Genomic DNA, 114,426 nt, shown 5'->3' with positions numbered 1-114,426 from the left:
CGTACCGGAGGCCGACCGCCGGCGACCTACTTCAGCTGAGCACTCGTCTTCCCCAGCACCCGCCGAGCCACGATGAGCTGCTGGATCTGCTGGGTCCCCTCGAAGATGTCGAGGATCTTCGCGTCCCGCGCCCACTTCTCGAGCAGCGACTCCTCGCCGTAAGCCCCGGTCAGCTCGACGCACTTCAGCGCGATGTCCACCACCGAACGCCCGGCCTTGGCCTTCGCCATCGACGCCTGCAGCGAGTTCGGCTTGCGGTTGTCCGCCATCCACGCCGACTCCAGCGTCAGCAGGTACGCCGACTCGTAGTCCGCTTCCAGGCGCAGGAACTCCGCGGCCGCCGCGTGCTGGGTGTGTGCCGGGCGGTCGTAGTCGATGACCACGCCCGCGTCCGTCAGGATCCGGCGCGTCTCCTCCAGCGCCGCCCGTGCGACGCCGATCGCCATCGCCGCCACCAGCGGGCGGGTGTTGTCGAACGTCTGCATGACGCCCGCGAAACCCTTGGCCGTGTCGATCTCCGGCGTGCCCAAGAGGTTCTCCGCGGGGACGCGGCAGTTCTCGAAGCGCAGCACCGCGGTGTCCGACGCGCGGATGCCGAGCTTGTGCTCGACGCGCACCACCTCGAGGCCCGGCGTGCCCTTCTCGACCACGAACGACTTGATCGCCGCGCGGCCCTTCGTCTTGTCCAGCGTCGCCCACACCACGACCGCGTCCGCGCGCTCGCCCGACGTCACGAAGATCTTCTCGCCGTTGAGGATGTAGTCGTCGCCGTCGAGACGCGCGGTCGCCGTGATCGCGGCCGAGTCCGAACCGCACGACGGCTCGGTGATCGCCATCGCCGCCCACAGCCCGGAGAAGCGCTTGAGCTGCTCGTCGGTCGCGACCGAGCCGATTGCCGCGTTGCCCAGGCCCTGCCGCGGCATCGACAGCAGCAAGCCGACGTCACCCCAGCACATCTCGATCGTGCCGAGGACGACGTTCAGGTTGGCGCCGTTGCGGTTGCCCTTCTTGGCGTCGTCGGAACCGGAACGCCGGACGCCCGCCGCCCCGGCGCCGCCTTCGCCGGACGAGTTCAAGCCGTCCAGCAGCGCCGCGAACATGTCCAGCTCGGCGGGGTAGGTGTGCTCCGCGCGGTCGTACTTGCGCGAGATCGGCCGGAACACCTCGGCCGCGGCCTGGTACGCCTGGTTGATCAGCGCGCCGGCCTTCTTGGGAGCTTCCAGGTTGATCATCGGTTCAAAGCCCTTTCCTAAAGAAGGACGGCGCCTTCCATGACGCCGATGGCCCGCAGGTCCCGGTACCAGCGCTCGACCGGGTGCTCCTTGACGAAGCCGTGCCCGCCGAGCAGCTGCACGCCCGCGTTGCCGATCTGCATGCCCTTGTCCACGGCCAGCTTCCGGGCCAGCGCGACCTCGCGGGCGTAGGACTTGCCCTGCTCGGCCCGGGACGCGGCGCGCAGCGTGACCAGCCGCAGCCCCTCCAGCTCGATCGCGATGTCGGCCACCGAGAACGCCACGGCCTGCCGGTGGCTGATCGGCTCGCCGAACGCCGTCCGGTCGTTGACGTAGGGGACGACGTAGTCGAGGACGGCCTTCGCGGTGCCGGCGGCCAGCGCCGCCCAGCCCAGCCGCGAAAGCCGGACGAGCTCGGTGAAGACGTCGAGCTTGCCGCCGCCGAGCAGCGCGCCCGCCGGCAGTGCGACGCTCGAAAGGTGCAGCTTGCCGGTCGCGGCGCCGCGCAGGCCCATGGCCGGCTCGGCCTCGATGGTCACGCCGGCGTTCGACGACTCGACGAGGAACAGCGCCGGGCCGCGGCCTTCGAGGTCGGCCGAGACGATGAACAGCTCCGCCTGCGCCGGGCGCGGGACCAGCGACTTCACGCCGTCGAGCTGGTAGCCCTTCGGGGTGCGGCGAGCCTTCGTCGCGGGCTTGAACGGGTCGTACAGCGCCCGCTGCTCCTGCAGCGCGAGCGCCGCGGCGGGCACGTTCTCGCCGACGAACGCGGGCAGGTAGTCCGCCTGCTGCTGTTCGTCGCCCCAGCTGACCAGCGCGGTGCTGACCGCGGACGGCGCGAGCACCGCGACCGCGAGCCCGAGGTCGCCGTGCGCGAGGGCCTCCGCGACCAGCGCGTTGGTGACGACCGAGCGTTCGGTGCCGACGCCGCCCAGCTCCTCGGGGATGCCGACCAGGCTGATGCCCAGCTCGGCGGCCCGGCTCAGCAGGCCTTCCGGGGCTTCGAGCTTGGCGTCGGCGTCCGCGGCGGCCGGGCGCAGCTGCTCGGCGGCGAACTCCGTCACGGTCTCGACGATGAGCTGCTGGTCCTCGCTCGGCGTGAGGTCGAACAGCCCGGTGTCGGACGTCGGCGCGAGCCGGGCGGGCTTGCCCAGCTTCCGCACCGACGTGAACGACCGGGTCGCCGCGCCCGCGGCGCGGAAGCCGTTGCGCGTCCCCGCCGTGACCAGGCCTTCGATGGGCTTGCGCAGCCCGGCCCGATCCACGACCTTGCTCCCGGCCAGCCGGGTCAGCGCCGAAAGGCCCCAGCCCATCGCGTCCCGTTTCCTTGGCGCAGCCATGTGGCCCTCCATCCCGTTACCTACTCGTGAGTAGGTTAACGTGGGATGCGGCTCGGCGCCAGTGCGGGGTCACTTACGAGTGAGTCAGCCGGGCCGAGACGTCCCAGAGGGCGCGCGCGACGGCCGCGTCGCTGTCCGCGGGCCGCCGCCGGGCCGGCTTCGGCGTCTCACCGGATCGCCCGCCCGGGCCGAGGTAGGCATTGCCCGGGACGTCCTCGGTCGCGGCGAAGAGCGTGGGCAGCGCGCCGTACTCCGTCTTCTTCTGCGTGATCAGCGGGTAGAGCGCCTTGACCACCACCGCCTGGACGCCGCCGGCGTGCCGGTCGAGCCCGGTCCGCGCGACGCCCGGGTGCGCCGCGACGGCCAGCACCTTGCTGCCGGCCTCGGTGAGCCGGCGCTGCAGCTCGAGCGTGAACAGCAGGTTCGCCAGCTTCGACTGGCCGTAGGCGCGCATCGGCGAGTAGTGGCGGCGGTCCCAGTTCAGGTCGTCCAGCTCGATCTTGCCCGTCCGGGACAGGCCGGACGCCACGGTCACGACGCGGCCGGTCAGGTACGGCAGCAGCAGGTTCGTCAGCGCGAAGGGCCCGAAGTGGTTGACGGCCATGTGCGTCTCGAAGCCGTCGACGGACTTGCCGTACGGCACGGCCATCACGCCCGCGTTGTTGACGAGCACGTCGAGGTCGCCGGACCAGCCGTCGGCGAACGCGCGCACCGAAGCCAGGTCGGCGAGGTCGAGGCGGCGGACCTCGGTGTCGCCGGGCGGCGGCGTGACGCGGGCGGGGTCGCGCACGGCGAGCACGACGTGCGCGCCGCGGGCGGCCAGGTCGCGGGCGGTGATGGCGCCGAGGCCGCCTGCGGCACCGGTGACGACGAAGGTGCGGCCGGAGAGTGAAGTGGTCATGCGCTCAGCGTCGCCGCGACGGGCGGGCCGTGGCAGAGCGCGTCGAACGGGGGATCGGCGATCCCTGGCACGCCCGGCGGAAGCGCCGATAATCGAGGGTGTGGACCGACCCGAACTCGCCGACTTCCTGCGCCGCCGTCGTGAGGCACTGAGCCCGGAGGACGTCGGGCTGCCGCCGGGGCAGCGTCGTCGTACCGCCGGCCTGCGCCGTGAGGAGGTCGCGACGCTCTCGGGCATGTCCACCGACTACTACACGCGGCTGGAGCAGCAGCGCGGACCGCGGCCGTCGGAGCAGATGCTCGTCGCCATCGCGCGCGGCCTGCGCCTGTCCCTCGACGAGCGCGACCACCTGTTCCGCCTCGCCGGCCACACCGCGCCGACGCGTGTTTCGCGCTCCGACCACGTCAGCCGGCCGTTGATGCGCGTGCTGGACCGGCTGCACGACACCCCCGCCCAGGTGATGTCGAACCTCGGCGAGACGCTCGTGCAGAACCAGCCGGCCAAGGCGCTGCTCGGCGACGAGACCGGCTACACCGGCCCCGCGCGCAGCGCCGTCTACCGCTGGTTCACCAACCCGGACGAGCAGCTGATCTACCCGGCGGCCTACCGCCCCCGGCACGCCCGGTTCCTGGTGGCGAACCTCCGGACGGCCAGCGGCACCGACGCCCGGGCCACCGAGCTCGCGCGGCTGGTCCGGGCGAAGAGCGCGGAGTTCGCCGAGCTGTGGGACGCGCACGAGGTCGGGGTGCCGTCGGAGCGGCGCAAGACGATCGTCCACCCGAACCTGGGCGAGATCGACCTCGACTGCCAGCTGCTGTTCACCGACGACCTCGCGCAGGTGCTGCTGGTGTTCACGGCCACGCCCGGCACCGAGGACGCCGAGAAGCTGCAGCTCCTTTCGGTCGTCGGCCCGGAACTGCTCGAGTCGTCATGAGTGCTCGGCGTGCACCTGCTTGCGCCACTCCGCGAACTGCAGGCGTTCGAAGGCGATGAGCGCGAGCACGACCGCGGCGACGATCAGCACCAGCACGGCGGCGGGCACGTGTTCCAGCAACGGCGTCGCCGCGACCAGCAGGACCGCGATGACGAGGCGCTGGTGGTTCCAGCTGCCGAGGTTGCGCTTGCGCAGGGAGCTCAGCGCGATCAGGTAGAGCGCGAGCCCGCCGGTCAACGTCCAGGCCGGTACGCCGTGCAGCGCTTCGCCGGGCGCGTGGTGCTCGGTGTCGGCGACGTAGAGGAGCGCCTTCTTCAGGCCGAGGGCGACCAGCACGATCCCGGCGATCAGCGGCAGGTGCAGGAACGTGTAGGAGTCGGTGGCGAGCTTCGCGCGCTCGCGCCCGGTCGCCCGCGTCAGCCGGTGCTCGGACACGCGCGCGACGACGTCGAAGTACGTCCACCACATGCCCGCGGCCAGCGCGAGCCCGCACACGGCCGCCCCGGTGACCGGCCACGACATCGGCAGCGCCCCGATCCCGATGCCGATCGCGACGATCGACTCCCCGAGCGCGATGATCACGATCAGCCCGAACCGCTCGGCGAAGTGCGCGGGCGAGTTCAGCCGCCAGCCGTCGGGCCCGGTGAGGTAGACGTTGAGGTAGTCGACGAGCAGCGCGACCACCCACAGCCCCAGCTGCCACGGCCCGCTCAGCGCCGTCGCCACACCGAGCAGGATGACGCTCGGCAGCAGTCCGACGAACATCCGGAGCAACACGCGCTTCAGCCCGGGATCATGCCGCGCGGCGCCCAGGTAGGCGACGAGGTGCAGCAGCCGCACAAGCGCGTAGCAGACCACGAACAACACGGGCGCGAACAACCCGCCAGGATGATCGACAAAGGCTTCGGGAATGGTGAGCGAGACGAGGAACATCACGGCCATCGCCCCGAACATCGCGAGCCGCGCGATCCCGTGGTCGACGTGGATGGTGGTCCCGAGCCAGGCGTAGGAGCACCAGCACCACCACAGGACGGCGAGCATGGCCAGCCCCTGCCCGACCCCGAGCGGGCTCAGGTGGTCGGCCATCAGCTGGGTGGTCTGGGTGATGGCGTAGACGAAGACCAGGTCGAAGAAGAGCTCGATGGTCGAGACGCGGTGGTCCTCATCCGCGCTCACCAGGTGCAGGCGTCTCGTTGGCACGCCGAATTATGGCCAGTGCGGCCCGCTGACGTCCGCGTTTCGGGGTAACGCCCTGCGCGAACATGGCCGCGTGTGCATATGTCTGGGACACTGAGCGCGGGACGTGGGGAGGTGGGCCGTGCATTCCTATTCGGCCGCGCTGCACCGGACGATCATGGCCGTCGACATCGCCGGCTACAACAACCCGAGCCGCACCGTCGCGCACCTGCGGGTCGTCCACGAAGGGCTTTGGGCGCTGCTGCGCACCACGTTCGCCGAAACCGGGATCCCCTGGGACGTCTGCTTCGTGGAGAACACCGGCGACGGCGCGATGATCCTGCTGCCCCCGGAGATCGCCAAGGCCGACCTCGTGGCCCAGCTGCCCGAGCGGATGCTGGCCGAGCTGCGCCGTTACAACGCCGTGCACGCCGCGGGCGCGCGAATCCAGCTGCGGCTGGCGCTCAACGCGGGTGAGGTGCACGAAGGGAGCCACGGCTCGATCAGCCCGGCCATCAGCTTCACGTTCCGGCTGCTCGACGCGCCGGCGGCCAAGTCCGCGCAGAAACTGACCGGGGCCGACCTCGCCCTCATCACTTCGGAGACGTTCTTCCAGGACGTGGTCAAACACGACCCGGCCGCCGACCCCGGCTCGTACCGGCCGATCGCGGCCGAAGTCAAGGAAACGTCGGCCCAGGCCTGGTTGCGCCTCCTGGGTGCCCCGATCGCCGAAGCCTTCGTACCGGCACCGTCGTCGCCCGCGGCGGTCGTCCTGCCGGTTCCGTTCACCGCGTTGGTCGAGGCGCTGCTGGCGGTCGAATGCGTGCGGAGCGCGGAAAGCCGCCGGGTCCTGCTGCGCGCGTTTTCCCGCCGTGAGATCGCCGACGCGGTCCCGCACCAGGCGGAAGACCGGTTGCACGTGATCGAACTGGCGCGCACGTGCGAACGGTACGACGGCGGCCTGGAGGAACTGCTCGCCGCCGTGCGCATGCTCGATCCGGGGTCACCGCAAGTCGAAAGACTCGGTTCGGTGATCGCGAGCCGCTCGGCGCTCGGAGTCCGTTAGCAGTTGTCCGGCTTTTGCCCCTTTTGCAAGGCCACCTGATAGGTAGACTCGCGATCTTCGGGGCACTTCGCGGGGGCGGGAGGTGGTACGCCGGTGTCGGCAAGGCAAGGGCGTCCTCCCAACGGCATCGCGATTCGCCAGGCCCTCGTGGACGTACTGGTGGTGGCGGGATTCGCCGACGACAAATCCATCCGCACATTGATGGTCTCGGAGCTGCGGAGAGCACTCGACAATCCCTTCACCGTGCCGGACCAGCTCGCCCCGCGTGATCAGCTGATCGAGATCGTCAACGGCTGCAGCGTGATCGAATCCGGGTTGCCGACGCTGGCCGCCGTGCTCGAATTCCTCCGGCCGGGCACGAAGGAGTGCACCCGGTTCCGCGATCTGGTGGATTCCCTGCCGTTGCGGGATGTGGTACCGGAGTCGGAACAGGAGGCGTTCCGGCAGCGGCTCGAAGGATTCGCGCCGCCTGGACTCCGGGCCGCCGTTCGCCGGGCCGCGCGCCACGTCGTGCCGGCACCGCTCTACGCGGACGCGGGCCAGGCCTTCTCCGGCCTTGCGGACTTCAACGCCGCTCCCGGAGAACTGCCCCCGGTGGTGGCCTTCGCCGAACTGATCGCCGCCGAATGCGACGAACAGCTGGCGGTGCACCTGCGCAAGTGGTCTGACGGACAAGCGCACCGCCTTCGGCTCGACGACGCGCTCCACCGGCTTCGGTCCCAGGTCACGCCGTCGCTGTCGGGGCGGTTGCACCTGACCATCATGATCAACCCGGACTCCGTCGACGCGGATCGGCACGAGATCTCGCACTGGCGTCAGGACGATCCCGCCGAGTGGCCGCCACCGCGCGGGGAAACCGTCACGACGACCTCGGCCGAACTCGAAGACGAAGTGGCGAAAGTGATCTCCGCGGCGGAAGAGGCGTGGTCGGAAAGCGACGCGGAAGTCGTCCTGGAGTTCGTGCTTCCGCGTGTTCTGCTGGATCTTCCGGTGCACACCTGGCGCACGGAGCGTGACTTCGGCTCGCCGCAGCCGCTGTACATGACTTATCCGATGGTAATTCGTTCACTGGAACGGATGAGTTCCCCGCGTTCGCACCGGGTTTGGCGACGACGGTGGGCTTCCTGGACGCAAGAACCATCCGTCGAACGAGTGTATTTCTGCGAGCGCGACGACACCGAAGATCATCAACGCCTGGATGCGATTCTGAGCGACGAGCGGTGGTTGATGACCGTGTTGACCGCGACGCCGTCATCGGACCCGATTCCGGGCCGGGACGAGCTTTTCGCCGCTTTGCGCGCGGGCTTGCCCGTCATCGTTTGGCACCCTACGGTCTCTTCGGAAGCCGTGCGTGAGGTGGTAACCTGGTTGGCCAGCAGCGATGATTTGGGGAATTTGCCCGCACTGACCCGGAAACACCGGCTCGACGCACTCCGAAATAGGTCGTCGTCCCCGGATGGCGGCATCATAGGGGATTTGGTGGTGCTATGGGACGACCCGAGCCGGATGCTCCCCCTCGGCGACGGCGGAGCCGGCCCGGTTCCCGGAGGGGGTGCCGATGAGCACGACCGAGCTTCCTGAGCACCCGCCGGACTGGTGGATCTACCGGGGCACCGGGCATCCCCTGCAGGACACGCACCTGGCCGACCGCTTGCCGCCGCCACCGCCGTGGCGTGACTTCCGGCGCGACGGCGAGCCGCTGGCCGCCGACGTGCCGCAGGACGACGCCGAGATCCAACGGCGGCTGGGCGCGGAACTGAGCTTCACCGCCGGGCACGCCAACCGGACCGAAGTCGACATGGTCAACGCCGCGCTGTACCTGCGCCGTCCCCTGCTGGTGACCGGGAAACCCGGCAGCGGCAAGTCCACGCTGGCCTACCGCATCTCCCGCGAACTGCGGCTGGGGCGGGTGCTCCGCTGGTCGGTCACGTCGCAGACGACGTTGAAGTCCGGGCTCTACGACTACGACGCCATCGGCCGCGTGCAGGCGTCGGCGGCCCCCACCAGCACCGAGACCGGCGAGCCGCCCATCGGCGACTTCGTCCGGCTGCGCGAGCTGGGCACGGCGTTCCTGCCCCGGCGCCTGCCGCGCGTCCTGCTGGTGGACGAGCTCGACAAGGCCGAATCCGACCTGCCCCACGACCTGCTGTCGATCTTCGAAGACGGCGAGTTCCTCATCCCGGAACTGGCGCGGGACGCCCGTCGTTCGCCGGTCGCCGAGGTGTTCACGGCCGATCCCGGGTACACGGCGGAGATCGAGAACGGCGTCGTCCGGTGCTCGGCGTTCCCCGTCGTCATCGTCACCAGCAACGGGGAACGGGACTTCCCGCCGGCGTTCCTGCGCCGCTGCCTGCGCCTGGAGATGAAGGACCCCGGTCCGGCGCAGCTGGCCGCCATCGTCGCCGCGCACGCGCTCGACCCACAGCACCGCGCGGTGCTGATCGAGGACTTCGTCGCGCGGCGGACGGCGCTCGGGAGCCTGCCCGCGGACAAGCTGCTCGACGCGATCTTCCTGGCGACGTCCGGGGCCTACCGGCCGGACGATCCCGGCTGGCCGGGCCTGGTCGAGGCACTCTGGCAGCACCTGAACCAGCAGGGGCACTGAAATGCCGGAAAACCCGGGTGGTCCTGGCGACCACGACCTGACGGCGAACGAAGTCGCCGACGGGTTGTGGCTGATGGCCGCCATCGCGGCGACGTCGGCGGGCGAACCGGAGCCACCCCGTCCGCCGGAGCCTCCACCCCGGGACGAGCGGCCCGATACCGCCGAGGTGCATCCTCCGCCGATGACACCGAGGCGAGACCCCGAGCGGCTGCCGCCCCCGGACCTGCCGTCGGTCGTCCTGACGGAGATCGCGAACCGCCGGGTGGCCGCGGGGGCGGGCGGCCTGCTCGACCCGGAAGAGGAGACGTCGGCGGCCGGCGCGACGTCTCCGTTGCCCGACATCGGGAAGCTCGTCCGCGCCTTCCGCGCGTTCAAGCGGAAGGTCCCGTCGGACCAGCCGGACGACGTCGAGCTCGACGAGGAGCGGACCGCCGAGGTCAGCGCGGAAGCGGGGATCTGGCTCCCGGTCACCAAACGCAAGCGCCTGCCCTGGCTGCACCTGACCCTGGTGGTGGAGCAGGCGCCGTCGATGGCGCTCTGGGCGCCGACCGTCGCCGCGTTCGTCACGCTGTGCCAGCGGCGGCTCGGCATCTTCCGCTCGGTCCAGGTGCGGCTGCTGGAGACGGGCAAGACCGGGCGCGCCGAAGGCGGCATGGTGCTGGGCCCGGTGCTGCGCGGCGGAACGCCGGACAGCCCGGCGCGCGGGGCCGGCGAGCTGGCCGACTCCTCGGGACGGCGGCTGATGCTCGTGCTGACCGACGGGATCAGCGACGCCTGGCGGCGCGACCTGGTGCAACCGCTGCTGGCCCGGTGGGGACGCAAGGTCCCGGTCGCGGTGGTGCACCTGCTGCCCAGGCGGCTCTGGGTCCGCGGCGGCGTCGACGCGCAGAACGCCGAGATCACGACCCGGGGCCCGGTGCGGCCCAACGACTCGTACCTCGTCCGGTTGACCGACTTCTTGCTCGACGAGCTCGACCAGGCGGAACTGACCGAGGATTCGGTCGCGGTGCCCGTCCTGGAACTGGAAGAACGGTGGTTCCGCAGATGGGCGGAGGTCGTCACCGGACGGGCGGACGTCCCGCGGAAATGTTCCGTCATGGTGATTCGGGACCGGCCGCGCGCAACTCTTACCGAATCGAGTGAAATTCCGGTTCCGCGTGAGAATGAGGTGAACGCCAGCGATCGAGTGAGGGATTTTCACAGTCAGGCTTCGCCGTCCGCGTTCCGGCTCGCCACCCTCCTCGCCGCGGTCCCGGTGGACCTCGACGTCGCGTCCGCGGTCCAGGCGGAGATGCTCCCCGGCTCCGGCCCCGACCACCTCGTCGAGGTGTTCACGAGCGGCCTGCTGCGTCACGACGGAAACCGCCAGCCCTGGGACCGCAACACCCCCTGGGAATTCTCCGGCCAGACCAGAAGAGTCCTGCTCAGCGGCGCCCGCAGATCGGACACCGCACACGCGGTCCGCGCGGCGTCCCGAAGGTTCGGCGAGCAGAACTCCGCACTGGCCCGCCTGCAGGCGGCATTGGTCGAGCCGGACGCAACCCCGGACCCGGAACCCACGACGGCGTCACGCGCCGAGATAGCACTCGAACGAGATGTGATGAGTGCGTTGTCGGGTCCATACTTATCGAGAGCCGATCGTTTGGCTAGAATCGACAACAGGGGCGAAGCCCCGAGTTCACCCGGTTTGCGTGGTTCCGCTGTGGACTTTAGCGCTGCTAGCATCCCGGCGGTGAGTGACACGATGTCGCAGGAACTCAAGGGGTCGAGTATCCCCGGCGAACCCGCAGCCACTGATGTGGCGAACCCGGACCCTTCAGAACGTCAGCCGGTCTCAAAGGACAAACCCGCAGACCAGGCGAGTGTGATCGCCAGCGTCGGATCATCGACGACGCGCCAAGTAAGGCGTTCGGGTGAAGAAGTTCCCCCGGTCTGGGGCTCGATTCCACCACCGAACCCCAACTTCACCGGCCGCGGCGACCTGCTTGCTCAGCTGGGTGAGCGCTTGGGCGCCGGAACCACGGCGGTCCTGCCCGCCACCCTGCACGGCATGGGTGGCATCGGTAAGACGCAGATGGCCATCGAATACATCTACCGGCACCTGCAGGACTACGACATCGTCTGGTGGATCCAAGCGACCCAGCCGACCCAGATCCACGCGTCACTCAGCGAACTCGCCCAGCACCTCCGCCTCCCGGGCGCTGACGAAGCCATCACGGCCGTACCCGCGGTCAAAGAGGCTCTCCGTCTCGGTCGGCCGTACCGGCGGTGGCTGCTCGTCTTCGACTCGGCCGAAGACCCGGAAATGGTCCGCCCGTTCTTCCCAGTAGGCGGCACCGGCGACATCCTCGTCACCTCACGCAACCCGAACTGGGCCGGGATAGCACGTCCGCTCGAAGTGGCCGTCTTCGACCGCAGCGAAAGCAAGACGCTGCTGAGCAGGCGTGGACCTCAATTGGACGACGCGGACGCCGACCGCATCGCCGAAAAACTGGGCGACCTACCCCTGGCGATCGAGCAGGCCGCGGCCTGGCTGGCCGAAACCGGCATGACGGCCAGGGAATACGTGCGACTGTTCGACGAGAAGGTCGCGGAAATCCTCGACACCTCGAACCCGCAGGACTCCGAGACATCGGTCGCGGCAGCGTGGAACGTGTCGTTCGATCAGTTGACCGTGAGCAGCCCCGCCGCGCACCAGTTGCTGCAGGTGTGCGCGTTCTTCGCCCCCGAGCCGGTTTCACGCAGTTTGTTCGCCGGCGTGCGCGGGTTGACGGTGTCGGAAGATCTCGACAAGGCACTGCGCGACCCGATCAAACTCGGTCGCGCCATTCGCGACATCAACCGGTTCGGTCTCGCGAAGATCGACCACCGGACCGACACCATCCTCCTGCATCGCCTCGTGCAGCTGGTCCTGCGCAACCGCATGTCGGAGCAGCACAGCAACGAAATGCGCCACGGCGCACACATGCTGCTGGCCAACCTCGACCCGAACGACCCGGAATCACCCCGCCAGTGGCAGCGCTACCAGGAGGTACTGCCGCACATCTACGACGCCGAGCTGATCGAGTGCACGGACCAGTGGGTGCGACAACTGGTGATCAACCTGATGAGATTCCTTTACCACTGGGGTGACCACGACGGCGCGGTCACGCTCGCCGAACGCGCGGTGCAGGCGTGGGAGCAGGACCGGGGCGAACGCCAGCGCCGGGGCGAAGCGCCCATCGAAGATCCGCCGTTGCAGGAGCTGGAGGCGTCCGAGCGGCTGGCGTTCTTCCTGTGGACTGTGGGGCGCTACGCCGACGCGGCGCAGATCAGTAAGCACACCTTCGACCGCTACCAAGACTCGGTAGGTCCAGACCGGGAAGAGACACTTTACGCCGCGCTGACCTACGCGGTCATCCTGAAGGCGAGGGGTGAATTCGCGGAAGCCGCCCAGCGCAACGAAGAGATCTACGTCAAGGCACGAGGCCTGTTCGGCAACGACGACCCGATCACGCTGAACGCTGCCCGTGACTACGTCGCGGCGCTGCTCCTGATCGGTGACTACCGGCAAGCACACGAACTGGCTGTCGATACCTACCGCAGGCGCGTCGAGGTCTTCGGATACGACAATGCGTCGACCGTCGCGACTCAGGTCCTGATGGTGATTGCCCGGCGCGAGCTGGGCGACTACCCGTGGGCACGAATCGAGCAGCAGCAGATCACCGACCGGGTCGAACAGCAGTACGGTGCGGACAGCATCAGCACACTCCGTCGCAAAGCCCACCTCGCGGTCGCGTGCCGGAAGGACGGCGATCACGACGCGGCACGCAGCATCTCCGAGGACGCCCTCGGCCGGTTCCGGATCCGGTACGGGAACAAGCACCCGAACGCCTTGGCGTGTGCTCTCGGGTACTCGATCGACCTGCGGCACGCTCACGAATTCGTGAAGGCTCGTAAACTGGGGGAGGAGGTCTTCGACCTCTACCGCGAGAGCCTGGGCGAGAAGCATCCACACACCCTTTCGGCCGCGCTCGACCTCGGTGTGACCATGCGGCTGTCCGGAGACCCGGCTAGCGCGCGAACACTGAACGAGCGCTCGCTGGAAGAGTTCCGAGCACAGCTGGGTGAGGACCACCCGCACACGATCGTGTGCGGGATCAACGTCGCGAGCGATCTGGCTGCCCTCGACCGTATCGAAGAAGCCGCGGAGCGGGATGTTGAACTGCTCGCGCGATCACGCCGTGTCCTCGGCGAAGACCACCCGACGACGCTGGCCGTCCAGCTCAACCGTTCGCTCGACCTCAGGGTGCTCGGGCAGCCGGAGGAAGCGGACGAGCTGTACGTCGACGTCATGGACCGCTACCGGCAAGTCCTGGGTGAGGCGCACCCTGGCACCGTGGCGGCGTCGCGCGGAGTTCGTGCTGACTGCGACATCGACCCGATGCCGCTGTAGCGCACTTCCCGGCCCGCTGTTCGACAGGACGATTCAGTGGGTGAACCGGCCGATCCACCCGGCGACTGTGTCCATCGCTGGGGCGGAATCGGTGTTCACGCGAAGGACGCGGTGCACCGCCCGGACCAGTTCCGGGCGGTGTAGCAGTGCCCGTGCCGCCGGTCCGGTGCCACGGGCCGACAGGGCCAGTCCGAGACCGACTATCGCGGCCGGAACGTCCGGGTCCGTTGCCAAGAGCTCCCGGTAGCCGGCCACGGCTGACTCGTTGTCGCCGGTCACCAACGCGAGGTCGGCCTCGGTCACGCCGGGCACGGTCGGACCGTACTCGACGAGTGCGTTGCCGTCCTGGCTCAGCCGGAGCCGGATCAGGTCGGTCCGGGCGTCGTTCCAGGCACCGTCCGGGACCGGCGTCGGTGTATGCGGTTCCGGTAGCTTGCCGAGTTTGGGCCACGGATCTCCCTTGTCCCAGGCTTCGGCGAGCGCCGAGACGGTGCCCGCGTCCGGACGCAGGTGCCGGAGACGCCAGGTTGCGTAGTGGTCGAGAGCCGCGGTCGCCGCCCAAGCTGCCGGTCCGGCGCTGACCGGGTCGTTTTGCCACGGATCCAGTTCGGCCGCGATCCCGTCGAGAAATCGGCGTCCGGTGCTGGTGAGGCTTTCGTCCTGGTGTACCGCGTGCAAGGTTTTCCAGCACGCTGCTCGCCACATCGCGAACTCGAACGAAGCCAGCGGGTTGTCCGGTTCGGCCGCGGCCAGTGCCCGCCAGAAGGCCGCCACGCCGGAGAACGCGTAGATCCCGTGCAGCACACCGCCGATCGGCCGGGGATCATCCCGCCAGGGTGCGTACAGCCGCTCGCGTGGATCGTCGGTGGTCAAGGTGGCGAGGTGCTGAATGCCGCCTAGCCGGATGTGCCGGAACTCGTGGACGAGCGCGGCCGCGAGCTGTTCGGGATCGCTGCCGTACGCCACGATCGCACTGCCGAAAGCTTCGCCCGTTGACGCGCTGGGCAGTCTGAAGGCGACCGCCGGCGCCGGCACCACTGACTCGAGACCTCCGGGCAATGCCTCCGCGATATCGGGCATGTGCGTGGTGAGCAGGTGCCAAGCGTCATCGACGACGGTGCGCCACGACTCGACATCGAGGGCCGTGAGGCGTCGCGGTGGGATCGGTTCGTAAAGCCCCCGGTAGGGATCGAGGTCGTCGAGCCTGATCGACAACTGCCGGCCGCCGTGCTGGCTGGTGACCCTGCGGATGGGGTGCCAGCCCGCGGTTTCGACGCTGAGGTCGTCGGGTAGTCGCACTTCGGTCTGCCGGTTCCTGAAGACGATCCCCTCGCCGTCGGCGAAGACTTGCGCTACCCCGAACGCTTCGCCGGTGCGAAACCGGACCATGCCGAGCGTCGGTAGTGACACGTTTCCGTGCCAGACCGGGAGTTCTGCCTCGAAGGTGAGACCGGCGCGCACGGCCGCGGCCGCGGCAAGGCAGTGCACGTGACCGAGGTGGACCCAGAACGGGCAAACGCCGGTGACATCCTGTCTGCACAATCGGGTGGTGTAGCCGGCCCAGGTCCCGGTGTAGGGGTGAGCCAAAATCGTTTCGACTGCCGAAGGTGCCAGAACCTGAACCCTGGCCAGCAGCTCCCACGCGGATTCGGGCGAAGGCAGCGGCTCGGCCACTTCAGGAGACTTGGCTGCTTGGTCGACTATTCCTCTCAGCAGGAGCAGTCGTCTGCTCCGCTCGGTCGCGCGAAGGCGTTGTAGCGGGCCCAGGCCGCCCTCGCCATGCGCGAATGCGTCGAAATCGCTCCATGACAGGTGATGGGGGACCAGTTCGTCGGAGGTCACGGTCAGTCGACTCGCTTGGCGCCTCCGCTGCCGCTTGCCGTCACCGGGATATAGGAAACCCGCTCCGCCGCGTGTCGCAGCGCTTTGCGCAATTCGCTGCTCTCCAAGGTGCGCAGCTCCGACAGCGGTACGGCACCGAGATCGAGGACCGCGGATTCGATTCCCGCTTCCCCGTCGGAGCGTGAAGCCTGCATCACGATTCCCCTCTCGCAGGGAGAACGGACCCCGTCGGCCCGCTGCTGATTGTCCCGCATTACCTGCGATTGCGATAGGGACCGAGGTTGTGCGCCGTCCGGACGACGCTGTGAGCGTGGCCGCGAAGGCGTTGACCTGTGACAATGAGTCTGCCGCGAACTCGGGGAGGTCCGGTGCCCATGGATTCTGCCGCGTACCACAAGACCGTCATGGCGCTGGACATCGCCGGTTACAACGATCCCAGGCGCACTGCGGCGCATCGCCTCGTGGTGCACGAGGGGTTCTGGAGGCTGTTGCGCACGTCGTTCGCGGCGGTCGGCGTTCCCTGGGTCGACCTCTTCCAGGAGAACGCGGGTGACGGCGCGATGATCCAGTTGCCCGCTCAGGTCGCGAAAGCGGACCTCGTGGCGGAGCTGCCCGACCGGATGCTGGCGGAACTGCGGCGGTACAACGCGGTGCACGCCGAGGAGGCGAACGTCCAGTTGCGCGTCGCCTTCCACGCCGGCGAGATCCACCAAGGCAGCCACGGCACGGTCGGTGACGCGACCAGTCACGCGTTCCGGCTGGTGGAGGCGCCGGAAGCGAAGAACGCGCTGAAACTTTCGGGCGCGACGCTGGCGTTGATCGTTTCGGATTCGTTCTACCACGACGTCGTGCGGGCCGACCCCGCGGCGAATGCCGGCTCGTACCGCCGGATGCGGGTTTCGGTCAAGGAGACCAAGACCGAGGCTTGGTTGCGATTGCTCGGTGCAGCCGTCAACGGGTTCCCAGGCCGCGAATTACCGCCGCCGTCGGCGGTCGAAGACGTGTTTTCGGCGTTGGTGGACGCTCTGCTCGCCGTACCTTGTGTCCGCGGGGCGGAAAGCCGCCGTCTCCTGCTCGACCATTTCTCCCGCCGGGAAATCGCGGACTTGGTCCCGCATCACGCCGAAGATCGGCTGCACGTGATCGCGCTGGCCAGAACGTGCCGGCGGTTCACCCGCGGCCTCGCCGACCTGCTGGAAGCGATCAGAATGCTGGACCCGGGATCACCACAGGTCGACGCGCTCGCCGCGATCATCGACCGGTTGTGACACCTGGGTGTCCTGTTTCGGACTGTCTCGTGTCCACCTTTTGCCCCTATTGCCCGCGGCGCCGATGGGTAAAATCACGGTTCCCGGGCACCCGGGCGGGGAGGTGGTGCGTCAGGTGTCGGCCGGCGAGCAAACCCACGGACCGGGCCGGGAGTTGCACCTCCCGTCCACGGTTCGCGTAGCAGTCCGGGAGGCGATCGTCAATCTCCTCGCCCACGCCGGATTGGCCGCCGACCGGCCGAGCCGGTCGCTGATGCTGGAATTGATTCACGACAACCTCGGTTTCCCGCTGACGCTTTCCGAACACGCGACCGGGCGGGACCAGCTGATCGATATCGTCAACGCCTGCGCCCGGGCGGATGGCGGGATGCACGCGCTCGAACACGCCGTTCGCATGCTGCGGCCGAGTTCCCCGGAATCCGAGCTCTTGCACCGGCTCGTGCACGAACCGCGGATGCACGACCTCCTGCCGGATTCCGAATTGCTGTGGTTGCGTTCCGTGCTGGCCGGATTCACCCCGCCGAGGCTCGGCACCCTCGTCCGGCGGGCGGCCACCCCCGCGACGTGTCCCGCCGCCGAACCGGGTGACGCCTGGGAGGCGTTCTGCCTGCTGACCGAGCTCAACACGCCCGCGCACGGGCTGCCGCCGGCGCTCGCCTTCGTCGAGTTCGTCGCCGCCAAGTGCGCTCGCCCGCTCGGGGACGAACTGCGGGAATGGAACACCTGGCAAGCCCGGCGGGTGCAGGGTGAGGCACGGTTGCGGGAAATCCGCGCCGAACGCGAGCACCCTTCCGACGGCGAACTCCGCCTGCACCTGGTGATCATGGTCGAACTGGACGGAATCGACCCCGACCTGCACGTCGTTTCGCATTGGCGGCAGGAGGATCCTCAGGAGTGGCCGCCAGCCAGGGGTGGCATCGCCACCATTCGCGGCGCGGACCTCGAATTCCACGTCGACCAGTTGATCGTCGACGCGGAACGGGCCTGGTCGGAATACCGGGAAGAGGCCGCGCTCGAGTTCGTGCTGCCGCGGGCCCTCGTGAACCTCCCGGTGCACCGCTGGTGCAAGGAGTACGAAACCGGCGATCCCCGGCCGCTTTTCCTGGACTACCCCATCGTCATCCGCTCGCTGGAACGGATGTTTTCCCGGCAGTGGCATCGGGCGTGGCGAATACGGTGGGAAGCGATGCTCGGGAATCCGTCGGCTGAACGGGTGTACTACTGCCGGCCGCAGGACACCGAGGGACGCCATCGGCTCGACGCGATTCTCAGTGACGGCCGGTGGTCGATGATGGTTCTCGCCGGACCGCCGCCGACGCGGCCGCGACCCGGCGAGGACGAAATGGCGACCGGGTTGCGCTCCGGGATTCCGGTGCTGCTCTGGCACCCCGACGCGTCCGCCGACGTTCTGCGCGAGGTCGTCGAATGGCTCCTCGACGGCGGCGGTCTCGGTGATCTTCCCGCACGGACCCAGGATTCCCGGCGGGCGGCGTTCCGCGAGGTCATCATCCCCGTCGACCTCCGGGTCGTGCGTGATCTGGTGATCCTGTGGGACGACCCGGGCAGATTGATTTTCCTGGACGACGGCCCTTACCTGCCGGACGCGATACGGGAGGAACCAGATGAACGCGGCAGAGCATCCTGAGCGACCGGACTGGTGGATCTACCGCGGTACCGGCCGGCCGCTCGCGGGAGCGTCGCTGGCCGACCTGCTTCCGCCGGCGCCGCCGTGGCGAGCGTTCAACGGCGGGCCGCTGCCGGCGGGGGACGACCTCCCCCAGGACGAGGGCGAGGCGGACCGGCGGCTGGGATCCGAGCACCGGCTGCCGGCCCGGCACGTCGACCCGCACGAGATCGACATGGTCAACGCGGCGTTGTACCTGCGTCGTCCGCTGCTGGTGACCGGCCGGCCGGGCAGCGGGAAGTCGAGTCTCGCGTACCGGGTCGCGCGAGAGTTGCGGCTGGGCCGCGTGCTGCGATGGCCGGTCACGTCCCACACCACGCTCAAAGCCGGGCTGTACCAGTACGACGCGATCGGCCGCGCCCAGGCGGCCGGTGCGCGCGCCGCCGATCGACGGGACGGTGAGCAGGAACCGCCGATCGGCGAGTACCTCCGGCTCGGTGAACTCGGGACGGTTTTCCTGCCTCGCCGGCAGCCCCGCGTGCTGCTGATCGACGAGCTCGACAAGAGCGAGGCCGACCTGCCCAACGACCTGCTCAGCCTGTTCGAAGACGGCGAGTTCGCGATCCCCGAGCTGGTGCGGGTGCGCAGCCGCAGCCGTGAAGTCGAGGTCTTCACGGCCGACCCGGACGCGACGGCCACGGTCGCGGACGGCCGGGTCCGGTGCGTCGCCTTCCCGTTCGTCGTGATCACCAGCAACGGCGACCGCGACTTCCCGCCGGCGTTCCTGCGCCGGTGCCTGCGGCTCGAAATCCAGGACCCGGACATCGAACAGCTCTCGGCGATGGTGGCCGCGCACGCGCTCGATCCGAGCGACACCCACCGGTCCCGCATCATCGAGGAGTTCGTCAGCCGCAGCGAAGCGTTCGGCGGCCTGCCGGTCGACAAGCTCCTCGAAGCGGTGTACCTCGCGACTTCGGGGGCGTACCACGATGAAGGCGAGTCCTGGCCCCGATTGGTGGACGCGCTCTGGCGGCAGCTGAACTCCGTGGTGCCGTGAGATGGCCGATCGTGATCGGTTGTCGTGGAGCGAGGTCGCGGACGCGGTCTGGCTCGCGGCCCTGCTGGGGCACCCGGCGGCGCAGCAGGCCGGTCCCCCCGAACCGCGGGCCGACCCGCCGGAACCGGAGCCGCCGGCCGAGCCGCCGCACCCGGATCCCGAGCCGATCGCGGATCCACCGCCGGCCGCGGAACCGGAGCCGCCCGTCAGGCACCGGCCGGTGGCCGGGGGATTCGTGCGGGACGTCCTCGGGCGGCCCGACCGGCTGCCGTGGAACGGCCGGGCGCCGAGATCGTCGAGGGTGCCCGGTGGTCTGGACATCCTGCGGGCTCTCCGGCCGTTGAAGCAGCTACGCCCGTCGTTGCTCGAAGACGACGTCCAGCTGGACGAGGAACTGACCGCCGAGCAAGCGGTCCAGGACGGCCTCTGGCTGCCGGTGCTGAAGCCCGCTACGACGTCCCGTGTCCTGGATCTGACGGTCGTGATCGACGCCGGTTCGTCGATGGCCTTGTGGCAGCCGGAAGTCACGTCGTTCCTGAAGCTGGTGCACCAGCTCGGAGCGTTCCGGACGGTCCGGATCCGTTACCTGGAAACGGAGACCCGGGCGACCGACGGTTCCCTGGCACCGGTGCTGCGCGGCGGGACTCCGGACGCGCCTCAGCACAGCGTGGCCGAACTCCTGGACTGGTACGGCGATCGTCTCATGCTCGTCCTGACGGACGGGGTCGGCGAAGCGTGGCGGCGTGACCTGGTTTCGCCGCTGCTCGCGCGATGGGCCGGCGGGATGCCGGTCGCGCTGGTGCACCTGCTGCCCCAGCACATGTGGAAGAAGGCCGGCATCCCGGTGCACCGGGCGTTGGTGACCTCACCCGGCGCGTTCCGGCCGAACCGCCGTTACGGGTTCGAGCTGCCGGACGCCTGGATGACTCTGGCGGACCCCGAAAAGGACACGACCGGCGCAGTGCCCGTGCCGGTCCTCGAACTGGACGGCCGGTGGTTCAGCTGGTGGGTACGGCTCATTTCGCGCTCGGTCACCGAAGCGGTGCCGGGCACGGTGTTGCTCGCGCGTGATCAGCCGCTGCCCGAGGCGGGCGACGACGACGATCCGGCCACGCCACCGGCGGCGCAGGAGCGCGTCCGCCGGTTCCTCGGTGCCGCGACACCGCCTGCTTTCCGGCTGGCGACGTTGCTGGCCGCGGTCCCGGTCAGCCTGCCGATCGCCCGGTTCGTCCGGGCGGAACTCGTGCCGGACGCCGACACGTCCCACGTCGCCGAGGTACTCACCAGCGGACTCCTCGGCCCGCCCGCGGTGGGCGACCCCAATGCGGTCTTCGCGTTTCCGGCCTCGGTGCGCGAGGCTTTGCTCACGGCGGGACGCCGATCGGAGACGGTGCAGGTGGTCGTCGCGACCGGGCAGCGCTTCGGCGAGCAGCACCCCGTCCTGCTGAGGATCGTGGACGCACTGGCCGATCCCGACCGGGCTTCCCTGCCAGACGGGGCCGCGGACGTCTCCCTCGAGCGCGTGGTGATGCGGGCTTTGTCGGGACCGTACGCGTTGCGAGCCGAGCGCCTGCAGGAGCGGGAGCTTGCGGTCGCCGAGGCGGAGAGCCTCGCTGCGGATGAGGACGAGACCGCGGACGGGATGGGCCCGACGGCGGAACCGGAGGTCGCAGACGAGCAGCTGGTCGCGAACGTGCGTGAGGAGGCGGCCACCTCTCTGCGCCGGGTCCGGCGGATCACCACCGATGCCCCGGCGATCTGGGGTGCGGTCCCCGCACGCAACCCGGAGTTCATCGGCCGCCGCGAACTGCTCGATCAGCTCGGCACGAGCCTGGGTCCGGCCGGCTGCACTGTCCTGTACGGGCCGGGCGGTCTCGGCAAGACGCAGATCGCGGTCGAGTACATCTACCGGCGACTCCGTGACCACGACCTCGTGTGGTGGGTGAGCGCGACGCAAGAGTCTCAGATCCGGGCGTCCTTGACGGAACTGGCCCGGCAGCTGCGCTTACCGGGCGCGGATGAGACTGTCACCGCGGTACCAGCCGTCTTGGCCGCGCTCCGCGCCGGCAGACCGTACCGTCGCTGGCTGCTCGTCTTCGACGCAGCCGATCAACCCGAGTTCCTGCAGCCGTTCCTCCCGGTCGACGGGCCGGGGCGGATCCTGGTCACCGCACGGGACATCGCTTCCGGTGCCTTCCCGGCGGAATCGATCGAGGTCGACCGGTTCGCCCGTGAGGAGAGCATCGAGCTCCTGCGGCACAGGGATGCCACGGTTGCCGCCGCGGACGCCGGCGCGCTCGCGGCGAAGCTGGGCGACCTGCCGATCGCACTCGCCCAAGCCGCGGCATGGCGGGCCGAGACCGGCATGCCGGTCGCCGAGTACACGCGGCTGCTGGACGAGAAGACGGCCGAGCTCCTCGCGACGTCGCCGCAACCGTCGGACTACGAGATCTCCGTGGCGGCCGCGTGGAACGTCTCCTTCGACGGACTCGCAACCCGGAATCCCGCCGCGCACCAGCTTCTGCAAGTCTGCGCGTTCTTCGCCGCCGAGCCGATTTCGCGCAGCCTGTTCGCCGGGGTCCGCGGAGTCGAGATCGCCCCGGAACTGGACACCGTGATGCAGGACCCCGTCCTGCTGGACCGGACACTGCGGGAGATCAACCGATGCAGGCTGGCGAAGCTGGATCACCGCAGCGGCACCTTGCTCCTGCACCGGCTCGCACAGCTGGTGCTGCGGGCCACGATGACCGACGAGATCCGCACGAAGAGGCAGCACGGCGCTCACCTCATGCTCGCCAACCTCGATCCGAACGACCCGGAGGCGACCCGGCAGTGGCCGCAGTACCAGATGGTGCTGCCACACCTCCGGCACGCCGAACTGATCGACTGCGACGATCGGTGGGTCCGGCAGCTGCTGCTCAACTTGATCAAGTTCCTGTACTTCTCCGGTGACCACATGGGTGCACTCGAGCTGGCCCAGCAAGTCGTGGCTGCCTGGACAAGCCGGTACGGCGCCGAAAACGCGCAGACGCTGGCGGCGTCGGAACAGCTCGGGTTCGTGCTGTGGGTGCTCGGCCGGTACGAGGAGTCGGCCGAGGTGGGCCGGCGGACGTTGCAGCTCTACCGCCGTACGGTGGGCCCGGATTCGGAACAGGCGATGCGGGCCGAAATAACGGTGGCGGTCGGGTTGAAGGCCGGTGGCGACTTCTTCGCGGCACGCGACCTCAATCGGCAAACCTACGAGAAGGTCCGCTCGCTCTTCGGCGACGACGATCCGACCGCGCTGCGTGCGGCGCACGACCTGGTTGTGTCGCTCTTGCTGGCCGGCGACTACGAGCAGGCCCGTTGGCTCAGCGAAGACACCTACGAACGCCGGTCGGAGCTGCTCGGTTTCGACAACTGGGAGACCATCAGCACCCTGAACATCATGATCATCTGCCGCCGGGAGCTCGGGGACTACTCGTGGGCTCGCATCGAGCAGGAGAAAGTCGTCGAGCGGGTACGGGGCCTGTTCGACTCGGAGACCGACGGGGTCGTCCGTCGCGACTACCACCTCGCGGTGGCGCAACGAAAAGACGGCTACCACGAAGCCGCGCTGAGCCTGTCGGGCAGCGCGCTCGAGCGGTTCCGGCTCAAGTACGGGTTGGACCACCCGAGCGCTATGGCCTGCGCGCTGGCCCATTCGATCGACCTGCGCAACGCCGATGATCTGGCGGCCTCCCTGGAGCTGGGTGAGCAGGTGCTGTCCCTGTATCGACGGAATCTGGGGGACCGCCACCCGCACACGATGGCCGCCGAAGCGGACACCGGGGTGACCCTGCGGTTGCTCGGGCAACCGCAGGACGCCCTGGCCAGAGACCAGCACGCCCTGGCCGGACTGCGTGATCGGCTGGGTCCCGCCCACCCCCACGTCCTGGCTTGCTCGATCAACGCCGCGAACGACTGGTCCGCGTGCGGCGATGTTCAGCGTTCTCTGCGGATGAACACCGAGACGCTCGCGCGACTACGCCGAGCGCTGCCCGAGAGTCACCCGATCACGCTCGCAGCCCGGCTGAACCGGGCTCTGGACCTCGATCAGCTCGGCCGCGGGCAGGAGGCAGCGAGTCAGCACCGGGATGTGCTCGGTATGGCCGACCGGGTGCTGCGATCCGGACATCCCGCGATCACGGCCGCGGTGGACGCGGTGCGAGCCGAGTGCGACATCGATCCGATGCCGTTGTAGCGCGGTCAGGTCAGTCCTTCGCCGATCCAGCGGGCCAGTTCGTCGGCCACCGGTGCGTTGCCCGCTCCGCGCAGCGTCCGGTGCACCGCACGAACCAGTTCCGGCACACCGAGCAGTGCGCGTGCGGCGGGACCTGCCGGCAAGGAAAGGCCGAGTCCGATCAGGGCCGAGGCGTGGTCCGGATCCTCTTCGAGTACGGCGAGATACGCCTTTCGGGCTTCCTCGACCCGGTCGGCGATCAGCATGTGGTCGCCCTCGAGCACTTCCGGCACGCGCGACCACAGCCGTGACAACTCGGCCTCGCCGTTTTCGCCCAGCCGGATCCGGAGGAGGTCGGCGCGGGCGTTCGGCCAATCGCCGTCCGAAACGGTGTCGAGGCGGCCGCCCGGGATCACCTGTGGGCAAGGAGCACCACATTGCCAGGCATGGGCAAGTTCTGCCGAGCTCTCCGGCTCGGGGCGGATGTGGCGCAGTCGCCAGCCGGCGTGGTGGTCCGTGGCCAGCGTTTCCGCCCAGTGCGCCGCTTCAGCCGACGTCGATTCTTTCTGCCAGGGCTCGAGCACGGTGCCGAGCTCGTCGAGAAAACGACGTCCGGCTGTAGTCAACGCTGCGTCGTCCCGGATCAACTCGAGGGTGCGCCAGGACTGGGCGCGCCAATGGGCGAACTCGAAGGCGGCCGACCGATCAGCGGGACGTGCGTGAGACAGCGCTCGCCAAAAGGCCGAGACCCCGAAGAACGCGTAGATCCCGTGCACCAGGCCACCGAGGGGCCGCGGGTCCTCCCGCCACGGCGCGTACAGCCGCTGGGTGCGATCGTCGTCGTGCAACCGGGCGAGCTGGAGCAAACCGCCCAAACGGATGTGCTGGAATTCGTGCACCAGGGCCGCGGCGAGCGTGGCGGCTTCGTCCGGAGCCGCGATGACCGCGCTGCCGAAGGCCTCACCCGTCGACGCGCTGGGAAGCCGGAACGGGACGGGCGGTTCGGGCACGATCGACGTCAGGCCCGCCGGCAGGATCTCCGCGTACTCGGGCAGATGCTCGACGACCAGCCGCCAGGCTTCGCCGAGCAGGCCGTGCCAACGCGCGGAGTCGGCTTCCGCAAGCCGGTCCGGCGGAATCGGGTGGTAGAGCCCACGATGGGGATCCAGGTCGTCGAGCCGCAGCTCCATGACCCGGTCGTCCGCTTCGAGCCGGAACGTCCGGAGCGGAACCCAAGCCGGTGTCCCGGGCGTGACTCGCGAACGGTCGCCGCTGATCGTGAAGGAGCCCGATTCGCCGTGTACTTCGGCAGTCGTGAATCCGCCGCCTTCGTCCAGTCGCGCCGCTCCCAGCGTCGGCAGCACAACGCTGTCGTTCCAGACCGGCACGCGGATGGTGAACTCCAGACCCGCACGGATCGCGGCGGCCGCGGCGAGCGTGTGGAGGTAGCCGCAGTGGACCCAGAGCGGGCATTCTCCGCTCAGTTCCTGCTCGATCAGCCGCGTGGTGTATCCCGCCCAGCTGCCGGTGTAGGGGTGGGCCAGCACCTGCTCGACCGCATCCGGGTCGGCTTCTTCGGCCTGTTCCAGCAGTTCCCACGCCTTTTCGGAGCCTGGCAGCGGACCGGTCAGTCGTTCGTCCGCCGTCGCGTCCTTCAGCCCGCGCAGCAAAAGCAACCTGCGGCTGCGATCAGCGCTTCGCAACACACCCATGGCGGTGAGCCCGCCTGTGCCCGCGGCCAATTGGTCGAAGGTGCTCCAAGGGAGCAAATGCAGGTCAGGATCGGACTCCACAGGGTCCTTTGTGCGCACGGTGAGTCCTCCGGAGCGACTTCAGTCGACGCGCTTGGCGCCACCACCGCCGCTGCCGCTCGCGGTCACCGGGATGTGGGCGGTCCGGTCCACGGCGTGGCGAATCGAACGATTGAGCGCGAGAGCGTCGAGTTTCCGCAGTTGGGACAGCGAAACACTGCTCAGGTCGAGGAGTTCGGATTTGATCCCCGGCTCGCTGTCACCCGGCGATCGCATGACGATATTTTCTCCTCGGACGGAACTGTGCTGCCTAGGGGGAAGGCGCGCGTAAAGCTAGCACGCCGGAGATCACTCGACCGGGGCGCATGGGGATAATGTGTTTCGCCTGGTAGCAAGGGGTCTTCCGGTCTTGTGTTCATCGTACCCCTGTTCGATCCGGCCATTGCGAAGGTCCACTGATTGGATTTCACCACGCTCTGTCACGAGGGGCTTGCGCTTGGATACGGCCGCAGAATTTCGTGAATCCGCTGGTTGTCGGAATTTACATTTCTGAAATACTTAACTGACGCTGTTCCTCATTCGCGGATCGTCGCCGTATCTCGTCGAGCGGCGTTCAGGCCACGTCGAGGATCGTGTGCAGCAGCGTCGTCAGTTCGGCCTCGAAGTGGGGGCGGGCTGCGACCCGGCGGGTGCGGGCCAGGTCGTTCGCGATGGTCAGGGCTGCGTGGACCGTGATCTTCGCTTCTCGTGGCGGCAAGGATGGGTGAACCACGGATAGCAGCGTGACCCACTGGGCCACGTAATCACGCTGGACCCGTAGGAGGTCGGCTTTGTCGCGGTCCGGCATCGTCACCCGGTCTGCCGAGAACGAGACCAGGAGCTCCGGCGTGTGCAGAATCGTGCGGACGTACGACGCCGCCAAGCGGCGTAGTGCCGTCGGCTCGTCGGGGGCCTGTAGTGCTTGCTCTGCCGCCAAGGCCAGGCGGTCAGCCGCTCGGTGGCCGATTGCGACCATCAGGGCCGCTTTGCTCGGGAAGTGGCGGTAGACGCTCGGGCCGGCTATGCCCGCCGCCGCTCCGATGTCCTCCATGCTCACGTCGTGGAAGCCGCGCTGGGCGAACAGGGCCGTGGCCTCCGCCAGGACCTGCTCTCGGCGGGACGGCGTGCCCAAGCGCAAAGAGGGTGTGTCCGGAGAAGGGGAGACGGGCAACGGGAGTGTGGCGTTCAGCACACCGAGGGCCAGCTCGACCAGCAGCTGAGCGAAGCGGCGGCGGGCCACGGCGGTGTGGTGGACCGACACGCTGCCGAACACCGACAGCGCCGCCCAGCACAGCAGCTCGGCGTCTTCGGCCGGCAGATCCGGGCGCTGGACCAGCAGTGCCTTCGACCACGACGCCAGCGCCAGCGTCGACCTGCGGGCGATCTCCCGCTGATCTTCCTTCGGGAGGTGACGGCCTTCCCAGCGCCACAGCGCCGCGATCTCCCGGCGCTCGACGGCCTGGGCCGCGAGCCGCGTGAGCAGGGCTTCCAGCTGGTCGGCGGGCGGAACGGAGTCGGACAGCGACTCAGCCGTCGCGGCCTCCAGGTCCTCGAAACCGCTCAGGACGACGTACGCGAGGATCGCCTGCTTGTCCGCGAAGTGCCGGTACAGCGCCGGCCCGGTGACGCCCGCCGCGTCCGCTATGTCCTTGATGCCTACCCCGGGGAAGCCGCGCGCGCGGAACAGCCCGGCGGCGACCGCGGCCAGCTGGGCCTTGCGGTCGCGTGGTCGCGCGGCACGTACGGAGTCGGTCATGGTGAGTCGACGATAGCGGCTAACGGCACAACGGCAACCCATTGACACCATGGGGTTATCCGGAGATATGTTAATGGTCATTAGCACTACTGGCCGGTATCATCGGTCAGGGTACGAAGACGTCCCATCCGCTCGCGAGGAGTTTTTCTGTGAGTAGCGAGGCCTACATCTACGAGGCGATCCGCACGCCTCGCGGCAAGAACAAGGGCGGTGCCCTGCACGGCACCAAGCCGGTCGACCTGGTGGTCGGCCTGATCGAAGAGCTCAAGGTCCGCCACCCGAACCTCGACCCCGCCGTGATCGACGACGTCGTGCTCGGCGTCGTCTCGCCGGTCGGCGAGCAGGGCGCGGTCATCGCGCGCACCGCCGCGCTGAACGCCGGCCTGCCCGAGACCGTCGCGGGCGTGCAGCTCAACCGCTTCTGCGCCTCCGGCCTGGAAGCCACCAACACCGCCGCGCAGAAGGTCCGCTCCGGCTGGGACAACCTGATCATCGCCGGCGGTGTCGAGTCGATGTCGCGCGTGCCGATGGGCTCCGACGGCGGCGCGCTGTTCATGGACCCGGCCACCGCGTACGACAACTACATCGTCCCGCAGGGCACCGGCGCCGACCTGATCGCGACCATCGAGGGCTTCTCGCGCGAGGACGTCGACGCGTGGGCCGTGCGCTCGCAGGAACGTGCCGAGGCGGCCTGGTCCGGCGGCTACTTCGCCAAGTCCGTCGTCCCGGTCAAGGACATCAACGGCGTGACCGTCCTCGACCACGACGAGCACCGCCGTCCCGGCTCCACCGTCGAGAGCCTCGGCAAGCTGAAGCCCGCGTTCGCCGGCATCGGCGAGCTGGGCGGCTTCGACGCCGTCGCGCTGCAGAAGTACCACTCGGTCGAGAAGATCAACCACGTCCACACCGGCGGCAACTCCTCGGGCATCGTCGACGGCGCCGCGCTGGTGCTCGTCGGCTCCGAGCAGATCGGCAAGACCTTCGGGCTGACGCCGCGCGCCCGGATCGTGGCGACCGCGTCGATCGGCTCCGAGCCGACGATCATGCTCACCGGCCCGACCCCGGCCACCGAGAAGGTGCTGAAGACCGCGGGCCTCAAGCCCGAGGACATCGACCTGTGGGAGCTCAACGAGGCGTTCGCGTCCGTCGTGCTCAAGTGGATCAAGGACCTGCATCTCGACGAGGAGAAGGTCAACGTCAACGGCGGCGCGATCGCCATGGGCCACCCGCTCGGCGCCACCGGCGCGATGCTGGTCGGCACCGTGGTCGACGAGCTCGAACGCCGCCAGGCGCGCCGCGCCCTGGTGACCCTCTGCATCGGCGGCGGCATGGGCGTCGCCACCATCATCGAGCGGGTGTGAGGACCGAAATGGCTGAGAGCAAGACCATCCGCTGGGAGCAGGACGAGGACGGCATCGTCACGCTGACCCTCGACGACCCGAAGCAGTCGGCGAACACCATGAACGCCGACTTCCGCGAGTCGCTCGGCGTGACCGTGGACCGCCTGGAGGCCGAGAAGGACTCCATCACCGGCGTCGTCATCACCTCCGCGAAGAAGACCTTCTTCGCCGGCGGTGACCTGAACGACCTCATCCAGGCGAAGCCCGAGAACGCCGTCGAGTTCACCGAGTCGTCCGGCCTGATGAAGGGCCAGATGCGGCGGATCGAGCAGCTCGGCAAGCCGGTCGTCGCGGCGATCAACGGCGCCGCGCTCGGCGGTGGCCTGGAGATCGCGCTGGCGACGCACCACCGGATCGCGGCCGACGCCAAGGGCAGCCAGATCGGCCTGCCCGAGGTGACGCTCGGTCTGCTGCCCGGCGGCGGTGGCGTTGTGCGCACTGTCCGATTGCTGGGTATCCAGAGTGCGCTGCTGAACGTCCTGCTGCAGGGTCAGCGCCACCGCCCGCGCAAGGCGCTGGAGCTGGGCCTGGTGCACGAGGTCGTCGACACCGTCGAGGAGCTCGTCCCCGCCGCGAAGGCGTGGATCAAGGCCAACCCCGAAGGCGGCGTCCAGCCCTGGGACGTCAAGGGCTACCGGATCCCCGGCGGCACGCCGTCGAACCCGAGCTTCGCGGCGAACCTGCCCGCGTTCCCGGCGAACCTGCGCAAGCAGATCAAGGGCGCGAACATGCCGGCGCCGCGGGCGATCCTGGCCGCCGCCATCGAGGGCTCGCAGGTCGACTTCGACACCGCGATCACCATCGAGACGCGCTACTTCATCAGCCTCGCCACCGGCCAGGTCTCGAAGAACATGACGAAGGCGTTCTTCTTCGACCTGCAGACGATCAACTCCGGCGGCTCGCGGCCGGACGGCTTCGAGAAGTACACGGCCAAGAAGGTCGGCGTGCTCGGGGCCGGGATGATGGGTGCCGCGATCGCGTACGTGTCGGCGAAGGCCGGCATCGACGTCGTCCTCAAGGACGTCTCGCAGGAGGCGGCCGAGAAGGGCAAGGGCTACGCGGCCAAGATCGAGCAGAAGGCCCTTTCGCGCGGCAAGACGACGCAGGAGAAGTCGGACGCGCTGCTGGCGAAGATCACGCCGACCGCCGACCCGGCCGACTTCGCGGGCGTCGACTTCGTGATCGAGGCCGTGTTCGAGAGCGTCGAGCTCAAGCACAAGGTGTTCGGCGAGATCGAGAGCGTCGTCAACGCCGACGCGGTGCTGGGCTCCAACACCTCGACGCTGCCGATCACCACGCTCGCCGAGGGCGTGCAGCGGACCGAGGACTTCATCGGGATCCACTTCTTCTCGCCGGTGGACAAGATGCCGCTGGTCGAGATCATCTGCGGAGAGAAGACGTCGCCGGCGACGCTGGCGAAGGTCTTCGACTACACGCTGCAGATCAAGAAGACCCCGATCGTCGTCAACGACAGCCGCGGCTTCTTCACCTCGCGCGTCATCGGCACGTTCATCAACGAGGCCGTCGCCGCGCTGGGCGAGGGCGTCGAGCCGGCGTCGATCGAGCAGGCGGGTTCGCAGGCCGGTTACCCGGCGCCGCCGCTGCAGCTGATGGACGAGCTCACGCTGACCCTGCCGCGCAAGATCCGCAAGGAGACGCGCGAGGCGATCGAGGCCGCGGGCGGCACCTGGAAGGCGCACGCGTCGGAGGGCGTCATCGACCGGATGGTCGAGGAGTTCGACCGCAAGGGCCGCTCGACGGGCGCCGGCTTCTACGAGTACGGCGAGGACGGCAAGCGCACCGGGCTGTGGCCGGGCCTGCGCGACGCGTTCAAGTCCGGCTCGGCCGAGGTCCCGTTCGAGGACCTCAAGGAGCGGATGCTGTTCGCCGAGGCGCTCGAGACGGTGAAGTGCTTCGACGAGGGCGTGCTGACGTCGATCGCGGACGCCAACATCGGCTCCATCTTCGGCATCGGCTTCCCGGCGTGGACCGGCGGTGTCATCCAGTACATCAACCAGTACGACGGTGGCCTGCAGGGCTTCGTCGACCGGTCGCGCGAGCTGGCCGCCCGGTACGGCGACCACTTCGAGCCGCCGCAGTCGCTGGTGGACAAGGCCGCCAAGGGCGAGATCTACGAATAAGCAAGGTCCGTGAAGGCCTCCTTGCCGGCTCTAACCGCTGGTAAGGAGGCCTTCACGGCTTCCGTGGGTGTCCGGAAGCTTGTCCACTTCGAATTCGCCCGAAGGCCATCGAAGCGGGTTAATCTCCGCCCATGCGCCGTCCCGTCACGGTGGTCCTCGCCGCCGTCCTGCTCGCCTCCAGCCTGACAACGATGTCGGCCGCCTCCGGGCTGAGTCCCGCCGACTTCGTCGATCCCCTCATCGGCTCGGCCGGGGACGGGAACACCTACCCCGGCGCCACCGCGCCGTTCGGGATGCTCGCCTGGAGCCCCACCAGCACGCGCGGGGACCAGACCAGCACCGGGGCCGCCAACGGCTACCAGTACGACACCACCCGGATCCGCGGCCTCAGCCTCACCCACGTCAACGGCGCGGGCTGCAACCCGGGCGCCGCGGGGGACGTGCCGATCCTGCCCTTCGCCGGGGACGTCACCTCGTCGCCGACCGCCGACACCACCGACGCGATCTACGCGAGCAACTTCAGTCACGCCGACGAAGCCGCGACGCCGGGGCGCTACAAGCTCGGGCTCGCGAACGGCGTCACCACCGACGTCGCCGCCACCGAACGCACCGCGATCGGCGCCCTGCAGTACCCGGCGGGCAAACCCGCGAGCCTGCTCTTCCGGACGTCGAATTCGCTCAACGGCAGCGAGGACGCCGAGACGCACCTCGACCCCGCGAACCGCAAGGTCACCGGGTCCGTGCTCACCGGCGCGTTCTGCGGCCGCCGCGCGAACGGCGGCGTCAACAACCGCAAGTCCTACTACCGCCTGTACTTCACCGCGCAGTTCGACCAGCCGTTCGCCGGCACCGGGACGTGGAAGGACGCGACGCTGCAGCCGGGCGGCCTCGACCAGTCCGGCGGCGAGGGGTACGCGACCGGCAGCGACCGCGCCGGCCGGGGCTCCGGTGGGTACGTCACCTTCGCGCCCGGCAGCAAGGTCACCATGCGGATCGCGATCTCGTACGTCTCGCTCGACGGCGCGGAGCGCAACCTGCGGGCCGAGCAGCCCAGTAAGTCCACTGTGGACAGCGTGGCCGCCGGGACGAAACGCGCGTGGAACACCGAGCTGAACCGCGTGGCCGTCGGCGGCGGCACGGCCAACCAGCAGGTCACCTTCTACACCGCGCTCTACCACGGCCTGCAGCAGCCGAACCTCGTGAGCGACGTCGACGGCCAGTACCTGGGGATGGACCAGAAACCCCACCGCGTCGCCCGGGGGCAGGACGCGCAGTACTCCAACTTCTCCGGCTGGGACCAGTACCGCGCGCAGGTGCAGCTCCTGGCCCTGCTCGAACCCCGCGTCGCCGGTAACTTCGCGCAGTCGCTCTACAACTACGCGCAGCAGAACGACGGCGTCTGGGACCGCTGGGTGCACGTCAACGGCGCGACGCACGTGATGACCGGCGATCCGACGGCGGCGACGCTCGCGACGTTCTACGCGATGGGCGTCCGCAACTTCGACTACCGCGGTGCGTTCGATTCGCTCTACAAGCAGGCGACCGTGCCGCGGCCGGAAGGCCTGCAGGACGGTGGCTGCCCCGGCCAGTGCGTCGGCCAGCGCCCGAACCTCGCGCAGTACCTGACTTCGCACTACGCGCCCAACGACGTCTGCCACTGCTGGGGCGGCGCCGCGGAGACGCTCGAAGACGCGGTCGCGGACTACGCAATCGGACATTTCGCAGAGCTGCTCGGACGCACTCGCGAAGCCGCGGAGCTGCACGCCCGGGGTGCGTACTGGCGCAACGTGTACAACCCGGGGACCGGTTACATGCAGGCCCGCAACGTCGACGGCAGCTGGGTGACGCCGTTCGACCCGGCGAGCGACCGCGGTTTCGCCCAGGGCAGCGCGGCGGCCTACACCTGGATGGTCCCGCAGGACGTCTCCGGCCTCGCCGACGCGATGGGTGGCAAGGCGACCGCCATCACCCGTCTCGACGGCTTCTTCCACGACGCGAACGGGAACTGGCTGCTCAAGGGCGGCGGCCCGCTCAAGTACGACCCGACGAACGAGCCCGACATCCACGCGCCCTGGTTGTACAACGAGCTCGGCCGGCCGTGGAAGACGCAGGAGACCGTCCGGCAGCTGGTGAACTCGGTGTACACGACCGGGCCGTCGGGTCTGCCCGGCAACGACGACCTCGGCACGATGTCCGCTTGGTACGTCTTCGCCGCGCTCGGCGTCTACCCGCGCACGCCGGGTTCGGGCGAGCTGCTGCTGTCGAGCCCGCTGTTCCCGAGCGCCGTGATCCGCCCGGCGGCCGGGGCCCCGATCCGGATCACGACGTCGGGCAGCGGCAAGTACGTCGCGGACGTCCGCCGCGGTGGCCGGCCGCAGCGGGACTGGAAGCTCGACGCGTCCTTCCTGCGTACGGGCGGCGCCCTGGACTTCCGCCTGTCCGAGACGCCGACGACGTGGGGGAGCTGACCGTCACCCGATCGGGCTGAATGCATCCAGCTCTCGTGTCGTGGCCGGTCTCCTCGCCGTGAAAACGGGTCTGTACCGGGCTTTGAAGGTGGCGTTCCGCGAATCCGGCGTGCGCTGGCGCAAACTGCGGTGCGAGGGGACCGGCGACGGCTTCTTCCTCCTCGCGCCCGCGTCGGTGCCCAAGTCGGTTTTCGTGGAGCGCGTTCCGCACGTCCTGGCGGAGCGGATCCGGCGGTACAACGCCGGTCAGCGGGAGCAGGCGCGGATGCGGATCCGGGCGGCGCTGCACGCCGGCGAGGTCGTCCACGACGCCCGCGGGGCGACCTCGCCGGCGATCACCAAGGCGTTCCGCCTGCTCGACGCGGCCGAGCTGAAGGCGGCGCTGGCCGGTTCCGAAGGTGAACTCGCGCTCATCACGTCCGATTGGTTCTACGCCGAAGTCGTCCGGCACAGCACGGAAGCCGAGACCTACCGGCCGTGCCGGGTGCAGGTGAAGGAGACCTCGGAAGCCGCATGGTTCGCGCTGCCGCGGGCGTCGTACCCGCCGAGGCCGGCGCGGACTCCGGTGTGGCTGTGGGGCTCGGTGGCCGGCGCGGCCTCGGCGCTCGTCGTCGCCGGTGCGGTGTTCTCTCCCGCGCGTCCGGCGGCCGCGCCCGGCGAGTCGATCGTGGGCGCGCCGCGCACCGCGGACCCCTGCGCGGTGACCTTTCCCGACGCCCTCGGCGGCTACGGCGTGGTCGAGCAATCGGACGACTTCGGGAACTTCAACCGCTGCGACGCTCTCGTGTACCCGTCCGGGGACCGCGCGGACTACGTCGACGTCAGCGTCGAAATCGCCACCGGGACGCGAGAACCCATGCCGGTCCAGTGGGATGGCGGGTTCGGCGTCCAGCGGCCGCCCGCCGAACCGGGCCACTGCACCAGGATCCTGCTGTTGCCGGACGCCGGGACTCAGGTGGTTGTCGGTGCGGACGGTGACCCCGCGGCGAAGCACGACTTCTGCGGGATGGCCGAGGCGGTCGCCGCCCGCGCCCGGACGTCCTTGGGGCGCGGCCAGATCCCGCGGCGTCAGCTCCCCGCGGGCTCCTTGGCGAGCAAGGACGCCTGCGCGTTGCTGGACACCGCGGCGACGACCGAGGCACTCGGGGCCGGCCCGGTGGAGCGGATTCCCGGGTTCGCGAACTGGGCGTGCGACTGGAGCTACCCCGACCGGCCCGGGCTGGTGAAGGTCCTGTTCGACCGGACCGCCGCCGAGATCCGGCAACCGGGGACGCCGGTGCAGCTGGGCCGCTACTCCGCCCGCGTGCAGGCGCGGGAGCGCGGCGACACCAGCTGCACCGTGACCATCGTCTACCGCACCTACGTCGACACCAAGCACCAGCAGACGAACGAGCTGGCGGTCGTCGACGTCGATAAGAGCGACGCGCGACCGGAAGACCTGTGCGCCCCCGCCCGGAGCTTGGCCGCCAAGGTGGCGACGCGGCTCTGAGTCACGGTTCCAGCGCGACGTGCGGGAGCCGCCGGTCCAGCCCGCGCGGCAGCCACCAGGCCCGCGCGCCGAGCAAGCGCATGATCGCCGGGACGAGCAGGCAGCGGATCAGCAGCGCGTCCAGCAGCACCGCCACCGCCAGGCCGAGCCCGAACTGCGCCAGCATCCGGGACGGGTCGAGCAGGAACGCGCCGAACACCAGCACCATGATCGCGCCGGCGGCGGTGATCACGCCGCCGGTCGCGGCGAGCCCTTCGCGCACCGCGAGGCACGCGTCGCCGGTGCGCCGCCACTCCTCGTGCATCCGCGACACCAGGAACACCTCGTAGTCCATCGACAGCCCGAAGACGATCGCGAAGATCATCACCGGCACGAACGCCTCGATCGGGCCGGACTGCGCGCCGAACCAGCCGTCGCCGAACACCAGCGTCATCACGCCGAGCGAGGCGCCGATGCTCAGCAGGTTCAGCAGCGCCGCCTTCAGCGGGATCAGGATCGAGCGGAACACGACCATCAGCAGCAACGCCGAGAGCCCGACGACGACCAGCACGAACAGCGGCAGCCGGTCGGCGACGGCGTCGGCGAAGTCCGTCGCGGCCGCGACCGAACCGCCGACCAGGTAGTGCCCCGGCAGGGACGGCAGGACCTCGGTCCGCAGGCGCGTCACCAGTTCGGCGGTCGCTTCGTCCTGGGGAGACGTCGTCGGGAACGCGAGCACGGTCAGGCCCGTCGGCGGCAGCGCGCGGGCGATCCCCGGGGTCGACGCGAGCCGTTGCTGCAGCGCGACGGGATCGCCGTCTTCGGTGACGACGGCGAGCGGTCCGCTGAAGCCCGGCCCGAACCCTTCGGCCATCAGGTCGTACGCCTCGCGCGTCGTCGATCCGGCGGGGTCCGTGCCCGAGTCGGCGAAGCCGAGCCGCATGCCCGCGGCCGGGATGGCCAGTCCGATGAGCACGATCAGGCCGATCGCCAGCGGGGCCAGCGGACGACGCTGGACGCCGTCGGCGAGCCGCCGCCAGGCGTTGCCGTGCTCGCGCGGTGCCGTCCGGAGCTTCGTCCCAGGCCCGGACCCCTTCGAGCGTTTCGCGGCGTGCTTGCGGATGCCGCGTTCGAGCCGCTTGCCGAACAGCGACAGCAGCGCGGGCAGCAGCGTCACCGACGCGAGCATCGTCATGAGGACGGTGAGCGCGACGGCCAGCGCGACGCCCCGCAGCCCGCCGAGTCCGAGAGCGAGCAGGCCGAGCAACGCGATGATCACCGTCGTCCCGGCGAACAGCACCGACCGCCCGGCGGTGTCGAGCGCGCGACGCGCCGCCGTGTCGCGGTCGTGGCCGGCGAGGATCTCGCCGCGGTAGCGGGAGAAGATGAGCAGCGAGTAGTCGACGCCCACCCCGAACCCGACCAGCATCATCAGCGGCGACGTGTAGCTCGCGATGCCGACGTAGTGCGAGACGAGCGTGATCGCGCCGAGCGTGCTGCCGACCGCGAACACCGCGGTGATGACCGGCAGTCCCGCCGCGAGCAGCGAGCGGAACAGGAACACGAGCACGACCAGCGCGGCGAGCAGGCCGACGCCCTCCGCCGGGCCGCCGCCTTCGGAGACCCGCTTGATCGGGTCGCCGGCGAGCGCCACCTGGACGCCGTCGGCCGCCTTCGCGGTGTCGACGACCTTGACGATGTCGTCGTAGGGGAGGTCGGCCGACGCGGCGTCGAACGCGACGGTCGCGTAGCCGATCCGGCCGTCCCGCGAGAGGGTCGCCGGGCTGTCGAACGGGCCGGTCACCGACCGCACGTGCGGCTGCAATCGGACATTTGCCAGAGCGTTATCGACCGCTGCACGCCTGGCGGCGAGGCCGCTGTCGGACTCGAAGACGATCTGCGCGTCCGCCCCGGACTGCGTGGTCGTCTTCAGGAGGTCGACGACCTGCTGCGACTCGGTGCCCGGCAGTGAGTTGTCGTCGTGGAAGGCGCTCCCGGTGAGCCGGGAGGTGAACGTGACGGCCAGCAGGACCAGGGCCCAGAGTGCGACGGCGAGCCACCGGTGGCGTTGCGCCCAGCCGGCCAGGCGCGCCAGCCGGCCGCCGGTGGTGCGGGTGATGGTGTCCATGGTGGACAAGAATCGCGAGTGCGGACCTGCTCCGCGTCGCGCTCCGGAGGGCACTTCGCGTGCACCCAGCGGTGTCCCTTAAGGCCTTTCCCGTACTCCCGCGGGAGTACGGCTCAGGGGGTGAGCCAGCGCGGCGTCACCGCGCCGGACTCGTAGGCGAGGACGACGAGCTGGGCGCGGTCGTGCGCGCCGGTCTTGGTCATGATGCGGCTGACGTGCGTTTTCGCCGTCGCCGGGCTGAGCGTGAGTTCGCGCGCGATGTCGTCGTTCGACATGCCCGCGGCGACCAGGGAGAGCACTTCGCGTTCGCGGTCGGTGAGTCGGTCGAGCGCCGGTGACGGCGTCGGCCGGGTGACGCGCGCGGCGAACTCGGAGATCAGCCGCCGCGTGACGGACGGCGCGAGCAGCGCGTCCCCGCGGGCGACCACGCGCACCGCGTGGATCAGTTCGGCGGGCTCGGTGTCCTTGACGAGGAACCCGCTCGCTCCCGCGCGAAGGGCGCCGTAGACGTCTTCGTCGAGGTCGAACGTGGTGAGGATGACGACCTTGGTGCCGGTCATCCCCGGGTCGGCCAGCAGGTGCCGGGTGGCGGCCAGGCCGTCGAGCACCGGCATCCGGATGTCCATCAGCACGACGTCCGGGCGGTGGTCGTGCGCGGCCTGCAGGGCTTCGCGCCCGTCGGCGGCTTCGGCGACGACGTCGATGTCGTCCTCGCCGTCCAAAATGGACCGGAAGCCGGCGCGGACGAGCCGCTGGTCGTCGACGAGCAGGACCCGGATCATCGGCCCATCATCGCACCGGAAGCCGGGCACGCACGCGGTAGCCGCCACCTTCACGGGGCGCGGCGGTCACTTCGCCGCCGAGCGCCCGCGCGCGCTCGGTCATGCCGCGGATGCCGTTGCCCGCCGGGGCGGTGCCGCCGCGCCCGTCGTCGTCGACCTGCACGGACAGCTCGGTTTCGCCGTAACCCAGCCGGACGACGACGGTCTTCGCGGCGGCGTGCTTCGCGACGTTCGTCAGCGCTTCCTGGACGACGCGGAACGCGGCGTGCTCGACGTCCGGCGGCAGGTCCCGGGCGACGCCGTCGATCTCGGTGCGCACGGTCAGCCCGGACGCGCCGGCCGATTCGGTCAGCTCCGCGACGCGGGAGAGTGCGAACCCGTTGTTCTGGCGCAGCATGCCGAGGGTCGCGCGCAGCTCCTGCAACGCCGTCTTGCTCGCGTCCTTGATCGCCGCGAGCGCTTCTTCCGCCTGCTCCGGATCACGGCGGTGCAGCGCGGCGCCGGCCTGGACGTTGATCAGCGCGAGGTGGTGACCCAGCGCGTCGTGCAGCTCGCGCGCGATGCGGAGGCGCTCGTCGGTCCGTGCCTCGGCCGCGCGAGTGCGCTCGGCCGCGGCGCGGAAGTGCGCGACCGCGCCGCCCGCGACCAGCGCGACGAACCAGCCCGTCATCAGGAAGAACGCGAAGTTGTCGACGTGCCGCCCGGACCGCGAGCTGATCTCGCCGACCACGACGCCGGCCATCGCCGCGACGACCAGCAGCGCGGCGCCGCGGATCCGCCCGGCCGCGGCGGCCGTGTAGAGCGTGTACGCGAAGGCCAGCAGCACCAGCCCGTCGGGATCGGTGAGCGGGTAGTAGAGCGCGCAGCAGACCAGCGCGAACCCGGCGACACCCAGTGGGTACCGGCGGCGCAGGAACAGCGCGGCGCAGCAGGCGATGGTCAGCAACCAGCCGAGCACGACGTGGTTCCCGGGCTCCGCGGTGTCGCTGAGAACGGCGAACAGCGAGCCCGCGAGCACGGCGACGGTGACCGCGAGTTCGGCGGCGTACCGCCGTAACCAGGACATCCGGCGAGTCTAGGACGGATTCAGGTCAGCCCGTCGAGAGCGGCGCGCAAGCGTTTGCCGGCGTGCTCGGTGAACGGATCCATGTGGCCGAAGCACGCGATGTCGACGTCCAGCGCGGCCAGCCTGCGGAACGACTCCAGCAGGCGCGGGCGATCCGTGTTGAACACGCCGGGGATGGCGACGCCGTCCATCTGCGAGACCGAGTCGCCGGTGAACAGGACGCCGTGCGCCGGGAGGTGGATCGCGATGCTGCCGTCGGTGTGCCCGGGGATCGCGAGGATCTTCGCGCCGCCGCCGAAGCCGAGTTCGTCGCCGTCGGCCAGTTCGCGGTCGACGGCGCAGGGCGGCCCGGTGAGCCCCTTGGTCTCGGCGCCGGTCTGCTCGTACAGCGGACGCTCCCAGTCGAGCAGCACCGGCGGGGTGGCGGGCCGCTCGCCGCGCACCACCGGCGCGTCCGCCCCGTGCGCGAGCACTTCGATCCCACCCGCGGCGCGGAGATCGGCGGCCGCGCCGGTGTGGTCGGAGTGGTAGTGGGTCAGCACGATCCGGCGCAGCTCACCGGGATCGCGGCCCGCGGAACGGATCGCGGCGGTGATACCGGGCGCCCAGCCGGCGAGGCCGGTGTCGATCAGCGTCAGACCGTCGTCGTCCTGCCAGAGGTAGGCCTGGACGAACGCGTCCCGGATCAGGTGCAGCCGCGGGGTGATCTCGACGAGCTCCATGCCGCGAGATTAGGGGTGAGCGCGGGCGCGCGGGGCGGGATTTGCTCACAGCGTAATGGACTTCGCGTGCGATTTTCGCTGTAACAAACGGTTTCCGGCCACCGACTAGGCGGCATTGATTCGCTTGGCTGAGGAGTGGCAGTGGGTAAGAAGCTCGGGTTGGTCCTGGCGGCGGGACTGCTGGTCGCGGGCTGCGGCGCGGGTCCGCAGCAGTACAAGGACACCGGCAACGTCGGGGTGATCGCGCCGACGACATCGAGCTATTCGACGCCGACGTATTCCGTTCCGGTCACGACCGAAGCGCCGGCCACCTCCGCATTGCCGACGACGTCCGAAGTGCCGGTCGCCACGACGGTTCCGGCCGCGCCGAACACCGTCGCACCCAAGGCCGTCGCGCCGAAAGCCGTCGCGCCGAAGACGACCGCGGCGAAGGCCCAGGCGCCGAAGACCACGGCCAAGCCCGCGCCGCAACCGGCCGCGTGCGGTGCCGACTACTACCGGAACGTCGACGGCAACTGCGTGCACCGGCCCGGCAGCAGCCCCGCAGGCGCGACCGCTCTCTGCAAGGACGGCACCTACAGCTACAGCCAGAACCACTCCGGGACCTGCTCGGGGCACGGTGGAGTGCGCACCTGGCTGTGAGATGTGCGGCATCGAGCACGAATGGATCGGAATCCCCCAGCACGTAGGTACAGTGCATGAAGTTGCATGATGCGTACTAACTACACATCTGGGGGTGTGGTGTCCCGTCCCGAAGGGTCCGGCCGCGCGATCGTCGTCGTCCTCGCTTCGTGCGGGCTGGTGGCGTCGTTCATGCAGACCCTGGTCGTGCCGCTGATCCCGGTGTTCCCGAAGCTGCTGCACGCGTCGGCCGCCGACGCGTCGTGGGTGGTCACGGTGACGCTGCTCGCCGCGGCGGTGATCACGCCGGTCAGCGGCCGGCTCGGGGACCTCTACGGCAAGCGGCGGATGATCCTCATCAGCCTCGCCGTGCTCATCGCCGGTTCCGTCGTGTCCGCGACGACCAGCGCGCTCGCGTTCCAGATCCTCGGCCGCGGGCTCCAGGGCTGCGCGATGGGCGTGATCCCGCTCGGCATCAGCATCATGCGCGACGAGCTCCCGCCCGAACGCGTCGGCGGCGCGATCTCCCTGATGAGCGCGACGCTCGGGGTGGGCGGCGCGATCGGGCTGCCGGTCGCGGCGCTCGTCGCCGAGAACGCCGACTGGCACGTGCTGTTCTGGACGGCCGCCGGGCTCGGCCTGGCCTGCGCGCTGCTGATCCTCACGGTGGTGCCGGAGTCGTCGCTGCGCACGCCCGCGCCGTTCGACTACTTCGGCGCGTTCGGCTTGGCCGCAGGCCTGCTCTGCCTGCTGTTGCCCGTGGTGAAGGGCGGCACGTGGGGCTGGACCAGCGCGCCGACACTCGGCCTGGCCGCGCTGGCCGTCGTCATCCTGGTCGGCTGGGGCGCCTACCAGCTGCGCCGTCGCGACCCGCTGGTCGACCTGCGCGTCTCGTCCCGCCGGCCGGTGCTGTTCACGAACCTGGCGTCGATCATGGTCGGCTTCGCGTTGTACGCCATGGCGTTGTCGTTCCCGCAGCTGCTGCAGGCCCCGTCGTCGACCGGCTACGGGCTCGGTCAGACCATGGTCGAGTCCGGGCTCACACTCGCGCCGAACGGCCTGGTGATGATGCTGCTCTCGCCGGTGTCGGCGCGGCTCATCACCCGGTTCGGCCCGCGGCCGACGCTGATGAGCGGCGCGCTGGTGATCGCCGTCGGCTACGCGTTCGCGATCGTGCTGATGGACAACGCGCTCGAGCTCATCACGGCCTCGGTGATCATCGGCGCCGGCGTGGGGATCGCCTACGCGGCGATGCCGGCGCTGATCATGGGCTCGGTGCCGGTCACCGAAACGGCGTCCGCGAACGGCCTGAACGCCCTGATGCGTTCGGTCGGCACGGCGGTCTCGAGCGCGGTGATGGCCGCGATGCTGGCCCAGCTGACGATCAGCGTCGGCGGCCTGGCGGTGCCGTCGCTGGGCGGCTTCCGCGCGACGTTCGCGGTGGCGGCGTGCGCCGCACTGGCGGGCGTCGCGCTCGCCGCTTTGGTACCGAAGACGAAGGTGGCGCCCGTCCTGGTCGGCGTCGCGTAACCGCGGGTCCGGGTGGCGAAACCCGGACGCGCGGCGCACGCCGTCAGTTCTTGCGCGCCACCAGCGCCAGCCCGCCGCACTCCGTCGGGTCTTCCGGCATGTCGTCGGCGGCGTCCGGGCGCCACTGCGGGATGAACACGACGCCGGGGTCGACGATCTCGAAGCCGTCGACCAGGGCACGCAGCTCGTCGGCCGAGCGCGGGATCACCGGGTTGGAGCTCTTCTTGTACATCGCCACCGCGCGCGCGGTCTCGTCGCTCTGCCGCTCGTGCGTGGCCGACGACAGCGCCAGGTAGCTGCCGGGCGCGAGCGCGTCGCGGTAGGCCGCCAGCAGCCGCGCGGGTTCGCGCTCGTCCGGGATGAAGTGCACGAACAGCGCCATCACCACCATCACCGGCTGGTCCAGGTCCAGCATCATCTCGGTGGTGTCGTGCTCGAGGACGTCGTCCGGGAACTCGGCGTCGGCGTACACCATCGCCGCGTTCTCGTTGTACTCCAGCACGATCTCGCTGTGCGCGACCGCGACCGGCTCGTTGTCCACGTAGACGACCCGGGACGTCGGGTCGGCGGCCTGCGCCACCTCGTGCACGTGCCCCACGGTCGGCATGCCCGAACCGATGTCCAGGAACTGCCGGATGCCCTGGTCCATCCCGAACCGGATCGCGCGGCGCAGCCACTGCCGGTTGAGCTGCGCGCGCTCCCGCGCGTTCGGCTGCGCCGTCAGCACCTGCTCGGCGAACATCCGGTCGACGGCGTAGTTCAGCTCGCCGCCGAGGATGTAGTCGTACACACGCGCGGCGTTCGGCTTGTCGAGGTCGATGCCGCGCCTAGCGAGTTCGTCTTCGGTCATCCGCCGCTCCCGGGCTCAGGTGTGACGCGAGAATAGCCCGGCCCGCGTCAGGCCTTGCGCGCCACCAGCGACAGACCGCCGGACAGCGCGGGCGGGTCTTCGAGCGGCCCGTCCGGGCGCCACTCCGGCGTGAACACGACACCCGGCGGCAGGATTTCGAACCCGTTCACCAGCGCGCGCATCTCGTCGGGGGAGCGCAGGGTCAGCGGCGTGCCGCTCTTCTCGTACAGCGCGACCGAGCGCTGCGACTCCTCGCCCTGGCCTTCCCACGTGCCCGACGACAACGCCAGGTAGCTGCCCGACGGGAACGCGTCGAAGTACTGCGCGATCAGGCCGGCCGGATCGCGGGAGTCGGGGATGAAGTGCACGAACGCGGCCATGATGATCATCACCGGCTGGTCGAAGTCCAGCATCGACTCGGTCGTCGGGTGCTCCAGCACGTCGTCCACGTACTCGGCGTCGGCCTGCACCATGGCCGCGTTGTCGTTGCCCTCCAGCACGATCTCGCTGTGCGCGACGGCGATCGGCTCGTTGTCGACGTACACGACCTGTGACTCCGGGTCGATCCCCTGGACGACCTCGTGCACGTGCCCGACCGTCGGCATGCCCGAGCCGATGTCGAGGAACTGCCGGATGCCCTGTTCCGCGCCGAACCGCACGGCCCGGCGCAGCCACGCCCGGTTGACCACCGCCATGTGCCGCGCGTTCGGCAGCACGCCCAGGACCTGGTCGGCGAACATCCGGTCGACGGCGTAGTTGAGCTTGCCGCCGATCATGTAGTCGTACACGCGTGCCGCGTTCGGGCGCTCGAGGTCGATGCCACGCTGCGCGTGCTGGTCGGTCATCGCCGCTCCTCGCCGTCGGTTCGACGGCGAGGATAGCCCGGTTCAGAGCAACGGCGGCACCGCGGCGTCGATAAGGTGCGGCCCGGGTTCGGCGAACGCGCGCTGCAGTTGCTCGGCGAGCTCCTCGGCGGTCGTCGCGCGGGTCGCGGGCACGCCCATGCCCTCCGCGATCTTCACGAAGTCCATGTCCGGCCGCGAAAGGTCGAGCAGCTCGTTCGCCTTCGGGCCGCCCTGCGCTCCGACGCGCTGCAGCTCCAGCCGCAGGATCGCGTACGCGCGGTTGTTGAGCAGCACCGTCGTCACGTTCAGGTTTTCGCGCGCCTGCGTCCACAGCGCGGAGATCGTGTAGAGCGCGCTGCCGTCGGACTGCAGGTTGAGCACGGGACGGTCCGGCGCCGCCACGGCCGCGCCGGTCGCCACCGGCATGCCGTAGCCGATCGCGCCGCCGGTCAGCGTCAGGACGTCGTGGCGCGGCGCGCCCGCCGTCGCCGTCGGCAGCATCAGGCCGGACGTGTTCGCCTCGTCGGCGATGATCGCGTTCTCCGGCAGCAGCGCGCCGATGACGTCGACCCAGTTCTGCGGGGTCAGCGGGCCGCTCGGCAGGGCGGGCCGGGACGCCTGCTGCAGCACCGGCTCGGTGTCCGCGGCGACGAGGTCGGCGACCTCGGTCAGCGCGCGCGTGACGTCCTGTCCGAGCGACGCAAGCGTGTGCACCTGGGCACCTTCCGGCACCAGGTCGCTCGGCTTGCCCGGGTAGGCGAAGAACGACACCGGCGCCTTCGTGCCGGCGACGACGATGTGCTTGATCCCGTCGAGCTGGTAGGTGACCTGCTCGGCGAGGTACCCGAGCCGCTCGATCGTCGGCAGTCCCTCGCCGCGCTCGAGCCGGGAGGGGAACGTCTCGACGAACGCCTTCGCGCCGGTCGCGGCCGCGATCCGGCTGGCCGCGCGGAGTCCTTCTTCGTGGCACGCGGCGCCGCCGATCAGCAGCGCGACCGGTTCGCCGGTGCCGAACACCGCGGCGACGTCCTTGACCGTGGTCGCGTCGACCGCCTGCGGCACGCGCGGGGGGATCGGCGCGCACGTCTCGCCGCCTTCGCCCCACGAAGCGTCTGCGGGGAGGATCAGCGTGGCGACGCGGCCGGGCGCGTCCTGCGCCGCGGCGACCGCGGCGGCGGCGTCCGCTCCGACGTCCTTGGTGTGCTCCGAGCGGCGCACCCAGCCTTCGAGCGAGCTCGCGATGGACTCGATGTCCGATTCCAGCGGCGCGTCGTACTGCTTGTGGTAGGTCGCGTGGTCGCCGACGACGTTGACGATCGGCGTGTTCGCGCGGCGCGCGTTGTGCAGGTTCGCCAGGCCGTTGCCGAGGCCCGGGCCGAGGTGCAGCAGCGTCGCGGCGGGCTTGCCGGCGATGCGCGCGTAACCGTCGGCGGCACCGGTGACGACGCCCTCGAACAGCGCGAGCACGCCCCGCATCTCCGGGACGGTGTCGAGCGCGGCGACGAAGTGCATCTCCGACGTGCCGGGGTTCGCGAAGCACACTTCGACGTCGGCGTCGACCAGGGTGCGGATCAGGGACTGGGCGCCGTTCAGCTCGCTCATGCGGTTCCTTCGGTGAAGAGAACGCCGGGGTTGAGGATCCCGGCGGGGTCGAAGCTCTGCTTGATCCGGCGCATCAACGCGATCTTCGCCGGGTCTTCGAGTTCCTGGTAGTAGCTCGCCTTGGTGCGGCCGAGGCCGTGCTCGCCGGAGATCGCGCCGCCCAGCTCCATGGCGTGCGCGAAGATGTCGGTGAGCAGCTGCTTCCGCTTGTCGGTGTCTTTGCAGAAGATCCCGAGGTGCACGTTGCCGTCGCCGGCGTGCCCGCAGCCGATCGCGCCGCCGCCCGCGGCCATCGCGAGCTCCCGCGCCTTCTTGATGAACTCCGGCATCGCGGTGCGCGGCACGACGACGTCGATGACGTCGTCGGCGCCGGCCGCCTTCGCGGTCCAGAAGGCCTTCTCGCGCGCTTCGATGAGCTTGCGCGCGGCGCCGCCGTCGAGGACGTAGACGTCGGTCGCGCCGAGTTCGCCGAGTAGCTCGCCGACGGTCTCGACGTCCTGCTCCAGCCGCTGCGCCTCGCGGTTCTCCAGCGCGACGACGAGGTACGCCTCGGTCGTCTCGCGGATCTTGTCCGGTACGCCGAGCTCGAGCTTCTCGTTGTAGACGATCGCCGCCATCGTCAGGTTGTCGATGTATTCGAGGATGTGCGGCGCGAGCCCGCTGGAGAGGATCTCCGGCACGGCGGCCATGACCTGGTCGAAGTTGCCGAACGGCGCGAGCACGGTGGCGCCGTGCGTCAGCCGCGGGTGCAGCTTGACGATGACCTCGGTGGCCAGCGCGAGAGTGCCCTCGGAGCCGATGATCAGCTGGGTGAGGTCGTAGCCGGTCGACACCTTCGACGTCTTGCCGCCGGTGCGGAGGATCTCGCCGGTCGGCAGCACGGCCTGCAGGCCGAGGACGTTGTTGCGGGTGACGCCGTACTTCACCGCGCGCATCCCGCCGGCGTTGGTGCCGACGTTCCCGCCGACGCTCGCGCTCAGCTCGCCGGGGTAGACGGTGTAGCTGAGCCCGGCTTCGGCCGTCTTGACGTCGAGTTCGGCGAGCGTGACGCCGGGCTGCACGACGGCGACGTGGTTGCCGGTGTCGATCTCGAGCACGGAGTTCATCCGCTCGAAGGAGATGACGAGGCCGTCTTCGCGCGGTCGCGCGGCGCCGGACAGCCCGCTGCCGGAGCCCCGCGCCGTCACCGGGATGCTGTGTTCTGTAGCCGCCTTCAGCAGCTCCGCGACTTCTTCGGCCGTTGCCGGCTTCGCGACGTACGCGGGCTTCTGCGGCTCCGCCGTCAGAGCTTCGTCGTGCGCGTAGTCCTCGGAGATCGCCTCGCCCGTGAGCAGGTTCTTGTCCCCGACGATCTCGGCCAGCTGTGCCGCCACGTCGCCCATCGAGAGTCTCTCCTCCGCGCCGTTGCTGTGGTTACCGCAGCGTAGTACGTACCGCCAGTACGCCGCTATGAAGATGTTTCACATTTGGCGGAGCGGGCTGAGAATTTAGCTCAGCCTAAATCTCTGGTGGGTGACGGACGGCGGGGCGAGGCTTCCGGCATGACATCGACGTACACCCTCGACGACGGCTTTTCCGTGCGGCGCCTGGGTTTCGGCGCCATGAGGCTGACCGAGTGGGACCACGTGCCGGCCGGGGCCGCGGCGGTCGCGCGCCGGGCCGCCGAGCTCGGCGTGACGTTCTTCGACACCGCCGACGCCTATGACCTGGGGCGGAACGAGGAGCTGCTCGCCGAGGCGCTCCACCCGTACCCGGAGCTGCTCGTGGCGACGAAGTGCGGGCACGCGCGCCCGAGCCGCGGCGAGTGGGTCCCGCTCGGCCGGCCCGAGTACCTCCGGCAACAGGCGGAGCTCTCGCTGCGACGCCTGCGCGTCGACCGCTTGGACCTGCTGCAGCTGCACCGGCTCGACCCGCAGGTGCCGCTCGCGGACCAGGTCGGCGCGCTCGCGCGGCTGCGGGAGGAGGGCAAGGTCGCGCGGGTGGGGCTGTCCGAGGTGAGCGTCGCGCAGCTTGAAGAAGCCCGGGCCGTCACGCCCATCGCGAGCGTGCAGAACCGCTACAACCTGACCGACCGGGCGTCCGACGACGTCCTCGATCACTGTGAGAGCGAGGGGATCGCGTTCATCCCGTGGCTGCCGATCGCGAACGGTGGGCACGCGACGGCCGGCGGGGTGCTCGGTAAGGTCGCGGCCGATCTCGGCGCGACACCCGCTCAGGTGTCCCTCGCCTGGCTGCTGCACCGGTCCCCGGTCGTCATCCCGATTCCCGGGACGTCGTCACTCGAACACCTCGAAGAGAATTGCGGTGCGTCGGAAATCGAGCTTTCCGACGACGATTTCGCGCGGCTGTCCGCGATCGCGTGAAACGGCCCGGCCGCGGTTTCCCGCGACCGGGCCGTTCGGTCGCCTAGGTCAGACCAGCCAGCCGAGGACGTGCGCCAGGTGCGCGAGAACGCCCGTGAGGATGTCGTGGGCGTGGTGCGCGTGCTGGGCGAACATCTGCATGGAAAGGCTCCTTAATGAATGATTCCTGATTCCCTGGAGTTGCTCTCGCGAGGAGCTGAATCAGGTTTTCACCGTGCTGGCGACCTGTCAAAGAGCCGAATTCCGGGAATCCCGCCGTCGCGGAATCTTCCCATGCTAAACACGTAATCCCTTCGTGTTTGCCGCCGGGGTGCCCTGGTCGGCGGTCAACCACTCTGGGTAGCAACTGGACCGATCATCACTGTCGGTGATGCCGGGCTTGATCCGGCAACCTGGGCTGTCGCGTAGCTCGATCTGGTGATCACCGGCCACGAAAGGTGAAACTCCGACGATCACCCTTTCGAGTGGCGGAAGGCGCGAAAAAGGGAACGCCGGGTGCGGTATTCGCACCCGGCGTCCCCTTGGCGGGTAAGGGTTTCAGGCTCGCGCGAACGAGAGCGTCTCGCCCTCGACACCCCGTAGCCACAGGTCCTGCGCGGCGGCTGCCATCTCGGCCAGGCCCTCCTCGATCGTGGCGAACACGTTGCCCGGCACCCAGCCTGCGTCGCCGTTGATCAGCAGGTTGTTCCGCCCGTAGAAGATCGCGAGGTCGGTCGCGCCCTGGTCGCTGTGGGCCTCGCTGCCGTCGTCGTAGCCGTACGCGGGGTTGCCGATCTCCCACGCTTCGAACCCGAAGTACAGGACGTCCCCGGGGATCGGCGTGATCGTCGGGTTCTCCCGCCCCGGCTTGGGCTCCGCGAACGGCGGCACGAGCGTGTAGACCTCGTTGCGCGCGTACTTCGCGTGGTAGGCGGACCCGCTCTGCGGCAACGCGTCCCACACCGCCTTGCAGGTGCGCGGCGCCTCGTCGTCCAGCAGCCTGGCCCGGCAGGCGATCCCGCGTTTGTCGAGGGTGATGGTGACGTACCGGGCCATCCTCAGCTCCCCGCGACGGACGCGACGACCTCGCCCCAGATGCGCAGCGCGTCGTCGACCTGCTCGGCGGTGACCACCAGTGGCGGCACCATTCGGACCACGTTCATGTACGGCCCGCAGGTGAGCAGCAGCAGGTTGTTCTTGGCCGCGGCCTGCTGCGCGGCTGCCGCGGTCGCCGGGTCCGGCTCGCCGTCGGCGGTCGTGAACTCCGAGCCGACCAGCAGTCCGAGCCCGCGTACCTCGCCGATCGTCGGCGTCTTGTCCGCGACGAGCCGCGCGCCGTCGAGCAGCTGCCGCCCGCGCGTCGCGGCGTTCTCCACCAGGTTCTCCTGCTGGATCACCTCGAGCGTCGCGATCGCGGCAGCGCACGAAACGGCGTTGCCGCCGTACGTCCCGCCCTGCGAGCCCGGGAGCGCCTTCGCCATCAGCTCCTGCGAAGCGGCGATGCCGGAGAGCGGGAAGCCGCTGGCCAGACCCTTCGCGATGAGCACGATGTCGGGGGAGACGTCGAAGTGGTCGTGCCCCCAGAACTTCCCGGTGCGGCCGAAGCCGGTCTGGATCTCGTCGACGACCAGCAGGATCCCGTGCCGGTCGGCGCGCTCGCGCAGCCCGGCCATGAACTCGGTGTTCGCCGGGACGTAACCGCCCTCGCCGAGCACCGGCTCGACGAAGATCGCGGCGGTCTCGTTGGGCGCGCTGACCGTCTGGAACAGGAAGTCCAGCTCACGCAGCGCGAACTTCGTCGCGGTCTGCTCGTCCCAGCCGTAGTGGAAGGCGTAGGGGAACGGCGCGACGTGCACGCCCGCCATCAGCGGGCCGATGCCGGCGCTGAACCGCGTCCCGGACGTCGTCATCGACGCCGCCGCGACGGTCCGGCCGTGGAAGCCGCCCTGCATGACGATCACGTTCGGGCGCTTCGTCGCCTGCCGCGAAAGCCGCAGAGCGGCTTCGACGGCTTCGCTGCCGGAGTTCGCGTAGAAGAGCGAGTCGAGGCCGCTCGGCAGGACGTCGCCGAGGCGCTTGGTCAGTTCGAGCAGCGGCTGGTGCATCACCGTCGTGTACTGCCCGTGGACGAGCTTGCCGATCTGCTCCTGCGCTGCTCGTACGACGTGCGGGTGGCAGTGCCCGGTGCTCGTGACGCCGATCCCGGCGGTGAAGTCGAGGTGCCGGTTGCCGTCGACGTCGTAGAGGTAAACCCCTTCACCGTGGTCGACCACGACGGGCGTTGCCTGCTTGAGCAGCGGAGATAGCTGGGCCATGGCAGCGTGCTCCTTGGTCGGTCTGAGTGGGTTGTCGATTGTTGACAATATCCATAGCATGGCCCTCGGGACAACACGTGAGGAGCAGTCGGGATGAGCGTGAGCACCGAGTCCGGCGTCGTCGACGCGGTCGGCAAGGAACTGTTCATCGGCGGCAAGTGGGTCGCCGCCGAGGCCGGGAAGTCCTTCCCGGTCGTGGATCCGGCGACCGGCCGGGAGCTGTGCCAGGTCGCCGACGCCTCCCCGGCGGACGGCGTCGCCGCCCTGGACGCCGCCGTCGCCGCGCAGGCGGACTTCGCGAAGATGGCGCCTCGCGAACGCGGCGAGATCCTGCGCCGGGCGTACGAGCTGCTGATGGCGCGCCAGGACGAGCTCGCCCTGCTCATGACGCTCGAGATGGGCAAACCGCTGGCGGAGTCGAAGGGCGAGATCGCCTACGCCGCCGAGTTCTTCCGCTGGTTCGCCGAGGAGGCCGTCCGGATCGAAGGCGGCTACGCGACCGCGCCCAACGGCTCCGGCCGCTTCCTCATCACCAAGCAGCCGGTCGGCCCGACGCTGCTGATCACGCCGTGGAACTTCCCGATGGCGATGGGCACCCGCAAGATCGGCCCGGCGATCGCCGCGGGCTGCACGTCGGTGATCAAGCCCGCCGCGCAGACGCCGCTGTCGATGCTCGCGCTGGCCGGTATCCTCGCCGAGGCCGGGCTGCCCGCCGGCGTCCTCAACGTCGTCACGACCAGCGACTCCGGCGGCGTGATGGAGCCGCTGATCCGCGACGGCCGAGCCCGCAAGCTCTCCTTCACCGGCTCCACCGGGGTCGGCCGCAAGCTGCTCGAACAGTGCGCCGACAAGGTGCTGCGGACGTCGATGGAGCTGGGCGGCAACGCGCCGTTCCTGGTCTTCGAGGACGCCGACATGGACGCGGCCATCGAAGGCGCGATGCTCGCGAAGATGCGCAACATCGGCGAGGCGTGCACCGCGGCGAACCGGTTCTACGTGCAGCGCGGCGTCGTCGAGGAGTTCTCGCGACGGCTGACCGAGCGCATGCAGGCCCTGCCGATGGGCCGCGGCACAGAGAAGGACGTCGTCGTCGGCCCGCTGATCGACGAAGCCGCCGTCACGAAGGTGACCGAGCTGGTCAAGGACGCCACCGACCGCGGCGCGAAGGTGCTCACCGGCGGCGCCGGCGTGGACGGTCCGGGCCACTTCTACCAGGCGACCGTGCTCACCGACGTCCCGCAGGAAGCGCGTCTGACGTACGAAGAGATCTTTGGGCCGGTCGCGCCCATCTCCGCGTTCGACACCGAGGAAGAAGTGGTGGCGAAGGCGAACGACACCGAGTTCGGGCTCGTCTCCTACGTCTACACCAGCGATCTCAAGCGGGCGCTGCGCGTCTCCGAGGCGCTAGAAGCCGGGATGATCGGGCTCAACCAGGGCATCGTGTCGAACCCGGCGGCGCCGTTCGGCGGGATCAAGGCGTCCGGGCTCGGCCGAGAGGGCGGCTCGTTCGGCATCGAAGAGTTCCTGGAGACCAAGTACATCGCGGTGGCCCTGTGAACTCCTACCGCATCGCGAGCATCCCCGGCGACGGCATCGGCGTGGACGTCACCATCGAGGCCCGCAAAGTCCTCGACGCCGCCTCTACGAAGTTCGGCTTCTCCCTGGAGTGGACCGAGTTCGACTGGAGCTGCGAGCGCTACGCCCAGCTCGGGTCGATGATGCCGGACGACGGCGTCGCGCAGCTCTCGGCGTTCGACGGGATCCTGCTCGGCGCGGTCGGCTTCCCCGGCGTCCCGGACCACGTTTCCCTGTGGGGCCTGCTGATCCCGCTGCGGCGCGCGTTCTCCCAGTACGTCAACCTGCGCCCGGTGCGGCTGCTGCCGGGTACGACGTCGGTGCTGGCCGGGCGGAAGGCCGAGGAGCTGGAGCTGGTGATCGTCCGGGAGAACTCCGAAGGGGAGTACTCCGCGATCGGCGGCCGGCACAACGCGGGCCGGCCGGACGAGTTCGTGCTGCAGGAGTCGGTGTTCACCCGCGTCGGCGTCGAACGGATCATCCGGTACGCCTTCGAACTCGCGCGGACGCGGTCTTCGCGCGTCTGCTCGGCGACGAAGTCCAACGGGCTCATCCACTCGATGCCGTTCTGGGACGAGATCTTCGCCGAGGTCGCGGCCGAGTACCCGGACGTCCGCAGTGAACAGATGCACGTGGATGCCTTGGCCGCGCGCATGGTCCAGGCGCCGGACCGGCTCGACGTCATCGTGGGGTCGAACCTCTTCGGCGACATCCTGAGCGACCTCGCGGCCGCGATCACGGGCGGCCTCGGCATGGCACCGTCCGGCAACATCAACCCATCGGGTGAATCCCCGTCGATGTTCGAAGCGGTCCACGGGAGCGCTCCGGACATCGCCGGACAAGGCATCGCCAACCCCGTGGCGCAGATCCTGGCGGCCGCGATGCTGGTCGAACACCTGGGCGAAACCGTTGCCGCGCAAGCAATCCGCGCCGCGGTGGACCGGGTGCTCGACGAGGGCCGGGTGCGCACGCCGGACCTCGGCGGCAGCGATACCACAGAACGGCTCGGCACGGCAGTGGCCGAAGCACTGGGCTGAGTTTTTGTCGGTGCCCTCCGGCACGGTGGTCCCCAGTCCACCGAGGGGGAGGAGACACCGATGTGTCAGCAGTGCGAAGACCCGGACAGATCCGGGTACCTGGAGCGGCTTCGCGATGGCGTGGCCGACCGGGGCTGGCTCGTGCAGGGCGTGGAAAGCGCCGGGCCGTACCCGCCGTGGGCCTACACGATCGGGCTCAGCGGATACGGCCTGCCCGAGCTGGTCGCCACCGGGCTTCCGTTGCGGGCAGCGGCAAACCTGCTCAACGACATGGCGAGCCATGCGCTGCACGCGGCGCCGCCCGAGCCCGGTGAACGCATCCCGTTGCGCGGCGGCCCGCTGATCGAGGTCGTCCCGCTCGCCGAGCCGTCGGCGCACCTGGTGTTCGCGGTCGCGTTGTACGGGCCGGAAATCCGGGCGCTGCAACTGGTCCACGCGGACGACCGGGGCCGCTGGCCCTGGTCGCCCGACTTCCGCGACGGCCACGGCGGCCAGCCGGTCCTGGGGGTCCGCCATGTCCGCTGACTGCGAGTGCGCGTTGCCGGTCGGCTGCTTCCCGGTCCCCGTGCGGTCCGTCCAGGTACGCCTGCCGCCCGTCCGGGTACGCGAGCCGACTCCTCTGATACCCGTGTCGACGTTGCGATCACGCGTGCCGACGCTCCGATCACGCGTGTCGTCCCTGCGATCACGCGTGTCGGCTCTCCGATCACGGGCGTCCTCGTTGCGAGCACGGGGAAGCCGCGTGATCGGGCCGGCGGCACGGGTGCTCGGCCGAGCGTCAGGGCACCGGTGGGGCGTGTCCCTCCACGAGGCTGGTGCCCGGTGCGAGGCGCTGCACCGCGTCCTCCATGTGCGCGTCCAGGAGGGCGAGCGCCATCTCCTCGTCGCCCTCGCGGAGGGCCTGGATGAGCTTCGTGTGCTCGTCCACGCGCTCTTCGACCCGCTGGTAGGTGCCCTGGAGCGCGGTCAGGCACATCCGGGTCTCGATGAGCAGGGTCCGGGCCATGCGGACGAGCCGCTTGCTGCCGGATGCGTTGATCAGGGCCTCGTGGAACCTCAGGTCCGCCGTCGAAAGCGCGCTCGGGTCGTCGTCGCTCGCGGCGGCCGCCATCTCGACGACGGTCCGCTCGAGCACCTGCGCGATCCGGTCGCGTTCGCCGCCGCGGATGGCGCGCAGCATCGCGGCGCGTTCGATCGCGGAGCGGGCGGCGTAGATGTCGTAGACGTCGCCGGGCTCGAGGTCGATCACGAACAGGCCGCGGTGCCGTTCACTGCGCAACAGCCCTTCGGACACGAGATGCTGCATGGCTTCCCGGAGCGGCCCCCGTGACACCTGGAACCGGGCGGCCAGGTCGGTCTCGCCGAGCTGGGTGCCCGGCGGCAGGGTGCCGGTCATGATCGCGTCACGCAGCTGGCGCGCGATGACGGCGGCCGTCGACTCGCGGCTGACCGGCTCGATCGCGGGGAGCATGCCCGGTGGGAGCGCCATGTCAGGCGCTCCGGTCCGGCACATGCCGGAAGAGTGCGCCGAGGGAGCGGACGAGGCGATGCCGCCCGGTCAGGCGCAGGCCCTCCCAGACGGTGACCTGGTTGGCGGTCAGCACGGGCTTCTTCAGTGCGGCTTCGAGGGTGTTGATCTCCTGGAGGGTTCGCATCGCGGTGTCCGGCACCAGCACCGCGTCGGCGTCCGGGTGGTCGTGGCGCACGGCGAGCTCGACGACGGCCTCCGGAGGCAGCGCGCCGACCTCGGCCGCGGTGACGATGTCGGCGGCGGCCATCGAGACGACCTCGATGCCGCCGGCCTCGAGGAAGCCCGCGAACAGCCGGGCGATGTCGTCCGGGTAGCTGGCGGCGACGGCGACCCGCTTGACGCCGAGGGCGCGCGCGGCGTGCACGAACGCGAAGGAGGTACTGGAAGCGGGCACGCCGGCGACGGCTCTCAGCCGGTCGATCTGGTCCTGGGCGCCGTCCCAGCCGTAGACGAAGCTGCCACTGGTGCAGGCCCAGATGACGGCGTCGGGCTCGTGCTTCTTGAGCAGGGCGGCACCGTCGGCGAGGCGGGTCTCGCTGCCGAGGTCCAGCAACTCGGCGACCGCGTGCTTGTCGGTGCCGTAGATGTGCTCGACCGCGAGCCGGATGCCGCCTTCGGCAGCGGCCGTCCCGCCGAGCAGCTGCTCGGCGAGCGGGTAGTCGTCTTCGGCCGCGTGGTCGGGGTAGATGAAGCCGATGGTGGTCACGGAACCTCCGGAGAGACGCAAATTGTCGACAATCCTAGAGGGATGGTCAAGGAAACCCTTCACGACACGTCACGAAGCCACTTCCCGGGGCCGACGATGGGCAGGTTCATGCGGCGCAGGCACGCCGACATGGTCAGCTGGTTGGCCGTGAGCACCGGTTTGCCGAGCGCGGACTCGAGCGGCTCGATCAGGTCGTAGGTGGGGAGATTGGTGCAGCTGACGAAGATCGCTTCGGCGTCGCCGTGATCGGCGGCGAGGATGTGTTCGGCGATGGTCCGGTAGCTGACCTTCCAGATCCCGCCACCCAGCCCGAGGTGGTCGCTGGCGACGGTCTCGACGTTCAGCTCGCCGAGGAAGTCGTGCAGCGCCCGGGTCAGGTCGGCATCGTACGGCGTGAGCACCGAGACGCGGTGCAGGTCGAGCTGGTGCAGCACTTCGGCCAGCGCGCCCGAGGTGGTGACGGCGTCCGGCGCGCCGGCGTCGCAGATCGCCTTGGTCAGCGAGCGCTCGTAGTCGACGCCGTTGACGAAGCTGCCCGACGTGCAGAGGTAGGCGACGACCTCGGGCTCGACGTGCAGCACGTCGCGGGTGGCGCTGGCCAGGTGGTGGCTGTCGCTGACGAGGCGCGCCATCTCCATGCTCACCGGTACGGGCTCGTACGGCGTGCGGGCGAGGTGCAGCGACACCTCCATCGGCACCCAGCGCCAGAGCTCGCGCTCGAGGGCGAGGTCGAAGGGCGCGATCACCCCGATGCCGCGCTGCGCCAGCGGGCCTTCGAACGCCAGGAAGTCGAAATCCAAGGCTCAGCCTCCGGAATACGTCTGAACTTGATGACACGTCCGGTGCTCCGGGGGTCGTTCCTCGGATTGTTGACAATCATACGAGCCGCTTTTACCGTGTCAACGTGATCGCCTCGGAAACCCGGGAAACTCCCGTCTTGGCCGTGCTCTGCGGCGAGCACCGCCCACCGGACATGCGTGCAGTCGAATCCGGGGCGGTCGTGCGTTACACGGACGCGGCGGGATTGCCCGAAGCGCTGTCCGGAGCGGACGCGCTGTTCGTCTACGACTTCCTCTCGACGGCCGTGCCGGGCGCCTGGTACGCGGCCGACCGGCTGCGCTGGCTGCACATCGCCAGCGCCGGCGTCGATCCGGTGCTGTTCCCGGGGCTCGTCGAGAGCGACGTCGTCCTGACCAACTCGCGGGGCGTCTTCGACGACGCCATCGCGGAGTACGTCCTGGGCGTCGTGCTCGCCTTCGCCAAGGACTTCGCGCGCTCGCACGACCTGCAGCGCGAGGGCCGCTGGCTGCACCGCGAGAGCGAGCGGATCGCCGGGCGCACGGCGGTGGTCGTCGGTACCGGGCCGATCGGGCGGGCCATCGCGCGGCTGCTGCGCGCGGCCGGGATGCGGGTGAGCGGCGCGGGGCGCCGGGCCCGTACCGGCGATCCCGACTTCGGCGTCGTGCACGACTCCGCGCAGCTCGCCGAGTACCTGCCCGAGGCCGACTACGTCGTCGCGGTCGCGCCGTTGACCGAGAACACCAAGGGAATGTTCGACGCGCGCGCGTTCGCCGCGATGAAGCCGTCGGCGCGGTTCGTGAACGTCGGGCGGGGCGAGCTGGTGGTCACGTCCGACCTGGTCGCGGCGCTGACGGATCGTGCCATCGCCGGAGCTGCGCTCGACGTGTTCGACACCGAGCCGCTGCCGCCCGAGAGTCCACTGTGGAACATGCCGGACGTGCTGCTCTCGCCGCACATGTCCGGGGACTTCATCGGTTGGCGGAACACGCTGGTCGAGGTGTTCGCCGAGAACTTCCGCCGCTGGCGCGCCGGGGAGCCGCTGCGCAACGTCGTCGACAAGACGCTCGGGTACGTGCCGTCGGGGAACCAGGGAGCCGGATGAACGACAGGATGCTGACCGCCAGCGAGCTCGTCGCCGCCTACTCGAGCGGTGAGCTCTCACCGGTCGAGGCGACGCAGAACGCGCTGCAGGCCATCGAGGCCCGGGACGGTGAGTGCAACGCCTACACCCTCGTCGACGCCGACGGGGCGCTGGAACAGGCCAAGGCGTCCGAGATCCGCTGGCGCGACGGCAATCCGATCGGCCTGCTCGACGGCGTGCCGTCCTCGATCAAGGACATGTTCCTGACGCAGGGCTGGCCGACCGTCCGGGGCTCGAAGAGCATCGATCCGGACCAGCCGTGGGACGTCGACAGCCCGGTCGCGGCGCGGATGCGCGAGGCCGGCCTTGTCCTGCTGGGCAAGACGACCACGCCGGAGATCGCCTGGAAGGGCGTCACCGACAGCCCGCTGCAGGGCATCACGCGCAACCCGGCCGACCCGACGAAGACCTCGGGCGGCTCCAGCGGTGGTAGCGCCGCGGCGGTCGCCGCCGGGATGGGTGAGCTGTCCGTCGGCACGGACGGCGGTGGCTCGGTGCGGATCCCGGCGTCGTTCTGCGGGATCGTCGGGCTGAAGCCGACCCACGGCCGGATCGCGCTGTACCCGGCGAGCCCGTTCGGGCCGCTGTCGCACGCCGGCCCGATGGCTCGGTCGGTCGACGACACCGCGCTGCTGATGGACGTGCTGTCGATCCCCGACCACCGCGACCCGGCCGCGCTGGCGCCGCCGGTGACGTCGTTCCGCGAGGCGGTCCGGCGGGACGTGCGCGGCCTGATCGCCGCGTTCTCGCCGACGCTCGGCTACGTCGACGTCGACCCGGAGGTGGCCGCGATCGTCGCGGCGGCCGTGCGCGCGCTCGGCGACGCCGGGCTGCACGTCGAAGAGACCGACCCCGGGTTCGCCGACCCGAAGCCGGCGTTCGACGTGCTGTGGTCCTCCGGCGCGGCGAAGCTGCTCGACAGCTTCCCGCCGGGGTCCGAGGACCGCACCGATCCCGGCCTGCGCAAGGTCTGGGAGCTCGGCAAGACGTGGTCGGCGAGCGACTACCTCGACGCGACCGCCGAGCGCGCCGCGCTGGGCATCCTGATGGGCGAGTTCCACACGCGCTACGACGTGCTGATCACGCCGACCGTCCCGATCCCGGCGTTCGAGGCGGGCCACAACGTGCCGCCGGGCAGCGGGCTGAGCGAGTGGCCGGAGTGGACGCCGTTCACGTACCCGTTCAACATGACCCAGCAGCCCGCGATCAGCGTGCCGGCTGGGAAGACGTCGGCGGGCTTGCCGGTCGGGCTGCAGATCGTCGGGCCGCGGCACTCGGACGACCTCGTGCTGGCCGTCGCGAAGCTGCTGGAGGAAGTGCGGCCGTGGGCGCCCGCCTGACCACGTAAGGGTGAAACCCCGGCCACGGCTGGGAAAGCTGTGCCACTGTCGGCCGGGTGAACGCTCAAGGCTGGCGGTACGAACGAGCTATTCCGACCGTCGACGTCACCGGGGAACCGACGCGGGTGGTCGTCGGGCTGATCGAGCAGGGCGACCGGCTGGCCGCGGGCTTGAGAGTCGGCGACGGCCCGGCCGCGCTGGTCCCACTCGAGACGGGCGGCGAGCTGCTCAAGGCGCTCCGCGAGACGCTCGAGAGCTGGTGGCGCCTGGACGGTCACCGCGACCTGACCCCGGAGCCCCGCGCGGGCCGGTAGCGCGAGCAATGGCCTTCGCGACCGGGCCTTGAGATCCGCGCCGGGCTGGTAGCGCGAGCAATGGCCGTCGCGACCTGGCCTTGATATCCACGCCGGGCCGTAGCGTGGCAGCCGTCGCGGCCTGACGTTGATGTCGGCGCGGGTGGGTAGCGCGAACGTGACAGCCGTTGCGGCTGAACAGCGCAGTGACATGCCATCGTGGTCCGGCACTTAGGCGGGGCGGGGCCAGGGGAGCGTTAAGCCATCGCGGCCCGACACTGATGCGCGGGCCGTCAGGCGATGCCGAGTTCGGTGAAGCGGCGGCGTCCCGGTTCGGTGATTCGCAGTGCCCGGCCGCCGGGGCGGCGGCACACCCAGCCGTTGTCGAGCAACGCTGTGAACAGTGCGGCGCCCAACGCGCCGGCGAGGTGGACGGTGCCGTGCGACCAGTCGAGGCATGCCCGGACGCCGGGCCGCGAGTCCGGCAGCGCGGCGATGCCTAGGGCGGCCAGCAGCGGCTGGTCGAAGGTGCGGACCGTGCCGGATTCGCCCGGGGCCAGGTCGTCGATCACGCCGTCCTTGCGCAGTAGTGCCGCGATGTCCACGCCGAGCTGTCCACCCACGTGGCCGTAGCAGGCCCGGGCCCGCAGCAACGGTCCCGTCGGTGGGTCGGGTTGGAGCCGCTCGGGCAGGCGGGGCGGGGCGAGGGCGGTCAACGCTTCGACGAGCTGCGCGACCTCCGGGCCGGCCAGGCGGTGCAGGCGCTGACGTCCTGCGTCGGTCGCTCGCACCAGTCCCGCGTCGCGGAGCCGGCGCAGGTGTGAACTCGCGGTGGACGGCGCGATCCCGGCCACGGTCGCCAAGGCCCGGGCGGAGTGCGCGGCGCCGTCCATCAGCTGCAGGAGCATCGCGGCCCGTGCCGGTTCGCCGATCGCCTGGGCGACCGAGGCGATGTCGGGTTCGCCGGGCATGGCGTCGAGCGTAGCCGGGGAACCGTTCGCTCCGGATCGAAGTGTTCTTGTGGCACCCTGCGGCCATGACGAGCGAGTTCGGCACCCCGATCGGCGACCGCTACTTCGCGGACTATGTTCCCGGCGCGACCTACGACTGCGGGAGCGTCGAGGTGACCGAGGCCGAGATCCTGGAGTTCGCCGAGCGGTACGACCCGCAGAGCTTCCACGTCGACCCGGCCGCGGCGGCGGCCGGCCCGTTCGGCGGGCTGATCGCGAGCGGCTGGCACACGGCGAGCCTGATGATGCGGCTCTACGCGGCGCACTACCTGTCCACTGTGGCCAGTCTGGGCAGTCCCGGGGTGGACGAGCTGCGCTGGCCGCGTCCCGTCCGGCCCGGGGCGGTGCTGCGGCTGCGCGCGACCGTGACCGAGGCCCGCGTCTCGCGGTCGAAGCCGGATCGGGGAGTGCTGCGCACGCAGGTCGAGTTCGTCGACGACGGCGGCGACGTGGTGTTCAGCGCGAGCCTGCTGAACCTCCTCCTGGTGCGACCGGCGTCCGTCTGACCAAGCCGCGGATCTGCGGGCTGCACAGCACGAGCGCGGTGGTGACGACGACCAGCACCGCGCCGCCGACCAGCGTTGTCTCGCGGCCGGCGTGCTCGGCCAGCGGGCCCGCGCTGATCTGGCCGAGCGGCAGCGCGAGGAACGAGCCGAGCATGTCGTAGGAGTACACGCGGGCGAGCTTCTCCGGCGGGATGTTTTCCTGCAGCGACACGTCCCACGCGACGGAGAACTGCTCGAGCGCGACGCCGCCGAGGAACATCGCGAGCAGCAGCGGCGCCAGGTAGGGCGTCACGCCGAGTGCGATCATCGGGAGCGCGTCCGCCATGACCAGCGCGACGCCGAGGAACAGCATCCGCCGCGGTCGCCAGTGCGCCGCGAGGACGCCGCCGAGCAGCGCCCCGGCCGTCTGGACCGCGAGGGCGAGGCCCCAGCCAGTGCGGCCGAACGTGTCGTCGGCGACCAGCGGGCCGATCACCACGATCGCGCCCGAGTTGACCGCGTTGACCAGCATGAACTGCAGTACCACCAGCCACACCCACGACCGGGAGCGGAATTCGCGCCAGCCCTCGGCGAGTTCGGCGAGCGGCCGGCTGCCGGGGATGCGATCGCCGCTCGGCAGCCGGATGCGGTGGTATGACAGTGCGGCGGCGACGAACAGCAGCGCGTTTCCGGCGAGCGCCCATCCGGAACCGGCGAAGGCGACCAGGACACCGGCGAGACTGGCCCCGGCGATCCGGCCGACGTTCGACAGGAGGCGGAGCAGCGCGTTCGCCTGGGTGAGGAGCGCGCCGGGAACGGTCAACGGCGTGAGCGACGCGGCGGCGGGCAGCGAGATGGCCGAGACGGCGCCGTTGACGAGGCTGAGCCCGACCAGCAGCGGCACGGAGGCGAATCCACAGAGGACACTCGCGGCGATGGTGGCCTGCGTGAGCGCGGCGGCGGTTTCGGTGCCTTGCAGGATCACCGACCGCGGCAACCGGTCGGCGAGCATCCCGCCGAACAGCACGAGCAGGATGTTGGCGATCGATCGAGCCCCGACGACGATCCCGAGGTCCACGGCCGATCCGGTCAGGTCGACCACGGCGAAGGCCAGCGCGAAGGGCGCGACGGCGTTGCCGAAGTCGGCGAAGGTCCGCCCGGTGACGAGCGCCCGGAACCGGTGCTCCCGCAACGGAGCGAGCAACGGCAGGCTCATCGCGTCTCCTTCGCCGGCGTCGGGACTGGTTCGGACACGGCGCCCGTCGGGAGCGCTTGCGGTGCATGGCCGGTGCCGGCCCGGACGACGTCGCGGCAGGCTGGCGCCGATCGGATGCGTCGCGGGAGGTCCGGCTGGGGAAGCAGGCCCGGTTCGGCGCCGATGTCAAATTCACTGTCCACAGGGACGAAGTTGTCCACAGATTTCCGCACCCCCCGTTTTCCCAGGCAGGCGGCGGTACGCTGGGATCGGGGACGCCCCCCGGGACGGGTGGGGGCTGCTCTTCGGGCCGGCTCGGATCCGGTGGTCACGGTGCTTCTCCCGGCTTCAGCTCGAAGAGCGCCATGCTGACGCTGACGCGGACCGTGCCCGGCGTTCTCGGGGCCTGCGCCGCGGTGTGGAGTTCGTGGCTCAGTTCCTTTGCGCGGGCCAGGAGGTCCGACCACACCTCCGGGGCCAGCCACAGGTCCGCGTCCGAGAGTGACGCCGGGCGGCCCGAGGCTCGCGACTCCGCTCGGCGGAGCAGCTCGCTCGCGATCGCCCTTGTCAGCATCTGCTCCTCGACGGGGTCGCGGGACGTGAGGCGCCGGCCGGAGTCGGGGTCGTGGCGGTAGCGCTTGGCGCGGCCGCCGCGGATGCTGACCTCTTCCGCGACCTCCAGCAGGCCCGCGTCGTGCAGGCGGCGGAAGTGGTAGCTGATGTTCGCCTGGGTTTCGCCCAGCTCGCGCGCCGCCTCCGCCGCGCTCATCGCCGTGCCCGTCAGCAGCGAGAGGATCCGCATGCGCAACGGGTGGGCCAGGACCCGGAGGTCGTCGAGGGACATGCTCCCGAGTTTCGGGGATGCGAGCGCAACTGTCAAAGAGTTATTTGGGGGTTTCGCTCGCCGGGAAGATCGGTGCAGTGGTCCGACGTCTGTGCTGTGCTGGACGCATGCGTACGACGATCTTGGGCCGCAGCGGCCTCGAAGTCTCGAAGATCGCCTTCGGGACGTGGCAGCTCGGCGGTGACTGGGGCGCCTTCGACGAGGACACCGCGATCGCGGCGATCCACCACGCCCGCGCGCTCGGCGTGAACTTCTTCGACACCGCGCAGGCCTACGGTCGCGGCCGGTCCGAAGTGCTGCTGGGGCGGGCGCTGCGAACGGAGAAAGACGTCGTCGTCGCCACCAAGGGCGGCATCAACCCGCGGGCGCAGCGGCCGCGCGACTCGCGGCGCGCGTGGCTCACCCAGGGGCTCGACGAGAGCCTGCGCAACCTCGGGCGCGACCACATCGACGTCTACCAGGTGCACTGGCCCGACCCCGACACCCCGGCGGCCGACGTCGCCGGTCTGCTGCAGGAGTTCGTCGACGCCGGCAAGGTCCGGCACGTCGGCGTCTCCAACTACGACGCCGCGCAGCTCGCCGCGTTCGACGAGACGCGGCCGGTCGAGACGCTCCAGCCGCCGTACCACCTGTTCCGGCGCGGCATCGAGACCGATCCGCTGCCCTACGCCCGCGAGCACGACATCGGCGTGTTCGTCTACAGCCCGCTCGGCAGCGGCCTGCTCACCGGTGCGTTCACCCCGGACAGCACGTTCGAAACCAGCGACTGGCGGTCACGTTCATCCGCGTTCCAGGGCGACAACCTGCGCCGCAACCTCAAGATCGTCGACGAGCTGACAGCGTTCGCAGCCCAGCGGGACGTCGAAGTCGGCCAGCTCGCCATCGCCTGGACGCTCGCCCGGCCCGGGGTGCACGCCGCGATCGTCGGGGCGCGCCGGCCGCGGCACATCGAGGCGAGCCTCGCCGCCGCCGACATCACGCTGACGCCGGACGACTTGGCCGAGATCGACCGCATCGCCGCCGGCGCCGTGCAGATCGCCGGCGCCGCGCCGGAAGGCATCGCCTAGTCCACTGTGGACAGAGTTACTTGACGGCCGCTTCCAGCTCCACCAGCGCCGTGTCGAGGTGCGTGAGGATCCGCTGCAGGTGCGGCACGCTGCGGCGGCACCCCATGATGCCGAAGTCGAGGTTGTCGCCGTTGCTGGTCAGCGTGATGTTCACGGCCTGGCCGTCGAGCAGCACCGACGCCGGGTAGATGCCGTCGAGCTGCGCGCCGTTCCAGTACATCTGCTTGCGCGGGCCGGGCACGTTCGAGATCACCAGGTTGAACGGCGGCCGCGTGTTGTTGACGACGCCGGGGATCGGCGAGACGCCCAGCTGCGCCACGTTGATCCCGGACAGCAGCAGCGTCTGCAACGGCGTCAGCTCCGAGAACAGCCGCTTGCCGTTGCGCATCGACTGGTGGATCGCGACGAGCCGCTTGCCCGCGTCCGGCAGGTCGGTGGCCAGGTTGCACAGCAGGGCGCCGATGTTGTTGCCCGTCGCCTCACCCGGATCGGTCTTGCGGCGCAGCGAAACCGGCACCATCGCGATCATCGGCGCGTCCGGCAGCGCGCGCTGCTCGATGAGGTAGTCCCGCAGCGCGCCCGAGCACATCGCGAGCACGACGTCGTTGCGCGACACCCCGGCCGCGTTGGCCACCTGCCGCACGCGGTCGAGCGACCACGACTGCGCCGCGAACCGGCGCGCGCCGCCGATCGGCACGTTGAACATCGTCCGCGGCGCCTGGCCCGGGAGGGTCACCGTGTGCTCGCTGAACGCTTCCCGCGCGACCTTCACCGCGGCCGGCGCCAGGCTCGCGATCTGGTTGACCGTCTTGCCGGCGCTGTCCAGCAGGGACCGGGGGCGCTTGGTGCGGCCTTCGCCCGGTTTGCGCCGTGTGCCCCACCAGGGCGGGCAATCCATGTCCGACGGGTCGTCCGACAGCGTGCCCTGCAGGTGACGCAGCGCCGAGACGCCGTCCATCAGCGCGTGGTGGACCTTGGTGTAGACGGCGAACCGGCCGTCGGCCAGTCCTTCGACGAGGTGGATCTCCCACAGCGGCCGGTGCCGGTCGAGCAGCGTGCTGTGCCAGCGGCTGGTGAGCTCCAGCAGTTCGCGGATCCGGCCCGGCTGCGGCAGCGCGGAGTGCCGGAAGTGGTAGTCGAGCTCGAGGTCGGCGTCGGTCGACCAGGCGACGTGCCCGAGCGTGTTCACCGGGCGGGCGGGGCGGCGGCGGAAGACCGGCCGCATGTTGTCCGAGTCGAGCAGGTTCCGCCGGAGGCCGCTCAGGTAGTCGGGGCCCGCGCCCTCGGGCTTCTTGAACAGCTGCAGGCCGCCGACGTGCATCGGATGCTCGCGCGTCTCCACCAGGAGGAACATCGAGTCGGTCACCGGCATCATCGGCATCGGGCATCACCTTCCGCGCGCGGAGCGTCGCTGCCCCGGTGGGCCGACTCTACGCGTTCGGGTGCCACCGGTGGATCACGTTCTACATTGGCGAGTATGACCGTCCGCGGCGCCGGGGAAACGTCTCTGCCACAGTTCGCCGAAGTCGTCGTGATCGGCGGCGGGGTGATCGGGGTGAGCTGCGCGTTCCGGTTGGCCGAGGCCGGCGTCGACGTCCTGCTGCTGGAGCGCGACGGCCTGGGCGAGGGCTCGACGGCGAAGGCCGCGGGCGGCATCCGGTCGTCGTTCACCAGGCCCGTGAACGTCGAGCTCGGGCTGCGCGGGCTCGCGGAGTACAGCGCTTTCCGGGAGCGGTTCGGCGTCGAGATCGACTTCCGCCGCGACGGCTACCTCTACCTGATCACCGACCCGGCGGACGTGCCCGCAATCGGACATTGCGCGGAGCTGCAGCGCGCGCACGGCGTCCGGAGCTACCTGCTCGACCCCGCGGAAGTGCGGGACGTCCTCCCTCTGCTCGAGCCGGACGGCGTCGTCGCGGCGCTCTGGTCGCCGGACGACGCGAAGGCGACGCCGGACGCGGTCGTGCAGGGCTACGCGAGAGCTGCACGCGCGTGCGGCGCGCAGCTCCGGACCGGCGTCGAGGTCACCGGGATCGAACGGGACGGTGACGCTCTGGCTGGCGTCCGCACGACCGCGGGGTTCGTGCGGACCGGCGCCGTCGTGTGCGCGGCGGGCGCGTGGTCGGGGCGGGTCGGCGAGCTGGCCGAGCTGGACCTGCCGGTGCGCCCGTTCCGGCGGCAGGTCGTCTTCACCGGCCCGGTGCCCGGATTGCCGGAGTCGGTGCCGCTGACCATCGAGCTGCCGTCGGCGTTCTACTTCCACCGCGAAGGTGCAGGCCTGGCGATGTCCTTTTGCGAAGACGACGGCTTCCCGGGGTTCGGCACCCGCTACGAGGCGGGCGAGTGGCTGCCGCGGCTGGCCGAGCTGGCCGGGCGCCGGATCCCCGCGGTGCTGGACGCCGGCATCCGCACGGCGTGGGCCGGGTTGTACGAGATGACGCCGGACCGCAACCAGATCATCGGGGAAAGCGTCCTTCTGTCGCGGTTCTTCTACGCGACCGGGTTCTCCGGCCACGGCTTCCAGATGGGCCCGGCCACCGGCGAGCTGGTCCGGGACCTCTACCTGAGGCGACCGACGGCGGTCGACGTCGCCGAGCTGGACGTCCGCCGGTTCGCGGCGGCCGGTAGCGCACCGGCCGAGCACCACATCGTCTAGGGCCGATTGCCAGATCGTTCAACGATCTGGCAGTATCCGGGCCGTGGCTGTGAGTGGTGCGCGGGAGCTGGCGGACGCTTTGAAGGCGTTGGGCACGGAGATCGCCTTCGGCCTGCCGGGAGTGCACAACCTGCCGTTGTGGGAGGCGTTCGCCGAGGCCGGCATCAAGATCATCGGCGTCCGCCACGAACAGACGGCCGGGTACGCCGCCGACGGTTACGCCCGCGCCACCGGGAAGCTCGGCGTCGCGCTGGTGACCACCGGGCCCGGCGCCGCCAACACGCTCGGCGCCGTCGGCGAGGCCATGGCTTCCGCCGCGCCGGTGCTGATCATCGCCACGGACATCCCCTCGACGCTGCGGCGGCCCGGCGTCGTCCGCGGCGTGCTGCACGAGACGTCGGACCAGCAGGCCATGTTCGCGCCGATCACCAAGGGCGGCTTCACCGTCCGCGCGGCCGACCAGATCGGCACCACCGTGCACCGCGCGGTCCGGCTCGCGCTGCAGCCGCAGAGCGGGCCGGTGTACTTCGGCGTGCCGACCGACTACCTGCGCGAGGCCGTGCCGCACCGGCGGTCGCCCGCGCCGCACCGCAAGCCCGACGGCGACGTCCCCGACCTCGCCCGGGCCGAAGCGCTGCTGTCCGACGCGCAGCGCCCGCTGATCTGGGCCGGGGGCGGCGCCCTGCGCTCGGGCGCGGGCGAGGCCATCGGCGCGCTCGCCGAAAAGCTGGCCGCGCCGGTGATCACCACGTTCGCCGCCCGCGGCCTGCTGCCGCTCGACCACCCGTGCCTGGCGCCGAACCCGGTGCACACGCCGGAGGTCGGCGAGCTGTGGGACGAGGCCGACGTCGTGCTCGCCATCGGCACCGACTTCGACGGCCTGATGACGCAGAACTGGCTGATGCCCCAGCCGCCCACGCTCATCGCGATCAACGTCGACGCCGACGACGCCGCCAAGAACTACCCGCCGGACCTGACGCTGGTCGGCGACGCGCGCGCGATCATCGAGCGGCTGCTGCCGAAGCAGCGCGACGGCCTCGACGACATCACGCTGCGGCTGGCCGGCATCGGCCGCCGGGTGCGCCAGCGGATCCGCGACGAGGAGCCGCAGGCCTACGACTTCCTGTCCACTTTGGACGAAGTACTGCCGATGGACGCCGTGCTGGTGTCGGACATGTGCGTCGCCGGCTACTGGGTCGGCGGCTTCCACCGGGTGCGGGCGCCGCGCAAGCTCGCCTACCCGATGGGCTGGGGCACCCTCGGCTACGGCTTCCCCGCGTCGCTCGGCGCCGCCGCGGCGGGGGTCGGCCGCGCCATCTGCATCACCGGCGACGGCGGTTTCCTCTACGCCTGCGGTGATCTCGCGACGCTCGCGCAGGAACAGCTGCCGGTCACGGTCGTCCTGGTCGACGACGGCGGTTACGGCATGCTGCGTTACGACCAAGAGCAGGAAGGCGTGCCGCGTCGCGGGGTCGACTGGGACAGCCCGGACTTCGTCGGCCTGGCCCGCTCCTTCGGGGTGCACGCCGACCGCGTCTCCGGGTTCGGGCGCGCCTTCCGGCGGCTGCTCGGCGAGTTCGTCGAGTCGGACGAGCCGAACGTGCTGGTGGTGAAGGCCAAGCTGAAGCCGCCGCTGAACACGTCGCCGCGGTGGTACCGGAAGGCCGCCGGATGAAGGTCGGCGGATGAGGATCGGTGTCGACATCGGTGGCACGTTCACCGATCTCTGCGCGGTGGACGGCACCGGGATCGTCGCCGTCGGCAAGGTGCTGACCACGCACGACGAACCGGCCCGCGCGGTCGAGGAGGGCCTGGCCGCGCTCTTCGCCGCCGCCGGGATCGCCGCGAGCGACGTCGAGCAGGTCGTGCACGGGACGACGCTGGTGACCAACGCGCTGATCGAGCGCAAGGGTGCGCGCACGGCGCTGCTCGCGACCGCCGGGTTCCGCGACGTCCTCGAAATGCGGCGCGAGCACCGGTACGAGCTGTACGACCTGCTCATCGAACTGCCCGAGCCGCTGGTCCCGCGGCACCTGCGCTTCGACGTCCCGGAACGGATCCTCGCCGACGGGTCCGTCCACATCGGACTCGACGAGGCGTACGTGGAGAAGCTCGGCCGCGAGCTGGCGGACCGGGGGATCGACGCCGTCGCGATCTGCTTCCTGCACGCGTTCACCAACCCGGTCCACGAGCGGCGCGCGGCCGAGGTCCTCGCCGACGTCGCGCCCGGCCTGCGGGTCGCGCTGTCGTCGGAGGTCGTGCCCGAGATCCGCGAGTTCGAGCGCGCCTCGACCACGGTCGCGAACGTCTACGTCCAGGACCTCACCGAGCGGTACCTGCGCGATCTCGAACACCGGCTGCGTCGCCTCGGCGTCGCCGGCGCGCCGCACATCATGCTGTCCAACGGCGGTCTGGCCACTGTGGACACCGCGGCCCGGTACCCGATCCGGATCCTCGAGTCCGGCCCGGCCGGCGGTGCGATCGCCGCCGCGTCGATCGGCCCGGCGGACCTGCTGGCTTTCGACATGGGCGGCACGACGGCGAAACTCTGCCTGATCGCCGACGGCGCGCCGCTGGTGACGCACCAGTTCGAAGTGGACCGAAAGTACCGGCTGCTGCCCGGATCCGGCCTGCCGGTGCAGGTGCCGGTCATCGACATGATCGAGATCGGCGTCGGCGGCGGGTCAATCGCCCGGATCGACGCGCTGGGGTTGCTGACCGTCGGTCCCGATTCGGCCGGGTCCGAACCCGGCCCCGCGTGTTACTGCCGCGGCGGCACCGAGCCCACGGTCACCGACGCCGACCTGGTGCTCGGCTACCTCGCCCCGGATTACTTCCTGGGTGGCACGATGACGCTCGACGCGTCGGCTGCGCGTGAAGCGATAGGCCGCATTGCCGAAAAGCTGGGCGTCAGCGTCGAAGAAGCCGCATGGGGCATTCACACGAGCGTCAACGAGGACATGGCGAACGCCGCGCGCGTGCACGCCGTCGAACGCGGGCAGGATCCCGCGAAGCTGCCGATGTACACGTTCGGCGGCGCGGGCCCGGTGCACGGCGTCGGGGTCGCCCGCGCGCTCGGGGCGCCGTCGATCGTCGCGCCGCCGGCCGCGGGGGTGCTCAGCGCGGCCGGGTTCCTGACCGCGCCGCTGGCGTTCGACTTCGTCCGGTCGGCCCGCGCGGCCGTGCTCGACCTGTCGTGGGACCAGGTCGACGCGCTGTTCGCCGAGATGGAGGCCGAGGGCGCGGCGCTGCTCGCGAAGTCCGGTGTGGACGGTGTGACGCACCGGCGGATCGCCGAAATGCGGTATGCCGGACAGGGTTACGAGATCCGCGTGCCGGTCCACGACGGCAGCTGGCCGGACACCCTGATCGACGAGTTCACGCGCACCTACCGCGCGCTCTACCGGCGCTCCGGGCCCGACGTCGGCGTCGAGGTGCTGAACTGGCGGGTCGTCTCCAGCGGTCCGGCCCCGGACGTCAGCCTCCGGCTGGCCGGCTCGACGGCACCGGGTGAGGCACGCAAAGGCACTCGCAAGGCCTACTTCCCGGTGAGTGGATTTGTCGACACGGACGTGTTCGACCGGTACCGGCTCGAACCCGGTGTCCGGGTCGACGGACCGGCCATTGTGGAGGAACGAGAGTCCACTGTGGTCGTCCCACCAGGCGCGCACTGCGTCGTTCGCGAGGACGCCGCGCTGGAGGTGACGGCGTGAGCCCCGCCGACGCACTCCCTCCCGCGGAGGCGGCAATGGGCACCGACCCGATCCTGGTCGGACTGTTCGCCAACCGGCTGCACTCGATCCTCGCCGAACAGCAGAACGCGCTGGTCAACACGGCCTTCTCCGCCGTGGTCCGAGAATCGCTCGACCTGGCGTGCGCGGTGTTCGACTCCCGCGGTGAGATGATCGGCCAGTCCGTCGGCGGCACGCCCGGGCACATCAACGCGATGGCCACCGGCATGCACCACTTCGTCGCCGCGTACCCGCCGGAGCAGCTCGAACCCGGCGATGTGCTGCTCACCAACGACCCGTGGCAGACCGCCGGGCAGATCAACGACATCACCGTCGCGACGCCGGTGTTCCGGGCCGGCCGGCTGGTCGCGTGGTTCGCGTCGTGCTGCCACGCGCCCGACATCGGCGGCCGGCTGGTGTCGGCCGAGGCGCACGAGGTCTTCGAGGAAGGCCTGCGGCTGCCGATCCTCAAGTTCCTGCGCGCGGGCGAGGTCAACACCGACCTGGAACGGCTGATCCGCGTCAACGTCCGCACGCCCGAGGAAACCATCGGCGACCTGTACGCGCAGGTCACCGGCAACGAGGTCGGGGCCACGAGCCTGGTCCGGCTGCTGGACGAGTTCGGGCTCGACACGCTCGACGACGTCGCCGCCGAGATCATGAACCGCTCCGAGAAGGCCCTGCGGGACGCGCTGCGGGAGCTGCCGGACGGGACCTACACCAACGAGATCGTCACCGACGGCTTCGACGACGAAGAGATCGTCCTGCGTGTCACGGCCACTGTGGACGGTGACGAGATCCACCTCGACTTCGCGGGCTCGTCGCCGCAGAGCCGGCGCGGGATCAACGTCGTGCTGAACTACACCCGGGCGTACGCGTCGTTCGCGGTCAAGGCGGCGATCGCGCCGGAGGTGCCGCACAACGCCGGCTCGTTCCGGCCGGTGCACGTGACCGCGCCCGAGGGTTCGGTGCTGAACTGCCTGCCGCCGGCGCCGGTCGCGTCGCGGCACCTGATCGGGCACTTCCTGCCGTCGCTGCTGATCGGCGCGCTGCCCGGCGCGGCGATCGCGCCGAGCGCGGACGCGCTGTGGATGACCATCTGGCGCGGCCCCGGGTTCATGCTCAACGTCTTCCAGACCGGCGGCATGGGCGCGCGGGCGGCCAAGGATGGCCTGAACACCACCGGCTTCCCGAGCGGCCTGCGCTCGACGCCCACCGAGGTCATCGAGACCATGGCGCCGCTCGTGCAACGCTCCCGGGAACTGCGGGTGGACTCCGGCGGAGCGGGACGCCGGCGCGGCGGCCTCGGACAGGTGACCACGATGGTGGCACGTGACGTGGATTCGTGGAGCGTCAACGGGAACGTCGACCGCGTGCGCGCGGCGGCGTCCGGTGTGGACGGTGGTGGCGCGGGCTCACCCGGACGGTTCGGCTTGCGCGGCGGAGCCGACCTGCCGGCGAAGAGCCGCGTTACCCTCGCCGCGGAGTCCGTTGTGGACGTCACGCTCCCCGGCGGGGGCGGTTACGGGCCGCCGCGCGAACGGCCGGTGGCGACCGTGCTCATGGACGTCGTCGAGGGGTACGTCTCGGCGGAAGCGGCGCGCGAGGTGTACGGCGTCGAAGTGCGGTACCTCGGGAACGCGGACACACTCGTCCGGCTGCCCGAGGACTATGTGGTGGACGAAGAGCAGACAGCACGACTGAGAGCGGGTAAGTGATGGGTCGGTTGGCCGGCAAGGTGGCGGTCGTCTTCGGCGGCGCGCGGGGTATCGGCCTCGCCACGGTGAAGGAGTTCCTCGCCGAGGGCGCGACGGTGTTCGCGTCGGACATCCGCGAGCCCGCCGAGCCGCCGGCGGGCTATCGGCACTCCATAGTGGACGCGACCGACGAGGACCAGGTCGGCGCGTTCGTCGACGGCGTCATCGCCGAGACCGGCCGGATCGACGTGCTGTTCAACAACGTCGGCATCCACCTCGGCAAGCCGCTCATCGACACGACGCTGGCCGACTTCGACCACATCTTCGCGCTCAACGTGCGCGCCGCGTTCCTCGGCACCCGCGCCGTGCTGCCGCACATGCTCGAGCGCAAGGCGGGCAGCATCGTCACGACGTCGTCGAACGGCGGCGTGATGGGCCGCCCGGGCGACCCGGTGTACAACGCCACCAAGCACGCGCTGGTCGGGCTCACCAAGTCGATCGCCGTCGCCCACGCGCACCAGGGCATCCGCGCCAACACGGTGAACCCGGGCGCGATCGACACCGACATGCTGCGCGGCACGCTCGCGTCGGCGGAGGAGTTCGAAGCCAAGCAGCACCAGCTCGTCGCGAGCACCCCGGCGGCCCGCGTCGGCGAGGCGTGGGAGGTCGCGAAGGCCGTGGTGTTCCTGGCCAGCGACGAGTCGCGGTTCGTCAACGGCGTCGTGCTGCCGATCGACGGTGCGAAGGCCGCGGGGGCGATGCCGGGGAACCGGTACAGCCTCGACTTCGAACTCGGCGTCAGGTAGCGGAGTTCCGATGTCCACTGTGGACGCCTCGGGGCTGGAGCACGAGCGGCACCTGCTCGCGCGCAGCGGCACGGCCGAGCGGGTCGCCGCGATCCTGCGCCAGTACATCACGGACGGCGTTTTCGCCCCCGGTGAACGGCTTTCCGAGCCGGTGATCAGCTCGGCGCTGGGCGTCTCGCGCAACACGCTGCGCGAGTCGTTCCAGCTGCTGGCCCACGAACGGCTGGCCGTGCACGAGCTGAACCGCGGGGTGTTCGTGCGCGAACTGACCACAGAGGACATCGAAGACCTCTACGTCGTACGCCGGGCCACCGAATGCGGTGCCCTGCGTCGCGCGGCCGAAAGATCCACTGTGGACCTGACGGCGGCCGAGGGCGCGTTGCGGAGCGGCCGCGCGGCCGCGGCGGCCGAGGACTGGCCGGCGGTCGGTACCGCGAGCATCCACTTCCACCAGGCGCTGGCCGACCTCGCCGGCAGCGAGCGGATCTCCGCCACGATGCGCCAGGTGCTCGCCGAGACCCGGTTGTTCTTCGTGCTCAACGAGAACACCCGCGAGTTCTACGAGCCGTTCCTCGACTGCCACGAGCAGATCCTGGAAGACCTGCGGTGCGGCCGGTTCGACGTCGCGGAGGCCGCTTTGGACCGTTACCTCCGCGACGCCGAAGCCTGGCTCATCGACCTCAGCAGGTGACCGTGGCGTTCGCCCAGTCGGCGTGGTCGTTGGTGTTGCCGTCGCCGCCGTCGGTCACCGACAGCTCCAGCACCTGGACGCCGGAGAGCTGCGCGGTCAGTGGCTGAGCCTTGTCTCCGGGGTGCATGACGCCGGTGGCGGCCAGCTCTTTGCCGTCACCGAGGAGGCGGAACCCGGCGCTGCCACCGGAGTTCTCGTCGTCCAGGCCGACCAGCGTGCTGACCGACGTGCAGCCGGCGCCGACGTAGATCCGGACGCTCGACGGCGCGTGGGCGCCGATCCCGTCGTCGTACCCGGTGCCGGCGATGGTGATCTTGTGGCCGTCGCCCGCTTGGGCCTCGCCGTTGCTCGTGCCGCGCTCGACCGGGCCCCAGCCGTTGTCCGACGACATCCACGGCGCCTTCGACAACGCCGTCGTCCCCGCCGCCGGTCGCGAGACGAGCGGTGACGTGCCTTCCGACGTCAGGTCGCGCTTGCCCCACAGGGTCAGGTAGCTCGCCTTCGCGGTGAGCGTGACGTGGTCGCCGGCCGGAGCCACCGGCTTGAAGGTGACCTGCTTCTGCCAGGACTTGCCGGGCAGGACGACCGGCACCGTGAACGATCCGGGCCCGTCCAGCTTCCAGCCCGCGGGCGCCGTGACGCTGGTGCGGACGTCCGCGATCGGCGTGCTGCCGTCGTTGGTCACCTTCAGCGTCGTGGTCAGCGGCCGGTCGGCGGGCACGTAGTCCGGGCTCGGCAGCGCCAGCGTCGTCAGCGGCGCGGCCGCCGGGTGGGTGGCGGGCCAGACGCGGAACACGGCCGAGCCGTGGGAGGGTACGGCGGCCCGGAGAGTGCCGGCGGTCTCGGTTTCGGTGCCGCTCCAGAGGTCGCGGACGCGGTAGTCGCGCGCCTTGAGGCCGAGGTCCTTCGCCGTCGTGCTCATCGCCGCCGTCGCGGAACCGCGGTTGAACAGCACCACCGCGGCCGAGCCGTCGGACATCGGCTTGGCCCAGACTTCGGTGTCGCCGTCGTCGCGGATCTTGTGGCCCTGGGTGCCCGCCCAGTCCTGGTCGAGCGCGATGACGTCCTTGTTCTCCAGGATCTTCTTGTTCGCGGGCGACATCGCGGGCAGGTCGTTCCCGGCGAGCAGCGGTGCGTTCAGCAACGCCCAGAGCGAGAAGTGCGAGCGGTACTCGGCGTCGGTCATGCCGCCGTTGCCGACCTCGAGCATGTCCGGGTCGTTCCAGCCGCCGGGACCGGCGTACTTCTCCAGGCCGACCTGCTGGTCGAGGATGCCGGTCATGCTGCCCCAGTTGTCGCTGATGTCGCCGGTGGTGCGCCACAGCTGCGCGCCGGCGTCGCGGCCCCAGGTCCACGGGTCGTTCTCGCCCCATTCGCAGAGCGCGTAGACCATCGGGTGACCGGTTTTCTTGATCGCGTCGCCCATCTTCGTGTAGCGCTCGATCGCGTCGCGGCCCTCGTTGTTGCAGTTGTCGTACTTGAGGTAGTCGACGCCCCAGTCGGCGAACGACTGCGCGTCCGCGTCCTCGTGGTCGAGCGCGCCCGGCATGGTCTTCTGGCAGGTCAGCGTGCCGGCGCTGGTGTAGATGCCGAGCTTGAGGCCGAGCCCGTGGACGTAGTCGGCGAGCGCCTTGATGCCGTGCGGGAACTTCTCGTGGTTCGGCTCGAGCTTGCCGTCGGCCGTGCGGTTCTGTTCGGCCCAGCAGTCGTCGATGTTGACGTACTGGTAGCCCGCGTCCTTCATGCCGGACGACACGAGCGCGTCGGCGGCCCCGCGGATCAGGTCCTCGTTGATGGCGCAGCCGAACTTGTTCCAGCTGTTCCAGCCCATCGGCGGGCGGTCGCCGACCCGCTGGGCGGCGAAGTACTGGGGCTCCGCGGCCGCGGCTTGGGTGACCGTGACCAGCGTGGCGCAGACGGCCAGCGCGGCCGCCATTCCAACAAGACGACGCATCGTTCCCTCCCGGAGTGCGCAACTCTGCACAGACTCGCTCAACAATCAACACGATGGGAGTGATCGCCGTCTAGGTCCGTTGGTAGGAAATCCCTTTTCCGGGTGCGCGAGGTACAAAGGGGCGGACGCCGAGCCCGACGAGGAGCCGTTGATGCCCCCTGCCCCTGACGGATTCCGGCCGCTGGACGGGATCAAGGTCGTCGACCTCTCCCGCATCCTGGCCGGGCCGTACTGCACGCAGCACCTCGGCGAGATGGGCGCCGACGTGGTGAAGGTCGAGCCGCCGGGCCACGGCGACGACACCCGCGGCTGGGGCCCGCCGTTCGTCGGCGACGAGGCCGTCTACTACCTCGCGGCGAACCGGAACAAGCGTGGGATCGTCCTCGACCTCAAGAGCGACCGCGGGCGGGACGCGCTGCGCCGGCTGGTCGCCGACGCCGACGTGCTCGTCGAGAACTTCCGCCCGGGGACGCTGGAGAAGTGGGGGATCGGCTACGCCGCGTTGTCGGCGGTGAACCCGCGGCTGATCCACGTGTCGATCACCGGGTTCGGGCAGACCGGGCCCTACCGCGACCGCGCGGGTTACGACCTGGTCGCGCAGGCTCTCGGCGGCGTCATGTCGCTGACCGGCGAACCCGGCGGCGCGCCGGCGAAGGTCGGGCTGCCGGTGGCCGACCTCAACGCCGGGACGTGGGCGATCATCGGGGTGCTGATGGCGCTGCAGGCCCGCCACACCACCGGCCGCGGCCAGTACCTCGACGTGTCCCTTTTGGACAGTCAGCTGGCTTGGCACATCTACGCGGCGGGCGCGGTGTTCTACGACGCGCCGCGCCCGCGCCGGATGGGCTCGGCGCACCCGAGCATCGTCCCGTACCAGGCGTACCCCGTGTCCGACGGCTGGCTGATCATCGCGGTGGGCAGCGAAAAGCTGTGGCACGCGTTCTGCGGTGTGCTCGGCTTGGACATCGCCGCGGACCCGCGGTTCTCGTCGAACGCCGCGCGCGCGGCGCACCGGGATCCGTTGAACGCGCTGCTGGAACCGGTGCTCCTGACCCGCGCGGCGGCGGACTGGCTGAAGGCGTTCGACGAGGCGGGCATCCCGGCGGCCCCGATCAACGAGCTCGACGACGTCTACGCGGACCCCTGGACAGCCGCGCGCGACCAGGTGGTGCGGCTGCCGCACCCGACGGTGGGCACGTACGTGGGCAACGGGTTCCCGGTGAAGGCGTCGGACACCCCCGCGCGGCCGACGTCCGCGCCGCCGACGTTGGGCCAGCACACCGCGGAGGTACTGGCGGAGCTGGGTTATTCGGAGGCGGAGATCGCGGAGTTCCTGGAGTGAGGGGTCAGCCCGTGCCGGGCGGCGTCGTTGTTGCAGGTTGTGGTGCCGTTCCGGCCACGTCCGGCCACCGAACTGTGCACGATGGAGTGTTCGCGTCGATTGCTTCACCCTGGTAAGGATGGGGGCGGGACCTGAGGAGGACCGATGTCAGCACAACCGAAACACGCCCTCTGGCACCCGTTTGCCGATATGGGGGCCGTCGACGGGGATCGGATGGTCATCACCCGCGGCGAGGGCTCCTACGTCTGGGACGACGCCGGGCGGCGGTACTTCGATGCCACCGCGTCGCTCTGGTACGCCAACTTCGGGCACGGGCGACCGGAGATCACCGAGGCCGTCGGCAAGCAGCTGCGGGCGCTCGACTCGTACAACCTGTTCGGCTACAACGCGAACGAGCCGGCGATCGAGCTGGCCGACCGCGTCGCCGAGCTGGCGCCGACCCCCGGCTCGAAGGTGTTCTTCGGCTCGGGTGGCGGGGACGTCATCGACACCGCCGTGAAGCTCGCGCGCGCCTACTTCGCGCAGACCGGGCGGCCGGAGAAGGTGCACGTCATCGGCCGGACGCAGGGCTACCACGGCACGCACGGGTTCGGCACGGCCGTCGGCGGCATCCCGGCCAACGCGGCCGGCGTCGGCCCGCAGCCGCCGGAGTTCTCGCACGTTCCGTTCGACGACGCCGGCGCGCTCGAGGCCGAGATCCAGCGGGTGGGCGCGTCGCGGGTGGCGGCCTTCTTCTGCGAGCCGGTGATCGGCGCGGGTGGCGTGCTGCTGCCGCCGGAGGGGTACATCGAGGCCGTCGCGGAGATCTGCCGCCGCCACGACGTGCTGTTCGTCGCGGACTGCGTCATCGCCGCGTGGGGCCGGCTCGGTACGTGGTTCGGCATCGACCGGTGGTCGGTGCAACCCGACATGATCACGACGGCGAAGGGCATCACCGGCGGGACCATCCCGCTCGGCGCGCTGATCGTGGCGCCGCGCGTGGCGGAACCGTTCTTCACCGGCGAGCCGGGCGCCCCGATCTTCCGCCACGGCGCGACGTACGCCGGACACCCCGTCGCCTGCGCGGCCGGCCTGGCCACGCTGGACATCTACGAGCGCGACGGCCTGATCCCGCGCGGCCGCGAACTCGAGAAGCCACTCGCCGACGCCGTGTCGGGTGTCAGCGACCACCCGCTGGTGAAGGAGATCCGCGCCGGGCTGGGCTTCCTCGCCGCGGTGGAGCTGACGGGCGAGGTCATGGACGCCGACCCGGGCGCCCCGGTCAAGCTGCAGCGCGCGTGCCGGGACGAGGGCGTGATCGTGCGCAACCTCGGCCGCGGGATCGCCATGTCACCGCCGCTGATCGCGGCGGAACCGGAGCTGGACCTGCTGGCCACGGCGCTGCCGAAGGCCCTGGACCGCCTGCGCTGACGCTGTCGAGCGGCGCATCCAAGGCCTCCGACACCCTGGATGCGCCCGCTCACGGTCGTGCGGGCCTGCCGCGCCGGCCCGCTGCTCATGATCGTGCGGGCTTGCCGCTGATCCTTGGCGTGCGCCGAGGTGGCCCATCGCTCGTGATCGCGTGGGCGGACCCGCCATGATCTCGGGCTGGCCAGGCCGCCGCTCAGGACACGCAGAACTCGTTGCCCTCCGGGTCTGCCACCGTCACCCAGCTGTGTGGTCCCTGCTGTCCGCGGTGCAGGAACTTCGCGCCCCGCGTGGTCAGCTTCTCCACCGTCGCGTCGACGTTGGCCGCGCCTACCCAGACGTCCAGGTGGAGCCGGTTCTTCACGGTCTTGGGTTCCGGGACCAGCTGGAACAGCACCCGCTTCGGCGGGCCTTCCGGCGGGGAATCCGGGTGCCGGATGGCGGCACCCGTCTTCCACACCAGTGCCCCGTTGTGCGTCTTCGTCTCCGCGTCGCTCGCGTAACCCTTCGCGATCATCTCGCGGATGAAGTCCTCATCAGTCGGTTCCACGGCCCAGCCGAGCGTCTCGGCCCACCAGTCGGCGAGCACGTGCGGGTCGGCTGAGTCGACGGTCACCTGGAAGTCATACGCCATACCGGCACGTTAACGACCGAGTCCGACATTTTCCGGAGCGCGAGGTCTTCGGGCACCACCGTGAACCGCCACTTGTCGACGCCGCCGCCCATGATCTCGGCGTAGCGGCGGGCGCCGTCCGCGTTCGCGAAACGCACTTGCTGGCCGTTCGTCAGGTGGGTGATCTTGACCGCCACGCTGCCTCCTCAGAACTCCCCGAAAAGATTGGGCCGGCCCGCGGAGCTTCCCCCTCCGGGACCGGCCCGCACAGTAGAACACATGTTCGACTGGTCGCGCCAGTGGATCCCCCAGGTAGGGGAGAAAAGGGTATTTGCGCAGGTCAGAGCGGACGGATCATCGCCGCCCGCGGCCAGGTATCCAGGCCGCGGGCGGCTTCGGAGCGGCGGATGTCACGCAGCCCGTCGCCGATTTCGGCGTCCTCGACGACGCGGAACCGCAGCCGTTCGTAGTAGGGCGCGTTCCACGGCACCTCGGTGAACGTCGTGAGTGTGAGCGCCGGCAGACCGCGCTCGGCCGCCCATTCGGCGAGTGTCTCGATCAGCGCGCTGCCCAGGCCGCGCCGCGCGTGGCTGGGCCGGACCGAGACCTGCTCGATGTGCGCGCGTCCGTCGACGACTTCCGCGATGAGGTAGGCGACCGGGCGGTCGTCGGAATCGACGCTCACCCAGGCGCGGCCGTCGGCCTGGTAGACCGACAGCTCCGCGACCGAGCCCGGGTCGTCGTCGGCGATCGCGGCCATGTCGAGCTCGCGGAAGAGCCGCCCGGCCTCGCGTTCGACGTCGATCAGGGCGGGCAGGTCGTCGGGGCGCGCGAGCCGGATCACCCGTGCATTCCTACTCGCGCGCCGGCTCCGGCGCGCGGCATTTTTACAGCGAGTACGACGAAATCGTCCGCTGGATGCGGTCGGCGTAGCCCCGCAACGCCGTGATCGCGTCGTCGCGGGCGCCTTCGGAGATCCGGGCGGCGGGACCGGCCACGGTCAGCACCGTCGGCCGCCTGCCCATCGTCGGCACCGGGACCGAACAGGCCCAGACGCCTTCGTCGATTTCGCCGGAGCTGACCGAGAACCTGTTCTCCTGCGCGAACTTCAGCTCGTCACGCACGCCGGTGCCGTACTGGTCGATGATCGGCGGCAGCCGCCGGTCGCGTTCGATCTCCGGTAGCAGCGCGAGCAGCATCTTGCCGGACGCGCCGAGCCCGAGCGGCACCGAATGCCCGGGCTCGAAGGTGAACCGCATGGCGCGGTCGCACTCGACGCGGTCCGCGCAGACGGCGGCGTCACCGAACTGCTGGAACAGCATCACGGTCTCGCCGAGTTCGCGGGCCGCTTCCTCCATGGCCGGCTTCGCCAGCCGGACGAGGTCGTTCGCCAGCTGCGCGGCCCGCGCGAGCGGCATCACCTGGCTGGTCAGGTGGTAGTGCCCGGCAGTGCCCTCTTCGAGCAGCTGCAGCTCCTTGAGCAGGGCGACGTAGCGGTAGGTCGTCGCGACCGGGGTGCCGATCGTGGCGGCGAGCTCGGCCACACTGGCCTCCCACCGGCGCTCGGAGAACGCGAGCAGCAGCTGCAGGACCTTCCGGGAACTGCTGGCCCCGGGGGTGCGGCGGGGGGAAGTGGTGGCGGAACCGTCGACGGCACTGACGGCAGGCGTCATCATGACCTCTCGGTGAGACAAAAACGACCTTCGCTATCACACGGGGTGAATAAATTAGCACGTTGCGTGAAACGAAAGCCAGCATTTCCGAATCCCGGTCAGATTCCCACTTGCGCTCGCCGAAGTGATTTTTGTTGTAGCACAACGGTGTTCAACGACGCTCCAGGAACGGCGTCAGCAGCCCCGGAAGCGCCTCGTCGGCCAGTGTCAGCCCGTCCGTCTCCCCGACGTCCAGCACTTTGTAGTGGCCCTTGCCCGCGGCGACCGGGGCGATCACCGTGACCAAGCCCGCGCGGCGCTGGAAGAACGAACGCTCGACGACGACGCCCGTCATGCCGTCGCACCGGACCACCGCCGTGCCGCGGTCCAGTGAGCCCGACCGCGTCACCAGGTAGCGGCCCGTCAGCGCGTGGCCCAGGCCGCGGTAGCGGTCCCAGCCCACCAACGCCGCGAACGGGAGCAGCACCACGGCCACCTGCCACGGCCAGTCCGGCCAGCCGGCGAGCCACGCCAGGGCGTAGAGCGCCGCTCCCAGCAGGAGCACGCCGATCACCGCGCGGGTCAGCCGGCGGTAGAGCGCCCGGCGGGGGTGCCGCACCAACGGCGTCGCCGCGGGGTCTTCGCCGAGGACCGCCGCGACGACCTCGTGGACGCGGGCGACCGGCGCCGGGGGCAGCAGGAGGCCGCCGCTCTTGTCCGCGCCCTTGCCCTCACGCAGGCCGCCCGCGATGGCGACGCAGCGGGCGCCACCCGCCAGGCGCAGCGGCAGCGGCTCGCGGACCTCGACGCCGCGCAGGCGGTCCTCTTCGATCGACACCGAGCGCGTCGTGATCAGGCCCCGCCGGATGTGCAGCGTGCCGGCGGGCTCACGGGTGAGCCGGAAGTTCCAGAACGACAGGATGTAGCCGCCGACCGACAGCACCGACACGAGCAGCAGCAGCCCGACGGCGGCGAGCACCACGCTCACCCACGCCGGGGTGTCGGCGAAGTGCCCGACGACCGTCCGGACCAGCGAGAACTGGACCGGGTCGAAGTGCAGTTCGTGCGCGAAGTGGTAGACGGTGCCGACGGCCGCGCCCACCACCGCCAGCCCGGACAGCGTGAACGGCGCGTACCGCAGCCACCGCTTGTCGACGGCGGCGACGAGCTGCTCCGTCGGCGCGGCGGGCTCGGCTTCCGTCGAAGACGGAGCAGCCACGGCCTTCCGGTGCAGCAGCAGCGTCCGCAGCCGCTGGGCCTCGGCGACCGTGACGGCGTCGAGCACCAGTTCGTCCTTGTTCGGCCCCTTGCCGTGGTTGTGCCGCCCGGTGCCGATCCGCGCCGCGGCCAGCGAGAACAGCCGGTGCTTGGGCTCGGAGGTGACGTCGACCGTGCGGATCCGGTCGCGCGGGATGGCCCGCTGCTTGCGCAGCAGCAGCCCGGTGTGCCACTCGACCTGCGACTCGGTGATGCGGTAACGCGACGTCAGGACGTGCGAGACGCCGGTGAAGACGGCGATGGCGGTGAAGGCGAGGCCGATCCACTGCCACGGCTCGCCGTGGCCGAACAGCAGCGCGCCCAGCAGCACCGGCAGCGACTTCACCAGGTCCAGCACCGGCCGGATGAGCAGCATGCGCCGGTCGAGGTGGTGCCACGGCGCGTCCTGCGTGCCCTCGGCGGGCCGGACCACGGCCGTCTCGGTGTCGGCGCTGCTGCTCATGTCGCGTCCCCCCGGATCGCTTGCGTCGTCTTCGTCAGCTCGTCGGCCAGCTCCAGCGCGCGGTCGTGCCGCAGGCCCGAGATGCGCAGCGGGCCGGCCGCGGACGCCGTCGTCACCGTGAGCTTCGCCAGCCCGAAGAGCTGTTCGAACGGGTCGCGCTCGATGTCGACGGTCTGGATCCGCGAGATCGGCGCGATCCGCCACTGCTGCTTCAGCCAGCCCGCCTGCGTGTAGACGGCCTCGCCGGTGACCTCCCAGCGGTGCACGCGGTAGCGCCACTGCGGCATCACGATCAGGTGCAGCGGACCGAGCACGCACGAGATCACCAGCGTCACGCCGAGGAACGCGGGCGCGTCGTCGCTGGTCGCCACGATGAGCGTCTGCACCCCGATCAGCACGATCCAGAGGATCGCGGCGGTCGTCGTCCAGTAGCCGATGGCCCGGCGGCTGACCCGGTGTGCCGGCGGCCGCAGCCGCAGGGCCGTACTCGTGGTGTGTTCGCTCACCGCTTCAGCGTGCCCGATCGGTGGCTTGCGCGCCCACGACAAGTGTCACGATGCCGATCCGGTCCGGCCTCGATCGCATGGCGTTACGATCCCCGGCACAGCCGGTGGAATGGAATCCCCGTCGGGGTGTGTTGTGCTTGAAGGATTCGCATACGTGTCGGCGAGCAGTGAGCAGGAGGATCCGGTGGGATTCGATCCCGACGACCTGTACGAGGTGGACTCGGACGTCCCCGACCTGACCGGGGCGGTGTTGCTGCACCACTTCGAGGGGTTCATGGACGCGGGTTCGGCGGGTCGTCTGCTGGCCGAGCACCTGCTGAGCGGGGAGCACCGGGTGGTCGCGCGCTTCGACGTCGACCGCCTCATCGACTACCGCTCGCGGCGCCCGACGATGACCTACGCGGTGGACCACTGGGAGGACTACGACGCGCCGGAACTGGTCGTCCACCTGCTGCACGACGCCGACGAGACGCCGTTCCTGCTGCTGGCGGGCCCGGAGCCGGACCACGACTGGGAGCGGTTCTGCGCCGCGGTCCGGAACCTGGTCGAGCGCTGGGGCGTCCGGCTGACCGCCGGCTTCCACGGCATCCCGATGGGCGCGCCGCACACCCGCCCGCTCGGCGTCACCGCGCACGCCACCCGCCAGGACCTGGTCGGCGAGCACCAGCCGCTGCCCAACCGGCTGCAGGTGCCGGGCAGCGCCGCCGCGCTGCTGGAGTACCGCTTCGGCGAGTGGGGGCACGACGCGGTCGGGTTCGCCGCGCACGTGCCCCACTACCTCGCCCAGCTGGCCTACCCGACCGCGTCGCTCAACCTGCTCGACGCGCTGGGCCGCGCGACCGGGCTGAACCTGACCGTCGGCGAACTGCGCGGGGCCGCGGACCTCGCCGCCGCCGAGATCGAACGGCAGATCGCCGCGTCCGACGAGAACGCCGGCGACGTCGTCCGCGCGCTGGAGCGGCAGTATGACGCGTTCGTCGAGGCGTCCGAGAAGGGCAGCCTGCTCGCCGAGTCCGTCGAGCACATGCCGACCGCCGAGGAGCTCGGGACGCAGTTCGAGCGGTTCCTCGCCGAGCAGAACGGCGGCGAGACCCCGGAGCGTTAGGCCACGGCCAGCAGCACCCGCGAGTGCTTCGGCGTCGTCGCCTCGTCGACCAGCGTGAGCGCGAAGTCCGCGTAGGCGAACGTCTCCGCCGGGATGAGCGTCGTGACGGCCGTGCGGTAGGAGCCCGTGCCGTCGCCTTCACCCAGCACGACCGGTGGCGGCGCGACGACCAGCCAGTCCAGGCCGCTCTCGCGCAGCACCGCCAGCTCGGCCGCGTGACCCAGCGAGAACGCGCGGTGCTCGGCCGGGAAGTCCGGCGCGTCGTGCACCGCGACGCCGGGGGCCGTCTCGAGCGTCGTCCCGATCCCGGCGACGACCAGCCGGCTCACCCCGGCCCGTTTCAGGCCGTCCACCAGCGCGCGGGCGGCGGCCGGGAAGAACTCGCCCGACGCGACCCCGGTGGCGTACGCGACGCTGATGACCGCGTCGTGCCCGGCCACCACCTCCGCGACGCTGTCCGCGTCGGTGACGTCGGCCGCGACCCCTTCGTGGCGACTCGGGTCGCGCACCGCCGCGGTGACCTGGTGGCCTCTCGCTGTCGCCTCGGCGACGACACGCTGCCCGGCCCGGCCGCCGGCGCCGAACACGATGATCCTGCTCATGGAATCCCCTTCCGTCGCCGGTGAAACTAGGCTCGGGGGTGCCGGTTACCGCAACGAAATCGGCTTCGACCTGGGGGTGTGCGATGACGACCTACGACCGCATCGGCGTCGGTTACGCGCTGGGCCGGCGGACCGACCCGCGCTGGCTCGCGCCGCTGCTCGACGCGCTGGGAGACGCGGGCACGGTGCTCGACGTCGGCTCCGGCACGGGGTCCTACGAGCCGCCCGGGCGGCGGGTCACCGCGGTCGAGCCGTCCGCGGAGATGATCCGGCAACGCCCTCCCGGCGCCGCGCCGGTGGTGCGCGCGGTCGCGGAAGCGCTGCCGTTCGCGGCGGGCACGTTCGACGCCGCGCTCGCGGTGCTGACCGTGCACCACTGGCCCGAGTGGCGGCGCGGCCTCGCCGAACTGCGCCGGGTGGCGCGGCGGCAGGTCGTCCTGGCCTACGACACCGGGCGCCACAACGACTTCTGGCTGGTGCGCGAGTACGTGCCGGAGGTGGCGGAGCTGGAGCGGTCACGCCCGTCGGCGTCGGACATCGCGGCTTTCCTGGGAGCGCGGAGCGTCGTCCCGCTGCCGGTGCCGTGGGACTTCACCGACGGCGTCTTCCCGGCCCACTGGCGGCGTCCGGAGGCCTACCTCGACCCGGCGGTGCGGCAGGCGTGCTCGGCCCTGGCCCAGACGGCACCCGACGCCGTGGCGCGCGGCATCGCCCGGCTGCGCGCGGACCTGGCGTCCGGTCGCTGGCACGAGGAGCACCGGGACCTGCTGGACCTCCCGGAGTGGGACGCGGGCTTCCGGCTCGTCGTGAGTGTTTAGGGCGGTTCTAACCGCCCTAAACACTCACGAGAGGTGACCACGGGGTGAGGTACCGTCCCGGGATGAACCAGACGGAAAGCCCTTCGTCCGCAGCGAAAGCCCTGAGGCGCACGCTGGGCAGGCTGTTGTTCCGGGTGGCCTCGAAAGTGCACGACCCGTACACCGATCAGCTGAACCGGATGAGCGCGGAGCTGCGCGAGGAGATCGTCCGCCAGGGTGACCGGCTCCTCGATCGGGTGGTGGAGTTCGAGATCCGCAGCCGCCGCGACATCGTCTACGCCGGCGACCAGGACGCCGCGCTGGAGAGCAACGTCTTCGCCCGCGAGCACCTGGTCGGCGCTCCGCACTTCGGCCGTCCGAAGCAGACGCTCGAGTACGCGCTTTCCCTGGCGCCGGAAGGCGGGATGGCGCTGGAGTTCGGCGTCGCGTCCGGCAACACGCTGCGCACGATCACCCGCGCTCGCAACAGCGAGCAGGTCTACGGCTTCGACTCGTTCGACGGCCTGCCCGAGGCGTGGCTCAACGGCATGCCCGCCGGCGCGTTCGCCCGCGACGACCTGCCGGACGTCCCGGGCGCGGAGCTGGTCGTCGGCCTGTTCGCCGAGAGCCTGCCCGGATTCCTGGAGGAACACGCCGGTCACGTCGACTTCCTGCACGTGGACGGCGATCTCTACAGCTCCGCCAAGACCGTCCTCGACCTCTGCGGGCCGCGGCTGCGCGCCGGCAGCATCGTGCACTTCGACGAGTTCTTCAACTTCCCCGGCTGGAAGCGGCACGAATACCGCGCCTGGACGGAGTACGTCGAGCGCACCGGCGTCGAGTTCGAGTACGTGGCCTACACCTACAACGACAACCAGGTCACGGTGAAGATCACGAAGGTGTAGGTGGTCCGTCGGCGATCTGGCGCAGCTCGAGCGCGCCGGCCTCGGCCCACGGGTGCCGCGACGCGACCTCGACGGCCGTCTCGTGGTCGGGGCAGTCGAGGATGACGTAGCCGCCGATCTGCTCCTTGGTCTCGGCGAACGGGCCGTCGGTGAGCAGGACGTCGCCGTCGCGCACCCGCAGCGTCTTCGCCTCGGACGGCGGACGCAGGCCCGTGCCGGTCTGCTGGATCCCGCGCCGCGCCAGCTCGGCACCCCATTCGTGGCAGCGCTGTGCCATCTCGGGGCCGGCGGCCGCTTCCGCGGATTCGTCACCGGCGAGCAGGAGCAGGTATCGCATGCGGTCAGCATGCCACGCGGCTCAGCCGAAGCAGCCTTCCTGATTCAGCGGCCCGAACGACGGCAGCCCGCACAGATAACCGTCGACCCACCGGCGTTACCGGAGAGGTTGACGCCGAGGCGGACCAGCGGCGCGAACCCGCGGATCCCGGCGGCGAGCGCGTCCTGGTTGCGCTGCATCATCGACGTCAGCTGGTCGAGCTGGGTGAGCAGCGGCCCGAGCTGGGTGTTGGCGAGCAACGTGGACAGCTGCCCGTCGCACGAGGCGAGCGTGTCCGAGAGCCGCGACAGTCCCGTGAGCGCGGCGCGGACGTCCTGCGGGGGATCGGCTCGTCCGGGTCGAGCGCCAGGAACTTCTGGCCCAGCACGGTTTTCAGCCGGATCGCCGGGTCACGCCGACGTGAGCAGCGGGTATTCGCGGTACTCCAGCGCGTTGGCCGCCCGGTCGGTCATCCGCAGGAAGATGCCGCCGAACAACCGCGTGCTCAGCATCTTGTAGGCGCGGTTGCGGTTGCGGATCTTCTTGGCCGTGCGCGGCGCGAGGAAGTTGCCCGAGCCCTTGCCGTTCTTCTGCCCGACCGCGGCCGGTTTGCGCAGCCGCTCCTCGTACTTCGCGAACGCCGTCACGTGGTCGCCGCCGGCCGCCGCGAGCTCCCCGGCCAGCACCTGGGCGCCCATCATCGCCAGCCCGGTGCCGGACCCGCCCGGCCCGGCGCACCACGCGGCGTCGCCGAGCAGCACGACCCGGCCCTTCGACCAGCGGTCCAGGTGGATCTGGCTGATCGAGTCGACGTAGAGGTCGTCGGCCGCGGGCAGCGCTTCGAGCAGCTTCGTTGTCTCCCATCCGGTGTCCGCGAACAGCCGCGCGACCAGCGCCCGCTGCTCGTCGGTGCTGCGGCGGCGGAACTCGACGTCGTCGGCGGCGAAGACCAGCCCGACGTGCAGCCGGTCGGCGTGCCGGTGGCTGCCGACCATCAGGCCGCGGCCGGGCTCGTTGTAGAGCACGCTCGTGTGGTCGAGCCCGAGGTGGTTGGGCGCGGTGAACCCGGCGATGCCGAAACCGAGGTCGCGGCGGAAGTCCCGCTCCGGGCCGAACGCGGCGGCCCGCACCCCCGAGTGCACGCCGTCGGCCCCGACGACCAGGTCGAACTTCCGCGGCGCCCCGCGCCGGAAGGTGACTTCGACGCCGTCCGCGCGCTCGGTCAGACTCGTGACGCGGTCGCCGAAGACGTACTCGGTGTAGTCCGCGGTGTGCTCGTACAGGACGCGGGCGAGGTCACCGCGCAGGATCTCGACCTCGCCGCTCCACGCGGCGCCTGGCACGCTCAGCTGCGGCTTCCCGTCGAGGCCGAGCACGGTCTGCTCACCCATCGCCGTCTCGAACCGGCGCACGTCGCCGAGGACGCCCATCGCGGCCAGCAGCTTCACCTGCTCACCCCGGAAGTCGACGGCCTGGCCGCCGGGCCGCAGCTCCGGCGCGGTTTCGACGACGGTGACGCGGTAGCCGCTGCGGTGCAGCCAGTAGGCCGCGGACGGGCCGGCGATGCTGGCCCCGGACACGAGCACGGTCTTGGCGGTCATCGGGAGTTCCTCTCGGTCGGTGATGACCGAAGACTGCGTGCCGCCGCTGACGACCCGCGCACCGTTCACTGACGGCGGCGCCACTCGCTGGGCAGCACGCCGTAAGCCGCGCGGAAGCGGCGGGTGAAGTGGGTCGGGTCCTTGAACCCCCAGCGGCGGGCGACCGCGGCGATCGGGAGGTGCCGGTCGGCCAGGTCGGCGCGGGCCCCCGCCAGCCGGGCCGTGATGATCCACTGCTCGAGGCTCAGGTCCGCGGCCGCGCAGGCCCGGTAGAGCTGGCGCGGTGACACCGAGAGCGCGGTGGCGACGGACGCGGGGGAGAGGCTGGGGTCGCCGAGGTGGTGGCGCACGTGGGTGCGCACCTGGGCGATCAGCGTCGGCTCCTCGCCCGCCGCGCTCACCAGCAGCGCCCGGACCAGGTCGACGCACACGCGGCCCAGCGCGTCCGCCGCGGGCGTCGCGCTGAGGGCGTCGGCGTCGCGGGCCAGGCCCTGGACGTGGTGCGCGACCAGCCGGTGGAGCGGGCTCGCCGCGAGCCGCGGCGCGGCCCGGCGGACCGTCGCCGCGGACAGGCCCAGCTCGTCCGGCGGGAGGTGCAGCGTCCGCGAGCCGCCGGGGCCCAGCCAGACGAACGTGACCGGCCGCGGGGTGCTGACCAGGCTCAGCTCGCCGGGCTCCTCCCCGCGCGGGAGGGGGATGCCGGCGGCTTCGACGCGCGACAGCGTCAGCGGCCCGAACGACCACCAGGCGAGCTGCGTCTCGAAACCCACGGTCATGAAGCCAGTCAACCGGACGGCTCGGCGTCCCGACAGCGCCCGGATCCCGCAATCGCGTGGCGCGGACGGCCGAGGGCCGGGCACCGAGAGCCGATCCGGCACGCGCCGGGCGCTCCTAGGCTCGCCTTCTTGGCAGAAACAGAGCTCGGAGAAAAGAGGTCGTGATGCCTTACGCCAGCACTTCCGACGGTGCCGAGATCTTCTACAAGGACTGGGGTTCCGGGCCGCCGGTGGTGTTCAGCCACGGCTGGCCGCTGAACGCCGACGCGTGGGACCCGCAGCTGAACCTGGTGGCGTCCAACGGGTTCCGCGCGATCGCGCACGACCGGCGTGGCCACGGCCGGTCCAGCCAGACGTGGACCGGCAACGACATGGACACCTACGCCGACGACCTCGCCGCGCTCATCGAGTCGCTAGACCTGACCGGCGTCGTGCTCGTCGGGCACTCCACCGGCGGCGGTGAGGTGACGCGCTACCTGGGCCGGCACGGCACCGAGCGCGTCCGCAAGGCCGTGCTGCTGGGCGCGGTGCCGCCGCTGATGCTGCAGACGGCGGCCAACCCCGGCGGCCTGCCGCTGAGCGCGTTCGACGACATCCGCGCCGGCGTCGCGGCCGACCGGTCGCAGTTCTACCAGGACCTGTCCGCGCCCTTCTACGGCGCGAACCGGCCGGGATCGACGGTCTCGCAAGGCCTGCGCGACCAGTTCTGGCGCCTGAGCATGCAGGTCGGGCTCAAGGCGGCCTACGACTGCGTCGCGCAGTTCTCCGAGCAGGACTTCACCGGCGACCTCGGCAAGATCGAGATCCCGGTGCTGGTGGTGCACGGCGACGACGACCAGATCGTGCCGATCGACGCGGCGGGCCGGCGCAGCGCCGAGATCCTGCCGAACGCCACCCTCGTCGTCCACGAGGGCGCGCCGCACGGCCTGTGCGGCGACCACGAGACTCGGTTCAACGCCGAGCTGCTCGAATTCATCCGGGAGTGACCGTGACCGTCCCCGCACCCACCGCTCAGGAACTGGCCGAGGTCGAGCGGGCCAACACCTCCGGCAAGCAGCCGGTCGTGTTCGTCCACGGGCTGTGGCTGCTCGACACCAGCTGGGACCGCTGGGCCGAGTTCTTCGAGGCCGCGGGCTACGCCGCGGTCACCCCGGGCTGGCCCGACGACCCCGCCACGGTCGAGGAGGCCCGAGCGAACCCGGACGTCTTCGCGAACAAGAGCGTCGGCGACGTCGCGGCGTACCAGCAGGCCATCGTCGAGAAGCTGGACCGCAAGCCGGCCATCATCGGGCACTCGTTCGGCGGGCTGCTCGTCCAGATGCTGGCCGGACGCGGGCTGTCGGCGGCGACCGTCGCGATCGACCCGGCGCCCTCGCGCGGCGTGCTCCCGCTGCCGGCGAGCGCGCTCAAGGCGTCGTCGGCGGTGCTGACCAACCCGGCCAACCGCCACCGCGCGGTGGCGCTGACGTTCGAGCAGTTCAAGTACGGCTTCGCCAACGCCGTCAGCGACCAGGAGGCTCACGAGCTGTACGAGAAGTACCACGTCGCCGGCTCGGGCGTGCCGATCTTCCAGGCCGCGTTCGCGAACATCAACCCGCGCACCGAGGTCAAGGCCGACAACCTCAACCCCGACCGCGGACCGATGCTCGTCATCTCCGGCGAGTACGACCACCAGGTGCCGCACGCCATCGCGCACGCCACCTACGAGCGGCAGCTGAAGAACCCGGGGACGACGGAGTTCGCCGAGCTCCCCGGCCGCGGGCACTCGCTGACCATCGACAGCGGCTGGCAGGAGGTGGCGGCCGCCGCGCTCGACTTCGTCGGCCGGTTCGTCAAGTAACCGCAGGTCACGCGGGTATGGGCGCAGTTGGCCGGTGATGTCCGGTTCCAGTGGCTAGCATGGCGCGGTGGACCGTTCCGCCGCAGGCCGGATCCAGGAGGACGCCGACGAAGCCGTCGAGGCTCGCATTCTGGACGCCGCCGCGCACCTCATCGCCGAGGACGGCTTCGGCCGGATGAAGCTCGGCGGTGTCTGCGCGCGCTCGGGCTACGCGAAGTCCGTGATCTACCAGCACTTCGGCGACAAGGACGGCCTCGGCGGCAAGCTGGTCGAGTACGCCGTCGAGGAGTTCACCGACGCCTACAGCGAAGCGGTGGCGGCCCGGACCGGGTCCGCCACCGCGACGCCGATGGACATGCTGCGGGCGCTGCTGGACATCATCTTCGAGCTCATCACGACGATGCCGACGCTCAACCACGCGTTCCTGGCCCTCTGGGGCGACGCCTCCGCGGAGAGCTCGGCCATGCGCGCCGCCCTCACCGAGGCCGACCGCCGGTTCCGCTTCGCCATCGCCCAGACCGTCGCCAGCGGCGTCGCGGACGGGAGCATCACGGGCGTCCGGGACGCCGACGCGTACGCCTCCGCGCTGCTCGCCCAGCTGCGCGGGATCTCGATGCAGGCCCTGATCGACCCGGACGGCATCGACCTGCGCGGCGTCCGCGCCGAGCTGGAGCGCGGCGTCGACCGGCTGTCCGCGAGCTTCCGCGGCACGCTACAGGCTGAAGGCGATTGACCGCAGCACCAGCACGGCGACGAACACCAGCGTGAAGGCCAGATCGAGCGAGATCCCGCCGAGCCGCACCGGCCGCACCACGCGTCGCACCGGCCCGATCACGGGCTCGGTCGCCGCGTAGGCCAGCCCGCGGGCCCGCCGGGTCCACGGCGGGCTGGTGCCCACCATGCCGACCCAGTCCAGCACCATCCGCGCGATCAGCACGAGCATGTACAGGGTCAGCGCGAACCCCAGCAACGTCCCCAACGCACCCATCGGTCCTCCTCCGTCTTGCTACCCGATGAACGCGCGGGGGTGGCGGAGAGTGCCAGGTCTGTCCGGTTTCACAGCTTTTCGACAGGAACCAGAGTGACGCGGTACCGCCAGGACCCGTCTTCGCGGACGCCGCCGTGCCGCTCGATGGTCTTCGCCGAGGCGACGTTGCCCGGCGCGCAGACGAGGACCACCTCGGGCATCCCGCGGGCGCGCGCCTCGTCGAGCACGCGGGCCAGGGCCCAGCTCGCGAGCCCACGCCGGCGCGCGGACGGCCGGACGCCGTAGCCGATGTGCCCGGCACCTGCGTCCCTGCGGCGCAAAGCGATCCCGCCGAGTACCTGCTCGCCGTCGACGATCCACCAGTACTCGGTGGACTCGTCGGTCGCCAGCCGCGTCAGCCATGCCGCGAACCCGGCCGGCGTCGCGACCTCGTCGGCGGGGAGCAGCCCGAAGCCGTCCTCGTGGCGGCCGGGGCCCCACTCGGCGTGCGCGTCCAGCCAGGCGGTGCGGCGGTCCGCGGTGGGCGTGATCAGTTCCGGCACTCCGCGACCGTATCCGCCCAGCGGTGGATCGCGAAGTGGCTGCCGTCGCGGCGGATCTCGGCCGCGCCGGGGCCCGCGAAGTGCGCCGGCACAACGAGTTCCCGGTTGTCGGCCGCGCGTTCGAGCACGCTCCGGCGAGTGGCGGCGGCCTGGCGCGGGTCTTCGCAGAAGCAGCTGCTGTGGCGGGGATCGAGGATCTGCACCGGGCTGTGCAGCAGGTCGCCGACGAACACGGCGCGGTCCGCACCGGACGTCAGGCGCACGAGCGACGAGCCGGGCGTGTGGCCGGGCGCCGGCTCGAGCGTGAGGTTGCCGTCGATGCGGTGGCTCGTCTCCCACAGCACGGCCCGGCCGAGGATCGGGGCGATGCTGTCGGCGTAGACGAGGAGGCTGCCGTCGCGGCGCAACTGCTCCTGCTCGGTGCGCGGCGCCGGGCGGCGGTGGGCGTTGCGCGGGTCGAAGTACGTCTGGTCGGCGCGGGGGATCAGGTAGGTGGCGTTGGGGAAGGCCGGCACCCACTCGTCGTTGCGCAGCAGGGTGTTCCAGCCGACGTGGTCGTAGTGGATGTGGGTGTTGACGACGACGTCGACGTCGTCGGGCCGCACCCCGGCGTCGGCGAGGCGGTCCAGGAAGCCGGTCTTCAGGTGGTCGAACAGCGGGATCTGCGGCCGCTGCCGGTCGTCGCCGACGCCGGTGTCGACGAGGACGACTTTCCCCTCGCTGCGCAGCACCCACGTCTGGACGGCGGCGTGGTAGGCGTCGGTCGCCGGGTTCCAGTGGTCGGGCGCGAGCCAGGACGCGTTGTCCCGCCGGAGCCCGGCCGGGCTGTCCGGCACGATGGTCCGCAGCGGGGCGATCTCGCCCTGCCACTCGACGACCTTGAGCACTTCGACGTCACCGATCTGCATGCCCCCACGCTAAGACGTTCACATGAGTGTTTCCATGGCTGAAATGCTCGCCTGAATGCGCGATCGTCTCACCGTTACGATGAACTCGTGGACCTCCTGAGCGACGCGATCGCCGCGATGCGGATCGGGCAGCCGACGTCGAACCGCCTGCGCGCCGGCTCGACGTGGTGCTACCGCTTCGCGCCGTACGAGGGCGCGGGGTTCCACGTGCTGCTGCGGGGGAGCGGCTGGCTGGTCCCTTCGTCCGGCGAGCCGGTGCCCCTGGGCGCGGGCGACGTGGTCCTGGTCCCGCACGGCAGCGCCCACACGCTGTCGTCCACCCCGGACGCCGCCGGCGCGGTGCCGTTCGAGACGGCGGTGCCCGACCCGGACGGCCGCACGGAGTTCCTGTGCGGCAAGTACCGCCTGGACCGCGCGCGCCAGCACCCGGTGCTAGCGGGCCTCCCGGAGGTCGTCCACCTCCCCGCGAGGATCGGCCACCACCCGGAACTGCGCGCGGCGATCGACCTGCTGGGCGGCGAGGTTGCGGCGTCCCGCCCTGGTCGCGACACGGTGGTGACGGGCCTGCTGGACCTGCTGCTGGTGTACCTGGTCCGGGCCTGGCTGGCTTCGACCGAGCACCCGGGCTGGCCGGAAGCCTTGCGGGACCGCGAGATCGCGGCCGCACTGGCGGCGTTGCACGAGAATCCCGCGGCCCCGTGGCGCATCGAGGACCTGGCGGCCCGGGTCGGCCTGTCGCGCGCAACGCTGGCCCGCCGCTTCACGGCGTTGACGGGCCGCCCCCCGATGGCGTACCTGACGTGGTGGCGCATGACCACGGCGGCGAGCCTCCTGCAGGACACGGACCTGCCACTGCCCGCACTGGCGGCCAAGGTGGGTTACGGCTCACCGTTCGCGTTTTCACACGCGTTCAAGCGCGAATTCGGTGTGGCGCCGGGAAAGTACCGGCTGGCGGCCGCATGAATCGGCCCCTACCGCGTGTTCGCTGGTAGGGGCCGGTTTTGCGCATTGGATCTGGGTGCCCTCGGCAGGATTCGAACCTGCGACACCTGCCTCCGGAGGGCAGTGCTCTATCCCCTGAGCTACGAGGGCCCATCGCTGGGCGACGTCAGAAGCTTAGCGCATCCCCCGTGACCCGCGCGGGCAGGGCGCCGCAAAACGTACTCGCTGGTCAGGGGGCTGAAGTTGATCCATTCGTGGGCGTCTCGATAGCGTGGGAGGCCCACCTGAAGGAGCTGTCGTGGTTGAGCCGTTCCGGGTACCGCTCGATGAGGCCGACGTCGCCGACCTGCGGGAGCGGTTGCGGCGGACCCGGTGGCCCGAGGCCGAGACCGTCGACGACTGGTCGCAGGGGGCGCCGCTCGCCTACGTGCGGGAGCTCTGCCGGTTCTGGGGCGAGGAGTACGACTTCGGCTTCGCCGGCCGGCTCAACGCCTTTCCGCAGTTCCGGGCCACCGTCGACGGCGTCGGCGTGCACTTCCTGCACGTCCGGTCGCCCGAACCGGACGCGCTGCCGCTCGTGCTCACGCACGGCTGGCCCGGGTCCGTCACGGAGTTCCTCGACGTGCTCGGGCCGCTGACCGATCCGCGGGCGCACGGCGGGGATCCGGCCGACGCCTTCCACGTCGTCGTGCCGTCGCTGCCCGGGTTCGGGTGGAGTGACAAGCCCGCGCTCAAGATCCCGCGGGTCGCCGAGCTGTGGGACGCGCTGATGACGTCGCTCGGCTACGAGCGCTACGGCGCCCAGGGGGGCGACTGGGGTGCCGCCGTCACCAACGCGCTGGCGCGGTTCGAGCGCGTCGCCGGGGTGCACGTCAACTACGCGCCCGTGTCGCTGGACCGGGACGACCCGACGGAACAGGAGCGGCAGGCCCGCGCCGACCTGGCGGAGTTCCGGCGGACCGGCAGCGCCTACGCCGCGCAGCAGGGCACCCGGCCGCAGACGCTCGGTTACGGCCTGACCGACTCGCCCGCCGGGCAGGCCGCCTGGATCGCCGAGAAGTTCTGGGCCTGGACCGACCACAAGGGACAGCCCGAGGACGCCATCGCCCGCGAACGGCTCCTCGACGCGATCTCCGTCTACTGGTTCACCGCGACGGCCGCCTCGTCGGCGCGGATGTACTGGGAGAACACCGACCGCGACCTGTCCCCGATCACCGTGCCCGCCGGGGTTTCGGTGTTCCCCAAGGAGATCGTGCGGCCGTCGCGGCGGCAGGCGGAGCAGCGTTACGCCGACCTGCGGTGGTTCGAGACGCTGCCCGTCGGCGGTCACTTCGCCGCGCTCGAGCAGCCCGAGCTGTTCGTCCAGCAGGTCCGCGGCTTCTTCCGGCTGGTGCGCTAACCGGAAGAAGCGCCGAAGCGTAATCGGTCCGCCAGGCGGGAAACCCCTCCTGGTGGATTGGTCGGCGCGCGCGTGCGGGGTACTTTTCGGATGGGTGAACTTAGGCTCCCCTCTGTTGCACGTATGCGCATCCGACTATATGTTGGGCCTCGACGGTGAACCGGGAACGGAGGCGAAATGGGGCACGGACACGGGCACGGCCAAGCGGCCGCGCCGGCGAGCGCGTCGGGCAGGTACGTCCGGAGCCTGACGATCGCCCTGGGCATCGGCGCCGGGTTCATGGTGCTGGAGTTCGTCGTGGGCTTCGCGACCGGCTCGCTGGCGCTGATCTCGGACGCGGCGCACATGTTCACCGACGTCCTCGGGGTCGGCATGGCCCTGACCGCGATCATCCTGGCCCGCCGCTCCGGCCCCACCGTCAGCCGCACGTTCGGCCTCTACCGCGCGGAGGTGCTGGCGGCGCTGGGCAACGCGATCCTGCTGTTCGGCGTCGCGGGGTACGTCCTCGTCGAGGCCGTCGGCCGGATCGGCGACCCACCTGCGGTGGCCGGCCTGCCGGTGCTGCTGGCCGCGACGGCCGGCCTGGCGGCGAACATCGTGTCGTTCGCGGTGCTGCGCTCGGGGGCGAAGGAGAGCCTCAACGTCCGCGGCGCGTACCTCGAGGTGCTGGCCGACCTGATCGGCTCGGTCGGCGTGCTGATCAGCGGCGCGCTGACGCTGCTCACCGGCTGGCGCTACGCGGACCCGATCATCGGCGTCGCGATCGGCCTGTTCGTGCTGCCCCGCACGTGGACCCTGGCCCGCCGCGCGCTGCGCATCCTCTTCCAGCACGCCCCGCAGGGCGTCGACGTCGGCGCGATCAGCGCGGAGCTGTCGGCGCTGCCGGGCGTCGCGGACGTGCACGACCTGCACGTCTGGACCCTGACGTCGGGTATGGAGGTGGCTTCGGCGCACCTGACGCTCGCCCCGCCGGCGCAGCAATCGGACGTGCTGACCGAGGCCCAGAACCTGCTCTCGACGCGCTACGCGATCGAGCACGCGACCCTGCAGGTGGAGGCACCGCACTGCGCGCGCCGCTGCCAGGAACTCTCCTGGTAGCTCGCGCCGGGCCCCCAAGCCCCGAAAGCCGTGAAGGCCTCCTTGCCGGCCATAAGAGCCGGTAAGGAGGCCTTCACGGACCTCGAAAGCTCGTCAGGGGAGTGGCTGGGCGCCCCGGCCCGCGAGCATCAGCTTCATCTGGTCCATCTCCGCGCCCTGGGACGTGAGGATGCTGTTCACCAGGGCCTTCAGCGCCGGCAGGTTCGAGTGCTCCGACGCGTACTGCGCCATCGACGTGCCGCCCTGGTGGTGGCGGAGCATCAGCTGCAGGAAGTAGACGTCGAACGGGCGGCCCGACAGCGAGCGCAGCTTCGTCAGCTCCGTGTCGGTCGCCATGCCCGGCATCAACGCGCCTCCTGACGGCGACAGTGACGACGGGGCCATCGACATGCCGTCGTGGCCGGACATCGGTTCCGTCATCCACTTCATCGGCGCGCCGATCGCCTGCTCCGGCTGGTCCCACAGCATGAGCCAGCCCTTCATGCGGCCGACCTGCTCGAGCTGCGTGCGTTCGATGTCGAACGCGAGCTGCTTGATCTCCGGGTCGGTCGTGCGGTCGCGGGCGATGCCCGACATCGTGACCGCCTGCAGGTGGTGCGTCGACATGTCCTGCGCGAAGCCGACCTCGACGGAGTCGCGGGCCGGGGTGGCCGTGGCCGCCGGGTCGTCGACGGCGCGGGTGAGGAACATCCCCGCGACGCCGCCGATCAGCAGGACCGCCAGCAGCGTCCCGCCGATGATCACCCAGCGCGACCACGTCGGCTGCTCGACGACCTCATCGGTTTCGAGGTCGTCGAGGTCGGCTCCGGAACTCACTGGGACGGCGCGCCCGAGGCCGGGGCGGACGCGGGAGCGGTCGGCACGCCGCCGGGGGCGCCCTGCTCACCCTGCGCGGCGGTGCTGCCCTTGTAGTCCATCGGCTTCGCGTCCGGGCCCGGCTTCGACGGGTCGAACGGCGGCGGGTTGTCCGGGTCGAACGAGCCCGGCACCGCGTCGCAGGACGCGCCGACCTCGGGGTAGACGCCGTTCGGGTTGCTGCGCAGGGCCGCGATGAACTCGTCGATCCGCGGGTCGTCGGCGCTGTCCAGCTTCAGCTGGTGGCCCCAGGACTGCAGCGAGATCGGCTTGTCGAGACCGGGGTAGGGCGACAGCATCGTGAACGGCTTGTCCTTGGCGCGCACGCTCAGCAGGTTCAGCGCGTCACCCGAGATCTGCTGCGGGTTGTAGGCGATCCACACCGAGCCGTGCTCCAGCGCGTGCACCATGTTCTCGGTGCGGACGGCGTTCGGGTAGACGATGCCGGTGCAGGTGGCCCACGTCTGGTCGTGCGGGCCGCCGAACGGCGGGGTCTTGTCGTAGGCGACGCGCTCGGTCGGCAGGACGTGCACACTGCCGGTGTAGGTCGCGGTGATGACGCCGGGGATGCGCTTCGAGGGATCCGGGTCGGACGCGGTCGGCGCGAACGCGGCGGCGGCCTCTTCACGGCTCGCCTGGTCACGCTTCGGCGCGGACGCCACCATGTAGTAGGTGATCACGGCGGCGGCGAGGGCGACGATGGCCACGACCGCGATGATCGTGCCCCACGGCGTGCCCTTCTTGCTGACCACGGAACCGCGGGCCGCTTTCACGGCCGACCCCTTTTTCCCAGTTGTCCGGTTCGCCATGGCTCCCGCGTTCTCCTCTGCTGGCTGCGGACGGATTCCCGCCCGGGCCAGTGTAGAGACCACACGTCTGATCACCGTTAACACCTCACACAGTGCCCACCGAAGGCCGGGGGCTCCGCCACCCGGAACCCCCGAAAAGCGGTCTGTGGACGCCCGCCGTGACGTGGCCGAGACCGCTGCGAGCGCCCGACCTGGGCACACCTAGAATTCGACGAGTGACTCCCGCCGCTCTCGCCGACCTGGTCCGCAGCTCCGCCGTGCAGGTACTGACCGCACGCGGCATCGACGACACCGTGCTGCCGGAGCAGGTGACCATCGAACGCCCGCGCAACCCCGACCACGGCGACTACGCGACGAACCTGGCCCTGCAGGTCGCGAAGAAGGCCGGCCTGAAGCCGCGTGAGTTCGCCGAGGCGCTGGCCGCGGCGGTCGCGGCGGCCGACGGCGTCGCTTCGGCCGAGGTGGCGGGCCCGGGATTCCTCAACTTCCGCCTGGCCGCGGCCGCGCAGGGCGACATCGTGCGCCAGGTCATCGAGGCCGGCGCCGCCTTCGGCCGCGGGGACGCGCTGGCCGGCACCAAGATCAACCTCGAGTTCGTCTCGGCCAACCCGACCGGCCCCATCCACCTGGGCGGCACCCGCTGGGCCGCGGTCGGCGACGCGCTGGGCCGCGTGCTCGGCGCGCAGGGCGGCGAGGTCACCCGCGAGTACTACTTCAACGACGCCGGTGCGCAGATCGACCGGTTCGTCCGGTCCCTGATCGCCGCCGCGAAGGGCGAGCCCGCGCCGGAGGACGGTTACGCGGGCGGCTACATCAACGACATCGCCGCCGAGGTCATCAAGGCCGAGCCGAGCGCGCTGTCGCTGCCGGAGCAGGAGCGGCACGAGACGTTCCGCCGCATCGGCATCGGGCTGATGTTCACCGAGATCAAGGACAGCCTGCACGAGTTCGGCACCGACTTCGACGTCTACTTCCACGAGAACTCGCTGCACGAGTCGGGCGCGGTCGACGCCGCCGTCCAGCAGCTGAAGGACTCCGGGAACCTCTACTTCGCGGACGGCGCCTGGTGGCTCAAGTCGTCCGAGTACGGCGACGACAAGGACCGCGTCGTCATCAAGCAGGACGGCAACCCGGCCTACATCGCCGGCGACCTGGCCTACTTCAAGGACAAGCGCAACCGCGGCTTCGACCTCTGCATCTACATGCTCGGCGCGGACCACCACGGCTACATCGCCCGGCTCAAGGCGGCCGCGGCGGCGTTCGGCGACGACCCGGCCACGGTCGAGGTGCTGATCGGCCAGATGGTGAACCTGGTCAGCGACGGCAAGCCGGTGCGGATGTCCAAGCGCGCCGGTACCGTGATCACGATGGAGGACCTGGTCGAGGCGGTCGGCGTCGACCCGGCCCGCTACGAGCTGATCCGCTACTCCGTCGACTCCACTTTGGACGTCGACCTGGACCTGCTGCGCAAGCACTCCAACGACAACCCGGTCTACTACGTCCAGTACGCCCACGCGCGGCTGGCGTCCCTGCAGCGCAATGCTGCCGACTTGGGCATCAAGTCTGCCGAGTCCTTTTCGGACGTCGACTTCGGACTCCTGACGCTGCCCGCCGAGGGCGACCTGATCCGCACCATCGGCGAGTTCCCGGAAATGGTGCGTCGGGCCGCCGACATGCGGGAGCCGCACCGGATCGCGCGCTACCTCGAAGAACTCGCGGGCGCTTACCACAAGTTCTACACCGTGGGCCGTGTGCTGCCCCAGGGCGACGAAGAGGTGACCCCGCTGACCCACGCGCGGCTCGCGCTGTGCGAAGCGGCCCGCCAGGTCCTGGCCAACGGCCTCGCCCTGCTCGGTGTTTCTGCTCCGGAACGGATGTAATCGATGGCGCACCCCGCGGGCCCACGGCACGCCGACGTCTACCCCCACGCCGACTCCTCCGGGTTCCCGCCCGCGAGCGGCGACGAGCTCGACCGGCTCTACCCGAAGGTCTGGCCCCGCAACACCTTCCGCGGCGCGGACGGCGTCGTGCGGATCGCCGGCGTCGACGTGCGCGAGCTGGCCGAGCAGCACGGCACGCCGCTGTTCGTCGTCGACGAGGCCGACTTCAAGTCCCGCTGCGCGGACTACGCCGAGGCGTTCGACGACCCGGCGCTCGTGCACTACGCGTCCAAGGCGTTCCTCTCCATCGAGATCGCCCGCTGGGTGGCCGAGCAGGGGCTGAGCCTGGACGTCTGCAGCGGCGGCGAGCTCGCCGTGGCGCAGCGCGCGAGCTTCCCGGCCGAGCGGATCACCTTCCACGGCAACAACAAGTCACCGGCGGAGCTCGAAGCCGCGGTCGTCGCGGGCGTCGGCACGATCGTGCTCGACTCCTACTACGAGATCGCCCGGCTGGCCGACACCGCCGCGCGCCACGACGTCGTGCAGCCGGTGCTGATCCGGGTGACCGTCGGCGTCGAGGCGCACACCCACGAGTTCATCGCGACGGCCCACGAGGACCAGAAGTTCGGCTTCTCGCTGGCCGCCGGGGACGCCGCGGAGGCGGTGCGGCGGGTGCTCAACGCGCCGTCGCTGAAGCTGACCGGCCTGCACAGCCACATCGGCTCGCAGATCTTCGACGCCGACGGCTTCGAGGTCGCCGCCCGCCGTGTCGTCGGGCTGCTCGCCGACCTGGCCAAGGAACACGGCCCCGAGCTGCTCGACCAGCTGAACCTGGTCGACCTCGGTGGCGGATTCGGCATCGCCTACACCGACAAGGACAACCCGCCGCCGCCGGCGCAGATGATCACGCAGATCCGCGAGATCGTCCGCAAGGAGTGCGCCTACGCCGGGCTCCCGGTGCCGCGCATCGCCGGCGAGCCGGGCCGCGCGATCGCCGGGCCGGGCACGATCACGCTCTACGAGGTCGGCACCATCAAGGACGTCGCGCTCGGCGACAACGCCGTGCGCCGGTACGTGAGCGTGGACGGCGGGATGAGCGACAACATCCGCACCGCGCTCTACGACGCGGTGTACGACGTCCGGCTGGTTTCCCGCTCCGCGAGCGACAACGAAGAGCCGGTGCACGCCGTGCTGTCCCGGGTCGTGGGAAAACACTGTGAGTCCGGCGACATCGTCGTACGAGACTGCTGGCTGCCCGACACGCTGGCTCCGGGCGACCTGGTGGCCGTCGCGGCGACCGGTGCCTACTGCTACTCGATGGCGAGCACGTACAACCGGCAGCCGCGCCCGGCCGTGGTCGCCGTGCGCAACGGCGGCGCCCGGCTGCTGCTGCGGCGTGAGACGACCGACGACATGCTGCGCCTGGAGGTCTGAGAAACCGTGTCCGAACGCAGTGACACTCCAAAACGTGCGATCAGGGTCGCCCTGCTCGGCTGCGGGACCGTGGGCGGCGAGGTCGCCCGGTTGCTCACCGAGCAGGCCGGCGAGCTGGCCGCCCGGGCGGGCGCGCCGGTCGAGCTGGCCGGCATCGCGGTCCGCCGCCCGGACAAGCACCCCGAGCTGCCACCGGAGCTGCTGACCGCCGACGCCGAGAAGCTCGTGACCTCGGACGACGTCGACGTCGTGGTCGAGCTCGTCGGCGGGATCGAGCCGGTGCGCAGCTGGCTGCTGGCCGCGCTGAAGGCCGGGAAGTCCGTGGTCACCGCGAACAAGGCGCTGCTCGCCGAGCACTCCGCCGACCTGTTCGAGGCGGCCGACGCCGCCGGCGTCGACCTCTACTTCGAGGCCGCCGTGGCCGGGGCCATCCCGCTGCTGCGGCCGCTGCGCGAGTCCCTGGCGGGTGACCGGATCACCCGCGTGATGGGCATCGTCAACGGCACCACGAACTACATCCTGTCCGCGATGGACTCCACCGGCGCGGGCTACGCCGAGACGCTCGACGAGGCCAGCCGGCTCGGGTACGCCGAGGCCGACCCGACCGCCGACGTCGACGGTTACGACGCCGCGTCCAAGGCCGCGATCCTCGCCTCGCTCGCCTTCCACACCCGGGTGACGGCCTCGGACGTGCACCGCGAGGGCATCGCCGACGTCACCGCCGCCGACCTCGGCGCGGCGCGCGTGCTCGGCCGCACGGTCAAGCTCCTCGCCATCTGCGAGCGGGTGACCGACGACGACGGCGTCGAGTCGGTGTCCGCCCGCGTGCACCCGGTGATGATCCCGCGCAGCCACCAGCTGGCCGGCGTGAGCGGCGCGTTCAACGCCGTCTACGTCGAGGCCGACGCCGCCGGCGAGCTGATGTTCTACGGCCAGGGCGCGGGCGGCGCGCCGACGGCGAGCGCGGTGCTCGGCGACCTGGTCGCGGTGGCCCGCAACCAGGTGGCCGGCGGCCGCGGCCCGCGCGAGTCGGCGCACGCGGCGCTGCCGGTGCGGCCGATGGGCCAGACCCCGACCCGGTACCACGTAAGCCTTTCCGTGGCCGACCGCGCCGGCGTGCTCGCCCAGGTGGCGCAGGCGTTCGCCGCCCACGGCGTGAGCATCGCGGCGGTCCGCCAGCTCCACGTCGACGACCGCGCGAGCCTGGTCGTCGTCACGCACCAGGCCCCCGACGCGGCCCTGCGGTCCACTGTGGACGAGATCGGGCGGCTCGACGTCGTCCACCATGTTGTCAGTGTGATGCGGGTGGAAGGCGAAGACGCATGAGTATCAAGGCCTGGCCCGGCATCATCGAGGCCTATCGGGACCGCGTCCCGGTCCCCGACGGCGCGCGCGTGATCACGCTCGGGGAGGGCAACACCCCGCTGCTGCCCGCCCGCTACCTGTCCGAGCTGACCGGCTGCGACGTCCACCTCAAGGTCGAGGGCGTCAACCCGACCGGCTCCTTCAAGGACCGCGGCATGACCGTGGCCATCACGCACGCGCTCGCCAGCGGGCTCAAGGCGGTGATCTGCGCGTCGACCGGCAACACCTCGGCCTCGGCCGCCGCCTACGCCGTGCGCGCCGGGCTCACCTGCGCCGTGCTGGTGCCCCAGGGCAAGATCGCGATGGGCAAGCTCGCCCAGGCCGTGCTGCACGGCGCGCGGATCCTGCAGGTCGACGGCAACTTCGACGACTGCCTCGAGCTGGCCCGCAAGACCGCGGCCGACTACCCGGTCACGCTCGTCAACTCGGTCAACCCGGTGCGCATCGCCGGCCAGAAGACCGCCGCGTTCGAGGTCTGCGACGCGCTCGGCCGGGCGCCGGACGTCCACTGCCTGCCGGTCGGCAACGCGGGCAACATCACCGCCTACTGGGCGGGCTATTCGGAGTACGCGGCCGATGGTGTGGTGAAGAACACCCCGCGGATGTTCGGCTTCCAGGCGGCCGGCGCGGCGCCGCTGGTGCTGGGCGAACCGGTGCGCGACCCGGACACGATCGCCACCGCGATCCGGATCGGCAGCCCGGCGTCGTGGACCGCCGCGGTCAAGGCGAAGAACGAGTCCAACGGGCTCTTCGAAGCCGTCACCGACGAGAAGATCCTCGAGGCGTACCGGCTGCTCGCCGGGCGTGAGGGCGTGTTCGTCGAGCCGGCGTCGGCCACCAGCGTGGCCGGCCTGCTCGCGACGGCCGCGGACGGCCGGCTGCCGAAGGGCGCCACGGTCGTCTGCACCGTCACCGGCCACGGCCTGAAGGACCCGCAGACGGCGCTGGCGGGCAACGTCGAGGTCGAGCCGCTGGCCGTGGACCCCTCGGCGGTCGCGGCGGCCCTGGACCTGCGGTGAGCGGCGCTTTCCGCGTCACGGTCCCGGCGTCGACGGCGAACCTCGGGCCGGGCTTCGACGCGTTCGGGATGGCGCTCGCGCTCTACGACGTCGTCGAGGTGCAGGTCACCGACGAAGGCCTCAAGGTCGAGGTGATCGACGCGGGCGCGGGCGGCGTCGCCGACGTGCCCACCGACGAGTCCCACCTCGTGGTGCGGGCGATCCGGCGGACCTGCGCGCACCTCGGCGTCGACCCGCCCGGCCTGCACCTGCGCTGCTACAACGCGATCCCGCACGCGCGCGGGCTCGGGTCGTCGGCCGCCGCGGTGGTCTCCGGCGTCGCCGCCGGGTACGCGCTGGCGGGCCGGGAAATCGACGAATTCGACGCGTTGCAGCTGGCCGCGGGCTTCGAGGGCCACGCCGACAACGCGGCCGCGAGCCTGTTCGGCGGGCTCGTGCTGGCCTGGTGCGAGGGCACGGTGTTCCACGCCGAGCGGCTGACCCCGCACGCCGGGATCCGGCCGGTCGTCGCGGTCCCGGCCGTCCGCTCGGCCACCGCGACCACGCGCGGCCTGCTGCCGGCGACGGTGCCGCACCGCGACGCCGCGCACAACGCCGGCCGCGCCGCCCTCGCCGTGCACGCGCTCACGGCGAAACCGGAGCTGCTGCTGGCGGCCACCGAAGACCGCCTGCACCAGCTCTACCGCGCGCCCGCTTACCCGGCGAGCACCGCGCTGGTGGACACGCTCCGTGCACAAGGCGTGGCCGCGGCGATCTCCGGCGCGGGCCCGACGGTGCTCGCGCTGACCACGACGGGAATATTGCCGCCAGGGGCCGGTGTTGAGGGTTTCGACGTCTACGAGCTGCCCGCGGATCTCGCGGGTGTGCAGGTTGCGGCTCAGTAAAGGCTGGGTCACGTGCCTGCGGTGGGGGCCGCCACGCGGGGGGTGGTTGTTGCACCCGGCACCGGTGCGGTCTACCCTCGGGGGCGTTCGATCACCGTGCGTTTCCGCACCCGATGCCGGTCCAGGGGAGTTTCCCGGATCGCATCCTTCGTCGATCCGCCAGATCCGCACCGCCTGGCAAGCGGGGTAACGCGGAGGGACGCAGGCGGGTTTCCGGTCTCGGCGGTGTCGGATTCCGCATCCTCCGAATGGAGGACGCAAACCCCTGTGGTGGAGGCGCTCCAGCTGTGTTTCGCACGGCCGAAGAGCTCATCTCCCGTATCGGGGGGCAGTTACGCCGGTTCGCGATCAGAAGCGAGCGGCAGTCCGCTGATCCGCCTGGAGGCGTGGATCGGTCAGGAAGGACATGTGTGAGCAACACCGATCTTTTGAGCGACGTGGGTAACGGCGCCGCAGAGTCGAACGGCACGGCCCCCGCTCCCAAGAAGACGGTCGGCGGGTTGACCGGCAAGACTGTGGCCGAACTGCGTTCGCTGGCTGGGGAGCTCGGCGTCGGCGAGACGACGGGTATGCGCAAGGGCGACCTGATCGCCGCGATCCGTGAGCGTCAGGGCAAGTCTCGCAAGCGTGCGGCGAACGAGACCCTGCCTCTGGAAGGCGTCGGCGAACCGCCCAAGGCGGCCCCGAAGAGCGAGGCCAAGGCCGCGGCCCCGGCGACCAAGCCGGAGCCGAAGAAGGCCGTGGTCCCGGAGGCGTCCGTCGAGGCGCCGGCTGCGCCCGTCGTAGACACCCAGCCGCAGGCCGAGCGCCCGCAGCAGGACAAGCAGGACGGCCAGCAGGGCCAGGACGGCGCGCCCGAGGAGGGCGGCCGCAGCCGGCGTCGCCGCGGTTCCAACCGCGCCGCCGGTGCGCCCGAGAGCCAGAACGGCGCCGACCGCCAGAACGACCGCCAGCAGGGTGGTGACCGCCAGAACGGCGGCGACCGCCAGCAGGGTGGCGAGCGTCAGGGCAGCGGCGAGCGTCAGCAGGGCGGTGACCGCCAGCAGAGCGGCGACCGTCAGCAGCGCGACCAGCGTCAGGGCAACCGGAACGACAACCGGCAGGGCCAGGACGGCAACCGTCAGCGCAACCAGCAGGACGGTGGCAGCCGCGGGCAGGACAACAACCGCGACCGCGACCGTGACAACCGCGCCCAGCAGCAGCAGGACGACGACGAGGAAGGCGGCCGTCGCGGCCGTCGCTTCCGCGACCGTCGTCGCCGGGGCACCGGCGGTGGCCAGCGCGAGGTCGGCGGTTCGCCGGACACCGAGATCCGCGAGGACGACGTCCTGCTGCCCGTCGCGGGCATCCTGGACGTGCTCGACAACTACGCGTTCGTCCGGACGTCGGGTTACCTCGCCGGCCCGAACGACGTGTACGTCTCGCTTTCGCTGGTCCGCAAGTACGGCCTGCGCCGTGGTGACGCCATCACCGGCGTCGTGCGTCAGCCGCGGGACGGCGAGCAGCAGCGGCAGAAGTTCAACCCGCTGGTGCGCGTCGACTCGATCAACGGGCTGGAGCCGGACGAGGCCAAGCGCCGCCCCGACTTCACCAAGCTGACCCCGCTGTACCCGAACGAGCGGCTGCGCCTCGAGACCGAGTCGCACAAGCTCACGACCCGCGTGATCGACCTGATCATGCCGGTCGGCAAGGGACAGCGCGCCCTGATCGTGTCGCCGCCGAAGGCCGGTAAGACCACGATCATGCAGGACATCGCGAACGCGATCTCGACGAACAACCCCGAGTGCCACCTGATGGTCGTCCTCGTGGACGAGCGTCCGGAAGAGGTCACGGACATGCAGCGCTCGGTGAAGGGCGAGGTCATCTCCTCCACCTTCGACCGGCCGCCGGCGGACCACACCTCGGTCGCGGAGCTGTCCATCGAGCGGGCCAAGCGCCTGGTCGAGATGGGCCACGACGTCGTCGTGCTGCTCGACTCGATCACGCGTCTCGGCCGTGCGTACAACCTGGCGGCCCCGGCGTCCGGCCGGATCCTGTCCGGTGGTGTCGACTCGACCGCGCTCTACCCGCCGAAGCGGTTCCTCGGCGCGGCGCGCAACATCGAGAACGGTGGCTCGCTGACCATCTTCGCCACGGCGATGGTGGAGACCGGGTCGACGATGGACACGGTCATCTTCGAGGAGTTCAAGGGCACCGGTAACGCGGAGCTCAAGCTCGACCGCAAGATCGCCGAGCGCCGCGTGTTCCCGGCCGTCGACGTCAACCCGTCCGGTACCCGCAAGGACGAGCTGCTGCTCAACCCGGACGAGCTGGCCGTGACCGTGAAGCTGAGCCGGGTGCTGCACGCGCTCGACTCGCAGCAGGCCATCGACCTGCTGATCTCCCGGCTGCGCAAGACGAAGACGAACACCGAGTTCCTCATGCAGGTCTCGAAGACCGCCCTCGGCGGCAACGAGGACGACTGAGTTCCGGTCGCAAGTCCGTGAAGGCCCCCTTACCGGCTCTTATGGCCGGGAAGGGGGCCTTCACGGCTTTCCCGGCCGGGAATACCAGGTCAACGGGGTCTGTTCAAGTCATTGTCAGCCTGTCTGGCAGAATAACCCGCTGAAGTCCGGCACCGGTTCACCCCGCTCGAAGACTGGGGACCCGGAGCCAACGAGAGAGGACACCATGAAGAGCGGCATTCACCCCGAGTACGTGGTCACGAACGTCGACTGCGACTGCGGTAACACCTTCACCACGCGTAGCACGAAGACCAGCGGCACCATCCACGTCGAGATCTGCTCCAACTGCCACCCGTTCTACACGGGCAAGCAGAAGATCATGGACACCGGTGGCCGCGTCGCGCGCTTCGAGGCTCGCTACGGCAAGCGTCAGAAGAAGGACGCCGAAGCCAAGTAGCTTGGTCAACGGCGCCCACCCGCACGTTCGGGTGGGCGCCGTTTCTTTGTCTGAAAAACCGGGCCTGAGAGGTGGCAGAGGTGGATTCGAGCTCGCTCAAGGGGCTGCTCGCCGAACACGCGGAGCTGGAGACCCAGCTCGCGGACCCGGCGGTGCACGCCGACCAGGCGCGCGCCCGCAAGCTCGGCCGCCGCTACGCCGAGCTGACGCCCGTGGTGCGCGCCGTCCACCAGCTCGACACCGCCCGTGAAGACCTCGTGGCCGCGCGCGAACTGGCCGCGGAGGACTCCGGGTTCGCCGCGGAGGCCGACGAGCTGGCCGCGGGGATCCCCGAGCTGGAGTCGAAGCTCACCGAGCTGCTGCTGCCGCGCGACCCGTACGACGGCTCCGACGTCGTGATGGAGATCAAGTCCGGCGAAGGCGGCGAGGAGTCGGCGCTGTTCGCCGGCGACCTGCTGCGGATGTACCTGCGCTACGCCGAGCGGCACGGCTGGAAGGCCGAGGTGCTCGACTCGGTCGACTCCGACCTGGGCGGCTTCAAGGACGTCACGCTCTCGATCAAGACGAAGTCGGCGGTCGTCGACGGCGTCTGGTCGCGGCTGAAGTTCGAGGGCGGCGTGCACCGCGTCCAGCGCGTGCCGGCGACCGAGTCGCAGGGCCGGATCCACACGTCGGCGTCCGGGGTGCTGATCTACCCGGAGCCCGAAGAGGTCGAGGTCGAGATCGACCCGAACGACCTGCGCATCGACGTCTTCCGCTCGTCGGGCCCGGGCGGCCAGAGCGTCAACACGACCGACTCGGCGGTGCGGATCACCCACCTGCCGACCGGCATCGTCGTCTCGTGCCAGAACGAGAAGTCGCAGATCCAGAACCGCGCCCGCGCGCTGCAGGTCCTGCAGGCCCGCCTCCAGGCGGTCGCCGAGGAGGAGGCCGCGGCCAAGGCGTCCGACGCCCGCCGCTCCCAGGTCCGCACGGTCGACCGTTCGGAGCGCATCCGGACGTACAACTTCCCGGAGAACCGCATCTCGGACCACCGGGTGAACTACAAGTCGTACAACCTGGACCAGGTCCTGGACGGCGAACTGGACGGCGTCCTGGACGCCCTGGCGACCGCGGACCGCGAAGAGCGCCTGGCCTCGCAATCCGGCTGAGGCCGTGTCGTCGCTCCAAGCACGCGTGTCGACCTTCTGATCACGCGAGCTGACCCTTCAACCACGGGCCGGGCGTGCACGGAACGCCGACACGCGTGATTGAGCAGTCGACTCGCGTGATTGCGGGGTCGACACTGCATCGCGTCAGCGACTCCCGGAACGCCTCGAACACGTCGCAGTCCGGCTGAGGCCCGCCGCCCGCTCGGCGGACGGCGGGCTCGTCACGTCAGCCGCAGGCGACCGGTCCGGCCGAGGCGCGGAACTGGTTGACCTGGCCGGTGCCCAGCGAGAGGCTGCCGGAGACGTAGATGCAGTGGCCGTTCGTCCCGGTCACCACCACTCCGCCGGCGAAGGTGGAGAACGTGCCGGAGTCGGTCACCGTGGCGGAGGTGTCCGTCCGGATGCTGACCGACATGGAGTGCGACCCGGACGCGTCGTCGTAGACCTTCGCGCAGTTGGTGCCGCCGTTCGCGCTGGAGTACCACAGGCGCAGGGTGCCGGCCTGCTCGCCGAGCTGGTTCTTCAGCGGCTTGGGCAAGCCCTCCTTGTGGAGTTCGGTGCCCGGACAGGTCGTCACCGGCGCGGCCTCCGCGCCGGGCACCGCGACGAGAGTCGCCGCCACGACGACACCGGCGACGACGGCGAACTTCCGCACTGCTGACCGCATACTTGCCTCCCACAGGTAAGCGGTGTCCGGGCTGCTCCCGGACCACCGCCTTCCCCACGCCCGGGAGGCCGGAACGGTTTAGCGGACGGCGGGCTTCTCCGGCTCCCGGAAGGCGTCGAAGACCTCGGTCATGGCCTCGGACTCCGGCTCTTCCGCGGCGTCTTCCGGAACCGCCCGGGACGGCCGCGGGAAGAAGCTCAGCACCGCGAACACCAAGGCCAGGAACGTCGGGAACAGCGTCAGCAGCTGGTGCTTCACGCCTTCCACGCCCTCGCCGAGCGCCGACAGGCCGAACTGGCCGATCGCGAACAGCAGCAGGAAGAACACCACCGTCCCGTACTCGCGCGCCTTTCTACGGAACGCGCGGATGCCCGCCCAGCCGATCAGCAGCCAGAACGGGACCAGCGCGAACAGGCCCAGCGGCGCGGCCAGCGCGGACAGGCCCGACAGCACCGGCACCCGGTACTCCTGGGCCATCTGCGGGTAGCCGGCCGACTCGGCGAAACTGCCCAGCCGCGACGGGCGGGCCGTGAGCGTGTCGACCGCGCCCTGCTGGAGGACCTGCAGCGTGCGGGTCGGGTGGGACGCGTAGTACTGCACGACGTTGCGGCGGCTGATCTTGTCGCGGTAGGTGTTGTAGCCCGGGTCCGTCCAGGGGCTCGCTTCCCACCAGCCCTTGCCGATGAACTTCTTCGCGTCCGGCGGGAGGCCCAGCGCGGTCAGGTCGGCGTCGGTGTCGTGCTTGCCGTCCACGATGCTGTCGAACACCACGTGGAACATGTTGGCTTCGCGGTACTCGGCGTTCGCCGGGTCGCCTTTCGACTGCACCATCGCCGTCCCGGCGCCGACGATCACCAGCACGCCCAGCGGCACCAGCCACCGCGCGCGGCCCTTCGCGCCGAGCGGCCGGACCAGCGCCAGCGCGATCACGAACAGCGGGATCAGCAGCAGCGTCTGCGACTTCGCGTTGATGCCGATCAGCGCACCCACGACGGTCAGCGCCGCGCCCCAGTAGCGCCACGCGCCCGTGCGGTGCATCAGCAGCAGCCCGCCCGCGGTCAGCAGCATCCCGACGAACCCGGCGCCTTCGCTCAGCACCGAGGCGAAGTAGCCGAAGAACGCCGAGTCGGCCATCACGAGAAGCAGCAGGACGGCGGCGATGACGCGGTTGCGGCGGCTCAGGTCCAGGCCCAGCACGGTGGCCGCGACGCCCACGGCGACCAGCACGCACGTGATCGCGCCGAGCACCAGCAGGTTCAGCTCGGCCGACGAGCCGAGCACGTGCCCGAGCTTGCTCGCGAACCAGTCGAGCCACGCCTGGCTCGAGATGTAGTCGCTCTTGCAGGCCGAACCCGGCCCGTAGCTGAAGTGGACGTAGAACTCGGGCTTCAGCTCCGGGTGCCGGCCGCCGAGGTCGCACAGCAGGCGCCAGCCGTCGCCGTTGTCGGCCATCCCGACCGGCCTCGGCACGAGGAACCGGAGCAGCAGGACGCCCAGGGAAAGGACGAAGACGCCCAGGCCGAAGCGCAGTTCACGGGATCGCACGCAGGTCAGCGTACGAGATCACGCTGAGTCGGCGGGTGTCGCACCGGGTACCGGCGTCACCGGCCGGTGGCGGAAGACGACGTAGTGGTAGAGCAGGTAGTTCCAGAACAGCCCGACGACGATCGCGGCGCCCTTGGGCACCAGCAGGTTGATCCCCGGGAACAGGTGGTTCACCAGGGTGATCACGAGGAACTGCACCACCCACAGCCCGAACGCGGTGACCACGAAGAACAGCACGGCCTGGCGGCGGACGTCGCCGTCCTTCGCCCGGAACGTGAAGTTCCGGTTCAACGTGAACGACAGCAGCATGCCGACCGTCGTGGAGATGAAGTTCGCGACGAACGTCGGCACGCCGAGCGTGGCCAGCAGCGCGTACCCGAGGACGTCGACCAGCGTGTTGCCGATCCCGACGATGCCGAAACGCACCTGCGTGGCGGTGACGAGCCTCATCGGACGGTGCTCCGGCTGTCCTCGGCGGCCTCGTTCGCGCCCGTCCGCACCGACGCGACGCTGTACAACGGCCGGTTCTGCACCTGCGAGTACGTCCGGCCGATGTAACTGCCGAGCACGCCGAGCATGATGATCTGGACGCCGCCGAGGAAGAACATCGCGATGGTGATGAAGGCCCAGCCGGGCACCGCGGTCGCGGGCGCGAACAGCTTGACGCCGATGACGTAGAGCACGCCGAGGAAGCTCAGCAACGAGAACAGGTACCCCATCCGCGTGATCATCCGCAGCGGCGTGGTCGAGAACCCGACGATGCCGTCGGCGGCGAACCGCATCATCTTCGTCAGCGGGTAGCCGGTGGCGCCGGTGTGGCGCTTGTCGCGGTCGAACAACACCGCCGTCTGCTTGAAGCCGATGTAGCTGACCAGGCCGCGCAGGAACCGGTCGCGTTCGCGGTACTTGCGCAGCTCGTCGACGACCTTGCGGTCCACCAGCCGGAAGTCGCCGGTGTTCTTCGGGATGTCGACGGCGGCCATCTTGCCGAGGAACCAGTAGAACGCGCTCGCGGTGAGCCGCTTGAACGGCGAGTCCTGGCGCGACCGCCGCTGCGCGTAGACGACGTCGAAGCCCTCTTCCCACTTCTCGATGAGCTCCAGCGCCACCCGCGGCGGGTCCTGCAGGTCGCTGTCCATGATGACCGCGGCGTCCGCGTCGACCAGGTCGAGCCCGGCGGTGACGGCCATCTGGTGGCCGAAGTTGCGGGACAGCTCGATGACCGTGATCCGGCCGTCGCGGGCGCTCAGCCCGGTGAGCGCGGCCAGGGAGCCGTCCTTGCTGCCGTCGTCGACGTAGATGAAGCTGAAGTCGTACTTCCCGGCCAGCGGCGCGGTGACCTCGTCGACCGTGCGCTGCAGCAGCTCGATGTTCCCTTCCTCGTTGTAGATCGGGAAGATGAACGCGACCCGGCGGCGCGTGGTCGGCTCTGTCGGCACTGGCGCTCCCGGGGTTCGGCGTCTCGGGCATCCTAAAGACCGGCGACGGCCTCGGCGAACGCGGTCATCCGCCGGTCGAACGCCTCGGCCGGGCCGAAGTGGACGGCCACCGCGTCCGCCCCGGCCAGGGTATACGCCCGGAACCGGGCGACGGCGGCGTCGAGATCGGTCCCGTCCCACTCCATCCGGGCGGTCGGGCGCACGTCGCGGCCGGCGGCCAGCTCCCCGAGCTTCCCGGCCCGTTCGCCGAACTCGGCGGGGGACAGCCCGGCGCTCTGCCACGCCGAACCGACGCGGGCCGCGCGGCGCAGCGCGATCGTGGAGTTGCCGCCGACGGCGATCGGCACCGGTCCCGCCGGCCGCGGCTCGAAGTGGCCGCCGCCGGGGCCGCGGCCGGTGCGGAACAGCTCCGCGAGCAGGTCGAGGGTGGTGTCGGTCCGCTTCCCGCGACCGGGGAAGTCCGCCCCGACCTCGGCGAACTCGGGCTCGTTCCAGCCGGTACCGACGCCGAGGTCGAACCGGTGCCCGGACAGCGCATCGAGGGTCGCGACCTGCTTGGCCAGCGCGAACGGCTCCCGCAGCGGCACGATCAGCACCGACGTCCCGAGCCGGATCCGGCTCGTCAGCGCGGCGATGTGCGCGAGCGTGACGAGCGGTTCGTAGACCCCGCCGAAGACGTCGCCGAACGCGCCGGGCGGGATCAGGTGGTCGGGCAGCCACCCCGTGCGGTAGCCGAGGTCCTCGGCGAGCCGCGCCAGCTCGGCGGGCCGTTCGGGCGGCAGGTCCGGCTGCTCGTTCGGCAGTACGACTTCGAGGTTCACGACAGCCTCCCGAGGAACTTTTCGATCGCGGCGAGCCACTCGTCGCGGGCTTCGGCGCCGATGTTGTGCCCGGCTTCGACCTCGACGAGTTCGGCGCCGGGAATGCCGTCCGCGAGCTCCCGCGACAGCGCGGGCGACGCGAGCCCGTCGAGGGTGGTGGCGACGACGAGCGCAGGCACGGCGATCCCGGCCAGCTCGGCGCGGGTGTCGACCTTCGCGACCAGGGCGACGTGCTCGGGACTGCCGTCGGGGACGAACGCGGCGAGCTGGTCGACGGCGGTCTCGAGCTGCCCGGGCGTCAGGGCTTCGAGGTGGTCGCGGCCGGTCGCGACCAGCGTGAGGAACTTCGCGAGCAGCTTCGGGTCGTCGTGCAGCAGCGCGGCCCAGACGTCGACAGCGAGCCGGATCCGGTTGTCGAGCCGGGCGAAACCGCTGGTCAGGATCAACCCGGTGACACGATCGGGGTGCCGGGTGGTGGCACGGACCGCGACGGCCGTGCCGAGGGAGTAGCCGAGGATCGCGAACCGCTCCAGACCGGCGTCGACGGCTGCCGCCCCCGCCGTGGGCGAGCAGCAGGCCCGGGCCGGTGCCGCGGACGACGTGGTGGAAATGTTCGGTCATGCCGGCGACGTTAGGTCTTCACATCAGTGTGAAGGTCAAGTCCGGGGGACACATGCGGATCGGCGAGCTCGCGGAACGGACGGGCGTCAGCACGCGCCTGCTGCGCTACTACGGGGAACAGGGCCTGCTGGTGGCGTCGCGCGACCGCAACGGTTACCGGTGCTACGGCGAGGACGCCGTCGTCCGGGTGCGGCAGATCCGCCGGCTCCTCGGGGCCGGGCTGACCACCGAGGTCATCGCGTCGGCGCTGCAGTGCGCGAGCGGCGAGGAGGCCCACCTCGACCTCTGCCCGGAGCTCGCGCAGCTGCTGCACCGCGAGCTGACGGCGATGGACGACCGGATCGGGACGCTCCAGCGTCGTCGCAGCACCTTGGCCGGGTACCTGACCGAGGAGGGCGGGTGACCGCTCGCTCGATACGCTGCACGGCGTGGGACCGGCGCGTGTCCTGACGGGGGAGTTCCGCCTGGTGTGCCAGGCTTGACGAGGTGAAGGACGACGAGTGAATCGGCAGCCGCTGCGCCTGGCCATCATGGAGGCCACCCGCATTCTCGAGCGGGCGGGCGTCGCTTCGCCGCGGTTCGACGCCGAAGTGATCGCCGCGCACGTGCTCGGGGTCGAACGCGGGCGGCTGCCGATGGTGCCCCTGGTCGATCCGCCCGTCATCGAGGCCATCGGCCAGCTCGTCCAGCAACGCGCGAAGCGGATCCCGCTGCAGTACCTGACCGGCTGGGCCGCGCTGGGTGACATCACCGTCGCGGTCGGGGCCGGTGTGTTCGTGCCGCGCCCGGAGACCGAGCTGCTGCTCGAGTGGGGCGTCAAGTTCCTGCAGGGCCGGGAGTTCCCGGTCGTCGTCGACCTGTGCACCGGCTCCGGGGCGCTCGCACTCGGCGTCGCGCACGCGCGCCCGGACGCCGTCGTCTACGCGGTGGACGTCGACCCGCAGGCGCTGGCCTGGGCGCGGCACAACGCGGACGTCCACGCCGACGCCGGCAACACCCCGATCCGGCTGTACTCCGGCGACATCAGCGACCCGACGATGTTCGCCGAGCTCGACGGCCTGGTCGACCTGGTGCTGTGCAACCCGCCGTACGTCCCGGACGGCACGCCGGTGCCACCCGAGGTCGCCGAGCACGACCCGCCGCGCGCGGTGTTCGCCGAGGAGAGCGGCCTGGCGGTGATCCGCCACGCGATCGCGGCGGGCGCCCGGCTGCTGCGCCCGGGCGGCGGCCTGGCCATCGAGCACGACGACACCCACGGCTCGGCGGTCCCGGCGCTGGTCCGCGCGCGCCGCGTGCTGACGGCCGTCGAGGGCCACAACGACCTGGCGGGCCGCGCGCGGTTCGTCACGGCGAAGCGGCTGGGCTGAGCAGCCCCCGAATTCCACGCTAGCCGAGGGCACCGACAGTTCGGGCTGCTCGTCGGGCCCGCGGCCGGACTTGTCCACCGCGCCGGGCTCCTGGGGATGCCTGACAAACCGGCCAGACTTTCGTCGTGGGGCAAGCGGGTAAACCCTCGCTTCGGGGCAGAACCGCGACAGCGCGGCTCAATACGGTCGATCACGGGACACCGCGACCCCGCCGGTTCCCAGTGAAGGAGCCGCAGATGCGCGCCAAAACCCCGAAAGCGCTCGCCCTGCTCGCCGCCGTCACGGTCCTGACCGGGCTCGGCGCCGGGACCGCGGCCGCCGAACCGCTCACCCGTGGCTGGCCCGCCCCGATCGACGCCGCGCACTGGGAGAACCAGGACCACATGACGTGGTCCGACTACCGCAAGGTGCCCGGGACGAACTGGGCCGACCCCGCCCTGAAGCCGACGCAGCGCGTCTTCAAGGGCGCGGTCGTCCTCGCCGACTACCCCGACCAGGACTTCGTCGTCACGCAGCCGCCGAAGTCGACCGTCTTCGGCAAT

General features: G+C 70.7%; 100 protein-coding genes, 1 tRNA gene and 1 pseudogene (1 of these 102 only partly in view). 52 read left to right on the top strand and 50 right to left on the bottom strand.

Features of this window, described 5'->3' with window-relative positions:
• Nucleotides 1-26: 26 nt before the first annotated feature.
• The 3 genes from OG439_RS30605 to OG439_RS30595 all read right to left on the bottom strand — a co-directional run bounded on the left by OG439_RS30605 (nt 27) and on the right by OG439_RS30595 (nt 3,473).
• Nucleotides 27-1,232, bottom strand: a complete 1,206-nt coding sequence (locus tag OG439_RS30605; protein WP_326944226.1) for an acyl-CoA dehydrogenase family protein — start codon at nt 1,230-1,232, stop codon at nt 27-29.
• 17 nt (nt 1,233-1,249) lie between these two features.
• Nucleotides 1,250-2,545, bottom strand: coding sequence for an acyl-CoA dehydrogenase family protein (locus OG439_RS30600; protein ID WP_326951651.1), 1,296 nt, complete (start codon nt 2,543-2,545; stop codon nt 1,250-1,252).
• A 100-nt stretch (nt 2,546-2,645) separates the two neighbouring features.
• Complete coding sequence (locus OG439_RS30595; protein WP_326944225.1) at nt 2,646-3,473, bottom strand: SDR family NAD(P)-dependent oxidoreductase; 828 nt, start codon at nt 3,471-3,473, stop codon at nt 2,646-2,648.
• 100 nt (nt 3,474-3,573) lie between these two features.
• Here OG439_RS30595 and OG439_RS30590 point away from each other — a divergent pair, with 100 nt between their 5' ends.
• Nucleotides 3,574-4,407 (top strand): helix-turn-helix transcriptional regulator, encoded by an 834-nt coding sequence (locus OG439_RS30590; protein WP_326944224.1) that lies wholly within the window; start codon nt 3,574-3,576, stop codon nt 4,405-4,407.
• Here the strand turns inward: OG439_RS30590 and OG439_RS30585 are convergent.
• On the bottom strand, nt 4,402-5,607 hold the full coding sequence (locus tag OG439_RS30585) for a low temperature requirement protein A (protein WP_247057333.1): 1,206 nt from the start codon (nt 5,605-5,607) through the stop codon (nt 4,402-4,404). The genes OG439_RS30590 and OG439_RS30585 overlap by 6 nt on opposite strands.
• A gap of 118 nt (nt 5,608-5,725) precedes the next feature.
• Here OG439_RS30585 and OG439_RS30580 point away from each other — a divergent pair, with 118 nt between their 5' ends.
• From OG439_RS30580 to fxsT (OG439_RS30565), 4 genes are all read left to right on the top strand, one after another.
• The gene (locus OG439_RS30580) at nt 5,726-6,649 is read left to right on the top strand and encodes an effector-associated domain 2-containing protein (protein WP_326944223.1); all 924 of its coding nucleotides are present in this window, start codon (nt 5,726-5,728) and stop codon (nt 6,647-6,649) included.
• A gap of 147 nt (nt 6,650-6,796) precedes the next feature.
• A complete protein-coding gene (locus OG439_RS30575; protein ID WP_326944222.1) occupies nt 6,797-8,230 on the top strand; it encodes a VMAP-C domain-containing protein in 1,434 nt (477 codons plus the stop codon).
• Nucleotides 8,208-9,254 carry an AAA family ATPase gene (locus tag OG439_RS30570; RefSeq protein ID WP_326944221.1) on the top strand — a complete coding sequence of 349 codons (1,047 nt, stop codon included), beginning with the start codon at nt 8,208-8,210 and terminating at the stop codon, nt 9,252-9,254. The genes OG439_RS30575 and OG439_RS30570 overlap by 23 nt, the downstream gene beginning before the upstream one ends.
• A 1-nt stretch (nt 9,255) precedes the next feature.
• Nucleotides 9,256-13,689 (top strand): FxSxx-COOH system tetratricopeptide repeat protein, encoded by a 4,434-nt coding sequence (gene fxsT, locus OG439_RS30565; protein ID WP_326944220.1) that lies wholly within the window; start codon nt 9,256-9,258, stop codon nt 13,687-13,689.
• 33 nt (nt 13,690-13,722) lie between these two features.
• On the opposite strand, the gene OG439_RS30560 is transcribed toward fxsT (OG439_RS30565), so the two are convergent.
• A complete protein-coding gene (locus tag OG439_RS30560) occupies nt 13,723-15,531 on the bottom strand; it encodes an HEXXH motif domain-containing protein (RefSeq protein ID WP_326944219.1) in 1,809 nt (602 codons plus the stop codon).
• 2 nt (nt 15,532-15,533) lie between these two features.
• The gene (locus tag OG439_RS30555; protein WP_326944218.1) at nt 15,534-15,725 is read right to left on the bottom strand and encodes a hypothetical protein; all 192 of its coding nucleotides are present in this window, start codon (nt 15,723-15,725) and stop codon (nt 15,534-15,536) included.
• Between the two features lie 180 nt (nt 15,726-15,905).
• Here OG439_RS30555 and OG439_RS30550 point away from each other — a divergent pair, with 180 nt between their 5' ends.
• From OG439_RS30550 to fxsT (OG439_RS30535), 4 genes are all read left to right on the top strand, one after another.
• Nucleotides 15,906-16,799 carry an effector-associated domain 2-containing protein gene (locus OG439_RS30550; protein ID WP_326944217.1) on the top strand — a complete coding sequence of 298 codons (894 nt, stop codon included), beginning with the start codon at nt 15,906-15,908 and terminating at the stop codon, nt 16,797-16,799.
• Between the two features lie 115 nt (nt 16,800-16,914).
• Complete coding sequence (locus tag OG439_RS30545) at nt 16,915-18,444, top strand: VMAP-C domain-containing protein (protein ID WP_326944216.1); 1,530 nt, start codon at nt 16,915-16,917, stop codon at nt 18,442-18,444.
• The gene (locus OG439_RS30540) at nt 18,422-19,480 is read left to right on the top strand and encodes an AAA family ATPase (RefSeq protein WP_326944215.1); all 1,059 of its coding nucleotides are present in this window, start codon (nt 18,422-18,424) and stop codon (nt 19,478-19,480) included. Before OG439_RS30545 ends, OG439_RS30540 begins: the two co-directional genes overlap by 23 nt.
• 1 nt (nt 19,481) lies before the next feature.
• Nucleotides 19,482-23,702 carry an FxSxx-COOH system tetratricopeptide repeat protein gene (gene fxsT / locus OG439_RS30535; RefSeq protein ID WP_326944214.1) on the top strand — a complete coding sequence of 1,407 codons (4,221 nt, stop codon included), beginning with the start codon at nt 19,482-19,484 and terminating at the stop codon, nt 23,700-23,702.
• Nucleotides 23,703-23,707: 5 nt separating this feature from the next.
• Here fxsT (OG439_RS30535) and OG439_RS30530 read toward each other — a convergent pair whose 3' ends face one another.
• The 3 genes from OG439_RS30530 to OG439_RS30520 form a co-directional block, all read right to left on the bottom strand.
• Nucleotides 23,708-25,492, bottom strand: coding sequence for an HEXXH motif domain-containing protein (locus tag OG439_RS30530; RefSeq protein ID WP_326944213.1), 1,785 nt, complete (start codon nt 25,490-25,492; stop codon nt 23,708-23,710).
• Between the two features lie 21 nt (nt 25,493-25,513).
• Nucleotides 25,514-25,708 (bottom strand): hypothetical protein, encoded by a 195-nt coding sequence (locus OG439_RS30525; protein ID WP_326944212.1) that lies wholly within the window; start codon nt 25,706-25,708, stop codon nt 25,514-25,516.
• Nucleotides 25,709-26,045: 337 nt separating this feature from the next.
• Nucleotides 26,046-27,227, bottom strand: coding sequence for a TetR/AcrR family transcriptional regulator (locus OG439_RS30520; protein WP_326944211.1), 1,182 nt, complete (start codon nt 27,225-27,227; stop codon nt 26,046-26,048).
• A 149-nt stretch (nt 27,228-27,376) separates the two neighbouring features.
• Between OG439_RS30520 and OG439_RS30515 the strand changes: the two genes are divergently transcribed.
• The 4 genes from OG439_RS30515 (at nt 27,377) to OG439_RS30500 (ending at nt 34,725) form a co-directional block, all read left to right on the top strand.
• Nucleotides 27,377-28,588, top strand: coding sequence for an acetyl-CoA C-acetyltransferase (locus OG439_RS30515; protein ID WP_247057317.1), 1,212 nt, complete (start codon nt 27,377-27,379; stop codon nt 28,586-28,588).
• An 8-nt stretch (nt 28,589-28,596) separates the two neighbouring features.
• Nucleotides 28,597-30,768, top strand: a complete 2,172-nt coding sequence (locus tag OG439_RS30510) for a 3-hydroxyacyl-CoA dehydrogenase NAD-binding domain-containing protein (RefSeq protein ID WP_326944210.1) — start codon at nt 28,597-28,599, stop codon at nt 30,766-30,768.
• Between the two features lie 131 nt (nt 30,769-30,899).
• The gene (locus OG439_RS30505; protein ID WP_326944209.1) at nt 30,900-33,236 is read left to right on the top strand and encodes a GH92 family glycosyl hydrolase; all 2,337 of its coding nucleotides are present in this window, start codon (nt 30,900-30,902) and stop codon (nt 33,234-33,236) included.
• 88 nt (nt 33,237-33,324) lie between these two features.
• A complete protein-coding gene (locus tag OG439_RS30500; protein WP_326944208.1) occupies nt 33,325-34,725 on the top strand; it encodes a hypothetical protein in 1,401 nt (466 codons plus the stop codon).
• A gap of 1 nt (nt 34,726) precedes the next feature.
• Here OG439_RS30500 and OG439_RS30495 read toward each other — a convergent pair whose 3' ends face one another.
• From OG439_RS30495 to OG439_RS30480, 4 genes are all read right to left on the bottom strand, one after another.
• Nucleotides 34,727-36,832: an MMPL family transporter gene (locus OG439_RS30495; RefSeq protein WP_326944207.1), complete on the bottom strand. Its 2,106-nt coding sequence runs from the start codon at nt 36,830-36,832 to the stop codon at nt 34,727-34,729.
• Between the two features lie 113 nt (nt 36,833-36,945).
• Entirely contained in the window at nt 36,946-37,614 is a 669-nt protein-coding gene (locus tag OG439_RS30490; RefSeq protein WP_326944206.1) for a response regulator transcription factor, read from the bottom strand.
• 7 nt (nt 37,615-37,621) lie between these two features.
• Nucleotides 37,622-38,680, bottom strand: a complete 1,059-nt coding sequence (locus tag OG439_RS30485; RefSeq protein WP_326944205.1) for a sensor histidine kinase — start codon at nt 38,678-38,680, stop codon at nt 37,622-37,624.
• A 20-nt stretch (nt 38,681-38,700) separates the two neighbouring features.
• Entirely contained in the window at nt 38,701-39,402 is a 702-nt protein-coding gene (locus OG439_RS30480; RefSeq protein ID WP_326944204.1) for an MBL fold metallo-hydrolase, read from the bottom strand.
• A gap of 141 nt (nt 39,403-39,543) precedes the next feature.
• On the opposite strand from OG439_RS30480, the gene OG439_RS30475 reads away from it, so the two are divergent.
• Both OG439_RS30475 and OG439_RS30470 read left to right on the top strand, forming a co-directional pair.
• Nucleotides 39,544-40,044, top strand: a complete 501-nt coding sequence (locus tag OG439_RS30475) for a DUF3761 domain-containing protein (RefSeq protein WP_247057301.1) — start codon at nt 39,544-39,546, stop codon at nt 40,042-40,044.
• 69 nt (nt 40,045-40,113) lie between these two features.
• Nucleotides 40,114-41,553 carry an MFS transporter gene (locus OG439_RS30470; protein ID WP_442788322.1) on the top strand — a complete coding sequence of 480 codons (1,440 nt, stop codon included), beginning with the start codon at nt 40,114-40,116 and terminating at the stop codon, nt 41,551-41,553.
• Nucleotides 41,554-41,596: 43 nt separating this feature from the next.
• Here OG439_RS30470 and OG439_RS30465 read toward each other — a convergent pair whose 3' ends face one another.
• The 4 genes from OG439_RS30465 to OG439_RS30450 are packed head-to-tail and all read right to left on the bottom strand — an operon-like array spanning nt 41,597 to nt 46,232.
• Nucleotides 41,597-42,403 carry an SAM-dependent methyltransferase gene (locus OG439_RS30465; RefSeq protein WP_326944202.1) on the bottom strand — a complete coding sequence of 269 codons (807 nt, stop codon included), beginning with the start codon at nt 42,401-42,403 and terminating at the stop codon, nt 41,597-41,599.
• A gap of 47 nt (nt 42,404-42,450) precedes the next feature.
• Nucleotides 42,451-43,248 (bottom strand): SAM-dependent methyltransferase, encoded by a 798-nt coding sequence (locus OG439_RS30460; protein WP_326944201.1) that lies wholly within the window; start codon nt 43,246-43,248, stop codon nt 42,451-42,453.
• A 42-nt stretch (nt 43,249-43,290) separates the two neighbouring features.
• On the bottom strand, nt 43,291-44,850 hold the full coding sequence (locus OG439_RS30455) for an acetolactate synthase large subunit (RefSeq protein WP_326944200.1): 1,560 nt from the start codon (nt 44,848-44,850) through the stop codon (nt 43,291-43,293).
• Nucleotides 44,847-46,232 (bottom strand): FAD-binding oxidoreductase, encoded by a 1,386-nt coding sequence (locus tag OG439_RS30450; protein ID WP_326944199.1) that lies wholly within the window; start codon nt 46,230-46,232, stop codon nt 44,847-44,849. The genes OG439_RS30455 and OG439_RS30450 overlap by 4 nt, the downstream gene beginning before the upstream one ends.
• Before the next feature lie 159 nt (nt 46,233-46,391).
• Here OG439_RS30450 and OG439_RS30445 point away from each other — a divergent pair, with 159 nt between their 5' ends.
• Nucleotides 46,392-47,213 carry an aldo/keto reductase gene (locus tag OG439_RS30445; protein WP_326944198.1) on the top strand — a complete coding sequence of 274 codons (822 nt, stop codon included), beginning with the start codon at nt 46,392-46,394 and terminating at the stop codon, nt 47,211-47,213.
• A gap of 537 nt (nt 47,214-47,750) precedes the next feature.
• On the opposite strand, the gene OG439_RS30440 is transcribed toward OG439_RS30445, so the two are convergent.
• Both OG439_RS30440 and OG439_RS30435 read right to left on the bottom strand, forming a co-directional pair.
• On the bottom strand, nt 47,751-48,248 hold the full coding sequence (locus tag OG439_RS30440; protein ID WP_247057290.1) for a DUF3830 family protein: 498 nt from the start codon (nt 48,246-48,248) through the stop codon (nt 47,751-47,753).
• Between the two features lie 2 nt (nt 48,249-48,250).
• Complete coding sequence (locus OG439_RS30435) at nt 48,251-49,507, bottom strand: aspartate aminotransferase family protein (protein ID WP_326944197.1); 1,257 nt, start codon at nt 49,505-49,507, stop codon at nt 48,251-48,253.
• A 93-nt stretch (nt 49,508-49,600) separates the two neighbouring features.
• Between OG439_RS30435 and OG439_RS30430 the strand changes: the two genes are divergently transcribed.
• Genes OG439_RS30430 through OG439_RS30420 form a run of 3 tightly spaced genes read left to right on the top strand, consistent with a single transcriptional unit; the run spans nt 49,601 to nt 52,644 of the window.
• Entirely contained in the window at nt 49,601-51,064 is a 1,464-nt protein-coding gene (locus OG439_RS30430) for an NAD-dependent succinate-semialdehyde dehydrogenase (protein ID WP_326944196.1), read from the top strand.
• Nucleotides 51,061-52,119 (top strand): tartrate dehydrogenase, encoded by a 1,059-nt coding sequence (locus OG439_RS30425; protein WP_326944195.1) that lies wholly within the window; start codon nt 51,061-51,063, stop codon nt 52,117-52,119. The genes OG439_RS30430 and OG439_RS30425 overlap by 4 nt, the downstream gene beginning before the upstream one ends.
• Before the next feature lie 60 nt (nt 52,120-52,179).
• Nucleotides 52,180-52,644 carry a DUF4262 domain-containing protein gene (locus tag OG439_RS30420; RefSeq protein ID WP_326944194.1) on the top strand — a complete coding sequence of 155 codons (465 nt, stop codon included), beginning with the start codon at nt 52,180-52,182 and terminating at the stop codon, nt 52,642-52,644.
• Between the two features lie 253 nt (nt 52,645-52,897).
• On the opposite strand, the gene OG439_RS30415 is transcribed toward OG439_RS30420, so the two are convergent.
• Genes OG439_RS30415 through OG439_RS30405 form a run of 3 tightly spaced genes read right to left on the bottom strand, consistent with a single transcriptional unit; the run spans nt 52,898 to nt 55,156 of the window.
• On the bottom strand, nt 52,898-53,608 hold the full coding sequence (locus tag OG439_RS30415; protein ID WP_326944193.1) for a GntR family transcriptional regulator: 711 nt from the start codon (nt 53,606-53,608) through the stop codon (nt 52,898-52,900).
• A 1-nt stretch (nt 53,609) separates the two neighbouring features.
• The gene (locus OG439_RS30410) at nt 53,610-54,356 is read right to left on the bottom strand and encodes a maleate cis-trans isomerase family protein (protein WP_326944192.1); all 747 of its coding nucleotides are present in this window, start codon (nt 54,354-54,356) and stop codon (nt 53,610-53,612) included.
• Nucleotides 54,357-54,415: 59 nt separating this feature from the next.
• Nucleotides 54,416-55,156 (bottom strand): maleate cis-trans isomerase family protein, encoded by a 741-nt coding sequence (locus OG439_RS30405; protein ID WP_326944191.1) that lies wholly within the window; start codon nt 55,154-55,156, stop codon nt 54,416-54,418.
• A 104-nt stretch (nt 55,157-55,260) separates the two neighbouring features.
• Here OG439_RS30405 and OG439_RS30400 point away from each other — a divergent pair, with 104 nt between their 5' ends.
• From OG439_RS30400 to OG439_RS30390, 3 genes are read left to right on the top strand one after another with little or no spacing between them, the layout of a single operon-like run.
• Nucleotides 55,261-56,259 carry a D-2-hydroxyacid dehydrogenase gene (locus OG439_RS30400; protein WP_326944190.1) on the top strand — a complete coding sequence of 333 codons (999 nt, stop codon included), beginning with the start codon at nt 55,261-55,263 and terminating at the stop codon, nt 56,257-56,259.
• Entirely contained in the window at nt 56,256-57,638 is a 1,383-nt protein-coding gene (locus OG439_RS30395; protein ID WP_326944189.1) for an amidase, read from the top strand. Before OG439_RS30400 ends, OG439_RS30395 begins: the two co-directional genes overlap by 4 nt.
• Nucleotides 57,639-57,694: 56 nt before the next feature.
• A complete protein-coding gene (locus OG439_RS30390; protein WP_326944188.1) occupies nt 57,695-57,952 on the top strand; it encodes a hypothetical protein in 258 nt (85 codons plus the stop codon).
• Between the two features lie 272 nt (nt 57,953-58,224).
• Here OG439_RS30390 and OG439_RS30385 read toward each other — a convergent pair whose 3' ends face one another.
• Nucleotides 58,225-58,902, bottom strand: coding sequence for an ArsR/SmtB family transcription factor (locus OG439_RS30385; RefSeq protein ID WP_326944187.1), 678 nt, complete (start codon nt 58,900-58,902; stop codon nt 58,225-58,227).
• Nucleotides 58,903-58,967: 65 nt separating this feature from the next.
• Between OG439_RS30385 and OG439_RS30380 the strand changes: the two genes are divergently transcribed.
• The gene (locus tag OG439_RS30380) at nt 58,968-59,447 is read left to right on the top strand and encodes a MaoC family dehydratase (protein WP_326944186.1); all 480 of its coding nucleotides are present in this window, start codon (nt 58,968-58,970) and stop codon (nt 59,445-59,447) included.
• On the opposite strand, the gene OG439_RS30375 is transcribed toward OG439_RS30380, so the two are convergent.
• Together OG439_RS30375 and OG439_RS30370 are read right to left on the bottom strand one after the other, a co-directional pair.
• On the bottom strand, nt 59,398-60,642 hold the full coding sequence (locus tag OG439_RS30375; RefSeq protein ID WP_326944185.1) for an MFS transporter: 1,245 nt from the start codon (nt 60,640-60,642) through the stop codon (nt 59,398-59,400). The two genes, OG439_RS30380 and OG439_RS30375, sit on opposite strands and share 50 nt — an antisense overlap.
• 307 nt (nt 60,643-60,949) lie before the next feature.
• A complete protein-coding gene (locus OG439_RS30370; RefSeq protein ID WP_326944184.1) occupies nt 60,950-61,465 on the bottom strand; it encodes an ArsR/SmtB family transcription factor in 516 nt (171 codons plus the stop codon).
• Nucleotides 61,466-61,572: 107 nt separating this feature from the next.
• Between OG439_RS30370 and OG439_RS30365 the strand changes: the two genes are divergently transcribed.
• Nucleotides 61,573-62,532 (top strand): aldo/keto reductase, encoded by a 960-nt coding sequence (locus tag OG439_RS30365; protein ID WP_326944183.1) that lies wholly within the window; start codon nt 61,573-61,575, stop codon nt 62,530-62,532.
• Nucleotides 62,533-62,548: 16 nt separating this feature from the next.
• Here OG439_RS30365 and OG439_RS30360 read toward each other — a convergent pair whose 3' ends face one another.
• Complete coding sequence (locus OG439_RS30360; RefSeq protein ID WP_247057256.1) at nt 62,549-63,913, bottom strand: WS/DGAT/MGAT family O-acyltransferase; 1,365 nt, start codon at nt 63,911-63,913, stop codon at nt 62,549-62,551.
• Nucleotides 63,914-64,009: 96 nt separating this feature from the next.
• Between OG439_RS30360 and OG439_RS30355 the strand changes: the two genes are divergently transcribed.
• From OG439_RS30355 to OG439_RS30330, 6 genes are read left to right on the top strand one after another with little or no spacing between them, the layout of a single operon-like run.
• On the top strand, nt 64,010-65,188 hold the full coding sequence (locus OG439_RS30355; protein ID WP_326944182.1) for an NAD(P)/FAD-dependent oxidoreductase: 1,179 nt from the start codon (nt 64,010-64,012) through the stop codon (nt 65,186-65,188).
• A gap of 43 nt (nt 65,189-65,231) precedes the next feature.
• Nucleotides 65,232-66,863 carry a thiamine pyrophosphate-binding protein gene (locus tag OG439_RS30350; RefSeq protein ID WP_326944181.1) on the top strand — a complete coding sequence of 544 codons (1,632 nt, stop codon included), beginning with the start codon at nt 65,232-65,234 and terminating at the stop codon, nt 66,861-66,863.
• A 10-nt stretch (nt 66,864-66,873) separates the two neighbouring features.
• Nucleotides 66,874-68,901, top strand: coding sequence for a hydantoinase/oxoprolinase family protein (locus OG439_RS30345; RefSeq protein WP_326944180.1), 2,028 nt, complete (start codon nt 66,874-66,876; stop codon nt 68,899-68,901).
• 35 nt (nt 68,902-68,936) lie between these two features.
• Nucleotides 68,937-70,637: a hydantoinase B/oxoprolinase family protein gene (locus OG439_RS30340; protein ID WP_326944179.1), complete on the top strand. Its 1,701-nt coding sequence runs from the start codon at nt 68,937-68,939 to the stop codon at nt 70,635-70,637.
• On the top strand, nt 70,637-71,422 hold the full coding sequence (locus OG439_RS30335; RefSeq protein ID WP_326944178.1) for an SDR family NAD(P)-dependent oxidoreductase: 786 nt from the start codon (nt 70,637-70,639) through the stop codon (nt 71,420-71,422). The genes OG439_RS30340 and OG439_RS30335 overlap by 1 nt, the downstream gene beginning before the upstream one ends.
• 10 nt (nt 71,423-71,432) lie before the next feature.
• Entirely contained in the window at nt 71,433-72,113 is a 681-nt protein-coding gene (locus tag OG439_RS30330; RefSeq protein ID WP_326944177.1) for a GntR family transcriptional regulator, read from the top strand.
• On the opposite strand, the gene OG439_RS30325 is transcribed toward OG439_RS30330, so the two are convergent.
• Complete coding sequence (locus tag OG439_RS30325) at nt 72,103-74,067, bottom strand: NPCBM/NEW2 domain-containing protein (RefSeq protein ID WP_442792233.1); 1,965 nt, start codon at nt 74,065-74,067, stop codon at nt 72,103-72,105. The two genes, OG439_RS30330 and OG439_RS30325, sit on opposite strands and share 11 nt — an antisense overlap.
• A 151-nt stretch (nt 74,068-74,218) precedes the next feature.
• Between OG439_RS30325 and OG439_RS30320 the strand changes: the two genes are divergently transcribed.
• Nucleotides 74,219-75,409: a CaiB/BaiF CoA transferase family protein gene (locus OG439_RS30320; RefSeq protein ID WP_326944176.1), complete on the top strand. Its 1,191-nt coding sequence runs from the start codon at nt 74,219-74,221 to the stop codon at nt 75,407-75,409.
• A 144-nt stretch (nt 75,410-75,553) separates the two neighbouring features.
• A complete protein-coding gene (locus tag OG439_RS30315; protein ID WP_326944175.1) occupies nt 75,554-76,819 on the top strand; it encodes an aminotransferase family protein in 1,266 nt (421 codons plus the stop codon).
• Nucleotides 76,820-77,012: 193 nt separating this feature from the next.
• On the opposite strand, the gene OG439_RS30310 is transcribed toward OG439_RS30315, so the two are convergent.
• The 6 genes from OG439_RS30310 to OG439_RS30285 form a co-directional block, all read right to left on the bottom strand.
• Nucleotides 77,013-77,450: a VOC family protein gene (locus tag OG439_RS30310; RefSeq protein WP_326944174.1), complete on the bottom strand. Its 438-nt coding sequence runs from the start codon at nt 77,448-77,450 to the stop codon at nt 77,013-77,015.
• Nucleotides 77,429-77,626 carry a hypothetical protein gene (locus tag OG439_RS30305; protein ID WP_323323023.1) on the bottom strand — a complete coding sequence of 66 codons (198 nt, stop codon included), beginning with the start codon at nt 77,624-77,626 and terminating at the stop codon, nt 77,429-77,431. Before OG439_RS30305 ends, OG439_RS30310 begins: the two co-directional genes overlap by 22 nt.
• Before the next feature lie 143 nt (nt 77,627-77,769).
• Nucleotides 77,770-78,273: a GNAT family N-acetyltransferase gene (locus OG439_RS30300; RefSeq protein ID WP_326944173.1), complete on the bottom strand. Its 504-nt coding sequence runs from the start codon at nt 78,271-78,273 to the stop codon at nt 77,770-77,772.
• A gap of 43 nt (nt 78,274-78,316) precedes the next feature.
• Entirely contained in the window at nt 78,317-79,102 is a 786-nt protein-coding gene (locus OG439_RS30295) for an IclR family transcriptional regulator (protein WP_326951649.1), read from the bottom strand.
• 151 nt (nt 79,103-79,253) lie between these two features.
• Nucleotides 79,254-80,801, bottom strand: a complete 1,548-nt coding sequence (locus tag OG439_RS30290; RefSeq protein WP_326944172.1) for a PH domain-containing protein — start codon at nt 80,799-80,801, stop codon at nt 79,254-79,256.
• Nucleotides 80,798-81,349, bottom strand: coding sequence for a PH domain-containing protein (locus OG439_RS30285; protein ID WP_442792232.1), 552 nt, complete (start codon nt 81,347-81,349; stop codon nt 80,798-80,800). The genes OG439_RS30290 and OG439_RS30285 overlap by 4 nt, the downstream gene beginning before the upstream one ends.
• Before the next feature lie 142 nt (nt 81,350-81,491).
• On the opposite strand from OG439_RS30285, the gene OG439_RS30280 reads away from it, so the two are divergent.
• A complete protein-coding gene (locus OG439_RS30280; protein ID WP_247057202.1) occupies nt 81,492-82,412 on the top strand; it encodes a proteasome assembly chaperone family protein in 921 nt (306 codons plus the stop codon).
• On the opposite strand, the gene OG439_RS30275 is transcribed toward OG439_RS30280, so the two are convergent.
• Nucleotides 82,409-83,014 (bottom strand): NAD(P)-dependent oxidoreductase, encoded by a 606-nt coding sequence (locus OG439_RS30275; protein ID WP_326944170.1) that lies wholly within the window; start codon nt 83,012-83,014, stop codon nt 82,409-82,411. The genes OG439_RS30280 and OG439_RS30275 overlap by 4 nt on opposite strands.
• Before the next feature lie 83 nt (nt 83,015-83,097).
• Here OG439_RS30275 and OG439_RS30270 point away from each other — a divergent pair, with 83 nt between their 5' ends.
• On the top strand, nt 83,098-83,832 hold the full coding sequence (locus OG439_RS30270; protein ID WP_326944169.1) for a class I SAM-dependent methyltransferase: 735 nt from the start codon (nt 83,098-83,100) through the stop codon (nt 83,830-83,832).
• Between the two features lie 62 nt (nt 83,833-83,894).
• Entirely contained in the window at nt 83,895-84,716 is an 822-nt protein-coding gene (locus OG439_RS30265) for a class I SAM-dependent methyltransferase (RefSeq protein WP_326944168.1), read from the top strand.
• Here OG439_RS30265 and OG439_RS30260 read toward each other — a convergent pair.
• The 4 genes and pseudogenes from OG439_RS30260 to OG439_RS30245 form a co-directional block, all read right to left on the bottom strand.
• The gene (locus OG439_RS30260) at nt 84,703-85,053 is read right to left on the bottom strand and encodes a YciI family protein (protein WP_326944167.1); all 351 of its coding nucleotides are present in this window, start codon (nt 85,051-85,053) and stop codon (nt 84,703-84,705) included. The two genes, OG439_RS30265 and OG439_RS30260, sit on opposite strands and share 14 nt — an antisense overlap.
• Before the next feature lie 21 nt (nt 85,054-85,074).
• A pseudogene (locus OG439_RS30255) lies at nt 85,075-85,382 on the bottom strand (ABC transporter substrate-binding protein); the annotation flags it as partial.
• Nucleotides 85,383-85,442: 60 nt separating this feature from the next.
• Entirely contained in the window at nt 85,443-86,633 is a 1,191-nt protein-coding gene (locus OG439_RS30250; RefSeq protein ID WP_326944166.1) for an FAD-dependent monooxygenase, read from the bottom strand.
• Between the two features lie 65 nt (nt 86,634-86,698).
• Entirely contained in the window at nt 86,699-87,409 is a 711-nt protein-coding gene (locus OG439_RS30245; RefSeq protein WP_326944165.1) for a helix-turn-helix domain-containing protein, read from the bottom strand.
• A 164-nt stretch (nt 87,410-87,573) separates the two neighbouring features.
• Here OG439_RS30245 and OG439_RS30240 point away from each other — a divergent pair, with 164 nt between their 5' ends.
• The 3 genes from OG439_RS30240 (at nt 87,574) to OG439_RS30230 (ending at nt 89,982) form a co-directional block, all read left to right on the top strand.
• Entirely contained in the window at nt 87,574-88,395 is an 822-nt protein-coding gene (locus OG439_RS30240; protein ID WP_326944164.1) for an alpha/beta fold hydrolase, read from the top strand.
• Between the two features lie 2 nt (nt 88,396-88,397).
• Complete coding sequence (locus OG439_RS30235) at nt 88,398-89,249, top strand: alpha/beta hydrolase (protein ID WP_326944163.1); 852 nt, start codon at nt 88,398-88,400, stop codon at nt 89,247-89,249.
• A 67-nt stretch (nt 89,250-89,316) separates the two neighbouring features.
• Nucleotides 89,317-89,982 carry a TetR/AcrR family transcriptional regulator gene (locus OG439_RS30230; protein ID WP_247057185.1) on the top strand — a complete coding sequence of 222 codons (666 nt, stop codon included), beginning with the start codon at nt 89,317-89,319 and terminating at the stop codon, nt 89,980-89,982.
• Here OG439_RS30230 and OG439_RS30225 read toward each other — a convergent pair.
• From OG439_RS30225 to OG439_RS30215, 3 genes are all read right to left on the bottom strand, one after another.
• Nucleotides 89,962-90,237 carry a YggT family protein gene (locus tag OG439_RS30225; RefSeq protein WP_326944162.1) on the bottom strand — a complete coding sequence of 92 codons (276 nt, stop codon included), beginning with the start codon at nt 90,235-90,237 and terminating at the stop codon, nt 89,962-89,964. The two genes, OG439_RS30230 and OG439_RS30225, sit on opposite strands and share 21 nt — an antisense overlap.
• 68 nt (nt 90,238-90,305) lie before the next feature.
• Nucleotides 90,306-90,779 carry a GNAT family N-acetyltransferase gene (locus OG439_RS30220; RefSeq protein ID WP_326944161.1) on the bottom strand — a complete coding sequence of 158 codons (474 nt, stop codon included), beginning with the start codon at nt 90,777-90,779 and terminating at the stop codon, nt 90,306-90,308.
• Nucleotides 90,767-91,687 (bottom strand): MBL fold metallo-hydrolase, encoded by a 921-nt coding sequence (locus OG439_RS30215; protein ID WP_326944160.1) that lies wholly within the window; start codon nt 91,685-91,687, stop codon nt 90,767-90,769. The genes OG439_RS30220 and OG439_RS30215 overlap by 13 nt, the downstream gene beginning before the upstream one ends.
• Before the next feature lie 87 nt (nt 91,688-91,774).
• Between OG439_RS30215 and OG439_RS30210 the strand changes: the two genes are divergently transcribed.
• Complete coding sequence (locus OG439_RS30210; RefSeq protein ID WP_326944159.1) at nt 91,775-92,650, top strand: AraC family transcriptional regulator; 876 nt, start codon at nt 91,775-91,777, stop codon at nt 92,648-92,650.
• A gap of 56 nt (nt 92,651-92,706) precedes the next feature.
• Here the strand turns inward: OG439_RS30210 and OG439_RS30205 are convergent.
• Nucleotides 92,707-92,779, bottom strand: a tRNA-Arg gene (locus OG439_RS30205).
• Nucleotides 92,780-92,927: 148 nt separating this feature from the next.
• Between OG439_RS30205 and OG439_RS30200 the strand changes: the two genes are divergently transcribed.
• Nucleotides 92,928-94,028 (top strand): epoxide hydrolase family protein, encoded by a 1,101-nt coding sequence (locus tag OG439_RS30200; RefSeq protein WP_326944158.1) that lies wholly within the window; start codon nt 92,928-92,930, stop codon nt 94,026-94,028.
• A 177-nt stretch (nt 94,029-94,205) separates the two neighbouring features.
• Nucleotides 94,206-95,126 carry a cation diffusion facilitator family transporter gene (locus OG439_RS30195; RefSeq protein ID WP_326944157.1) on the top strand — a complete coding sequence of 307 codons (921 nt, stop codon included), beginning with the start codon at nt 94,206-94,208 and terminating at the stop codon, nt 95,124-95,126.
• Between the two features lie 93 nt (nt 95,127-95,219).
• Here the strand turns inward: OG439_RS30195 and OG439_RS30190 are convergent, their stop codons facing one another.
• Together OG439_RS30190 and OG439_RS30185 are read right to left on the bottom strand one after the other, a co-directional pair.
• A complete protein-coding gene (locus OG439_RS30190; RefSeq protein WP_326944156.1) occupies nt 95,220-95,942 on the bottom strand; it encodes a DUF305 domain-containing protein in 723 nt (240 codons plus the stop codon).
• Complete coding sequence (locus OG439_RS30185) at nt 95,939-96,754, bottom strand: DUF3105 domain-containing protein (protein WP_247057162.1); 816 nt, start codon at nt 96,752-96,754, stop codon at nt 95,939-95,941. Before OG439_RS30185 ends, OG439_RS30190 begins: the two co-directional genes overlap by 4 nt.
• 251 nt (nt 96,755-97,005) lie before the next feature.
• Here OG439_RS30185 and argS point away from each other — a divergent pair, with 251 nt between their 5' ends.
• The 8 genes from argS to prfA all read left to right on the top strand — a co-directional run bounded on the left by argS (nt 97,006) and on the right by prfA (nt 107,424).
• Nucleotides 97,006-98,670: an arginine--tRNA ligase gene (gene argS / locus OG439_RS30180; RefSeq protein WP_326944155.1), complete on the top strand. Its 1,665-nt coding sequence runs from the start codon at nt 97,006-97,008 to the stop codon at nt 98,668-98,670.
• Between the two features lie 3 nt (nt 98,671-98,673).
• Entirely contained in the window at nt 98,674-100,104 is a 1,431-nt protein-coding gene (gene lysA / locus OG439_RS30175) for a diaminopimelate decarboxylase (protein ID WP_247057159.1), read from the top strand.
• A 6-nt stretch (nt 100,105-100,110) separates the two neighbouring features.
• Nucleotides 100,111-101,430 (top strand): homoserine dehydrogenase, encoded by a 1,320-nt coding sequence (locus OG439_RS30170; RefSeq protein ID WP_326944154.1) that lies wholly within the window; start codon nt 100,111-100,113, stop codon nt 101,428-101,430.
• Entirely contained in the window at nt 101,427-102,488 is a 1,062-nt protein-coding gene (gene thrC, locus OG439_RS30165) for a threonine synthase (protein ID WP_326944153.1), read from the top strand. The genes OG439_RS30170 and thrC overlap by 4 nt, the downstream gene beginning before the upstream one ends.
• A complete protein-coding gene (thrB, locus tag OG439_RS30160) occupies nt 102,485-103,372 on the top strand; it encodes a homoserine kinase (RefSeq protein WP_326944152.1) in 888 nt (295 codons plus the stop codon). The genes thrC and thrB overlap by 4 nt, the downstream gene beginning before the upstream one ends.
• Before the next feature lie 410 nt (nt 103,373-103,782).
• Nucleotides 103,783-105,837: a transcription termination factor Rho gene (gene rho, locus OG439_RS30155; protein WP_326944151.1), complete on the top strand. Its 2,055-nt coding sequence runs from the start codon at nt 103,783-103,785 to the stop codon at nt 105,835-105,837.
• Nucleotides 105,838-106,042: 205 nt separating this feature from the next.
• Nucleotides 106,043-106,273, top strand: coding sequence for a 50S ribosomal protein L31 (gene rpmE, locus OG439_RS30150; RefSeq protein ID WP_247057148.1), 231 nt, complete (start codon nt 106,043-106,045; stop codon nt 106,271-106,273).
• Between the two features lie 80 nt (nt 106,274-106,353).
• Nucleotides 106,354-107,424, top strand: coding sequence for a peptide chain release factor 1 (gene prfA, locus OG439_RS30145; RefSeq protein ID WP_326944150.1), 1,071 nt, complete (start codon nt 106,354-106,356; stop codon nt 107,422-107,424).
• A gap of 226 nt (nt 107,425-107,650) precedes the next feature.
• On the opposite strand, the gene OG439_RS30140 is transcribed toward prfA, so the two are convergent.
• The 6 genes from OG439_RS30140 to OG439_RS30115 all read right to left on the bottom strand — a co-directional run bounded on the left by OG439_RS30140 (nt 107,651) and on the right by OG439_RS30115 (nt 112,414).
• Entirely contained in the window at nt 107,651-108,091 is a 441-nt protein-coding gene (locus OG439_RS30140) for a hypothetical protein (RefSeq protein ID WP_326944149.1), read from the bottom strand.
• A gap of 78 nt (nt 108,092-108,169) precedes the next feature.
• Nucleotides 108,170-109,636: a glycan biosynthesis hexose transferase WsfD gene (gene wsfD, locus OG439_RS30135; protein WP_326944148.1), complete on the bottom strand. Its 1,467-nt coding sequence runs from the start codon at nt 109,634-109,636 to the stop codon at nt 108,170-108,172.
• An 18-nt stretch (nt 109,637-109,654) separates the two neighbouring features.
• Nucleotides 109,655-110,086 (bottom strand): GtrA family protein, encoded by a 432-nt coding sequence (locus OG439_RS30130; protein WP_326944147.1) that lies wholly within the window; start codon nt 110,084-110,086, stop codon nt 109,655-109,657.
• Entirely contained in the window at nt 110,083-111,075 is a 993-nt protein-coding gene (locus OG439_RS30125) for a glycosyltransferase family 2 protein (protein ID WP_326944146.1), read from the bottom strand. Before OG439_RS30125 ends, OG439_RS30130 begins: the two co-directional genes overlap by 4 nt.
• A 32-nt stretch (nt 111,076-111,107) precedes the next feature.
• Nucleotides 111,108-111,896: a TIGR03619 family F420-dependent LLM class oxidoreductase gene (locus OG439_RS30120; protein ID WP_326944145.1), complete on the bottom strand. Its 789-nt coding sequence runs from the start codon at nt 111,894-111,896 to the stop codon at nt 111,108-111,110.
• Nucleotides 111,893-112,414 carry an alpha/beta fold hydrolase gene (locus OG439_RS30115; protein WP_326951648.1) on the bottom strand — a complete coding sequence of 174 codons (522 nt, stop codon included), beginning with the start codon at nt 112,412-112,414 and terminating at the stop codon, nt 111,893-111,895. Before OG439_RS30115 ends, OG439_RS30120 begins: the two co-directional genes overlap by 4 nt.
• A gap of 155 nt (nt 112,415-112,569) precedes the next feature.
• Between OG439_RS30115 and OG439_RS30110 the strand changes: the two genes are divergently transcribed.
• The 3 genes from OG439_RS30110 to OG439_RS30100 all read left to right on the top strand — a co-directional run.
• Nucleotides 112,570-112,920, top strand: a complete 351-nt coding sequence (locus OG439_RS30110) for a MerR family transcriptional regulator (RefSeq protein ID WP_326944144.1) — start codon at nt 112,570-112,572, stop codon at nt 112,918-112,920.
• A 97-nt stretch (nt 112,921-113,017) separates the two neighbouring features.
• Nucleotides 113,018-113,884 (top strand): peptide chain release factor N(5)-glutamine methyltransferase, encoded by an 867-nt coding sequence (gene prmC, locus OG439_RS30105; RefSeq protein WP_326944143.1) that lies wholly within the window; start codon nt 113,018-113,020, stop codon nt 113,882-113,884.
• A 236-nt stretch (nt 113,885-114,120) separates the two neighbouring features.
• On the top strand, nt 114,121-114,426 hold the start of the coding sequence (locus OG439_RS30100) for a M6 family metalloprotease domain-containing protein (RefSeq protein WP_326944142.1). It continues 1,665 nt past the right edge of the window; only the first 306 of its 1,971 coding nucleotides appear in the window; the start codon lies at nt 114,121-114,123; its stop codon lies off the right edge, out of view.

The organism is Amycolatopsis sp. NBC_01307 (assembly GCF_035975215.1).
GTDB lineage: Bacteria > Actinomycetota > Actinomycetes > Mycobacteriales > Pseudonocardiaceae > Amycolatopsis.
Note: the sequence above shows the minus strand (reverse complement) of the source record. Positions and strands in the feature narration are given on the sequence as shown.

What these genes read in the sequence shown, in the direction of transcription:
- OG439_RS30525 (WP_326944212.1), bottom strand. Translation starts at nt 25,708, where the DNA reads ATGCGATCGCCGGGTGACAGCGAGCCGGGGATCAAATCCGAACTCCTC.
- OG439_RS30420 (WP_326944194.1), top strand. Translation starts at nt 52,180, where the DNA reads ATGTGTCAGCAGTGCGAAGACCCGGACAGATCCGGGTACCTGGAGCGG.
- fxsT (WP_326944220.1), top strand. Translation starts at nt 9,256, where the DNA reads ATGCCGGAAAACCCGGGTGGTCCTGGCGACCACGACCTGACGGCGAAC.
- OG439_RS30435 (WP_326944197.1), bottom strand. Translation starts at nt 49,507, where the DNA reads ATGGCCCAGCTATCTCCGCTGCTCAAGCAGGCAACGCCCGTCGTGGTC.
- OG439_RS30260 (WP_326944167.1), bottom strand. Translation starts at nt 85,053, where the DNA reads ATGCGATACCTGCTCCTGCTCGCCGGTGACGAATCCGCGGAAGCGGCC.
- OG439_RS30385 (WP_326944187.1), bottom strand. Translation starts at nt 58,902, where the DNA reads ATGCCCGGCGAACCCGACATCGCCTCGGTCGCCCAGGCGATCGGCGAA.
- OG439_RS30140 (WP_326944149.1), bottom strand. Translation starts at nt 108,091, where the DNA reads ATGCGGTCAGCAGTGCGGAAGTTCGCCGTCGTCGCCGGTGTCGTCGTG.
- OG439_RS30195 (WP_326944157.1), top strand. Translation starts at nt 94,206, where the DNA reads ATGGGGCACGGACACGGGCACGGCCAAGCGGCCGCGCCGGCGAGCGCG.
- OG439_RS30595 (WP_326944225.1), bottom strand. Translation starts at nt 3,473, where the DNA reads ATGACCACTTCACTCTCCGGCCGCACCTTCGTCGTCACCGGTGCCGCA.
- OG439_RS30490 (WP_326944206.1), bottom strand. Translation starts at nt 37,614, where the DNA reads ATGATCCGGGTCCTGCTCGTCGACGACCAGCGGCTCGTCCGCGCCGGC.
- OG439_RS30340 (WP_326944179.1), top strand. Translation starts at nt 68,937, where the DNA reads ATGGGCACCGACCCGATCCTGGTCGGACTGTTCGCCAACCGGCTGCAC.
- OG439_RS30485 (WP_326944205.1), bottom strand. Translation starts at nt 38,680, where the DNA reads ATGTCCTGGTTACGGCGGTACGCCGCCGAACTCGCGGTCACCGTCGCC.
- thrC (WP_326944153.1), top strand. Translation starts at nt 101,427, where the DNA reads ATGAGTATCAAGGCCTGGCCCGGCATCATCGAGGCCTATCGGGACCGC.
- OG439_RS30455 (WP_326944200.1), bottom strand. Translation starts at nt 44,850, where the DNA reads ATGAGCGAGCTGAACGGCGCCCAGTCCCTGATCCGCACCCTGGTCGAC.
- OG439_RS30335 (WP_326944178.1), top strand. Translation starts at nt 70,637, where the DNA reads ATGGGTCGGTTGGCCGGCAAGGTGGCGGTCGTCTTCGGCGGCGCGCGG.
- lysA (WP_247057159.1), top strand. Translation starts at nt 98,674, where the DNA reads ATGGCGCACCCCGCGGGCCCACGGCACGCCGACGTCTACCCCCACGCC.
- OG439_RS30470 (WP_442788322.1), top strand. Translation starts at nt 40,114, where the DNA reads ATGCGTACTAACTACACATCTGGGGGTGTGGTGTCCCGTCCCGAAGGG.
- OG439_RS30275 (WP_326944170.1), bottom strand. Translation starts at nt 83,014, where the DNA reads ATGAGCAGGATCATCGTGTTCGGCGCCGGCGGCCGGGCCGGGCAGCGT.
- OG439_RS30315 (WP_326944175.1), top strand. Translation starts at nt 75,554, where the DNA reads ATGTCAGCACAACCGAAACACGCCCTCTGGCACCCGTTTGCCGATATG.
- OG439_RS30130 (WP_326944147.1), bottom strand. Translation starts at nt 110,086, where the DNA reads ATGAGGCTCGTCACCGCCACGCAGGTGCGTTTCGGCATCGTCGGGATC.
- OG439_RS30370 (WP_326944184.1), bottom strand. Translation starts at nt 61,465, where the DNA reads ATGTCCCTCGACGACCTCCGGGTCCTGGCCCACCCGTTGCGCATGCGG.
- OG439_RS30550 (WP_326944217.1), top strand. Translation starts at nt 15,906, where the DNA reads ATGGATTCTGCCGCGTACCACAAGACCGTCATGGCGCTGGACATCGCC.
- rpmE (WP_247057148.1), top strand. Translation starts at nt 106,043, where the DNA reads ATGAAGAGCGGCATTCACCCCGAGTACGTGGTCACGAACGTCGACTGC.
- OG439_RS30270 (WP_326944169.1), top strand. Translation starts at nt 83,098, where the DNA reads ATGACGACCTACGACCGCATCGGCGTCGGTTACGCGCTGGGCCGGCGG.
- OG439_RS30245 (WP_326944165.1), bottom strand. Translation starts at nt 87,409, where the DNA reads ATGACCGTGGGTTTCGAGACGCAGCTCGCCTGGTGGTCGTTCGGGCCG.
- OG439_RS30355 (WP_326944182.1), top strand. Translation starts at nt 64,010, where the DNA reads ATGACCGTCCGCGGCGCCGGGGAAACGTCTCTGCCACAGTTCGCCGAA.
- OG439_RS30380 (WP_326944186.1), top strand. Translation starts at nt 58,968, where the DNA reads ATGACGAGCGAGTTCGGCACCCCGATCGGCGACCGCTACTTCGCGGAC.
- OG439_RS30345 (WP_326944180.1), top strand. Translation starts at nt 66,874, where the DNA reads ATGAGGATCGGTGTCGACATCGGTGGCACGTTCACCGATCTCTGCGCG.
- OG439_RS30520 (WP_326944211.1), bottom strand. Translation starts at nt 27,227, where the DNA reads ATGACCGACTCCGTACGTGCCGCGCGACCACGCGACCGCAAGGCCCAG.
- OG439_RS30460 (WP_326944201.1), bottom strand. Translation starts at nt 43,248, where the DNA reads ATGACCGACCAGCACGCGCAGCGTGGCATCGACCTCGAGCGCCCGAAC.
- OG439_RS30360 (WP_247057256.1), bottom strand. Translation starts at nt 63,913, where the DNA reads ATGCCGATGATGCCGGTGACCGACTCGATGTTCCTCCTGGTGGAGACG.
- OG439_RS30570 (WP_326944221.1), top strand. Translation starts at nt 8,208, where the DNA reads ATGAGCACGACCGAGCTTCCTGAGCACCCGCCGGACTGGTGGATCTAC.
- OG439_RS30365 (WP_326944183.1), top strand. Translation starts at nt 61,573, where the DNA reads ATGCGTACGACGATCTTGGGCCGCAGCGGCCTCGAAGTCTCGAAGATC.
- OG439_RS30505 (WP_326944209.1), top strand. Translation starts at nt 30,900, where the DNA reads ATGCGCCGTCCCGTCACGGTGGTCCTCGCCGCCGTCCTGCTCGCCTCC.
- OG439_RS30430 (WP_326944196.1), top strand. Translation starts at nt 49,601, where the DNA reads ATGAGCGTGAGCACCGAGTCCGGCGTCGTCGACGCGGTCGGCAAGGAA.
- OG439_RS30225 (WP_326944162.1), bottom strand. Translation starts at nt 90,237, where the DNA reads ATGGGTGCGTTGGGGACGTTGCTGGGGTTCGCGCTGACCCTGTACATG.
- fxsT (WP_326944214.1), top strand. Translation starts at nt 19,482, where the DNA reads ATGGCCGATCGTGATCGGTTGTCGTGGAGCGAGGTCGCGGACGCGGTC.
- OG439_RS30480 (WP_326944204.1), bottom strand. Translation starts at nt 39,402, where the DNA reads ATGGAGCTCGTCGAGATCACCCCGCGGCTGCACCTGATCCGGGACGCG.
- OG439_RS30510 (WP_326944210.1), top strand. Translation starts at nt 28,597, where the DNA reads ATGGCTGAGAGCAAGACCATCCGCTGGGAGCAGGACGAGGACGGCATC.
- OG439_RS30250 (WP_326944166.1), bottom strand. Translation starts at nt 86,633, where the DNA reads ATGACCGCCAAGACCGTGCTCGTGTCCGGGGCCAGCATCGCCGGCCCG.
- OG439_RS30215 (WP_326944160.1), bottom strand. Translation starts at nt 91,687, where the DNA reads ATGCAGATCGGTGACGTCGAAGTGCTCAAGGTCGTCGAGTGGCAGGGC.
- OG439_RS30330 (WP_326944177.1), top strand. Translation starts at nt 71,433, where the DNA reads ATGTCCACTGTGGACGCCTCGGGGCTGGAGCACGAGCGGCACCTGCTC.
- OG439_RS30295 (WP_326951649.1), bottom strand. Translation starts at nt 79,102, where the DNA reads ATGACGCCTGCCGTCAGTGCCGTCGACGGTTCCGCCACCACTTCCCCC.
- OG439_RS30320 (WP_326944176.1), top strand. Translation starts at nt 74,219, where the DNA reads ATGCCCCCTGCCCCTGACGGATTCCGGCCGCTGGACGGGATCAAGGTC.
- OG439_RS30110 (WP_326944144.1), top strand. Translation starts at nt 112,570, where the DNA reads ATGCGGATCGGCGAGCTCGCGGAACGGACGGGCGTCAGCACGCGCCTG.
- OG439_RS30415 (WP_326944193.1), bottom strand. Translation starts at nt 53,608, where the DNA reads ATGGCGCTCCCACCGGGCATGCTCCCCGCGATCGAGCCGGTCAGCCGC.
- OG439_RS30310 (WP_326944174.1), bottom strand. Translation starts at nt 77,450, where the DNA reads ATGGCGTATGACTTCCAGGTGACCGTCGACTCAGCCGACCCGCACGTG.
- OG439_RS30240 (WP_326944164.1), top strand. Translation starts at nt 87,574, where the DNA reads ATGCCTTACGCCAGCACTTCCGACGGTGCCGAGATCTTCTACAAGGAC.
- OG439_RS30600 (WP_326951651.1), bottom strand. Translation starts at nt 2,545, where the DNA reads ATGGGCTGGGGCCTTTCGGCGCTGACCCGGCTGGCCGGGAGCAAGGTC.
- OG439_RS30290 (WP_326944172.1), bottom strand. Translation starts at nt 80,801, where the DNA reads ATGAGCAGCAGCGCCGACACCGAGACGGCCGTGGTCCGGCCCGCCGAG.
- OG439_RS30375 (WP_326944185.1), bottom strand. Translation starts at nt 60,642, where the DNA reads ATGAGCCTGCCGTTGCTCGCTCCGTTGCGGGAGCACCGGTTCCGGGCG.
- OG439_RS30440 (WP_247057290.1), bottom strand. Translation starts at nt 48,248, where the DNA reads ATGGCCCGGTACGTCACCATCACCCTCGACAAACGCGGGATCGCCTGC.
- OG439_RS30605 (WP_326944226.1), bottom strand. Translation starts at nt 1,232, where the DNA reads ATGATCAACCTGGAAGCTCCCAAGAAGGCCGGCGCGCTGATCAACCAG.
- OG439_RS30495 (WP_326944207.1), bottom strand. Translation starts at nt 36,832, where the DNA reads ATGGACACCATCACCCGCACCACCGGCGGCCGGCTGGCGCGCCTGGCC.
- OG439_RS30540 (WP_326944215.1), top strand. Translation starts at nt 18,422, where the DNA reads ATGAACGCGGCAGAGCATCCTGAGCGACCGGACTGGTGGATCTACCGC.
- OG439_RS30555 (WP_326944218.1), bottom strand. Translation starts at nt 15,725, where the DNA reads ATGCAGGCTTCACGCTCCGACGGGGAAGCGGGAATCGAATCCGCGGTC.
- OG439_RS30325 (WP_442792233.1), bottom strand. Translation starts at nt 74,067, where the DNA reads ATGCGTCGTCTTGTTGGAATGGCGGCCGCGCTGGCCGTCTGCGCCACG.
- OG439_RS30445 (WP_326944198.1), top strand. Translation starts at nt 46,392, where the DNA reads ATGACATCGACGTACACCCTCGACGACGGCTTTTCCGTGCGGCGCCTG.
- OG439_RS30265 (WP_326944168.1), top strand. Translation starts at nt 83,895, where the DNA reads ATGAACCAGACGGAAAGCCCTTCGTCCGCAGCGAAAGCCCTGAGGCGC.
- OG439_RS30395 (WP_326944189.1), top strand. Translation starts at nt 56,256, where the DNA reads ATGAACGACAGGATGCTGACCGCCAGCGAGCTCGTCGCCGCCTACTCG.
- OG439_RS30450 (WP_326944199.1), bottom strand. Translation starts at nt 46,232, where the DNA reads ATGGGCGACGTGGCGGCACAGCTGGCCGAGATCGTCGGGGACAAGAAC.
- OG439_RS30465 (WP_326944202.1), bottom strand. Translation starts at nt 42,403, where the DNA reads ATGACCGAAGACGAACTCGCTAGGCGCGGCATCGACCTCGACAAGCCG.